We start from the raw sequence: 113,514 nt of genomic DNA on the forward strand, positions 1-113,514 counted from the left end.
GGTCTTTTCATCGGGCGCGATCAGGCCGGCGCGGGCGCCACCTTCGATCGTCATGTTGCACACCGTCATACGGCCTTCCATCGACAGGGCGCGGATCGCCTCGCCGGCAAATTCGATGACGTGGCCGGTGCCGCCGGCGGTGCCGATTTCGCCGATGATGGCGAGAATGATGTCCTTGGCGGTGACGTGGTCCGGAAGGACGCCGTCAACCCGCACCAGCATGTTCTTGGCCTTCTTCTGGATCAGCGTCTGGGTGGCCAGAACGTGCTCGACCTCCGATGTGCCGATGCCGTGGGCCAGTGCCCCGAAGGCGCCGTGGGTCGAGGTGTGGCTGTCGCCGCAGACAATGGTCATGCCGGGCAGGGTGAAGCCCTGTTCCGGGCCGACGATGTGCACGATGCCCTGGCGCTTGTCGCTGGCCGAGTAATATTCGACGCCGAATTCGGCAGCGTTCTGGGCGAGCGCTTCCACCTGGATGCGGCTTTCCTCGTTCTTGATGCCGAGATGGCGATCCGGTGAGGTCGGCACGTTGTGGTCGACGACCGCCAGCGTCTTTTGCGGCGCGCGCACGGCGCGGTGCGTCATGCGCAGGCCTTCAAAAGCCTGCGGGCTCGTTACCTCATGCACGAGGTGGCGATCGATGTAGAGAAGACAGGTGCCGTCGGCCTGGCTGTCGACCAGATGGTCGTCCCAGATTTTATCGTAAAGGGTGCGGGGTGCGCTCATGATTGTGACATCCAATGGAGAGGTAAAAGGGGGTCGTAGACTGCGAAGACCATCGACGGAAACGTCGCATGATCCGCGCCAGCGGCCTTATGAAAGGCGGCCGGTGAGTGCCCCGAAAACGCGCGCAAAAAAGCGGGCCGGCAGGCGCTTGTGGTCCTGCAGCACGTAGATATCAGGCGCGAGACATCCGAATTTCGATCCCATGACGGCTTCCATAGCAGTTTAGAACTGTTCCGGCAATAATTTTGCTGAAGGGTGCAGCGTGTGCCGCAGCCGGATCAGTCGTCGGGAGCGCCGCGGCTGCGCATGCGCAGTTCCAGCCGGCGCAGCGCCAGCGACAGGCCAATGGTCAATAGCAGGTAGATATAGGTGACGATCGAATAGGTCTCGAAAAACCGGAAGGAACCGGCGGCATAGACCTTGCCCATCTGGGTGACGTCGGCCACGCCCAGCACCGAGACCAGGGAACTGTCCTTGACCATCGAGACGAAATCGTTGGAGAGCGGCGGAAAAATCACCCGCACGGCTTGCGGAAAGACAACCAGACGAAAACGCTGGGTGCGGTTAAGCCCCAGCGACTTGGCCGCCTCGATCTGGCCCTCGTCCACCGACTGGATGCCGGCACGAAAAATCTCGGCGATGAACGAGGAATAGCCGATGGTCAGCGCGAAGATCGCCCGCCACATCAGCGAGAGGTCGCGCACCTGCAGCGGCTCTGCCCAGCCGGTGCTGAAAAGCGGCGTCATCAGCCAGTTGATCAGGGCCACCAGGCCCGGCGCGCCGACAAAGGCGATGTAGAACAGCAGCACGAGAATGGGGATGCCGCGGATCACCTCGATATAGAAGCGGGCAAACTGGCGCAGCACCAGGCTGTCGGACATGCCGAGCAGGGCGATGAGCAGGCCAAGGGCCGTTGCCAGCGCAAAGCCGACAAGCGTGACGAAGACGGTGACGGCTATGCCGGCGCCGACGATCGAAAACACCTGGGCATAGAGATCGTTGACGGCGATGACGCCCGCCACGCCGACGGCCAGAATGGCGAACGCCACCAGCCACCAGGGATAGTCGGCCTTCTTGGCGCCCTTGGGGAGGGTCTGGAAACCCATCAGCGCCCCTGTTGCGACCGTTGGGCCAGCGGGCCGATCATTGGCCCATCTTGTAGTCGAGGAACCATGTCTTGTTCAGCGCATCCAGGGTGCCGTCGGCCTGCATGGCGGCGATCACGGCATTGATGGGTGCGACCAGATCGGACCCCTTGGCGAAGATGAAGCCGAAGTCTTCCGAGCCGAGCGGTTCGCCGATCAGCTTCAGCCCGCCGTTCGAGGCATCGACATAGCCCTTGCCGGCCGTGCCGTCGGTCAGCACCAGGTCGACATCGCCGGTTTTCAGGGCCTGCACGGTGGCGCCGAAGGTTTCCATCAGCTTGATGCGCGGATTCTGCTCGTTGCCGTCCAGCACTTCGTAGACGGCGGTGTAGAAGGGAGTCGTGCCGGCCTGGGCGCCGATCAGGCCGCTCTCAAGCGCCGCAAAGCTCTTGGCATCGGTGAAGCGGCTCTCGTCGCCGCGCACCAGCATGAACTGCTGCGAGCGCATATAGGGATCGGAAAAGTCGACCTTCTCCTTGCGCTCGTCCTTGATGGTGATGCCGGTCATGCCGATATCGTATTGCCCGTCGGACACCGCCTGGATCATCGCGTCCCAGCTGGTGTTCTGGTACTCGACCTTGAAATTCAGCCGCTTGGCGATGTCGTTCATCGCGTCATATTCCCAGCCGATCGCCTTGCCGCTCTTCGGGTCAATGAATTGCAGCGGCGGATAGGCGTTTTCGGTGACAACCGTAACGGTCCTGCCGCCGAGATCCGGCAGGCTGGCGGCCATCGCCGCCAAGGGCGTGAAAACGAGGGCGGCGAGCCCGGTCAAAAATATACGTCGCAACGGCATGGAACGGCTCCTGACTTGGCGGTTGCCAAAGTGTGTCACACAATCTTCCGCCGGAGCAAGGGAGGTGATTCCAAAAAAGAAAAGGCGGCTCGAAAGCCGCCTTGTCCGTATTCCCAACACGGGAAATCTTATTCTGCGGCGCCTTCGGCCGGAGCAGCGGCGGCTTCTGCAGCAGCGGCTGCAGCTGCTTCTTCAGCGGCCTTGGCTTCAGCGGCTTCGGCAGCTGCCTTTTCGGCGGCCAGGGCCTGGGCTGCTGCGACCTTTTCGGCTTCCAGACGGGCTTTTTCTTCGGCCACGGCGGCGCGTTCGGCGTCGTTCAGCTTGCGGGCGCGCGTGCCGGTATCTTCAACGATACGGGCCGACTTGCCGCGACGATCGCGCAGGTAGTAGAGCTTGGCGCGACGGACCTTGCCGCGGCGAACGATTTCGACGCTTTCGACCAGCGGCGAGTAAACCGGGAATACGCGCTCGACGCCTTCGCCGTAGGAGATCTTGCGAACGGTGAAGCTCTCGTTGATGCCGCCGCCCGAGCGTGCGATGCAAACGCCTTCATAGGCCTGTACGCGGGTACGGTTGCCTTCCTTGACGGTGACGTTGACGCGGAGCGTGTCGCCAGCGGAAAATTCCGGGAGCTTGCGCTTGGCTTCGATCTTGGCGGCCTGTTCGGCTTCCAGCTGTTGAATGATGTTCATGTCTAACCTCAGGTTCTTCTGAAACAGCCAGAGCGCTCAACGACATTCCTTCGGACGAAGCCTCCGGATGCGCCCGTTGACGGGGCGGGAGCGAATACGCATGCTCTTTGTTTGTTGGCAGACGGGACTAAAGCCCATTTCCGACGCGGCCAATACACCAAACGGCACGGCTTGTCATCCCATGCGGCGCATTTTTTATCGACGCTTCCGGCGCCCGATCGGCTTGCGATATCAAGCTCAAGGCCTTAACCCTGCCCGATCACGGAGAAACGCCTTATGTCGATTGCAATGATGGGCCTGTTGTTTGTCGCCGGATTTTTCTCCGGCGTCGTCAATGCGATTGCCGGCGGCGGCACGTTCCTGACCTTCGGGGCCCTGACGCTGGCCGGCCTGCCGCCGATATCCGCCAATGCCACGTCGTCGATCGTGCAGTTTCCCGGCTATATCACCTCGACGCTTGCCTATGCCCGCGAAATCCGCACCTTGTGGAAGCCGGCGCTGGCGCTCGGCCTCGTCTCGGCGCTCGGGGCGCTCGGCGGCGCGCTGTTCCTGGTCTCGCTATCCAATCCGGCCTTCCGCGGCATGGTACCGTGGCTGCTTTTAGCCGCCACCGCCGTCTTTGCCGCGGGTCCCTGGTTGCGTCCGAAAAATACCGGCGAAAGCCATGCCGCCACGCCGCTCGGCCTGTTCACCCAGACCGCGACGTCGTTTTACGGCGGCTTCTTCGGCGCCGGCATGGGCATCATGATGCTGGCGTCGCTGGGGCTTGCCAGCGGCGGCCCCTATCACCGCCTCAATGCGCTCAAAAATTTCCTGTCGATCATCATCGCCGCCGTGGCGATTGCCGTCTTCACGGCCGCCGGCGCCGTGTCCTGGTGGCATGCGCTGGTCATGGTGCCGGCCGTGGCGCTCGGCGGCTATGCCGGCGTCAGCCTTGCCAAGCGTGTGCCGCAGGAAGTGCTGCGCTGGCTGGTGATGGCTGCCGGCACCGGACTGGCCGTCTATTATTTCATCACCGGCTGAGGCCGAAAGAACGGCGCCGTCAGGCCTTGTTGCCTGGCCTGGATGTCCGGCCGGTGAGCAGGTCCGGCCGGCGATCTTGCGTCAGTTGCAGAGCCTGCGCGTGGCGCCACTCTTCGATGGCACGGTGGTTGCCGGAGGTCAGGATCGCCGGGATCTCGCGGCCCTCGAACTCTTGGGGCCGCGTATAGTGCGGATGCTCCAGCAGGCCGCTCTCGAAACTTTCGTGCACGCCGGAGAGATCGTTGCCCATCACGCCGGGCAGGATGCGCACCACGGCGTCGAGCAGGGTCAGGGCCGCCGGTTCGCCGCCCGACAGGATATAGTCGCCGATCGACACTTCCTCCAGCGCCCGCGCCTCGATGACGCGCTGGTCGACGCCTTCGAACCGCCCGCAGACGATCACCATGCCGTCGCCGTCCGCCAGCTGCCGGACCCGCTCCTGGGTCAACGGCTTGCCGCGCGGGCTCATCAGCAGGCGCGGCCGTCCGTCATCGGTCGAGACATGGTCGATGGCGCGCGCCAAAACGTCCGGTTTCAGCACCATGCCGGCACCGCCGCCGGCTGGCGTGTCATCGACACTGCGGTGTTTATCGGTCGCGAAGTCGCGGATCTGCACGGCCTCCAGCGACCATTGCCCACGCTCTAGCGCCCGGCCGGCCAGCGAATGGCCGAGATGTCCGGGAAACATGTCGGGATAAAGGGTCAGGATGGTGGCCCGGAAGGTCATGGCGGGCGATCAGTCCTCGTCCGGAAGCGGCGGCTTTCCCGCGCTGCTGAAGGGTTCCTCGCCATCGTCCTTCAGGCCGGCGGCGATCGGGTCGATCAGTAGGCGGCCGCCCTCCAGGTCGATTTCCAGCACCGCGGCCTCAGAAAAGGGAATGAGCACCGGGCGCTTGCCGGGGCCTTTGATTTCCAAGAGGTCGCCGGCGCCGAAATCGTGCACGGCGCTGACGGCGCCATATTCGATACCGGCCGCATCATGCACGTCGAGGCCGATCAGGTCGGCATAATAGAATTCGTCTTCGTCGAGTTCGTCGTCGGGCAGAGCTTCGCGCTCGATATAGAGCTCCAGGCCGTTCAATGCCTCGGCGGCATTGCGGTCGTTGATGCCGCGGAAGCGCACGACCACCACGGTCTTCGCCTCGCGGATCTCCAGGATCTCGAAGACGCGGCCGTCCATGCTGTGCAGCTTGCCGTAATCGCCGAGCGACAGCGGATCGGCGGTGAAGGATTTGACCCTGACCTCGCCGCGCAGGCCCTGGGCTGCACCGATCACGGCCATCAAGACGGGGTTTTCGAGCGTGGTCATCTCAGCAGGCATCCAGTTCCGCAGGTCGATTTGGTCGCTTCTTTTAAGATGAAGCGGGCAAAATAGAAACAACAAACGGGCGGCATGAGACATGCCGCCCGTTGCATCGATATCCCGTGAGGGATTTATTCGGCAGACGTTGCTTCTGCAGCAGCGGCAGCGAGCTCTTCAGCCTTCTGCTGGCGTTCGGCGACGCGCTCGACGGCCTTCTTGCCCGGCTTTGCCTTGATCAGGTTGCTGCGGGCCGGACGGTTGGCAAGGCCAGCCTGGTCGAGGAAGCGCAGGACGCGGTCGGTCGGCTGGGCGCCGTTGTCCATCCAATGCTTGATGCGTTCGGCGTTCAGCTCGACGCGCTTTTCATTGTCCTTGGACAGCATCGGGTTCCAGGCGCCGACCTTTTCCAGGAAACGGCCGTCGCGCGGGCTGCGGGCGTCGGCAACGACGATCTGGTAGTAAGGGCGCTTCTTGGAACCGCCGCGGGCAAGACGAATTTTCAATGGCATTTCGGTACTCCTTGGTGCTTTCTGGGGCCGCCCGATTCAGGCGGTTTGTTCCGTTGTGCTGTCGTAATCGGCAGCGATGGCTTCATGATGCCGGATCACTTCCCTGATGATGAAGTTCAGGAATTTTTCTGCGAAATCCGGGTCCAGATGCGCGTCCTTCGCCAGGCGGCGAAGCCGTTCGATCTGGTATTCCTCGCGCGCCGGGTCGGCCGGCGGCAAATCGTATCGGGCCTTCAGAACGCCGACTGCCTGGGTGCAGCGAAAACGTTCGGCCAGCATGTGCAGAAGGGCCGCATCGATATTGTCGATCGACTGGCGGTAGCCGGCTAACTGTTCCTTGACGCTGGGATCAATCGTGCTCATCGCCACCCTCACTTCTTCTTCGGCAGGCCTGGAAGGCCGGGGAAACCGCCACCGAGGCCCGGCAGCTTCGGGGCGCCAAGGCCCGGCAGACCGCCGCCCATGCCCGGCATGCCGCCCGGACGGCCGAGGCCGGCCGCTTCGGCCTGCTTCTGCAGGGCTTCCAGCTGCTTGGGGTCGAGACTGGACAGATCGGGCATGCCGCCCATTCCGCCCATGCCACCAAGGCCCATCTTGGCGGCCATACCGCCCATCATCTGCTTCATCATGCCGCCCTTGCCCTTGGCGCCCATCATTTTCATCATGTCGGCCATCTGGCGGTGCATTTTCAGAAGCTTGTTGATATCCGAGGCGTCCGTGCCCGAGCCGGCGGCAATGCGCTTCTTGCGGCTATGCTTCAGCATATCGGGATTGGAGCGCTCGGCCTTGGTCATCGAGGAGATGATCGCCATCTGCCGCTTGAACAGCTTGTCGTCGAGGCCGGCGGCGGCCATCTTGTCCTTCATGCCGCCCATGCCGGGCATCAGGCCCATGATGCCGCCCATGCCGCCCATCTTCTGCATCTGGCTCAGCTGGTCGGCGAGGTCGTTGAGGTCGAACTTGCCCTTGGCCATCTTGGCGGCCATGGCGGCCGCCTTCTCGGCATCGATATTTTCGGCGGCCTTTTCGACCAATGAGACGATGTCGCCCATGCCGAGAATGCGGTCGGCAATGCGGCGCGGGTGGAACTCCTCGAGCTCCGACATCTTCTCGCCGACGCCGATCAGCTTGATCGGCTTGCCGGTCACGGCGCGCATGGAGAGCGCCGCCCCGCCGCGGCCGTCGCCGTCCATGCGGGTCAGCACCAGGCCTGTGATGCCGACGCGTTCGTCGAAATTGCGGGCGAGGTTCACGGCGTCCTGGCCGGTCAGCGCATCAGCGACCAGCAGGATTTCATGCGGATTGGAGCGCCGCTTGATCTCGGCCATCTCCATCATCAACGGTTCGTCGATATGGGTGCGGCCGGCAGTGTCGAGGATGACGACGTCATGACCGCCGAGCTTGGCGGCCTGCACGGCGCGCGCGGCGATATCGGTTGGCGACTGGCCGGCGATGATCGGCAGGGTGTCGATGCCGGTCTGTACCCCTAGCTGGCGCAGCTGTTCCTGGGCGGCCGGACGACGGGTGTCGAGCGAGGCCATCAGGACCTTCTTGCGCTCGCGGTCGGTCAGCCGCTTGGCGATCTTGCCCGTTGTCGTCGTCTTGCCGGAGCCCTGCAGGCCGACCATCATGATGACCACCGGGGCGGCGGCATGCAGGTCGATGCCCACACCTTCCGAGCCCAGCATCTCGATCAGCTCGTCATGGACGATCTTGACGACCATCTGGCCGGGCTTGATCGACTTCAGCACGGCAGCGCCGACGGCCTTTTCCCGCACGCGGTCGGTAAAGCCGCGCACCACTTCGAGCGCCACGTCGGCTTCCAGAAGCGCACGGCGAACCTCCCGCAGGGCGGCGGAAACATCAGCTTCCGACAGCGCGCCACGGCCTGTCAGTCCATTCAGAATGGAACCAAGACGGTCCTGGAGGTTATCAAACATCGGCTCTTCCTTGTGGTTCAGGTCAAAACGGGGGAGACCAAAACCTCGTGTTTTTCCATGACGAAAACAAGACGCAAAGCCAAAAAGCACCCGAGGGCGCATCGCGCTGTCGGGTGTTGACCTCCGGGATCTCTTTATACCTTGACGGGTCCCGGTCGGCGGCTCGGAGTACTTGTCTCGTCGCAGATTGGGGGCGATAAACAGCAAAAGGCCCGGAAAGTCAAGGCGGCGCTACGCCTTGCGGCTCATGGGGCATTTTGCAGCCCTGCGAATTCCACGATAGCCGGCTGGATGCGCCGCCTGCGATATCCCATATTTGCCGGGACGCAGACCAACGGCAAGCAAGGTGACGATGCCCAAGCTCAAGAATCCCTATTATCTCGGCCCCGTCTCCGACCATTTCGACGGAGCGCGCTTTTTCAATCCGCAAGGGGTCGAGCCGGGCGGCTTTCGCGACCTGATGAAGTGGCAGTTCAATGGCCAACGCGCCCGCTGGCCGAAGCGCGTCACCAGCCCGCATGCGCCGGCAAAGCCGGTGAACCGGGTCGAAGGCCAGGACCTCCGGGTGACGATGATCGGCCATGCCGGCCTGCTGATCCAGGTCGCCGGCCTCAACATATTGACCGATCCCGTCTGGTCGGAGCGTGCCAGTCCGCTCTCGTTTGCCGGGCCGAAGCGCGTCGTGGCGCCGGGTGTCGCCTTCGACGACCTGCCGCCGATCGACATCGTCATCGTCACCCACAATCACTACGACCATCTGGATCTGGCAACGCTTGCCCGGCTCTTTGAGGAGCATGGGCCGCATATCGTCACACCGCTCGGCAATGACACGATCATCCACCGCGCCATCCCGGAGGCCAAGATCTCCGACATGGATTGGGGCGACCGGCTGGAATACTGGGACGGCCTCGCCATCGATGCCGAGCCCTGCCATCACTGGTCGGCGCGCGGCACGCGGGACCGGCGCATGGCGCTGTGGGCCGCCTTTGTCATTTCGACGCCGGCCGGCAAGATCTACCATGTCGGCGATACCGGCTTTCACGGCGGCATCAACTACCGGGCGGCCGCAGTCAAACACGGCCCCTTCCGCCTCGCCAACCTGCCGTTCGGGGCCTATGAGCCGCGCTGGTTCATGCAGGGCCAGCACCAGAACCCCGACGAGGCCGTCCAAGGCCTGAAACTTTGCGGTGCTGCCTATGCCAGCGGCCATCACTTCGGCACGTTCCAGCTGACCGACGAGGCCATCGACGCTCCGGTCGAACATCTGCGCGCCGCACTCGATCGCCATGGCGTCGAGCCGCACCGGTTCCGGCCGCTGCTGGCCGGCGAAGTCTTCGACGTTCCGCTGGACTGACGGCCCGGTTCCGGATTTTGTCGCAATGCAACATTTACAGCGGCCCGGCACTTTGCTCCTATGGGCGGTCGGCCGCGTCCTGCGGCCCGTGACATAACGCATGCCGAGAATGGAGCCGCCGGTGACCTCGAATTTCCATCAGCCTGTCGATGCCGCCGAAGTGCCGCGGTTTGCCGGCCATTCCACCTTCATGCGGCTGCCGGCGGTGACCAATGCCGAAGGACTCGACATTGCGCTGGTCGGCATTCCCTGGGACGGCGGCACCACCAACCGCGCCGGCGCCCGCCATGGCCCGCGGGAGATGCGCAACCAGTCGAGCCTGGTGCGCCGCGTCCATCATGTCTCGGGCGTCGAGCCGTTCAGCATTGCCAATGTCGCCGATGTCGGCGACGTCTCGGTCAATCCGATCGACCTGATGGACGGGCTGAAGCGCATTGAAGCCGGCATCGCGGCGATCGTCTCGGCCGGCGCGCTGCCGCTGTCGGCCGGTGGCGATCACCTGACGACCCTGCCGGTGCTGCGGGCCGTTGCCAAAAGCCGCCCGGTCGGCCTCATCCATTTCGATGCGCATACCGACACCAATGACAGCTATTTCGGCGGCAATCTCTATACCCACGGCACGCCGTTCCGCCGCGCCATCGAGGAGGGCCTGCTCGATCCTAGACGCATGGTGCAGATCGGCATTCGCGGCTCGATCTACGAGACCAATGACCATGACTGGGCGCGTGGCCAGGGTATCCGCATCATCTATATGGAAGAGTTCGTGCGCCGCGGCGTCGAGGATGTCATGGCGGAAGCCCGCGCTATTGCCGGTTCCGGCCCGACCTACGTGACCTTCGACATCGACAGCATCGATCCCTCCATGGCGCCCGGCACCGGTACGCCGGAGATCGGCGGCTTCACGACCCGCGAGGCCCAGGCGCTGGTGCGGCTGCTCGAGGGCGTCGATATCGTCGGCGCCGATGTCGTCGAGGTCGCCCCACCCTTCGATGTCGCCGGCATGACGGCGCTCGCCGGCGCCACCATGATGTTCGAACTGCTCTGCGTCATGGCCACCAATGTGGCGCGCAGAAGGGCGGAGAAGTAGGCGGCGCCGTTCCGGCATCTGCGCAAACACCTGCAGACCCTCCCTCGTGTGCGACTCAAGTCCACTCCAATGGTCAGTGTCCAAAGCTGCGCCTCTGGTAATTCCGCCCGTTTTCCGCCATATAAGCTTGAAAAGCAACGGAAACGGTTTCATGAGCACATCGGTCGAATTCGCAAAGATGAACGGGCTTGGCAACAAGATCCTGGTTGTCGACATGCGCGGCCGGCCGGATCGGGTGACGCCGGAGGCGGCGATCGTGCTCAATGCCGATGCCGAGACGCGCTTCGACCAGATCATGGCGATTCACGATCCCAAGCGCGACGGCACCGATGCCTTCATCGATATCCTTAATTCCGACGGCTCGAAGGCGCAGGCCTGCGGCAATGGCACGCGCTGCGTGGTCCAAGCGCTCGCGGCTGAAACCGGGCGCAAGGCCTTCACCTTCCAGACCGTGGCCGGCATCCTCAATGCCATCGAGCATGAGGACGGCACGATTTCGGTCGACATGGGCACGCCGATCTTCGACTGGGACAAGATCCCGCTGTCGGAGGAATTTTTCGACACCCGCCGCATCGAGCTGCAGATTGGCCCGATCGATGATCCGATCCTGCATTCGCCTTCCGTCATGTCGATGGGCAATCCCCATGCGATCTTCTGGGTCGACCGCGACGTGATGAGTTTCGATCTCGGCCGCTTCGGCCCGCTGCTCGAAAACCATCCGATGTTCCCGGAAAAGGCCAATATCACGTTGGCTCAGGTGACCACGCCGTCGTCGCTGACGACGCGCACCTGGGAGCGCGGCGCCGGCCTGACGCTGGCCTGCGGATCGGCCGCTTGTGCGGCCGGCGTCAGTGCGGCGCGCACCGGCCGCACCGGGCGGACGGTCACCATCAATGTCGCCTCCAGCCCGAGCCGCCAGCCGCTGGTCATCGAATGGCGCGAGCGCGACGACCACGTCATCATGACCGGCCCTGCCGAATGGGAATGGTCGGGCAGCGTCGATCCGGCAACCGGTGCCTGGCAGCGCGAGGCCGAAAATTCGACCGAACTTGGGGCCAAGGCCCGGTGAGCGGCATCGAGGTCATAACCTTCGGATGCCGGCTCAATATTTATGAATCCGAAGTGATGAAGGCCGAAGCCGGCAAGGCGGGCCTCAACAATGCCATCCTGGTCAATACCTGTGCGGTGACCGGCGAGGCCGTGCGCCAGGCCCGCCAGGCGATCCGCCGGGCGCGCCGCGACAATCCCGAGGCCCGCATCATCGTCACCGGTTGTGCCGCCCAGACGGAGGCGCAGACCTTTGCCGATATGCCGGAGGTCGATGCCGTCCTCGGCAACGAGGAAAAGCTGACCGCGACCGCCTATCGCGCCTTGCCGGATTTCGGGGTTTCGGCGGAAGAGAAGCTGCGCGTCAACGATATCATGAGCGTCACCGAGACCGCGCCGCAGATGGTGGCGCATATCGACGGCCATGTGCGCGGTTTCCTGCAGGTGCAGACCGGCTGCGACCATCGCTGCACCTTCTGCATCATCCCCTATGGCCGCGGCAATTCGCGCTCGGTGCCGATGGGCGCCGTGGTGGCGCAGGCCCGCCAGCTGATCGAGAGCGGCTATCGCGAGGTGGTTCTGACGGGCGTCGATGCCACCAGCTATGGCGCCGACCTGCCGGGCACGCCGACGCTCGGCCTTCTGGCCAAGACCCTGCTGCGCCAGGTGCCGGAGATCGTCCGGCTGCGGCTGTCGTCGATCGACAGCATCGAGGTCGACCGGCATTTGCTGGACCTGATCGCCGACGAGTCGCGCTTCATGCCGCATTTGCACCTGTCGCTGCAGCATGGCGACGACATGATCCTGAAGCGCATGAAGCGGCGCCACAGCCGCGCCGATGCGCTGGCCTTCACGGCTGAAGTCCGCCGGCTGCGGCCCGACATGGCGTTCGGCGCCGACATGATCGCCGGCTTCCCGACCGAAACCGAGGCGATGTTCGACAATGCGGCAAGCCTTGCCGACGAGATCGGCATCGCCCATCTGCATGTCTTTCCCTATAGCCCGCGACCCGGCACGCCGGCCGCCCGCATGCCGCAGCTCGACCGGCGGCTGGTGAAGGAGCGGGCAGCACGGCTGCGCGACCGGGGCGAGGCCCTGCATGCGGCGCATCTCGGCCGGCTTGTCGGCACGCGGCAGAAGCTGCTGGTCGAACGGCACGAAATGGCCCATACGGAAGACTTCACCCTCGTGGCAGCGCCGGGCTTTGCGCCGGGCGCGCTTGTCGAGGTTTCGATCGGCGGCCACACCGGCCGCCATCTGACGATTGCATCGGCAGCGCAATCTGCGGCTGCCTGAGACACGGAAAAGCAAGGCCCATGGCGCTCGGTTTCATCAAGAAGGTTTTCAGCTTCGGCAAGGACAAGCCCGCCGGCGAAGACGTGCCGAAGGGCGAGGACTTCGCAACTCTGGTAGAGGCCGCTGCAGAGGCTGAGACGGTGCCGGTTCCGCCGGAAGACGATCTTCCTGTCTTGCCCGTCGACCCTGTGGCCGACGTCCAGATGGAGACGGCCAGCGGACCTTCCGCCGACATGCCGGCCGACGAGATCCCGGCCGAACTGCCCGGTGCAGAGGCTCTGGGCGAGATCGGCGTGGTCCCGCTTTCGCTGCTGCAAGCCGAAAGTGCCGCTGGCGATGCCGGGTCTCCGATGCCGGGGCAGCTGTCGCCAGAGATCGCCCTCCCCAAGGGTTTCGCCACCGCGGCCAAGGCCCCCGAACCCGCGCCAAAAGCGCCGGAGGTCAAACTTTCGTGGTTCCAGCGGCTGCGGGCCGGACTGTTTCGCACCTCGTCGCAGCTGACGGGCCAGATCGCCGCACTGTTCACCAAGCGCAAGCTGGATGATGATACGCTGCAGGATCTGGAGGATCTGCTGATCCAGGCCGATCTCGGCGTCGAGACCGCCATGCGGGTCAGTGGTGCTTTGTCCTCGGAGCGCTACGGCAAGGATGTCACCGGCGAGGACGTGGCGCGCATCATGGCGGCCGAGATTTCCAAGGTGCTGACGCCGGTCGCCAAGCCGCTGGCGCTCGACCTTACCCACAAGCCGCATGTCATCCTCGTCGTCGGCGTCAACGGCACCGGCAAGACGACGACGATCGGCAAGCTGGCGGCAAAACTGTCGGGCTCGGGCCTCAAGGTCATGCTGGCGGCCGGCGACACGTTTCGCGCCGCGGCGATCGAGCAGCTGAAGATCTGGGCGGACCGCACCGGCTCCGACATCATTTCCTCGAAGCTTGGCGCCGATGCGGCCGGCCTTGCCTATGAGGCCTTCGAGCAGGCCCGCGAAAAGAAGAGCGATGTGCTGATCATCGACACCGCCGGCCGGCTGCAGAACAAGACCGAGCTGATGGCGGAGCTGGAAAAGATCGTGCGCGTGCTCGGTAAGCTCGATCCCGATGCGCCGCATACGGTGTTGCAGACGCTGGATGCGACGACCGGCCAGAACGCCATGAACCAGGTGGAAATCTTCCGCAACGTCGCCGGCGTCAACGGCCTTGTCATGACCAAGCTCGACGGCACGGCGCGCGGCGGCATTCTGGTCGCCATCGCCGCCAAGCACAAGCTTCCGGTCTATTTCATCGGCGTCGGCGAGGGCGTCGATGACCTCGAACCCTTCGAGGCCGACGATTTCGCCAATGCGATTGCAGGAGTTAACGTATGAGTAAGCCGAACATTTTCCGCTGGTTCACAGATGGATTTTCGCGTTTGAAAAAGGATCCGGTCCGCGGCTCGGTTATCGCTCAAATTGAAGCGCAGATGGAATCCGACAAGCCGACACCCGCGGAAAAGCATCACCCGATGCTGAAGATGGCGCTTGAGCTGGGGCCGCTGATGGTCTTCTTCTTCGGCAACCTGCGCGGCGAATGGCTGGCCAAGACCTTCCCGGCCTTGAGCGCGGTCGGCGGGCCACTGTTCATCGCCACGGCACTGTTCATGGCAGCGACGATCCTGTCGCTGGTGGTCTCCAAGATCATCTTCAAGCACCTGCCGATCATGCCCTTCGTGTCGGGCGTCGTCGTTCTCGTCTTCGGCTCCCTGTCGATCTGGCTGCAGGACGAGACCTTCATCAAGATGAAGCCGACCATCGTCAATGCGCTGTTCGGCGTGGTGCTGCTCGGCGGGCTGTTGTTCGGCAAGTCCTTGCTCGGCTATGTCTTCAACGCCGCCTTCCAGCTGGATGACGAGGGCTGGCGCAAGCTCACCCTGCGCTGGGGCCTGTTCTTTCTGTTCCTGGCCGTGCTCAACGAAGCCGTCTGGCGCAATTTCTCCGATGCCGCCTGGGTCAATTTCAAGGTCTGGGGCACGATGCCGATCACCATCCTGTTCACGCTCGCCCAGATGCCGCTGATCATGCGCCATTCGGTCGAGACGGAAGGATCGGCGGAGAAATGAGCGTGACGCCGTTGAGCCCGCCAAATCCGTTCGGCTCGGCGCAATTCTGGGCCGTGGCCTTCCTTCTGGTGCTGGTGGCGCAGGTCGTCACCCTTTACGCCATGGGGCGGATACCGATCTGCGCATGCGGTTATATCAAGCTGTTCGAACCGGGGGTGAACACCGCAGGCAATTCCCAGCACCTGTCGGACTGGTACACGCCCTCGCATATCATCCACGGCTTTCTGTTCTACTGGTTGACCTTCGCCGTAATGCGCCGCCAGGCGTTCGGGGCAAAGCTGTTCGTCGCCGCGGTGATCGAGGTTGCCTGGGAACTCTTGGAAAACTCGCCGATCATCATCAATCGCTACCGCTCGGCCACCATGGCCATCGGCTATGAAGGCGACAGCATCCTCAATTCCACCATGGACACGGTGTTCATGGCACTCGGCTTCCTGTTTGCCGCCCGGATGCCGGTCTGGGTCACGATCACCGTGGCCATCGCCTTCGAGCTGATCACCGGCTGGCTGATCCGCGATAACCTGACCCTCAACGTGCTGATGCTGGTCTGGCCGGTTGACGCGGTGCGCGAATGGCAGGGGGCACTGTAGCGCGAAAGGCGTTACTTTCCCGCCAGCGCCTTTTCCATAGCAGGGTAGAGGCCTTTTTCGAGCGAAATGGGGTCGAAGGGGCCGACCTTCTTGTAGAGAATGGTGCCGTCGGGGCCGACCAGGTAGGATTCCGGGATGCCGTAGACGCCCCAGTCGATGGCTGCCTTGCCGTTCGGGTCGGTGCCGATCGCCTTGTAGGGGTTGCCGAGTTCGCCGAGGAAGCGCAGGGCGTTGTCGTTGCGGTCCTTGTAGTTGATCGCCACGATGTTGAGGCGCGGATCCTGGCTCAGGGCCTTGAGGATCGGATGTTCCTCGCGGCACGGCACGCACCAGGAGGCAAAGACATTCACTAGGGTCAGCTTGCCGGAAATCGCCGCTGTGGTCAGCGCCGGCAGGTTGGAGCCTTCGAGCGCCGGCAGGTCGAGCATCGGCGCCTTGGTGCCGATCAGGGCGGAGGGGATTTCGTTGATGTTCTTGCCATTGAAATCTTGGTCGTAGAGCATCTTGCCGGCAGTCAACGCGATGACGGCGAAGACGGCGAGCGGCACGATGGCCAGGATATAGCGGCCGATGCCTCGGCCTTCGGCCTCGCCCTTCTCGTCGATGCTGTCGCTCATGATTGGTTCCCACCGCCTTGAGGCGCGGAGCGGCGGCGGATGCCGGCGGATTCGAGCGCCTGCAATTCCTTCTGCCGGGCACGGCCGTCAAGCCAGGTCCAGGCGACCAGGCCGAGGATCACGGCGCCCGTCAGGCCGTAGGAAAGATAGATGTAGAAGGCGTGGCTCATGCGCTCGTCTCCCGTCCGGCCATGCGGGCGGCCAGCCGGCGCTGGGCCGCGACGCGGCGACGCCAGATCTCGTTGCGCATGGCGGCCAGATGCAGCGTGAAGAATAGCAGCGAGAAGGCGATGGCCATGACCAGCAGCGGCCAGAGGAATTCCGGATCGATGGTCGGGCCGTCGAGGCGCATGACGCTCGCCGGCTGGTGCAGGGTGTTCCACCACTCCACCGAGAACTTGATGATCGGGATATTGACGAAGCCGACCAGGATCAGCACGGCGCTGACGCGGGCGGCCCGCGAGGGATCGTCCATGGCGCGGTTCAGCGCGATCAGGCCGAGATACATCAGGAAGAGCACGAAAACAGAGGTCAGCCGCGCATCCCAGACCCACCAGGTACCCCACATCGGTTTGCCCCACAGCGAACCGGTGATCAGGGCGATCAGCGTGAAGGCGGCGCCCAGTGGTCCGGCGGCCTTGTGGCTGACATCGGCCAGCGGATGGCGCCAGACCAGCGTGCCGATCGCCGAAAGGGCCATCACCGAATAGCACATCATCGACAACCACGCCGCCGGCACATGCACATACATGATGCGTACCGTTTCGCCCTGCTGGTAATCGCCTTCGGTGGTGAAGCTCATGTAGAGGCCGAGAGCCAGCAGCAGGGCTGTCAGCCCTGCCATCCAAGGGATGATACGGCCGGCAAGCGCCAGAAACCGGGTCGGGTTGGCGAGGTCGCTAAATTTGGAAATGGCAAGGCTCGTGTCGCTCATAGAACCCTTCTAACCTCAGATCGTGTTGCCTGCAATTGATCCCGGTCAATCCGTGGCGGTGCGCAGTGCCAGGGCGGCGGCCAGCGGACCGATAACTGCGAAAAATAGCGTAATTGCGATGAGAAACAGAAACGGCGGCAGGAACGGTGCCGGATCTGCGACCGCGGCATAGCTGGCACTGACCCCGAAGATCAGCACCGGAATGGCCAGCGGCAGAACCAGGATCGACACCAGCAGCCCGCCGCGCGGCAGGGTGACGGCAACCGCGGCGCCGGCAGCACCAATAAAGGTGATGGCCGGCGTGCCGACCAGCAGCGTCAGCATGACCGCGCCGATCGCCACCTCGTCCATGTTCATGAACAGGCCAAGCAGCGGCGAGGCAATGACCAGCGGCAGGCTGGTCGCTACCCAATGGGCCAGGCACTTCATGAAGACGGTCAGCACCAGCGGCGTCTCCTGCATCAGAAGCAGGTCCAGCGATCCATCGTCGCGGTCGGCCTGGAACAGCCGGTCAAGGCCGAGCAGGGCGGCCAGCAGCGCGCCGATCCAGACGATCGCCGGTCCGATGCGGGCCAGAAGATTGAGATCCGGCCCGACGCCGAACGGGATGACGGCGACCACGGTCAGGAAAAACAGCACGCCGATCAACGCCCCGCCACCGGCCCGCACGGATAGTTTCAGATCTCGCAGGAAGAGGGCGATCATGCCATCTCCCCGATCTCGCGGTACTCAAACCCCTTCATCACCAATTGCCGGGCGTCCGTCAGGCCGAGGGGCTGGTGGGTGGCGGCGATGGCCATGCCGCCGGTTTTGAGATGCTCGTCGACGAGGCCGGCGAACATGCGGTCGGCGCTGGCATCAAGGGCCGCGGTCGGCTCGTCGAGAATCCACACCGGGCGATGAGCAACCAGAAGTTTAGCCATGGCGAAGCGCCGCTGCTGGCCGGCGGAGAGATAGCCGTAGGGCAGGTGGGTGATGCCCGACAGCCCAACCAGGTCGGCGGCGTCTTCCGGCGTGCGGCCCTTGCCGCCGTCGAAGTCGCCGAGGAAATCCTTCCAGAAGGTGAGGTTCTCCATGACGGTCAGTTCCTGTTTCATGGCGTTGCGGTGGCCGAGATAGTGGCTTGCCTCGCGCGGCGGGCGGCTGCCGTCGCCGGTGCCGGCATCAAACAGCACTGTGCCGCGTTCGGCACGCAGCAGGCCTGCCACGACGCGCAGCAGCGTCGATTTTCCCGATCCGTTGCGACCGGTCAAAATAAGCGCTTGGCCCGCCTCGAGCTGAAAGGAAATATCAACGAATATCAGATCCTCGCCGCGTCTTGCCGCCAGTTTATCGGCCGTTAGCCGCATCGCATCCCGCCTCGTGGCAAAATTTGCCATCACCTTGAAAAAAATAGTCGAAATTCGACATTGGTTGGTCTGGCACCTTTCTTAGAAATTATCTATAAGACCTGCAACCACGCCAGCGGCCGGCGTGATCATCATCCTAGCGCCGAACCTAGAGATAACAGTGCGTTATCTTTACGTGCGGACAGCGGAAATGGCCGTACCCGCATCCTGATGTGCATGAAGTGCATAGGTGTCCGCACGCGCGTGTTGGCTATCAGTATCAGCGGGGTCCTAATCCGTGTCAAAATCCCTTGACAGCTTCAATTGTCGCTCCACCCTTACCGTGAATGGCAAGGACTATGTCTATTACAGCCTGCCGAAGGCTGAGGCCAATGGTCTGGCCGGTGTGTCCAAGCTGCCTTATTCGATGAAGGTCCTGCTGGAAAACCTGCTTCGCAATGAAGATGGCCGCTCCGTCACCAAGAAGGACATCGAAAGCATTGCCGCATGGCTGTCCGACAAGGGTACGGCGGAAGCCGAGATCGCCTATCGTCCGGCGCGCGTGCTGATGCAGGACTTCACCGGCGTTCCCGCCGTCGTCGACCTTGCCGCCATGCGCGACGCCATGGTGTCGCTCGGTGGCGATCCGGAAAAGATCAATCCGCTGGTTCCTGTCGACCTGGTCATCGACCACTCTGTTATCGTTGACGAATTCGGCACGCCGACCGCGTTTGCCCGCAACGTGGAACTCGAATACGAGCGCAATGGCGAGCGTTACCGGTTCCTGAAATGGGGCCAGCAGGCGTTCAAGAATTTCCGCGTCGTTCCTCCGGGCACCGGCATCTGTCACCAGGTCAATCTGGAATATCTCGGCCAGACCGTGTGGACCAAGGACGAGGACGGCGAAACGACCGCCTATCCCGACACTTGCGTCGGCACGGATTCGCACACCACGATGATCAACGGCCTGGGCGTGCTCGGCTGGGGCGTCGGCGGCATCGAAGCGGAAGCCGCCATGCTTGGCCAGCCCGTCTCCATGCTGCTGCCTGAGGTCATCGGCTTCAAGCTGACCGGCAAGGTCAAGGAAGGCGTCACCGCGACCGACCTGGTGCTGACCGTCGTGCAGATGCTGCGCAAGAAGGGTGTCGTGTCGAAATTCGTCGAATTCTTCGGCCCCGGCCTGGATTCGATGACGCTGGCCGACCGTGCGACGATTGGTAACATGGGTCCGGAATATGGCGCGACCTGCGGCTTCTTCCCGGTTGATGGCGAAACCATCAACTACCTGACCATGTCAGGCCGCACCAAGGATCGCATTGCCCTGGTCGAAGCCTATTCCAAGGCGCAGGGCATGTGGCGCGAGGGCGATGGTTCCGAGTTGGTCTTCACCGATACGCTGGAACTGGATCTCGGTGACGTCGTGCCGTCGATGGCCGGCCCGAAGCGCCCCGAGGGCCGTCTGCCGCTCGAAACCATCGCCTCCAACTTCGCGGTCGCTCTCGAGAACGACTACAAGAAGCCGGGCCAGCTTTCAAACCGCTATGCGGTCGAGGGAACGGACTATGATATCGGTCACGGCGACGTGGCGATTGCCGCCATCACGTCCTGCACCAACACCTCCAACCCGAGCGTGCTGATCGCCGCCGGTCTTCTTGCCCGCAATGCCGTTGCCAAGGGCCTGAAGTCTAAGCCGTGGGTCAAGACCTCGCTGGCGCCGGGATCCCAGGTGGTCGGCGAATATCTCGCCAAGTCCGGCCTGCAGGTGTCTCTCGATGCGCTCGGTTTCAACCTCGTCGGTTTTGGCTGCACGACCTGCATCGGCAATTCCGGCCCGCTGCCGGCGCCGATCTCCAAGACGATCAACGACAAGGGCCTGATCACGGCCGGCGTGCTCTCGGGCAACCGCAACTTCGAAGGCCGTATCTCGCCGGACGTTCAGGCCAACTATCTGGCCTCGCCGCCACTGGTCGTCGCTTATGCGCTGGCCGGTTCTGTCCAGAAGGACCTGACCACGGAGCCGCTGGGCGAAGACCAGAACGGCAACCCGGTGTTCCTCAAGGACATCTGGCCGACCTCGCACGAAATCCAGGAATTCATCCTGAAATACGTCACCCGCGAACTTTACGAGAGCAAGTATGCCGACGTGTTCAAGGGCGACGAGAACTGGCAGGCCGTCCAGATCCCGCCGGGCCAGACCTATGCCTGGGACGACAATTCGACCTATGTGCAGAACCCGCCCTATTTCGTGGGCATGGGCAAGACCGGCTCGGGCCTTACCGACATCAAGGGCGCCCGCGTTCTGGGTCTGTTTGGCGACAAGATCACCACCGACCACATTTCGCCGGCCGGTTCGATCAAGGCGGCCTCTCCGGCCGGTGCCTATCTCATCGACCATGGCGTCGGGGTGGCCGACTTCAACCAGTACGGCACGCGTCGCGGCAATCACGAAGTGATGATGCGCGGCACGTTTGCCAATATCCGCATCCGCAACCACATGCTCGGACCGAACGGCAAGGAGGGTGGCTTCACCATCCACTACCCGTCCAAGGAAGAGATGTCGATTTACGATGCGGCCATGAAGTACAAGGAAGAGGGCGTTCCGCTCGTCATCTTCGCCGGCGTCGAATATGGCAACGGCTCGTCGCGTGACTGGGCTGCCAAGGGCACCAACCTGCTCGGCGTTCGCGCCGTCATCTCGCAGTCCTTCGAGCGCATCCATCGCTCCAACCTCGTCGGCATGGGCGTCGTTCCGTTCTGCTTCGAGGAGGGCACGACCTGGGCAAGCCTCAACCTGAAGGGCGACGAGACGGTATCGATCGATGGCCTGGAAGGCGAGATCAAGCCGCGCGAGAAGAAGATCGCCAAGATCACCTATGCCGACGGTTCGGTAAAGGAAGTCCCGCTGATCTGCCGGATCGATACGCTGGATGAGGTCACCTACGTCAACAATGGCGGCATCCTGCAGACCGTTCTGCGCGATCTCGCCGCCTAAAGACTAGCTGACGTTTTCGATCGGCCGCCGGAACAATAGCTGTTCCGGCGGCTTTTTTATTGTCTGTCGATCGCTGAGGGCCTGAAGCTCACCCCATCGTGACTTTCTGTTGATGACGAGAGAGGTTATTTCTGATCATCATTCACAAACTGGTCTTGATCGCGACAAGGGCCTGTGGCTATCAGGATCGAATGGACAGGTCTGCCTCTATGATATCGAAGATATTTGCCGGATTGCTGCTGCTGTGCGTCTCCGGCTTCGGGGTGGCGCATGCGCAGGCTGGCGCGACGCCGAAGGGCGTCGTCGAACTCTTCACATCCCAGGGTTGTCGTTCCTGTCCGCCGGCCGACCGGGCACTGGAATCCCTGATCCGGCAGGGTGATGTCGTGGCGCTGGCCTATCATGTCGATTACTGGAACTACATGGGCTGGGCCGACACGCTGGCCTCCAAGGAAAACACCGCCCGCCAATATGCCTATGCCCGCAGCTTCGGCCGTAGCGGCGTCTATACGCCGCAAGCGGTGATCAATGGGCGCGAGCAGGTGAAGGGTACGGATGCGGCGGTCATGAACCAGCGGCTGGAAACCCTCGATACGTCCGGAAGCGGGCTGAACGTCGATGTCGATGCGACCATGCGCGGCGACGAGTTGTCGATCAAGATCGGGTCCGGCCGCGGCAAGGCCGATGTGGTGGTCGTCTATTTCCAGCGCCGGCGCGACGTCGATGTGCTGAAGGGCGAGAACCAGGGCAAGACCATCACCTACTGGAACAGCGTTACCGACGTTCAGACCGTCGGCATGTGGCACGGTGGCGACCTGGAGGTCGTTCTGCCGGCAAAGCTCATGAAGGGCGACAAGAGCGACGGCTGCGCGATCCTGCTGCAGGCCTCGAACGCCAAGGGCGAACCTTCCGCCATTCTCGGTGCCACGGTACTCATAGCACCCTGACGCGTTTCCGCCGCCGCCTGGATCCGACCATCATGGAATGTTTGTTCTTGGTGGTCCGGTCCAAGAGCATTGGGGGGCTGGGGGTAAGGGGTCAATGCGCCAGACCGGACCGTTTGGCGCAGGGGCGCCAACCAAGAGCCGGCAATGTCACCTGCAATTGGGGCGCTGTTTTGACCGAAATACGGCGGGGAATAAAAAGCTGAATCCCTGTCGGTGGCAGCATGCCCGTACCGGCGTCGGGTGCGAAATCGGTGCTGCGGACTTGCATTTTGGCCCGTCTGAGGCAAACTGTCATCTGTCTGTCATGACGAAGCATCGGGGAGCATAGATGACCGATCAGCCGGATTTACAGCGCGGTGAGCACCGGCCGGACAATCGGTCTGCCCACGTGGTTGATATCGGTGAATACAGACAGAGTCTCGATCCACTTCCGGTGACCTTCCACCGCAAGGAACTGGACGCCATCCTGTGGATCTACGGGCGGATGGTCGGCGAGGGCGAGTGGCGGGACTATGCACTCGACCACCTGAAGGACAAGGCGGTGTTCTCCGTCTTCAAGCGCTCCGGCGAAATGCCGCTCTACCGGATCGAGAAGAACCCCAAGCTCGCCGCCAAGCAGGGCGCTTATAGCGTGGTCAATACCAGCGGCATGATCCTGAAACGCGGCCATGACCTGCGGCAGGTGCTGAAGATCTTCGACAAGGCGCTGAAGCTGGTCGAATAGCTCAACCTTCAAACAGCGTACCGGGATAGGCCGTTTCGTCGGGATCTGTGGTCAGTCCTTCGCCAAGCGCGATCTGCATCAGGACGGTATCCAGCCAGCGCCCGTGCTTGAAGCCGGTGCCTTTCAGCGTGCCGGACATTTCGAAGCCGCAGGCGCGATGCACGCCGATCGAGGCGTCGCTGGCGCCGCCGATCACGGCGACCATCTGGCGGAAGCCCAGCGCCGCGCAGCGTGCCGCCAATTCGTTCAGCAAGGCCTTGCCGAGGCCCAGCCCGCGGGCATCTTCTGCGAGATAGATGGAATCCTCGACAAGCCAGCGATAGGCCGGGCGCGTGCGAAATGCCGAGGCATAGGAGTAGCCGAGCAGGCGGCCGTCGGCGCTTTCCGCAGCGATGTAGGGATAGCCGCGGGCGGTGATGGCGACAAAACGCTCTGCCATCTCCGCCTCGCTCGGCGGTGCCAGTTCGTAACTTGCGGTCCCCATCAAGACGGCATCGCGATAGATCGCGGCAATCGACGGGATGTCGGCCGCACAGGCATTTCGAAGCGTGAATGTCATGAAAGGCTCATCGAGCAAGGGAGAGACCCTTCATCATCAACAATCGGCCCCTTGAATTCAAGACACAAAAAAGGCGGCCGAAGCCGCCTTTTCTCATGTTGTTATCCGTCCAGACTATTCGCGGTTTCCGAGGAAGCGCAGCATGAACAGGAACAGGTTGATGAAGTCGAGATAGAGCGTCAGGGCGCCCATGATTGCCTTGCGGCTGGCGCCATCGTGGCTGTCGGCTTCAAAGTAGGATTCCTTGATGCGCTGGGTATCGTAGGCGGTGAGGCCAGCGAAGATCAGAACGCCGATCGCCGAGATCGCAAATTCCAGAGCCGAAGAGGCCAGGAAGATGTTGACGATCGAGGCGATGATCAGGCCGAACAGACCCATGATCAGGAACGAGCCCATGGCCGACAGGCTCTTCCGGGTGGTATAGCCGTAGAGCGACAGGGCGCCGAAGGACGCGGCCGTCACGAAGAAGGTCTGGACGATGCTCTGGCCGGTGTAGATCAGGAAGATCGAGGACAGGGACAGGCCCATCAGCGCGGCATAAACCCAGAAGGTCGTCTGCGCCGCGGATACGCTCATCTTTTCGATGCGGAAGCTCAGGAAGAACACCATGGCGACCGGCGCAAGAATGACGACCCACTTCAGCGGGCTGGCATAGATCGCCTGACCGAACGCCGTCAGCTGGCCGTTATCGACCGCGAACTGGAACGACAGGTAGGACGCGATGCCGGTGATGACCAGACCCAATGCCATCAGGTTGTAAACCTTCAGCATATAGGCGCGCAGGCCTTCATCAATCATCGTTGCGGACTGCGCATTGGTCTGCGCCATCCGGCCTTGGTAGTTACGAAGATCAGACATTGTTTCCTCTTTATAAGCTCCGAATTGTTTACGGTGTCGGGACATCATTCCCAGGCGCCGCTGCGGAGCTCCAGCATGCCTGCGTTCAATATGAGGTCATATCGGTGCTGGTACAAGACCTAAAGGCCCGGAAATGCGTCAGAGGCCCGCTGGGAGCCCTGAACAGGGCCGCGGCTCACGAAAAGTTCATTACCAGCCGATTGTTTTCCAGATCCTAGAGTTCCCGCAGCACAGGCGCCGCCTTCTGACCAAGAATGCGCCAGGTGCCCGCCAGCCCGATACCGATGGTCGTGACCATGGCAATGCCGAGCGTCGACAAGGCGACGGTCGGCAGGAAGGAGGACGGCAGGTTCATGACCTGGGTGACCACGAACCATGCGGCGGCACCGCCGGCCAGAAGTGCGAAGACCGCGGTCGCGATACCCAGCAACAGATATTCATAGGTGAAGGCGCGGATCAGCGTGGCGCGGGTGGCGCCCAGCGTCTTCAGCACCACGGCGTCATGGGTGCGGGCCCGGTTGCCGGCGGCCAGCGCACCGGCCAGGACCAGGACGGAGGACAAGAGGGCGATCGCCGCTGCGGCGCGGATCGCGGTTGCCAGCTGGCCGATGAGGCTGTTGACGACATCGAGCGCATCCTTGACCCGCACGCTGGTGATGGTCGGATGCTTCTGGGTGACGGCCCGCAGGATGGTCGCTTCGGTTTCGGGCGTTGCCGTTGCGTCGGTCAAGGTGGCAAGCCAGGCATGGGGCGCGCCGGCAAAGGTGTTCGGCGAGAAGACCATGACGAAGTTGATGGACAGCGATTCCCACTCGACCTTGCGGAAGTTGGAGATCTTGGCGGTGATGTTGCGGCCGAGCACGTTGACGGTGACGGTGTCGCCGATCTTCAGGCCAAGTTCGATGGCCTCCTGCTCGGAAAACGACACCAGCGGCTCGCCGCTATAGTTCGCCGGCCACCACTGGCCGTCCGTGACCGCGGCGTTTTCCGGGATCGCCTCGCTATAGGTGATGCCGCGGTCGCCGCGCAGCACCCAGCGGCCTTCCGGCGGCACCTCCATCTTGGCGACGTCCGTGCCATTGAAGGCGAGGATGCGGCCGCGCAGCATCGGCACTTCGACGATCTGGCCGTTCGACGCATTGTCCTTGAGGATCGCGCGGAAGCTGTCCAGATCGTTGCGCTGGATGTCGACGAAGAAGAAGTTCGGCGCCCGCTCCGGCAGGTTGCCGATCAGTTCTCGACGCAGATTTCCGTCGATCAGCGCCAGGGTGACCAGCAGGGCAAGGCCGAGGCCGAGCGAAAGGATGACCGAGGGAGTGAGGGCGCCGGGGCGATGGATATTGCCGATGGCAAGCCGGAGGGCCGCCGAGGGCAGGCGCGGGCTGCGGCGGGCAAGGGCTGCGACCCCGACCGCGACCAGGCGCAGCACGACGAAGCCCGAGGCCATGGCGACGAGGAAGATCAGCGCCAGGCGACGATCATAGGCCGAAAACACCGCAAGGCCGGCCAGGCACAGAATGGCAAGGGCGGTGGCCATCAGATAAGGCCAGGAGGGTAGGCCGCGGGATTCGAAACCGTTTTCGCGAAACAGCGCCGTGGCCGGCACTTCGCGGGAATGGCCAAGCGGCACGATGGCAAAGGCAAGCGTGGTCAGCGCGCCGAACAGGGCAGCAAGAGCGAGTGCGCCGGGATAGAGGGCGGGGCTAGCCGAGATCGGCAGGAATTGCGCCAGATAGTAGCTGGCGATCATCGGCGCGATGGCGCCGATCACCAGGCCGAGCAGGATGCCGATCGTCGCGATGATGGCGATCTGGAAGAAATAGACCATGACCACCACCGAGACCGGGGCACCTAAGCATTTGAGGGTGGCAATCACGGTGCGCTTGGAATCGAGGAAGGCGCGCACGGCATTGGCCACGCCGACGCCGCCGACGATCAGGGCGGTGAGCCCCACCAGGGTCAGGAACTGCGAGAAGCGGACAACGTTTTCGGTCAGCGATGGTGCCGCCCGGTCGCTGGTGCGGATCGACCAGCCGGCATTCGGCAAGGTTTTGGTGGCGTCGGCGCGGATCGCCTCGAAATCCTTGGCCGGCTGCGTCAGGCGGATCTTGTAGACCTGTTCGACGAGGCTGCCGGTCTGGATCAGGCCCGTGGCCTGCAAAGCGTCGCGGCTGGTCAGAAGGCGCGGCGCAAAGCCGAAGCCTTCGGAAATGGCGTCGGGCTCCGAGACGATGGTGCCGGTGATCCTGATGCGGGCATTGCCGACCAGCATCTCGTCGCCGATGGCAAGGCCCAGCCGATCGATCAGCAGGGGCGCGACGACGGCGCCATAGGCGTCGCCCTGCCGGGCCAGAAGGTCGGCCAGCGGCTGGTCCGGTTCGGTTTTCAGCGTGCCGTAGAGGGGATAGACATTGTCGACCGCCTTGATCTCGACCAGCGACTGGTCGGACCCGTCCGTCAGCCGCGCCATGGAGCGCAGGTTGGTCGAGACGGAGACGGTGCCGAGAGCGTCGAGGAACTGCCGTTCCTGCGATGTCGCCTCGCGGTTGTTCAGCTCGAAGCGGATGTCGCCGGCCAGCAGTGACTGGCCTTGTGTGGCAATCGACCGGGTAATCGAGGTCGAGACGGAATTGACGGCGGCGATGGCACCGGTGCCAAGCGCGATGCAGGCGAGGAAGATGTAGAAACCCTTCAGGCCGCCGCGCATTTCGCGCAGCGCCAGCTGGAAGGCCACCTTGAGGCGCGGCAGAAAGGCGCTCATGCCAGGACCGTCTCGCCCGGGATGGCCGGTGCGGCATCATCTTTTTCCAGCCGGCCGGAATTGACGCGGACCTGGCGCGAGCAGCGTGCCGCAAGGGCCGGATCATGGGTGACGAGGATCAGCGTGGTCTGGCGCTCGGCCTGTTTGGCAAACAGAAGGTCGGCGATCTGGCGGCCGGTCGCGCCGTCAAGGTTGCCGGTCGGCTCATCGGCAATCAGCACGGTCGGATTGGGCGCCAAGGCCCTGGCAATGGCGACGCGCTGCTGCTCGCCGCCCGACAGCTGGCCCGGATAATGGTTCAGCCGCTCGCCAAGGCCAACGGCGACCAGTTCCTCGCGGGCGATATCGAAAGGGTTGCGGATATTGGCCAGTTCCAGCGGCACGGCGACGTTTTCCAGCGCCGTCATGTTGGCGATCAGGTGGAAGGACTGGAAGACGATGCCGATATTGCGGCCGCGGAAATCGGCCAGCGCATCTTCGCCAAGCGTATGCAGGGCCGTGCCGTTGATGAAGATTTCGCCAGCATCCAGCCGTTCCAGGCCGGCCAGCACCATCAGCAGCGTCGATTTTCCGGATCCGGATGGCCCGACAATGCCGACAGCGTCGCCCTGGTCGATCGTCAGGTCGATGCCTTTCAAAACATGGACGGAGGCCGCGGCATTCCCGAGCGTCAGATCAGCACCCTTTAGCTCGATGATGGTTTTTCTCACGAGATTCCGTCCTATATTGCAGTCTTCGGGAATGTGCGGGCCTGCCGGCATGGTGGCGTCAGGTCCAATCTAGGGAAGTCAAGATGAGATTTAAAGCGGCGATCCTTCAATTCGGCGTCATGATGGCGGCCGTCGTTTCCATGGTGACCTCCGGTCTTGCGCAGGACCGGGTGGTGCAACTGGTCGGTCTCGGCGACAGCCTGATGGCCGGCTATCAATTGCCCGATCAGGACTCCCTGCCTGCGCAACTGCAAAAAGCGCTTCAGGACAAGGGCCTGAATGTGGTGGTGACCAATGCCGGCGTGTCGGGTGATACGAGCGCCGGAGGGCTTTCGCGGGTCGACTGGTCGGTGCCGGACGGCACGGACGGGGTGATCCTGGAGCTGGGCGCAAACGATGCGTTGCGCGGCATCGCACCGGAAGAAACCGAGAAGAATCTTGAGGCGATCATTGTGCGGCTGAAGGAGAAGAAGGTCGGCATCCTGCTGGTCGGCATGCTGGCGCCGCCCAATATGGGGGACGACTATCAGCAGCGGTTTAACCCGATTTATCAGAAGCTTGCCGACAAGCATCAACTGCCGCTCTACCCCTTCATCCTCGATGGCGTGATCACCGAGGCCAAGCTCAAGCTCGAAGACGGCATGCATCCGAATGCTGGAGGCGTCGGGGTGATCACGCGCCTCATGCTGCCGCAGGTCGAGCAGTTTATCGGCACGCTTGCGGCCAAAACCGAATAGGCCGGGCTTTGCGGTTTTAACGTTAAAAAATGACTCCCAAAGCTTGGGGCTTGCGTGAATTTCGATTGCATGATTCGCTGTTAGCGTCTGCAAAAGATTCGGGGAGCTCGCCATGCCGAGATTATTCACTGCCCTCGAAATTCCGCGTAATGCGGCATTGAGTCTTTCATTGCTGCGCGGAGGGCTTCCCGGAGCCCGATGGATCGACGTGGAAAATTATCACATCACCTTGCGCTTCATCGGCGATGTCGACGGTCGTACCGCCGACGAGATCGTCGATCGGCTGGACCGGATCGATCGTCCGGAATTCCAGCTGAGCCTGAATGGCATCGGTTCCTTCGGTTCGAAGAAGCCGCATTCCATCTGGGCCGGCGTGACCCCGACGCCGGAAATGTCCGCGCTGCAAGGTGAAATCGAACGCATCTGCCAGCGGATCGGCCTGCCGCCCGACCCGCGCAAGTTCATGCCGCATGTGACTTTGGCGCGCCTGAAATCGGCTCGGGTCGATGATGTCGTGCAGTATCTTGCCGGGCGCGGCAATTTCCAGACGTCGCTGTTTTCCGTATCCCGTTTCGTACTTCTGTCGTCGCGGGAATCGGTCGGCGGCGGCCCCTACCTGACCGAGGAAGTGTTCCCGTTGCATGAGCGCTCGCTGGCAAGCCTGTCGAGCAGGGACATGCAACCGGAAAAGACCATGGTATAGACGGTCTCGAACCCATCGGGGCCGCCATAGTAGGGATCGGGTATGTCGTCATCGGCGCCTGAAGCAAAGGCGCTGAACAGGTCGATGCGGCTTAGCGCCGAGGGCGGTGCGACGCGCCGGATGCCGGCAAGATTGTCGTGATCCATGGCAAGGATCAGGGCAAAGCGGTCGAAATCGGCGGCTTCGATCTGGCGGGCGCGCTGCCCCGAGATGTCGATGCCATGGCGTGCGGCCACCGCCACCGAGCGGCTGTCGGGCCGGTGTCCGGCATGCCAATTCCCGGTTCCGGCGGAATCGCAGGGAAACAAATCGGCTTTCCCGGCGTTGATGGCCAGGTGCCTGAAGATACCTTCGCCAAGCGGTGATCGGCAAATGTTTCCCATGCAGACGAACAGGATGGGGTACGTGTTCATGCCGATTTCTCCGCAGCGAGACCACAGACATGCAAAGGGCGGACCCATGAAATACGCAAAGCTGGACGGCAAGGCAATCGGCGATGCCTTGAGAAATCTCGATGGCTGGGAGCTTGCCGAAGACGGCCTGTCGATCGTCCGCCGCTTCGAATTTCGCGATTTTGCCGAAGCATTCGGCTTTATGGCGGAATGCGCGCTGTTTGCCGAGAAGCTGGACCATCATCCGGAATGGTCGAATGTCTATCGGCGGGTCGACGTCACGCTGACGACCCATAGCGCCGATGGTCTGACGGAACTGGACTTCGAACTGGCCCGCTCGATGGACAAGGCGGCGCAGCGGCGCAATTGACACTCCCCAGGCCGATCCCCATATCGACAGCAAACGTTGAGGATGAGGCGATGGACGATATCAAGATAGGCGAGATCCTGTTGCCGGGCGACGAACCGACGCAGGAAAAGCAGGAGCGGACGGTCCGCGCCAAGTTCTGGCCGACCTTGAAGCGGGCGGTCCGGCAGGTTCCGCTGGGGCGGGATGTCGTCGCGGCCTTCTATTGCGCGACCGACCGCGAGACGCCGTTGCGGGTGCGCGGCGTGCTGCTGGCGGCGCTCGGCTATTTCGTGATGCCCATCGACATGGTTCCAGACGTGTTGGCCTTCATCGGCTTTACCGACGATATCGCCGTGCTGACGACGGCCATTGCACTGATCAACAGCAATATCCGGGAACGGCATTACATTGCGGCCGACAGGGCCCTTGCCGACGAAGACCTGCCCGAGACCACGAAGAGTTGATCGGCTGCAGGCGCCGGCTTGCAAGGCTTGCGTTACAAATTGCTGCCTCAAGCCCAATTCTTGCCCGATTCCTTGTGTTTCACAACGATACCGGCGGCTTTCCGGCATTCGTACTGTCTCGAAAAAATCCGTAGAAAAACCGGTACGTTGGCCAAAAATGAAGCGGGCTACCCTATCAAATGTCGCGATGTTGACGGTTTGGTAACGTAAATTAAGTCAAACTGAATCAAGTTTGATGGTGGAGGCCCGGCCAGTTCGTCCGGGACAATTGACGGAAAAGCAACCGGCAGGAAATCATGTTTGTAAAAAGTATCGCATCCGCAGTCGTCTTCACGCTGGCAACCGCCGGCATGGCTTCGGCACAGTCCCCGACACGCATCGAGCAGTTCAAGGCCTGGGGTGCCTACTCCTACAAGGCGACGAGCGGCACGGTCTGCTACGTCCTGTCCGTTCCGACCGGCAAGGAGCCGGCTTCCGTCAACCACGGCGATATCTTCTTCATCGTTTCGCAGCGGCCCGGCCAGAATATTTCCTACGAGCCGCAGGCGATGATGGGCTACACCCTGAAGGACGCCTCGAAAGTCAATGTCGATATCGACGGCAAGATTTTCGTGATGTTCACCAAGGAGACTGCCGCCTGGGTGGAGAACGCGGCGGAAGAGCCGGCGCTGGTGGCGGCGATGAAGTCGGGGAAGGCCATGACCGTAAGGGCCACATCGGCGCGGGGCACACCAACCTCCTACACCTATTCGCTGGCCGGCATCTCGGCAGCCCTGAAGCAGATCGAGACCTGCAAGTAAGGTCGAAAGACTGATCGTCGGCACGTTGTTTTGAAAGGTCGGCGCCCTGCCGGCCTTTTGCGTTTGCGCAGAAGGCTTTTGCCAAAGGCGTTTTTTGATGATAAAGCGCCGCGCTTGAGCCCAAAGCTCGCGGCCGTTTGCTCGGCCTTTCCGGTTTTCTATGATACTGCAGGCCGAGATCAGGACTTCGCTTCAAGACTGCGGAGCGTGATCGGTTTGGCGCAAGAGGTGATGCAATGGCTGCCACTGAAATCGTGATCGAGCGCAAGACGCCGCCGTCGGCCGGCCCGAGGGCTGTATCCGGCGCGTTAAAGCCGTCGTTGATCGGCCTCAGCCGCGAAGAGATGGGCGAACTGCTGCGCGACAAGGGCGTGCCGGACCGACAGGTCAAGATGCGCGTCAGCCAGCTGTGGAACTGGCTCTACGTGCGCGGCGTGTCCGATTTCGACGCTATGGCCAATGTCTCCAAAGACATGCGCGAGATGCTGAAGACCCATTTCACCATCGCCCGCCCCGAGGTCGTCGAGGAGCAGGTGTCCAATGACGGCACCCGCAAATGGTTGTTGCGCTTTCCGCCGCGTGGCGCCGGCCGGCCGGTCGAGGTGGAAACCGTCTATATTCCCGAAGAGGGTCGCGGCACGCTGTGCGTGTCCAGCCAGGTCGGCTGCACGCTGACCTGTTCCTTCTGTCACACCGGCACGCAGAAGCTTGTGCGCAATCTGACTGCCGAGGAAATCCTCGCGCAGCTGCTGCTGGCGCGCGACCGGCTCGGCGACTTCCCGGCCGGCGATGCGCCGGTCGGCGCCATGGTGCCGTCGGAAGGCCGCCGGGTCACCAATATGGTGATGATGGGCATGGGCGAGCCGCTCTACAATTTCGAAGAGGTCAAGAAGGCGCTGCTGATCGCGTCGGATGGCGACGGGCTGTCGCTGTCGAAGCGCCGCATCACGCTGTCCACCTCCGGCGTTGTGCCGGAAATCTACCGCACCGGCGAGGAAATCGGCGTCATGCTGGCGATCTCACTGCATGCGGTGCGTGACGACCTGCGCGACCTGCTGGTGCCGATCAACAAGAAATATCCGCTGAAGGAGTTGATCGAGGCCTGCCGCAATTATCCTGGCGTCTCGAATGCCCGCCGTATCACGTTCGAATATGTGATGCTGAAGGACGTCAACGACAGCCTCGAAGATGCCAAGGGGCTGATCCAGCTCCTGAAGGGCGTGCCGTCCAAGATCAATCTCATTCCGTTCAATCCCTGGCCGGGCACCAATTACCAGTGTTCGGACTGGGAGCAGATCGAGAAGTTCGCCGATTTCATCAATGCGGCCGGCTATGCCTCGCCGATCCGCACACCGCGCGGTCGCGATATCCTGGCGGCCTGTGGCCAGCTGAAGTCGGAATCCGAGCGCATGCGCAAGACCGAACGCCTGGCCTTCGAGGCGATGATGATCGCCGGCCATGGCGAAGACGAGGATTGATCCGGCACGGCGCTTGGCCGTGACGGGGCATCGATCGAGATGCTGGATCTGGCAGCACAACCAGATCGCACTCCGTTGTTATCTTTTCGTTGCCGCCGATTTTCGGCCAAGTGCCTCTGTCGCTGGCCCCTATTTCGATGTCCCCATGGTCAGCGGTGTCGAACGAGGAATTCACGTGCAAATTCGCTGCGCTTTATCGAAAGCGGGACTTTTACTTAACTTTACAAAGGTTAACAGCACTTAACGCTCAATACGTTACATTGCGTTTCCGAACATCGAACGCAGTGAGACCGAAATTGAATCTGAAAAATCATGGAATTCTAAGGGTTGTCTTGTTGCCTGCTCTTGTGATGAGCTGTCTTGTCGGTGACGCATTCGCGCAGATTGCGCCTGCGCCATTGCCCGGCCCCGGCGCACCTCCACCACCACCGTTGATGGCCTGTATCATCCCGCCACCTCCTGACGCACCGATGGGTGCGCCGCCGATGACGTGTCGATCTGAGCGCCCCGGTCCCAGGGGCGCGCCTTGCCGATGCCCGGGCGTGCCGATACCCGGCACGTTGGATTTTGCAGAGTGAGCAAGCATTGAAGCGTGCCAAGGCGGGGCCGTTGACGACCTCGCCGGCACACTTTGAGCATTCCTCACGACAGACTCCAGATTAGGACAGGAGACCATTTTGTATCCGTCACAAAAACTCGCAGTCGTCGGGACTATCATTTTCTCGAGTTGGTTTGGGGTGGCAGTGGCCACAGGCACACAAAGCCCTTTCCAGAACGGCGCCGATCAGGAAACCGTTACAGTCGATATCGCCCAGATGCAGCAGAGCGACAAACCGGAAAAGCCTCGAAAGAAACCGGGCTCGGATAAAAAAGCCAAGACCTGCGGCACTCCAGGGGATTTGGATAAGCGTGGCCAACAGTCGCCCTGCCCGCCTCCCCCGCCGCCTCGGTGATACGCATCACCCAGGCTTTGATCACTTGGCCTGGGTGAACAGGATTTTCACCGCGAAAATCGAAAAGACGCCGGCGAAGGTGTAATCGATGCCGCGCAGGACTTTCGGGTTGGCCTGCAACCAGCCGGCCAGCTTGTCTGCCGCCAGCACGATGGCGATGGTGATCGGCAGGGAGACCAGCATGAACCAGCCGCCGAGGAAGAGCAGCTTGCCCGTGACATCAGGGTCGCTGGCGGTGACGAATTGCGGCAGGAAGGTCATGAAGAAGATGATGACCTTGGGGTTCAGCAGATTGACCCAGATGCCGTTCAGGAAGGCCGCCTTGACGCTGCCCTTTGTTCCGGTTTCCGCCTTTGCGACAAATTTTGATCCGGTGCGGATCGCCTGGAACGCCAGCCAGGCGAGATAGGCAGCGCCACCGCTTTTCAGGATGAGGAAGGCGAGCGGCGAGGCGACGATCAGCGCCGAAACGCCGAAAGCCACCAGCATGGTGTGGAAGGTGATGCCGATATTGGTGCCGACCAGGACGGCCAAGCCGGCGGCGCGGCCATCGCGCAGGGCGCGGCTGATCGAGAGGGTCATGTCCGGACCCGGCGTTGCTGCCAGCAGAAACGATGCCGCACTGAAGGCCAGGAGCGTGGGCAGGCTCGGAATGAAATCCATGACGAACTCGAGGTTTGAAAGCGCGGTGAGGAAACGTCCTTAACGCGCTTTCACGCTGCTGCCAATCAGGGTTTTGGCGATTGCAGAAAGGCCGTGAACTTTTCCTTGTAGTCGGGATGCCAGCGCGATAGCGGCGGGCGGTTTTCGACGATGTCGCCGGCCGCCCACAGCATGCGTTTCTCGTCGGTTGCCCGATCGACGTCATTGTCGGGGCAAAGGATGTAGAAATCGCCGGCGGAGACGCTTTGCAGCATGAAATCGACCGTCTGTTCCGGCGTCCATGCGGCTGCGGGTTTTTCAGTGCGTCCCTGGGCGGTCAGGCCGGTGTAGACGAAGCCGGGGATCAGCAGATGGGCCGAGACCTTGCAGTCCGGCGTATTGCGCAACTCATGCTGCAGGGCCTCGGTGAAGGCTTTGACGCCGGCTTTCGAGACGTTGTAGGCGGGATCGCCAGGCGGTGTCGTGATGCCCTGCTTGGAACCGGTGTTGATGATCAGGGCCGGCTCGCCATGGGCGATCATGCCGGGACCGAACACCCGGCTGCCGTCGATCACACCCATCAGATTGACGGCCAGCACCCGTTCCCAATTGGCCTGCGGGCCAAAGATGGCGCTGCCGGGCTGGATGCCGGCATTGTTCATCAGAACGTGAACCCGGCCGAAACGCTGGATTACGGCGCGCTCCAGCGCTTCCAACTCGTCGCGACGGCTGACGTCGGTCTCGATGGCGACGATATCGGTCTCGCCATTCTCGGTGAGGGCCGCGACATCGGCGCGGGCGCTGGCCAGCGCGTCGCCGCCCAGGTCGACGATGACGACGCTCATGCCCGCCCTGGCGAAGGCCTTTGCCGCGGCAAGGCCGATGCCGGATGCGCCGCCGGTCACAACGGCCACATTGGATTTCGCAATTGCCGGATGGATGATGTCCATGGCCTGTTCTCCTTATGCCGTTTCGTGGTCTGTGCGGTTTTGATATGGTACGGTTGGAAACGAAGTCAAACAGGCAAGGTGCCGGCGCATGGGAAAAGTGACGTCCATCGCCGGGGAATTCCGTGACGATCGTCCGCATCCTGCACCAGCGGATAACTGTCACGGCGCATCTGTGGGGCCTAAGCGTTTGCGTCGCAGCGTGGTGCTCTTGCACGCCGCGCCAATCTCGCTAAAAGTGCGGCAAACCAAAAGGCTTGGTTTCTCGGCCTGACGCACACAAGTGGACTTCTCAACATGGCATCACATAAAGACGTGAAAAAAGTCGTTCTCGCCTATTCCGGCGGTCTCGATACCTCGATCATTCTGAAATGGCTCCAGACGGAGCTGGGCGCCGAGGTGGTGACCTTCACCGCCGATCTCGGCCAGGGCGAGGAACTTGAGCCGGCCCGCAAGAAGGCCGAGATGATGGGCATCAAGGAAATCTTCATCGAGGATGTGCGCGAGGAATTCGTGCGCGACTTCGTCTTCCCGATGTTTCGCGCCAATGCCGTCTATGAAGGCGTCTACCTGCTCGGCACCTCGATCGCTCGGCCGCTGATCTCCAAGCATCTCGTCGACATCGCCAAAAAGACCGGTGCCGACGCGATTGCCCATGGCGCGACAGGCAAGGGCAATGACCAGGTCCGCTTCGAGCTGTCGGCCTATGCGCTGAACCCGGATATCAAGATCATCGCGCCTTGGCGCGACTGGTCGTTCAAGAGCCGCACCGACCTGCTCGAATTTGCCGAGCAGCACCAGATCCCGGTTGCCAAGGACAAGAAGGGCGAAGCGCCGTTCTCAGTCGATGCCAACCTTCTGCATTCGTCGTCCGAGGGCAAGGTCCTGGAAGATCCGAGCCAGGAGGCTCCGGAATATGTGCATATGCGCACTATTTCGCCGGAAGCTGCCCCCGACAAGGCAACCGTGATCAAGGTCGGTTTTGAAAAGGGCGATGCAGTGTCGATCAACGGCGTGCGCATGAGCCCGGCAACGCTTCTGGCCGAGCTCAACACCTATGGCCGCGACAACGGCATCGGCCGTCTCGATCTCGTCGAAAACCGCTTTGTCGGCATGAAGTCGCGCGGCGTCTACGAGACCCCCGGCGGCACGATCCTGCTCACGGCGCACCGCGCCATCGAATCCATCACGCTCGACCGGGGTGCAGCGCACCTCAAGGACGACCTGATGCCGCGCTATGCGGAACTCATCTACTACGGCTTCTGGTTCTCGCCGGAGCGCGAAATGCTGCAGGCCGCGATCGACCTCAGCCAGCAGCATGTCGAAGGTGAAGTGACGCTGAAGCTCTACAAGGGCAATGTGATGGTGACCGGCCGTGAATCGCCGAAGTCGCTCTATTCCGACAAGCTGGTGACCTTCGAGGACGACCAGGGCGCCTACGACCAGAAGGACGCGGCCGGCTTCATCAAGCTGAATGCGCTGCGCCTGCGGACACTCGCCAAGCGCAATCTGTCGAAATAATCGACAGAGCGTCCGGACCTCATCAGCCTGCCGGTGGACGATCCACCGGCAGGCTTTTTCATGCCCGGCGTTTGCGGGCCTTTAGGAAGCCGAGATAGGCGATGATCGCCATGAAATTCATCAAGGGGATCACGGTGCCGAAAGCCAGCAGCGGATCGCCGATGAGGGCTGCGGCAACACCACCCAGGAAGCCTGCGCCCATCTGAACGAAGCCGAGAAGGGCGGCTGCCGAGCCGGCAATCTTCGGATGAGGCGCCAGACCGGCAGTGGTGATGTAGGGAATGACGAAGGCCATGCCGAAGGCGCAGAAAGCGACCGGCCCCATGATCGACAGGAAGGTCGGCTCGATCAATTGCACCGAGAGCGCGATCATCGTGCCGCCGAGGCCGGCCAGCGTCAGCCCGGTGCGCAGGGCACCGCTTTCGCCCAGGCGCGCGGCAAGGATGCGCAGACCGACAGAGCCCAGGAAGAAGAAGCCGGATTGCATCAGCATGCCGAGGCCAAACTGGCCAGGCGTCAGCCCGACCCTGTTGATCAGCACGAAGGGCAACATGGTCGATTGGGCATAGAGCGCCCCGACCGTGCCGGCAAGCACGAGGGCCGACAGGAGAACACGGGGGTCGGCGATCAGCGTCCTATAGGAGCCGATCAGGCGCGACGGGCGGATGAGGGCGCGATCGGGAACCGTGGTTTCCTTCATCAGCAGGCCGACGACAAGGCAGCTGACCAGCCCAAAGCCGACCATCAGGAAAAACACCGCCTGCCAGTTGAAGAGTGTCAGGGCCAGGCCGCCCAAAGTCGGGCCGGCTGCCGGTCCGATCGCCAGCATGATGCCGATCATGTTGAGGATGCGGGAGGCTTCGGCGCCAATAAACTGGTCGCGCACGATGGCGCGCGACACGGTGATGCCGACCGAGGCGCCGATGCCCTGGATCAGGCGTCCGGCCAGCAGCCAGTCGACTGTGGGGGCAAAGGCGGCGACCAGGCTGCCGATCAGGTAGATCATCAGGAAGCCGAGCGTCGCCTTGCGGCGGCCGAAGGCGTCCGATGTCGGGCCGGACAGCAGCTGGGCAACGGCAAAGCCGCCGAAATAGACCGAGAGACTGAGCTTGATAGCCGCATCCGTGGTGCCGAAGGCGCGGACCAGTTCCGGCATGGCCGGCGTGTAGATGGCCATGGAGACCGGTCCGATAGTGGTCAGCAGCGCGCCGATCAGCGATGTTCGGCGTTCGGTCATGCGGGCAGGCATCATCACATCAGGCATTCCGTTGGGGGCCGGCCCCCTTGTGGAAGAGGTGCCAGCGACAGGCATCGGGCCGGCTCGTCGGAGGACGGCAATAACTCGAGCTATAGGCGGGCGGACTGGAAATGGCGAGAGGGATCGCAGGAATTGCGGGAGAAAGGCCCAATATCAGATGCCGAGGAAATCAACGACCGACTTCAGCACTTTGGCGAACTCGTCGTCGCCCATGGTCATCGCGATCTCGAGCTGGTTCTTGTAGTAATCCTGAAAATCGAAGGGCGTATCGTCGGTGATATCAGAGAGATCGATGATCTGGCCCTGTCGGTCGAGGGCCTGCATGGGCAATTCGTCTGCAAGGGCGGCGTAGGTCTCCTGGTCGATCTCGCCGCTCTCGAAGCTTTCGGTCGCCATCTCGCGCAACTGGCTGGGCGTGATCGAGGTATAAGGCGATTCGGGATCTTCGGCGATTTCGAACTGAACGAAGTGATGAGACGTGGCTTTGCGTTCGGCCGGGGCGGCCAAGTCCTTGTTATCTCGACCTCCATTCCTGCTGAAGGAACTGGAGAGAGAACGCAGAGAATATATTTCCATATCAATATCCTCCGTTTCCGGCTTGACTATAGATAACTATTCGAGTGCCGTTACGTCAATCGTTAACAAAAGGTTAATTGTCGTCTATTATTTTTGTCCCGTCTATTCTTGCAGTGGGCGCGGCGCCCATCGCGGCGTGAAAGAACGTACCAATCCCGGCATGGATGTCCTATATGAAGGGAAAGCAGCAAATCAGGGAAAGCCATATGCCGTCTATTTCTCCGTCCCAAGCCGCGCTCACCCTCTGGAACGGAGTGCATGGCCTGCCGCGCTTCGATGCCGTCCGGGACGAGGATTTCGCACCGGTCTTCGATGCCGCCCTTGCCGAACACGAGGCCGAAATCGACGCGATCGCCCACAATCCTGCAGCGCCCACCTTCGACAACACCGTCGTGGCGCTGGAGATTGCCGGTGATATGCTGTCGCGCGTCTCGGCTCTGTTCTGGAACCGCGCCGGCGCCTACAGCAACGATCTGATCCAGTCACTGGAGCGCGAGATCGCGCCGAAGATGTCGCGGCACTATTCGAAGATCGGCATGAATGCCGCGCTTTTCGCACGCATCGATGCGCTCTGGGAAAGCCGTGACGGCCTTGGTCTGACGACCGAGGCGATGCGCGTGCTCGAACGACACTGGAAGGGCTTCGTCAAGTCCGGCGCCAAGCTGCCGAAGCCGGAGCAGGAAAGGCTGGCGGCGATCAACGAGCGCCTGGCAAGCCTTGGCGCGCAATTCGGCCAGAATGTTCTGGCGGATGAAACGGACTGGTCGCTGCCGATCCGTGAGGAGGCCGATCTGGCCGGCCTGCCGGATTTCGTCAGAGAGGCCATGGCCTCTGCTGCGAAGGCGCGTGACGTGGATGCACCTTATATCGTCACCCTGTCGCGCTCGATCATCGAGCCATTCCTCACCTTTTCCAAGCGGCGTGATCTGCGCGAACAGGCTTTTGCCGCCTGGGTGGCGCGCGGCGCCAATGGCGGTGAAACCGACAACCGGGCGATTGTCGCGGAAACGCTGGCGCTGCGCTTCGAGAAGGCCGGGCTGCTGGGTTATGCCAATTACGCGGCGCTGAAGCTCGACAATACCATGGCCAAGACGCCGGAGGCGGTGAACGGCCTCCTGAAGCAGGTCTGGGGCAAGGCGCTGGCGCAGGCCCGGGTCGAAGAGGCCGAGCTGGCGGAACTGATCGCTGAAGAGGGCGGCAATCATGCCGTCATGCCGTGGGACTGGCGCCATTATGCCGAAAAGCTGCGGTCGCAGAAATTCGATTTCTCCGAGGCCGAGCTGAAGCCTTATCTGCAGCTCGAAAAGATCATCGAGGCCTGTTTCGATGTGGCTGGCCGGCTGTTCGGCATCAAGGCCGTGCCGCTGCCGGATGTGGTCGGCTATCATCCCGATGTCCGGGTGTTCGAGATCCGCAATGCCGGCGGTGACCTGGTCGCCCTGTTCCTCGGCGACTATTTCGCCCGGTCGTCGAAGCGCTCGGGCGCCTGGATGAGCTCGTTCCAGTCCCAGCATCGGCTGGCGCTGAAGAATGGCGCTGTGGGCGAAATTCCGATCATCTACAATGTCTGCAATTTCGCAAAGCCCGCCGTGGGTCGGCCGGCGCTGCTGTCGCTCGACGATGCGCGCACGCTGTTCCATGAATTCGGCCACGCGCTGCACGGCATGCTGTCGAATGTCACCTATCCCTCGGTGTCAGGCACCGGGGTGTCGCGCGATTTCGTCGAATTGCCATCGCAGCTTTACGAGCACTGGCTGACGGTGCCGGACATCCTCAAGACCTATGCCGTGCACTACGAGACCGGCGAGCCGATGCCGGAGGCGCTGCTGCAGAAAGTGCTGGCGTCGCGCACGTTCAATGCCGGCTTTGCGACGGTCGAGTTCACCTCGTCGGCGCTGGTCGACATGGCCTTCCACACCCGCGGCAAGGTCGACGACCCGATGGCCGTCCAGGCCGAGGTTCTGACCGAGCTTGGCATGCCGGCCTCTCTTGTGATGCGCCATGCCACGCCGCATTTCCAGCATGTGTTTGCCGGCGACGGCTATTCGGCGGGCTACTATTCCTACATGTGGTCGGAAGTGCTGGATGCCGACGCGTTTGCCGCCTTCGAGGAAACTGGGAATGCCTTCGATCCGCAGATGGCGCAACGGCTGAAGGACAATATCTATTCGGTTGGCGGGTCGATCGATCCGGAAGACGCCTACAAGGCCTTCCGCGGCAAAATGCCGAGCCCGGATGCCATGCTCGTCAAAAAAGGCCTGGCGGCTTGAACGACTGGCGAGCGTAGACGTCGATCGGCCTTCCCGCGCCGCGGCGGAGAGGTTTTCGACGCGTGTGCGCAGCCGCCTCGAAGACAGGGGTTTCCGCAAAAGCACCGCAATTCCGGCGAAACGGCAGGCCCCCCTTTCGCAATTGCAAAAAACAGGGTATGAGCGCGTCAAAGTAAACCGGCGCCCGCTCCCCTTGCGCGCCCCAGCTACCAGAGATTCTTATCATGAAAATTCGCAATATCGCGATCATTGCGCACGTTGACCATGGGAAAACGACCCTTGTCGACGAACTTCTCAAGCAGTCCGGCTCGTTCCGCGAGAACCAGCGCACCGTCGAGCGCATGATGGACTCGAACGATCTCGAAAAAGAGCGCGGCATTACCATTCTCGCCAAGGCGACGTCGATCGAGTGGAAGAACACCCGCATCAACATCGTCGACACTCCCGGCCACGCCGACTTCGGCGGCGAAGTCGAACGTATCCTGTCGATGGTGGACGGCGCGATCGTTCTGGTCGACTCGTCGGAAGGCCCGATGCCGCAGACCAAGTTCGTCGTCTCCAAGGCGCTGAAGGTCGGCCTTCGCCCGATCGTCGCGATCAACAAGATCGACCGCCCGGACGGCCGCCACGAAGAAGTCATCAACGAAGTCTTCGACCTGTTCGCAAGCCTTGACGCCACCGATGAGCAGCTCGACTTCCCGATCCTCTACGGTTCCGGCCGCGATGGCTGGATGAACGTCAACCCGGAAGGCCCGAAGGATCAGGGTCTCGCGCCGCTGCTCGACCTGGTCATGCAGCATGTGCCCGAGCCGAGCGTCGGCGACGAAGACGGCGCGTTCCGCATGATCGGTACGCTGCTGGAAGCCAACCCCTTCCTCGGTCGCGTCATCACCGGCCGCATCCATTCCGGCTCGATCAAGCCGAACCAGTCCGTCAAGGTTCTCGGCCAGGACGGCAAGGTCATCGAAACCGGCCGTATTTCCAAGATCCTGGCCTTCCGCGGTATCGAGCGCACGGCGATCGATGAGGCCCATGCCGGTGACATCGTGGCGATTGCCGGTCTCTCCAAGGGTACCGTTGCCGACACGTTCTGCGATCCGTCGGTCACCGAGCCGCTGTCGGCCCAGCCGATCGACCCGCCGACCGTGACCATGTCCTTCCTCGTCAACGACAGCCCGCTGGCCGGCACCGAAGGCGACAAGGTGACCAGCCGCGTCATCCGCGACCGCCTGTTCAAGGAAGCCGAAGGCAATGTGGCGCTGAAGATCGAGGAATCGGAAGGCAAGGATTCGTTCTACGTCTCCGGCCGCGGCGAATTGCAGCTGGCCGTGCTGATCGAAACCATGCGCCGTGAAGGCTTCGAGCTTGCCGTGTCGCGTCCGCGCGTCGTCATGCACAAGTCCGAAGACGGCACGCTGATGGAGCCGATCGAAGAAGTCGTCATCGACGTCGACGAAGAGCATTCCGGCGTGGTTGTGCAGAAGATGTCCGAACGCAAGGCCGAGATGACCGAACTGCGTCCGTCTGGCGGCAATCGGGTTCGCCTGGTGTTCTTCGCGCCGACCCGCGGCCTGATCGGCTACCAGTCGGAACTCTTGACCGACACCCGCGGCACCGCGATCATGAACCGCCTGTTCCACGATTATCAGCCATTCAAGGGCGAAATCGGCGGCCGTTCCAACGGCGTGCTCTTGTCCAACCAGTCTGGTGAGGCCGTGGCCTACGCCATGTTCAACCTGGAAGATCGCGGCCCGATGATCATCGAGCCGGGTGAAAAGGTCTATATGGGCATGATCGTCGGCATCCACTCGCGCGACAACGATCTGGAAGTGAACGTGCTGAAGGGCAAGCAGCTGACCAACATCCGTTCGGCCGGCAAGGACGAAGCTGTTCGTCTGACGCCGCCGATCCGCATGACCCTCGACCGGGCGCTGTCCTGGATCCAGGACGACGAACTGATGGAAGTGACGCCTAAGTCGATCCGTCTGCGCAAGTTCTACCTGGATGCGAACGATCGCAAGCGCTTCGGCAAGGCCCGCTCCGCGCAGGGCTGATCGTCCCTCGAATCCGCCAGAATTTCCAGAGCCCCGGCCGACCAGCCGGGGCTCTAATTTTTTGTGTTTTGGGGCAGGACAGGCTTGCCGCCATGTTTAAAAAAGCGTTAACCTCAGGGTCATAGTCCAGATCAAAAGTCTGTGGGTAAGGCGGTTTCCCGCGCAGTTGCGGGTGTTCGTCAAGCTCCGGCAGGACCAAGAGTAGCGTTATGAAGACGTTGTCGATTGATGTGCGCCCGGCCGAGCCGCAGGACGCCCGCTCCATTTCCGAGGCTCACCGCCAGTCCTGGCAGAACGCCTATGCGGGCCTTATTCCGCACAAGGCGTTGACCAAGATGATCGAGCGCCGGGGCGAGACCTGGTGGCGCAAGGCGACGCGCGGCCCGGCCACCGTGCTGGTGGTCGAGGTTGCCGGGACCATTGCCGGCTATGCCACGGTGGGCCTCAACCGCGCTCGCGCGCTGCCCCAGGAAGGCGAAATCTACGAGATCTACCTCAGGCCGGAATACCAGGGCATCGGGCTCGGCCACATGCTGTTCGGCGAGGCACGGCGTCTGCTGAAATCGCTCGGCTGCTCCGGCATGGTGGTCTGGTGCCTGGAAGATAGCGGCGGGGCGTCGCAGTTCTTTCGTTCGAACGGCGGCGTCGATGCGGTCGAAGGCATCGAGGATTTCGACGAGGTGCGCCTGAAGAAGCTTGGGTTCATCTGGAAGTAATCCGCAAACCGGTATGTCGACTCAGGGCCCTGGCGCCTCAACTCTTTTTCTTACGCAATCCTGCACTCAAAACCACGACGCACTTTCGCTGGAATTGCTCTATTCCGGCAAGTAGCTCATGAGATCGTCGGCCGTCTTGCCTCTTGTCCCGTGATAGACGGCTTCGTCCTGGCCGCAGGCAAAGGAGGGCGCCAGCGTATCGGCCAACTGCCTGGCCAGCAGATTGGCATCCTTGTTGGCCTTGGCATCGACGAAGGCCGCCATGCAGCCCATGCCGTCTCCTTTCTGTGCAACGCGCGATATGACCAGGACCTGACCCCAGAATGCCTCGGCGGGCATCCCGGTATTCGGGTCGGAGTGCTCGAGGAAATAGCGGAGGATGGCGGCGATCGGCTTGCCGTCGGCATCCAGCCGCCATTCCGCCTTGGTTCCGATATGGTTGAACGTGCCGAAGGTTTCGAACGCCTGGTCGACATAGGTTCGGCTGACATGGCCGAATAGGACGGTCTGGCGCAGGTCGCCCTCCTTGAAGTAGAAGGGGTAGCCTTTAGGCCCGGTGCATTTCAGCGTGATGCTGATACCCTCCTCGACATGGACCGTCTGGCAGGCGTCTAGATCGAGATCGCTGTAGACGCTGTCATTAGCCTGCGTCATCGCCGGTACCGCCGAAAGCAGCGCGGTCAGACCGCACACGTAGAAAGTCAACCTCATTGCTCATCCCCCCGGATCGCATTGTCGTAATCGCCGACAGGCTAGAGCAGCATCGGGAAAAAGGGAACTGCCGTCCGCCTGCTGACTGGACGGTTTGCAGGCAGGTGCCAAAATTGGTTTCTACCCTCCGCCGAAAGCCGTGTTGCTTTGCGAAATGAAACCCTTTAGGAAGCGCGGGACATTCATATTTCCATGGGGTGAAACATGCGTATCGATGCAATTTCAATTGGCAAGAATCCGCCGGACGATATCAACGTGATCGTTGAGGTGCCGGTTGGCGGGCACCCGATCAAGTATGAAATGGACAAGGAAGCCGGCGCGCTGGTCGTCGACCGCTTCCTTTATACCCCCATGACCTATCCGGGCAATTACGGCTTCGTGCCGCATACCCTGTCGGAAGACGGCGATCCGATCGACGTGCTGATCTGCAATACGCGTCCGCTGGTTCCCGGCTGCGTCATCAATGTTCGCCCGATCGGCGTCATGGTGATGGAAGACGATGGCGGCAAGGACGAGAAGATCATTGCCGTGCCGGCGCCTAAGCTGACCCAGCGCTACGACAAGATCATGAACTACACCGATATGCCGGAGATCACGCTCAAGCAGATCGAACATTTCTTCGAGCACTACAAGGATCTGGAGCCCGGCAAATGGGTGAAGATCGGCGGCTGGCAGGATGTCGACGTCGCCAAGAAGCTGATCGTCGAGGCGATCGAGCGCGCCAAGGCCGCGAAGTAAATCACGCTTTCAGCCGCTCAACAGGGCGGTGAGCTTTGCGATCAAAACCTCCGGTTCGCCATCGAGCCGGAGGTTTTTCTGTCTGGCGGTGTCGCCGGATGTAATCTCGATCGATGATTTCGCCATGCCCAGCCGCTTGGCGAGAAGGGCGATCAGCGCCTTGTTGGCCTTGCCCTTCTCGGGCACGGCGGTGACGCGGACCTTCACATAGGCCTCGCCGTCACCATTGACCTCCACACCCTCTATCGCGTCTCGCCCGCCATTCGGCGTCAGGCGAACCGAAAGGCGGACATGGTCGGCGGCGATGCGGTAGGGCAGGCTCAAATGAAGAGCGGAGCGATGCTGTTCCACATCAGCGAGCGGATGAAGAAGATCAGCAGGAGCACGACGATCGGCGAGATATCGATGCCGCCGAGATTGGGCAGGATGCGACGCAGCGGCCGCAATACCGGTTCGGTGACATTGAACAGGAACATGCCGATCGAACTGACGAAGCGATTGCTCGAATTGATGACATTGAAGGCATAAAGCCAGGAAAATATGGCGCTTGCGATAAGCACCCATGTGTAAAGATTCAGTGCCAGATCGATGGTCTGAAACAGGGCAAGCATTGTCGTCTCCATTTCTCGGTTGACAGACAGATAGACATTGGGGACTAAACCGGCAAGTACTGCGGGCTGACGGAAAACAAATCATGTTTAACGAGGCGGGTCAGCCGCGCATCCATGACCGGCCTCGACGGGAAAGTTCGCATAATGCACGCGCCTATGTCCGGCGACAGGTTTGCCGCGTTCAAGCATCCGTCCTACACGCTGTTCTTCTTCGCCCGGTTTCTGGGCGCCTTCGCAACGCAGATCGTCAGCGTTTCGGTCGGTTGGCAGATGTATGACCAGACGGGCAGCGCCTTTTATCTCGGCCTGATCGGCCTCTTCCAGTTCCTGCCCTCGCTGGTATTGATGCTGGTGACCGGCTCGGTGGCCGACCGCTATAATCGGCGGGCCATTGTGGCGATCTGCATGATCGTCAGCGCGCTTTGCGGCGGGGCGCTGCTCGGCCTGACCCTTGCCGATGCCTTTTCGCCCATTCCGGTGTTCGGCATTCTCATCGTCTTCGGCATCGAGCGGGCCTTCAACGCTCCGGCCGTGCAGTCCCTGGCTCCCAATCTCGTGCCGGAAGCCGATCTTGCCAATGCGATTGCCTGGAACTCGACCTCCTGGCAGACGGCATCGATCGTCGGTCCCGTGGTCGGTGGCCTGCTCTATGGCGTGAGCGCCACCACGGCCTATTCCGTTGCGCTGGTGTTCTTCGTGGCTTCGGCTCTTCTGATCTTTCTGGTGAAGCGCCCTGCCCAGAAGAAATCCTCCGAAGCGATCAGCTGGGGCACGATCCTGGCGGGCTTCCGCTTCATCCTGTCGGAAAAGGTGGTGCTCGGGGCGATTTCGCTCGATCTCTTTGCCGTGCTGCTGGGCGGCGCGGTGGCGCTGATGCCGATTTTTGCGCGCGATATCCTGACGCTTGGCCCCTGGGGACTCGGCATGCTGAGGGCGGCGCCCGGCATCGGGGCTATCCTGGTGGCGGTGGCGCTCGCCAGCTATCCGGTTCGCCACAATGCCGGTCTGCTGATGTTTGCTGGTGTCGCGCTGTTCGGCCTCGGCACGCTGATCTTCGGCCTGTCGGAGACGGCCTGGATCTCGATTGCGGCGCTGATGCTGATGGGGGCGGCCGACATGGCTTCGGTCTATGTGCGCGAGACGCTGATCGCGCTCTGGACGCCGGACGAGGTGCGTGGCCGGGTCAATGCGGTCAACATGGTGTTTGTCGGCGCATCCAACGAGCTGGGCGAGTTCCGGGCGGGCACCATGGCTTCGTTGCTGGGGCCGGTACCTGCCGTCGTGATCGGCGGTGTCGGCACGCTGGCGGTTGCGGTTTTGTGGGCCGTCGGCTTTCCGCAATTGCGCAAGATCGACAGTCTCGACGCGCCGGATTCTCAGTCGGCGGACTGAAGGGACTTTTCGAAGACCTGGTCGAGGAAGCCTGACAGCCAGGCCTTGAGCGGCGCATCGAACAGCATGCGGCCCTCCAGATGCTCGCGGCCTTGCTGGGCATTGGGCATGATGAAGCGATGGGCGCCATGCACGACCCAGCGCTGCATCATGGCGCGGGTGAGTTCGGCATGAAACTGGATGCCCCAGGCATTGTCGCCATAGCGGAACGCCTGGTTCGGATAGAGATCGCCCTTGGCCAGCAGGTCGGCGCCGTGCGGCAGGTCGAAGCCTTCCCGATGGAAGTGGTAGACCATCTTCGGCCACTGCATCAGCAGGCGGCCCTTTTCGGTTGGATGGATTGGATACCAGCCGATCTCGACGCGCTCGTGCCTGTCGGCGGCCACCTTGCCGCCGAGCTGGCGCACCAGCATCTGCGCACCGAGGCAGATGCCGAGATAGGGCCGGTTTTCCTTCAAGGGCACGGATAGCCAGTCGATTTCCGAGCGCACGAATCCGTCCGGGTCATTGGCACTCATCGGGCCGCCGAAGACGACGGCGCCGCTGTGATTGGCCAGCGTCGGGGGCAGCGGATCGCCCAGCACGGGACGGCGGATGTCGAGCGGAAATCCTTTGTCCAGCAGCAACTGGCCGACGCGGCCCGCACTGGAGCGCTCCTGGTGTAGAACAATCAGGATCGGTGGCTTGGTGGTTTTCCTGGCTGGGTCATGCAGCATCGTCACCTCCCGGGTCTCCCGCTCGGGCCGCGGCGCCCAAGCGTTCATGAACGCGGTCGCGGTCCGAGATGCCCAAGAGGTCGGCGATCCGCCAGACCACGTGGTCTTCCATCTCACTGCGGGTTCCGTCGGCGTAGACGATGTCCCAGAGAATGCCGATCAGTTCGAGGCGCTGCTCTTCGTCCAGCCGGCGTTTCAGCTCGGAGGTGAAGCGGTAGTAATCGACTGCCTCGCTCTCGGCTTTCTTGCCGGCTTCCAGCAAGGCGTCGAGCTTGGGCTCGTCCAGGGCATATTTTTCCTGCAACAGGGTCCGGAGCATGCGTTTTTCGGCACCGCGCACAACTCCGTCGGCCTCCATCACCTGAATGCAGAGGGCAGCGACGGCGATGCGCGGATCGTCGCTTGAAAATGCACTTTCCGGCTCGGCCGTGAGGCTTTGGAAAAATGACTGCAGCCGCTCCAGCATTATCGGGCCTCCTTGGGGGTCAGAACAGGCGAAGCCGCGTTTTCTCGTCGGCCTGGCGGTTGGGGTCGCGAACGCCCGGATCATCCGGCGGCCGTCCGAAGAAAGGCTCGGGGACTGGCCCGGCCCCGGCATTCCTGTCGGCCGGCTCTGCTTCGATCTCTGCCGTGGCAGGAACGGCCTGCTCGACCTCCGGCTTGGCCGGCACCTCGACGGGCTTCTGCTCCGCCTTCGGTTCGCTCCTTGTCTCGGCAGGGGCGAGCGGTGGCTGGGCGCTGATGGCGCCAGCGCCGCTGACGATGACGCCGTCCTCGACGGGGCCCGCCAACTGGCCATAGGGCATTTTCCATTCGAAGGCGTCGAGGCGGCCGCTGACCGGAGAGATCGGCAGCCATTTTTCCGAGACCTGGCCGTCGGCGACCCAGGCCGGGTCGCGCGGCGCCCGCAGCGCCTGGGCCATCCAGTAGCGGATACGGCCCTGATCGCCGGTTTCGGCGTCTTCGATATCGGCCAGCAGCAGGAAGACCCGTTCGCGGGACTCGCTGCGGGCCGCGGCTTCGGCCTTGGCCCGGGCCTTCGTAAACTCTTTGGCATCAAGGGCTGCTTCCGCAACGATCAGCAGCGATTCGACATTGTTCGGCTTCAGGCTTTCCAGCCGTTCGGCGCGTTTCAGACGATCCACCGCGCTGTCGCCGCTTCGAGCCCGCAGATAGGTACGGGCGATGTCGGGATGGGGAGTGAGCTTCCAGGCCTGTTCGAGGACAGAGCCTGCCTTGCGCAGATTGTCCTCACGCAGCAGGGCCTTGCCGGCGATCACGGCGGCGGGAACCAGATCCTTGGCCAGTTTCAGGGCATGCAGGGCATTGTCGCGGGCAACCGCGGGGTCGCCTTCCAGCTGCTCGCCGGCCTTGGCCGTCAGCAGCACGGCCTTCAGCCGGTCGGCCTCCTGGCGGCTCAGCACATGGGCAATGCGCTGCTGGTCGAGCAGGCGGATAGCTTCATCCCATTGGCCGGACTGGCAGCGGTATTCGAGGGCGGCCTTGGCGGCCCAGGGCAGGTAGGGCGCCTTTTCGGCGGCGTCCTCGGCATATTGACGGGCGGCTTCGTGGGCACCGAGCCGGTTGGCCTCGACATAGAGGCCGCGCAGCCCGAGTTCGCGGGTCTCCGGATCCTCCGACATCTGCTGGAACAGGCGGCGGGCTTCGTCGTGCTTGCCCTCGATGACGGCGGCCTGGGCTTCCAGCACGAGGATCAGCGGTTCCTGATCGGCGCGGATCAGGCCGCGGGCGCGGGCGCTCATCTTGCGAGCCATGGCGGCATTGCCGGCGCCGGCGGCGATCAGGCCGGTCGAGATCGCCTGGTAACCGCGGTCGCGGGTCCGGGCGCGGAAATAACGGCGTACCGAATGGGGCGAGGTCCAGAGGGTGCGGACCAGCCACCAGGCGATCATCACGGCTGCGATGATCGCGACAAGCGCACTGGCGGCGACGATCAGGTCGGTCTGATAGAGTTGGCCTTCCCAGACGAGCGAGATGTCGCCGGGGCGGTCGGCGACCCAGGAGAAGCCATAGCCGAGCGCCACGATGAGGACGACGAAGATTGCGAGTTTTACCATGATCTCAACCCTGCCTGCCTGCGACCGCCTTGGCCATGATGGTGCCCACCAGGTCTTCGACCTTGATGCGCGCGTCCAGTTGCGCCTTGAACGCCGCTGAGGCCTGCTTGCCGGGCTCCGGCAAGGCATTCCATTCGCTGGCAGCACCTTTCAGGTCGCCGTTCTTGAGCTTGTCTTCGAAACGTGCCGCAACGGCTTCGACGCTGTCGCCCTCGACACTGCCGACCGGGCGGACTTTGACCAGGGACTTCGCACTCGACAGCAGCCGGCCGGACCAGCCCTGTTCGGGATCCGGCTGGTTGACGGCCTCGACGATGCCGGTCGTGACAGCAGTGACGTCGCGTATCAACTGCGACCGGGACTGGATACCGATCGTGGCAAAGCTGCGCAGATCGGCAAGGGCTGGTTCTTCCGGTGCGATGCCGGCGTAGGTTTCCAGCTCCGACAGGAAGGGGCCGCCGCGATCGGTCGCCGTCTTCAGGGCAGAGGCGGCAATGGCGCGCGCCACTTCGATATCGTCGCGCGGTTGGTCGAGTTTGGTTTCGATCTGGGTGAGCTTGTCGCCGAGGCGGGTTTCGCTATCGCTCAGGGCACTTGCCGTGCCGGCGACCTGCGATTGCAGGGCGGTGAGCGCGTCGCTCGTCTGGTTCAGGCGGGCCTGCAAATCTTCGACGGCGGTGGCGTCGGCGGCATTGTCCGGCTGGGCGGCAAGGGCCGCTTCAAGGGCTGCGATCCGGCCCTCAATCGCTGTGTTGTCCATCGGCGCTGCGCCGGAGAGGCTGCCGATCTGGGTCTTGAGCGACGAGACTTCGGAGGACAGGGCCGAAACGGAAGCTCCGCTATCGGGAGACAAGCCGGGTATGAAGCCGGCATATTGCATGGCCCCGGCACCGGCCAGCGCCACGAGACCGCCGAAAATGCCGGCGGCGGCAAGACTTGCCGTCGAGGACGAGGATTGGGCAGGTCTTACCGGCGTCACTGTCGGTTCCGGCTTGGCATCGTCCGGTTCCGGGGCGGCATTGGCCTGCAGAAAATCGGTGTTTTCCGATGCGGTTCCAGCTTCGGCTGCAACGTCCGCTGCCATTTCGGGCGCCGGGCCGGGCACGTCATCGCTTGCCGGCTGGATATCGACCGGCGGTTCGGTCGCAGCCCCTGCATCGGTCGCCGGCGGGATCGGTTCGCTCACCGTTTCCACCGGATCGGACGCGGTCGCCTGCAGGTCGATCGTTACCGGGTCGGTGGTCGTCTTGGAGCGGCGGGGCGTTTTTTCCGAAACCATGGCAACCTCATTTTCCTTGCAGTGCAATGAAATTAGTCAGTGATGACCCCGAAGGAAAGGGGCCGGCGCAATTTTGCGTTCAAGACCTTGGCAGTAGGGCCAGCAGGCTCGCCTCATCCGCGCTTCGTGCTGCCTGCGCATGGCGGCGATATTGCGGCGGGACGGTTGCGGCAATCGCCTCGCTGAGGCAGAGGATGCGCGGGGATGACAGCAGGCCGGGCATCTCCGCAAAGATCGGCAGGTCGAAGAAGCGCCGGGCGGTCTGCGTGGAATAGAGCAGGACGACATCGATCGGATTGTCGACAAGCAACCGCCTTAGGGTGTCGCGGTCATAGACCAAGGGATGCATCGCGTAGCTTTCGCAGACCGTGAAGGGGATCTGCCGCTCGGTCAATCGCTGTTCGAAGGTTTTGGCACGAGGGCAGCCGGCGAGGTAGAGGATCGGCGCGGTCTCATGATGCAAGGCTATGGTATCGGCAAGGGCGCCGCCGTCGCCGGACGACGCGACCACCTGGCGAAATCCTGCCTTTTCGGCCGATTTGGCGGTTGCCGGACCGACGGCATAAAGCGGCCTGTCGAGATAGGGGAGCAGACGGTCGCCGAGCATGGCCAGGCCCTCGATCGCCACAGCGCTCGTCACGGCCAGCGCGCCTTCGTGACGGGCCAACCTGTCCAGCATCTCTTCGGGGTGATGGGCGGGTGCTGCGAGCGGCAGGAGCACCGGCTGGTGGCCAAGCCTTTCGAGCATTTGTGCGGTTTTCTGCCCGCTCTGCTCCGGCCTGGTCACGAGGATGCGCATAGCTGTCAGCTCCAACCGTCGAAGAAGGTAGGCCCGGCCTTGTCGCGGACGGTCTGACCTGCCGAACGGCCAAGGGCGACGGCGTCGGTGCTCAGGCCCTCGATGGCCACGGAATGGGAGACGGATCCGTCAGGCGTCAAGATCAGACCGGAGAAGCGAAGATGATCGCCCTCGCAGATCGCGTAGCCGGCGATCGGTGTGCGGCAGGAGCCGTCGAGGGCACCGAGAAAACTGCGTTCACAGGTCACGGCATCATAGGTCGCACGATCGTTGATGGCGGCTAGAAGACCGGCAATGCGGCTGTCACCAATGCGGCTTTCGATGCAGATGGCGCCCTGGGCCGGGGCCGGCGGAAAGGTGGCCGGATCCAGCAATTGCGTCGGCACATCTTCCTTGCCGAGGCGCTTCAGGCCGGCGAAGGCCAGAAGCGTTGCATCGACCTGGCCTTCCGCCAGCTTGCGCAGGCGGGTGTCGACCAGACCGCGGAAGGTAATGACCTCGATGTCGGGACGCAGGCGGCGGATCAGGGCCTGGCGGCGCAGCGAGGACGAGCCGACGGTGGCACCCTGCGGCAATTCCATCAGGGTCGGGGCGGTGCGCCCGATAAAGGCGTCGCGGAAATCCTCGCGCGGCAAATAGGCGGAAATCTCCAACCCCTCAGGAAGGGCGGTCGGCATGTCCTTGGAGGAATGCACGGCGAAATCGAGATCGCCCGAGAGCAATTGCTCCTCGAGTTCCAGGGTGAACAGGCCCTTGCCGCCGATCTCGGCCAGCGACCTATCCGTGATGCGGTCGCCGCTGGTCGACAGCACGACGATTTCGAACATTTCGGAGGGAAGGCCATGGGCAGCCATCAGGCGGTCGCGGGTTTCATGGGCCTGGGCGAGCGCCAGCGGACTGCCGCGCGTGCCGATCCGGAAAGGTTTTGTTTGCATCCGACTTCATCCATTGTTACCGACGGTTTCGTAAACGCCTTTCCGGGCCATCGCAATCAATCAAAGGGCAAATGGCTTCCTTTCTTCGTATTCTCGGCATTGAAACCAGCTGCGACGAGACCGCGGCTTCCGTGGTCGTGCGCCATGCCGATGGCCGCGGCGAGATCCTCGCAGATGTGGTTTTGAGCCAAATGGACGAGCACAGCGCCTATGGCGGCGTGGTGCCGGAAATCGCGGCGCGCGCCCATGTCGAGGCGCTGGATACGCTGATCGTCGAGGCATTGGCGCGCTCCGGCACCGACCTGAAGGACATGGACGCCATCGCTGCGACCGCCGGCCCCGGCCTGATCGGCGGTTTGCTGGTGGGGCTGATGACCGGCAAGGCGATAGCGCGGGCGGCGAACAAGCCGCTCTATGCGATCAACCATCTGGAGGGCCATGCGCTGACGGCGCGGCTGACGGACGGGCTCGTCTTTCCCTATCTGATGCTTTTGGTCTCGGGCGGTCACACGCAGCTGGTGCTGGTGCGTGGCGTCGGTCAGTACGAGCGCTGGGGCACGACGATCGACGACGCGCTGGGCGAGGCTTTCGACAAGACAGCCAAGCTGCTGGCGCTTCCCTATCCGGGCGGACCGGCGGTGGAGAAAGCAGCCCGCAGCGGCGATGCCAAGCGTTTCATCTTTCCGCGGCCGCTGGTCGGCGAGAAGCGGCTGGACTTTTCGTTTTCCGGCTTGAAGACGGCGGTGCGCCAGGCGGCGGAAGCCGCAGCGCCGGTGTCTGAGCAGGACATTGCCGATATCTGCGCCTCCTTTCAAAGGGCGGTTTCAAGGACGCTCGATGACCGCATCGGCCGCGGACTGCAGCGCTTTGCGGAGGAGTTTCCGATTCGCGACGAAAAGCCGGCGCTTGTCGTGGCGGGTGGCGTGGCGGCCAATCTCGAACTGCGGACCTGCCTGCAGGCGCTTTGCGACCGGCACGGTTTCCGTTTCGTGGCACCGCCGAATGCGCTTTGCACGGACAATGCGGCGATGATCGCCTGGGCCGGGCTCGAGCGCATGGCGGCCGGCTTCGGTCCGGATGCATTGGATGTGTCGCCGCGGTCGCGCTGGCCGCTCGACATGTCGGCGGAAGCGCTGATCGGATCGGGGAAAAGAGGAGCCAAGGCATGAGCGATAGAGAGCGGGTCGTCGTGGTGGGCGCCGGGGCCTTCGGAACGGCATTGGCAACGGTGATGGCCCTGGAAGGCAAGGCGGACGTGACGCTGCTTGGCCGGGATCCCTCGCTGATGGAGGATCTCAGGAACGAGGGCATTCACGATGCCGCCTTGCCCGGCATCATGCTGCCCGATGGCCTGCAATACGCTTTCGAGCCCGATGTGCTGGCCTCCGCCGATATCGTGCTGTTTGCCATGCCGTCGCAGGCACAGGCCGATGCCGCCGAACAATATGGACCCTATCTCCACGCCGATGCGACCGTCGTCACCTGCGCCAAGGGGATCGATCGCAATTCGTCGAAACTGCTGACCCAGGTTCTGGAAGAAGAATTGCCGAACCATCGTATTGCGGTTCTGTCCGGTCCGGGCTTTGCCATGGATATTGCCCGCGGCCTGCCGACGGCCATGGCGATCGCCTCCACGGATCTTGCCCATGCCGAATGGTTGGCGCGGGTGATTTCCGGCCGTACCTTTCGGCTTTACGCCTCCTCGGATCGCGTCGGCGTGCAGCTGGGCGGTGCCTTGAAGAACGTGCTGGCAATTGCCTGCGGCATTGTCGAAGGCATGGGGCTTGGCGATTCGGCGCGGGCCGCGTTGATATCCCGTGGCCTTGCCGAAATGTCGCGGCTTGTGGTGGCCATGGGCGGTTCGGCCGATACGGTGCGCGGTCTTTCGGGCCTTGGCGATCTCGTGCTGACGGCCACCAGCCATCAATCGCGCAACCTGCGCTTCGGCATCGCGCTTGGACGCGGCGCAGAAGCGGACTTTGCCAGCGGCGGCCTGGTCGAGGGCGCTTTTGCGGCTGCCGTTGCGGCCCGCCTTGCCGAAGGGCTTGAGATCGACATGCCGATTACCGACGCCGTTGCGCTGATCATCGAGGGCCGGCTGGACATTCCAACCGCCATCGAACAGCTGATGACGCGGCCGATCACCACCGAATAAACCGACCTCATAGATACGGGAGATACACCATGCTTTTTGCTGTTTTGTGCAAGGACAAGCCCAATCATCTGAACCTTCGCATGGAAACCCGGCCGCCGCATGTGGAATGGCTGAACGGGTTGAACGCAGCCGGCACGCTGAAGATCGGCGGCCCGTTCCTCGACGGCGACGGCAAGCCCTGCGGCTCCATGCTGTTGATTGCGGCCGACGATCTTGACGGTGCCAAGGCCATTGCCGCTCAGGACCCCTACGCCCTGGCCGGCCTTTTCGAGAGCGTCGAGATCAAGCCCTATAATTGGGTCTTCAACAATCCGGAGGCATGAGTTCCGCCATGGCATTCTGGCTCTACAAATCCGAACCGTTCAAATGGTCCTGGGAGATGCAGAAGGCAGCCGGCACCGCCGGCACCGAATGGACCGGCGTGCGCAACTATCTGGCCCGCAACAACATGCGGGCGATGAAGATCGGCGACAAGGGCTTCTTCTACCATTCGAACGAAGGGCTCGACGTGGTCGGTATCGTCGAGGTCTGCGCGCTGTCGCATCCGGATTCGACCGCCGAGGGCGATCCCAAATGGGATTGCGTCGACATCCGCTCGGTCTGCGATATGCCGAAGCCCGTGTCGCTGAAGGAGGTCAAGGCGAACCCGGCTCTGCAGAAAATGGCGCTGGTCACCTGCATGCGGCTTTCGGTTCAGCCGGTGACGGACGAGGAATATCTCGAGGTTTGCCGCATGGGTGGCCTGGACAATCCGCCGCGTTGAGGTTGCAGATTTGAGGGGTGTTGGTTGAAGACGGATCCGCAGAGCTTCATTATCGCCAATACCGCGTTGATGTCGCCGCCGCATGTGCCTGAGATCAGGCTCTATCTGGCCAGCGAGGTGCATGACCTCTGGCTGAAGACAGAGGAGGATCTCGACGCGATCGGCCTGCCGCCGCCGTTCTGGGCCTTTGCCTGGGCGGGCGGACAGGGGTTGGCGCGCTACGTGCTGGATCATCCCGATAGCGTCCGCGGCAAGCGGGTCGTCGATTTTGCGAGCGGTTCGGGGCTCGTGGCGATTGCGGGGAAAATGGCGGGGGCGGCAGGAGTCACCGCCTGCGATATCGATCCATGGGCGGGCACGGCAATCCGTCTCAACAGCCGCGAAAACGGCGTCGACCTCGACGTTTCAAATGAGAATATCATCGGCCGTCTGGTTGATGCGGATGTCGTTCTGGCGGGCGACGTCTTCTACGATCGCGATTTCGCCGATGCTTTGATCCCGTGGTTCACCGCGTTGGTGGCAGCCGGCAAGACGGTTTTGGTCGGCGATCCCGGACGAGCCTATTGCCCGAAGGAGCGGCTTGAGCTGATCATCACCTATCAGGTTCCGGTCAGCCGGATTCTTGAGGACAGTGAAGTCAAGAAGACGACGGTCTGGCGGTTCACCTAACGATTATAGTTCTCGCTTACGGCCTGATTACGCAGACGCCTGCCTCATAAGAGCAGGCCGCATCGCTCGTCTCGGCATCCACCTCGATGATCAGCGCCTTGGGTGCGGGAACGACGGTGCGTGTGCGGCGGCCGGTGTGGTCGATGGCGAAATAGGTGCCGACGCCGCGAAACGACACGGCCGAGACTGAGCCGGCATAGGTGCCGATGCCCGGCAGAACCGAGGGAAGGCCCGATCCACTGATGCCGGTGTTTGTCCCGTGTCCGCCGTGGCGGTGGTGATCACGGCCATGACCCTGCCGCTGGTCGCCGGCCAGGGCCGGCAGCGAGACGGTGCATACAAGGGCAGCGATGAGCGCTGCCGGGGCGAACCTGCCGATACGCAATACCATGGTCAAGATCTCCGGGTCGATGAAACGTTAACGAAAGGTTAACGCTTGCGCCGGTGATTTCAAGGAGATCGGCGGTTCCGGCACCGTTTTTTAACCGGATCCGGATAAAATCCCGGCGGCATCAGACCTTCGTCTGAGGCGTTTGATGTCCCAATCGATTAAAATATGAACTTGGTGCAATAGTGCTTGTCGTACGACAATTCGGCGATTAAACCACGCCATTGATGCAATGCACCCATTCGACATGGGTTCAGCCATTGCAGTGGGGATGTCCGACAAATTCGGAACGCATTACAACGCCGCGAGGTCCTGATGGCGAATGTGACAAATAACCGGCCGTTATCGCCGCATCTGCAAATCTACAAGCTTATTCCGACAATGGCGATGTCGATCATCCACCGGATCACCGGCGGTGCGCTTTATTTCGGCACATTGCTTGTTGCCTGGTGGCTTGTCGCGGCTTCCACCGGCGCCGGTTACTACGAATGGGTCAGCTGGTTCATGGGCACGATCATCGGGCGGCTCATCCTGTTCGGCTATACATGGGCACTCCTGCACCACATGCTCGGCGGCCTGCGCCATTTCATGTGGGACCTGGGATATGGCTTCGAGAAGTCGTTCTCGACCAAGCTTGCCAAGGCCAACCTGATCGGATCGATCGTCCTGACCCTTGTGGTCTGGGTCATCGGTTACGTCATTCGCTTCTGAAGGGTCATCGAACATGGATATGCGTACCCCTCTGGGCAAGGTTCGCGGCCTGGGCTCGGCCAAGGACGGAACGGATCATTTCTGGCGTCAGCGCCTAACGGCGGTCGCCAATGTGCCGCTCATCACCTTTTTCGTCATATTCCTGCTGGTCTACGCCGGCGCCCCCTATGCGGATGTCGTCGGCGCCCTGTCCAACCCGATCGTTGCCGTCCTGATGGGTCTGGTGGTGATTTCCGGCATCGTGCACATGAAGCTCGGCATGCAGGTAATCATCGAGGACTATATCCATGTCGAGGGCGTCAAAATCGTCCTGCTGATGCTCAACACGTTCTTCGCGATTCTCGTCGGCGGGCTCTGTCTTTTCGCCATCTTGAAAATCGCATTCGTAGGATAATTCATCATGGCACCCAACAGTTCCTCCGCCCCGAACGGCAAGGCCTATACCTATGTCGACCATTCCTATGACGTGGTCGTGGTCGGCGCCGGCGGCGCCGGTCTTCGCGCCACGCTCGGCATGGCCGAGCAGGGTTTCAAGACAGCCTGCATCACCAAGGTTTTCCCGACGCGCTCCCATACGGTCGCGGCCCAGGGCGGCATTGCCGCCTCGCTGACCAATATGACGCCGGATTGCTGGCAGTGGCATCTCTACGACACCGTCAAGGGTTCGGACTGGCTGGGCGATGTCGATGCCATGCAGTATCTCGCCATGGAAGCGCCGAAAGCGGTCTATGAGCTCGAGCATTACGGCGTGCCGTTCTCGCGCAATGCCGAGGGCAAGATCTACCAGCGGCCGTTCGGCGGCCATATGCAGAATTACGGCGAGGGCCCGCCGGTGCAGCGCACCTGTGCGGCCGCCGACCGCACCGGCCACGCCATCCTGCATACGCTGTACGGCCAGTCCCTGAAGCACAATGCCGAATTCTTCATCGAGTATTTCGCGCTCGACCTGATCATGGCCGAAGACGGCCGTTGCACCGGTGTCGTGGCCTGGAACCTCGACGACGGCACCATCCACCGCTTTTCGGCGAAGATGGTGGTTCTGGCGACCGGCGGCTATGGCCGCGCCTATTTCTCGGCAACGTCTGCCCATACCTGCACCGGCGACGGCGGCGGCATGATCGCCCGCGCCGGCCTGCCGCTGCAGGACATGGAGTTCGTGCAGTTTCATCCGACCGGTATCTATGGCGCTGGTTGCCTGATCACCGAAGGCGCGCGCGGCGAAGGCGGCTATCTCGTCAATTCCGAAGGCGAGCGCTTCATGGAGCGCTATGCCCCGTCGGCCAAGGACCTGGCCTCGCGCGATGTCGTGTCGCGCTGCATGACGCTGGAAATCCGCGAGGGTCGCGGCGTCGGCAAGAACAAGGACCACATCTTCCTGCATCTCGACCATCTGGATCCGGCCGTTCTGCATGAGCGCCTGCCGGGCATTTCGGAATCGGCCAAGATCTTTGCCGGCGTCGACGTGACGCGCGAGCCGATCCCGGTCCTGCCGACGGTGCATTACAACATGGGCGGCATTCCGACCAATTACTGGGGCGAAGTGCTGAACGCCGATGCCAACAACCCCGAGCGCATTGCGCCCGGCCTGATGGCAGTCGGCGAAGCCGGTTGCGCCTCGGTGCACGGCGCCAACCGTCTTGGCTCCAACTCGCTGATCGACCTGGTGGTGTTCGGCCGCGCCGCCGCCATCCGTGCCGCGCAGATTATCGACAAATCAGAGCCGATCCCGGCTTTGAACGTTGCCGCCTGCGACAAGATCATGGAGCGCTTCGACAGCATCCGCAATGCCAGCGGGTCGACGCCGACCGCCGTGCTGCGCGACAAGATGCAGCGCGCCATGCAGGAAGACGCGGCCGTGTTCCGCACCCAGGAAGCGCTGGAGAGCGGTTGCCGCCGCATTTCGGCGATCTGGAAAGAGCTCCCCGATGTCAAGGTCACCGACCGCTCGATGATCTGGAACTCGGATCTGGTCGAAACGCTGGAGCTGCACAACCTGATGGCCAATGCCATCACCACGGTCTATGGCGCGGAAGCCCGCAAGGAAAGCCGCGGCAGCCATGCGCGCGAGGATTATGTCGACGGCCCATTTGCCGGCCGCGACGACGTCAACTGGCGCAAGCACACGCTGTCCTGGGTCAGCGAGGCTGGCGACGTCAAGCTCGACTATCGCCCTGTCCATACCGACCTCATCGCCGAAGGCATCGACCCCTACAAGATCGAGCCGAAGGCGCGCGTGTACTGAGGAACGACACGGTGACCACACAGGCCCTGCCCATTGAAAAGGAATCGTCCCTGCGCCCTGCGCAGGGGGCGTCCTTTGGCGCATGGGCGCCGACGCCGATCCAGAAGCTCATTCTGGTCCTGGCCCATCACACGCCGCTTGGCCGCGGGCGCGGGCGGCGTCTGGCGGCGGCCATGTTGCGTCGCCTGCGTGACGGCCCGATCGATTACACTTTGGGCGGCTCGCCGTTCCGCTTCGATATCCGCGACAATTCCACCGACCGGCAATCGTTGCTGCATCCTGGATACAATCGCGAGGAATTTGAATTTCTCGCCGATGCAATGGGTGAAGGTGGAGTGTTCGTCGATATCGGCGCCAATGTCGGGTTCTTTTCGGTGAAGCTTGCCGCACGGTGTGGGGCTGGCTGCCGGGTGATCGCCATCGAGCCCAATCCGGTCGTTCTGGAGCGGCTGCGCTTCAACACGGACGCGATGCGGGACCGGATCACGGTGGTTGACCAGGCCGCGGGCCGCGCCGAGGGCGTGGCTCGCTTCCAGAGCGGGGCAACCAATCTGGGCGAGAGCCGGTTTGATGCCAATGGCGAAATCGAGGTTCAGGTCAGGCCGCTGCAGAGCATTTTGCAGTTGCAGGGCGTGACGCGGGTCGATGCCCTGAAGATCGATGTCGAGGGTTTCGAGGATGACGTGATCCTGCCCTTCTTCGCGACGGCACCGAAGACGCTGTGGCCCAAGCGCATCGTGATCGAATTCACGGCGCGCGCCGACTGGAAGGACGATTGCATCGCCTGCCTGCAGGACTGCGGTTATGTACTGTCTTCGAAGACCCGTGGAAACATGTTGTTTGAACTCGGCGATGCCGCGACGCATCGCCTCGCGGGATCTGGCCCGTCCAGGTAACCGTCAAATCTAAGAGGCTTGTCAATGGTTGAACTCGCTCTGCCAAAGAATTCCCAGATCAGCGAAGGCAAGGTTTGGCCGAAGCCGGATGGTGCGCGCAATGTGCGCGAATATCGCGTCTATCGCTGGAGCCCGGATGATGGCCAGAACCCGCGCGTCGACACGTTCTACATCGACGTCGACGACTGTGGTCCGATGGTGCTCGACGGTCTTCTCTACATCAAGAACAATATCGATCCGACGCTGACATTGCGCCGCTCCTGTCGCGAGGGGATCTGCGGGTCCTGCGCGATGAACATCGACGGGACGAATACGCTGGCCTGCACCAAGGGTATGGACGAGATCAAGGGAACGGTGAAGATCTATCCGCTGCCGCATCTGCCTGTCGTCAAGGATCTGGTGCCGGATCTGACCAATTTCTACGCCCAGCACCGCTCGATCGAGCCCTGGCTGAAGACGGTTTCGCCGGCGCCGGCCAAGGAGTGGAAGCAGAGCCACGAGGATCGCCAGAAGCTCGACGGGCTTTATGAGTGCATTCTGTGCGCCTGCTGCTCGACCTCCTGCCCGAGCTACTGGTGGAACGGCGACCGCTATCTCGGACCGGCCGTCCTGCTGCAGGCCTATCGCTGGCTGATCGACAGCCGCGACGAAGCCAAGGGCGAGCGCCTCGACAATCTGGAAGATCCCTTCCGGCTCTATCGCTGCCACACGATCATGAATTGCGCGCAGACCTGTCCGAAGGGGTTGAACCCCGCCAAGGCGATCGCCGAGATCAAGAAGATGATGGTCGAGCGCCGGGTGTAAACCCGGCACTTGCGCCACGGGGCCGCGGACGAGCTTTCAGAAGAGAAAGCTGTCCGAGGTCAGGCTGTGGCGCCCTTCGAGGACCAGCGCAAAATCCGCTCTCGTATCACCCGTGGCTTCGATCGAAACGATCGTGTTGGTTCCCGAAAACTGATAGCGGATCTGCGGGCTTTGCCCGCTGCTGAATGCGCTCGTTCCAATGAAGTGGTTTTCCGGGATGTCTAGGATATCCTCGAAAAGGCTCAAGGCGCGGAGGTCGATCCTGTCGGCAGTCGTGAAGCCATGGATCGTGTCGCGGCCGCTGGTGCCGACCGTGGAATCACCAAGGCTGGCGTAGACAAAGACATCCCGTCCAGCCTCGCCGTAGAGATGGTCGGCGCCTTTTCCGCCGTCCAGCCTGTCGTTTCCGGCTCCACCCCAGATCTGGTCGTCGCCGCCGCTGCCCTTCAGGGTGTTGGCTGTCTCGGTGCCGGTCAGCTTGTCGATCCCCTTGCCCCCTATGACGTTTTCGAACCCGGACACCTTGTCTCCCTGGGCATCGCCGCCTGAAACAATCTGCTTGACGAGATTGACCACCACACCTTTGGTGGATGTCGAATAGTCGAGGGTGTCATTGCCGGTTCCGCCGGTCAGCGTGTCGGCACCGCTGCCGCCCGAGACGGTGTCATTGCCGGCACCGGCAATGATGACGTCCAGACCGCCATTGCCTGCGAGGACGTTGGCCGATGCCGTTCCTATAAGCTTGTCGGCACCCTTGCCGCCACGGGCACCTTCGAAGCTCGCGATGATGTCACCCTGCGCATCGCCTCCGGACACCCTTTGCTTGACGAGATCAATGATGACGGCGGCGCTGCTGCCGCTGTAGTCGACGAGATCGATGCCGCTGCCGCCCTGCAACGTGTCCTTGTCCGCTCCACCATTGATGATGTCAGCGCCGCTGCCGCCAGATAAAGTGTCAGCGCCGGCCCCGCCAATCAGGATATCGTCGCCGCCGAGGGCTTCGACATGGTCGTTGCCAGACCCGCCGGTAAAATGCAGCGTCTCGATGTCGATGATGCTGCCCCCGAGCCCGCCGATCGTCGCCTCGCCGGACCATAGCTCGATGGTGATCCCGATGCTGGTGCCGGCGCGGCGGAATACGAGCGTGTCCTCCCCGCTGCCGCCGTCGATGGTGTCGCGTCCCGACAGGCTGGTGAGAACGTCATTCCCGGCTTCTCCTTCCAGCAGGTCATGACCGGTGCCACCGTCAAGTGCGTCATTGCCAGATCCGCCGAACAGGTAGTCATCGTCGCTGCCGCCGTTCAGGAGATCATTGCCGCCGCCGCCATAAATCTTGTCATCACCGGCCTCTCCGTAGAGCTTGTCGGCGATGTAGAGCGAGACGATCTCATCGAGCACCCATTGGTTGGTGGTCGGGTCGCGGGACATCGTAGATGTGTCGCCATAGATGTCATCGTCGTCAGCGCCGCCGTAGATGAGGTCGTTACCTTCCCAGCCGATGAGGTCGTCGCTTCCGCTGCCGCCCCAGAGCCGGTCATTTCCTTCGCCGCTGTAGATATAATCTTCGCCGCTGCCACCATAGACGCGGTCGTTGCCGTCCAGACTTTCTATGCTGTCATTGCCGTCAAGCGCGTCTATGACATCGTCATTATCGGTGCCCCGGAGATTGTCGTCGCCGTTCGTGCCATTGCGTATCGCCATTTGGTGTCCCACACGATTTTTCCATCTCCGTTATAATAACGGGAGCAAAGAAAGAAAACAGGCCTTGTCGATCGGCTATTGCAACTCTCCGACCGGGCAATATGTACTTCCCGATATCTGATGAATCATGCAATACATCGCCAGCTTCGAGGAGGTCAGGCCTCGTTCGGCGTGGTGGAAAGTCGATTGAAACGACTACGGGCGATAAACACGCCGGCATGACCTTGATTTGCATGCCTGCTTTGCGATAATTCCGCCTTGTTTCGGGATAACAAACCGGACAGTTGCGGATAACCGGGAGTGTTATGATGAAGTTGAAATATGCAGCGGCTGGACTCGCGGTCGTTCTTTCGCTCGCTGGCTGCCAGCGTACATCCTACACTGGCTTCAATTCTCCTTCTCCCTCTTCGGCTCTTCCGCCGCTTCAGGCGCAACCGGTTCCCTCCGTGCAGTCCGGCCAGTTGCCGCCGCCGACCGCGGACGGCTCGCAGTTTCCGGCACCTCCGGCTGGTGCTGCACCGGGCACCGAGATGGCGAACGCCGTTCCGGCCGCCGCCCAGGATATCACCAAGGAGGCGATGGTCGGCAACTGGCGCGTCAACAATGCGGGCAGCTCCTGCGACATGTTCCTGACGCTGACCAATCTCGGCAGCGGATCGCGCGGCGGCACGCGCGGCTGTGCAGGCCCGCTGACGACGATGGGATCCTGGGAAGTGGCCGGCAAGCAGGTGGTTCTCAAGGATCGCAACGGCAATGTCATCGGCCGCCTCTACAAATCCGCGGAAGCCCGTTACGACGGCACGACGGATTCGGGCCAGCCGATCAGCCTGAGCCGCTAACAACGCGACCTGCAACGGCGGGAGCGTCCGCTCCCGCGGAGTTCCTTCATGCAGCCAATCCCGGATTACGCGCTGAGCGTCAGCGAACAGCTGAAGTCTCTGACGGAATCGGGTGCCTTGAGCGCCGATGCGGCCCAGATGGAAGTCGCCGGTCGGCTCGACCGCATCCTGGCCGATCTCAAGCAGAGACGCCCGGCGACGAAATCCAGCGCGCTTGGGTGGATGTTCGCGCAGCGCCGGCGCAAGCAGGCGCCGATCCCCGGCCTCTATGTGCATGGCAGCGTCGGACGCGGCAAGACCATGCTGATGGACCTATTCTTCAAGCTGGCGCCCATCGAGAAGAAACGCCGCGCGCATTTCCATGAATTCATGGCCGATGTGCATAGCCGCATCCATGCCCATCGCATGAAGCTGAAGGCCGGCGAGACGCGGCAGGCCGATCCGGTGCCGCCGGTTGCCGCAGCGCTGATGGCGGAAGCCGAGTTGCTCTGCTTCGACGAATTCTCCGTGACGGATATCGCCGACGCGATGATCCTGGCGAGGCTCTTTACCGAGCTGTTTTCCAAGGGTTGCATTCTGGTCGCGACCTCGAATGTCGAGCCGGATAATCTTTATCGCGACGGTCTCAATCGCGGACTTTTCCTGCCGTTCGTGACACTGTTGAAGCAGAATGTCGATGTGGTGACGCTGGATTCGCCGACCGACTATAGATTGGAGAAGATCGGGCAATTGCCGGTCTATCTGTCGCCGCTCGGCGAGGCGGCCGACAAGGGAATGGATGCGGCCTGGGCCTTTCTGGCCGCCGGCCGGCCCGAGGCTCCGACCGAAATCGCCTTGAAGGGGCGCTCCATACACGTAAGTCGATCGATCGGCCGCATGGCCCGTTTCACCTTTGCCGACCTGTGCGAGCAGCCGCTCGGCGCACCCGATTTCCTCAAGATCGCCGCCCGGTTCGATACCGTCTTCGTCGATCATGTCCCGTTGCTGAGTGCGGCCAGGCGCAACGAAACCAAGCGCTTCATCATTCTCATCGATGCTCTTTACGATCAGTCGGTGCGGCTTTTCGCGTCCGCTGCCGCGGAGCCCGAAGGCTTGCTGACAGAAAGGAAGGGAACCGAAGGATTCGAATTCGACCGCACGGTTTCGCGCCTGTTTGAAATGCGAAGTTCCGATTATCTGGAGCTTCACCGGCAGAAGCGTGCCGATTCATGACGGATGGACGACAAAATATCTTACGTTTACGTAAGTATTTAATGATCTAACCGATTGAAAACGTTGCTCTCAGAATTATCGGTTGCCATTTTATCTGGTTTCGACTAAGCGAAATGCCGCAACGGTCGGCATCGAAGCTATCCGGCCTTGGTTTTGGATCTAAGAGGAAGCACTTCAATGGCGCGCAACAAGATCGCACTTATTGGTTCTGGCATGATCGGCGGCACGCTGGCGCATCTCGCCGGCCTGAAGGAATTGGGCGACATCGTCCTGTTCGACATTGCCGATGGCATTCCGCAGGGCAAGGGGCTCGACATCGCCCAGTCTTCGCCTGTTGAAGGCTTCAATGCCAAGCTGACCGGTGCCAGCGACTATTCGGCCATCGAAGGCGCCGATGTGTGCATCGTGACCGCCGGCGTCGCCCGCAAGCCGGGCATGAGCCGCGACGATCTGCTCGGCATCAACTTGAAGGTCATGGAGCAGGTCGGCGCCGGCATCAAGAAATATGCCCCGAACGCCTTCGTGATCTGCATCACCAATCCGCTCGACGCCATGGTCTGGGCGCTGCAGAAGTTTTCCGGCCTGCCGAAGAACATGGTGGTCGGCATGGCCGGCGTTCTCGACAGCTCGCGTTTCCGCTTGTTCCTCTCCGAAGAATTCAACGTCTCCGTACAGGACGTCACCGCCTTCGTTCTCGGCGGCCATGGCGACACGATGGTGCCGCTCGCCCGCTACTCGACCGTCGGCGGCATTCCGCTGACCGACCTCGTCAAGATGGGCTGGGTCACCAAGGAGCGTCTGGAAGAAATCATCCAGCGCACCCGTGACGGCGGCGCCGAAATCGTCGGCCTGCTGAAGACCGGTTCGGCCTATTATGCGCCGGCGGCCTCCGCCATCGAGATGGCCGATTCCTTCCTCAAGGACAAGAAGCGCGTTCTGCCCTGCGCTGCCTATCTTTCGGGCCAGTACGGCGTGAAGGACATGTATGTCGGCGTTCCGACCGTGATCGGCGCCGGCGGCGTCGAGCGCATCATCGAAGTCGAATTCAACAAGAGCGAAGAAGAAGCCTTCCAGAAGTCGGTCGGTGCTGTTGCCGGCCTCTGCGAAGCCTGCATCAACATTGCTCCTTCCCTCAAGTAACCGCCACCCGGCCCACCAGACAGGGACTAGACGATGAACATTCATGAATATCAGGCCAAGGCTCTTCTGAAGGGCTACGGCGCACCGGTTGCGGAAGGCGTTGCGATCTTCTCGGCGGATGAAGCCGAAGCGGCTGCCAAGCAGCTTCCGGGTCCGCTCTATGTGGTCAAGAGCCAGATCCATGCCGGCGGCCGCGGCAAGGGCAAGTTCAAGGAACTCGGCCCCGACGCCAAGGGTGGCGTTCGGCTCGCCTTCTCGATCGACGAAGCCAAGGCGCATGCCAAGGAAATGTTTGGCAACACGCTGGTGACCGCCCAGACCGGCGAAGCCGGCAAGCAGGTCAACCGTCTCTACATCGAGGACGGCGCCGATATCGCCCGCGAACTGTATTGCTCGCTGCTGGTCGACCGCTCGGTCGGTCGCGTCGCCTTCGTCGTATCGACGGAAGGCGGCATGGATATCGAGGCTGTCGCCCACGACACGCCGGAGAAGATCCACACGATCGCCATCGATCCGGAAACCGGCGTGACGGCTGCCGACATTGCTGCCATTTCCAAGGCTCTCGAGCTTTCGGGTGCGGCCGCCGAAGATGCAAAGTCGCTCTTCCCGCTGCTCTACAAGGCCTTCAACGAGAAGGACATGGCGCTGCTCGAAATCAACCCGCTGATCGTCATGAAGAATGACCATCTGCGCGTGCTCGACGCCAAGATGTCGTTCGACGGCAATGCGCTGTTCCGTCACGACGACGTGCGTGCGCTGCGCGACGAGACCGAGGAAGACGCCAAGGAAATCGAGGCCTCCAAGTGGGACCTCGCCTACGTCGCACTCGACGGCAATATCGGCTGCATGGTCAATGGTGCCGGTCTCGCCATGGCGACGATGGACATCATCAAGCTCTACGGCAAGGAGCCAGCTAACTTCTGCGACGTCGGCGGCGGCGCCGGCAAGGAGAAGGTTGCTGCGGCCTTCAAGATCATCACCGCTGACCCGAAGGTCGAGGGCATCCTCGTCAACATCTTCGGCGGCATCATGAAGTGCGACGTCATCGCTGAAGGCGTTGTCGCTGCGGTTCAGGAAGTGGGTCTGAAGGTTCCGCTCGTCGTGCGTCTGGAAGGCACCAATGTCGAGCTCGGCAAGAAGATCCTGAACGAGTCCGGTCTGGCGATTACTGCCGCTGACGATCTGGACGACGCGGCGAAGAAGATCGTCGCGGCGATAGGGGCCTGATAGGAATTGAAAAGCTTGCTTGCGGCATTTTCAGCATCGAGCTTGCTGGGCCTCGGTTCAGCACCGGAGATGGACGAGGATCGCCTGATGGCGGTTTTCTTCCAGCTTCATGATGCGCCGCCCGATCCTGATGGCGTCGAGAAAATGCTTGAAGAGAATGGTTATGTACGCGTTTCCAGTATCGTTGGCGACCGTCAAGCCATTATCGAGTACGCTGATCGCAAGCAGCTTTTGTTCCTCATCTATGAACTGGAAAGTTACTCGAGTTTGGCAATCAACATCCAATCCTCGGTGTCTTTATATGAGACAAACGAGAAGTTTGCCGAGAAGCTGGGAAACCTGATGAGCGTTAGAATGGGCTTCTCGCCAGCCCCTTTCGAAGATGATGCCGGTTGGCAGGCTGTGGCCTGGCCCGGCGCAGACGGTTCAAGTGATGTAGCGTTTTCGGTAAGCCATAACACAGAGCATCAAGTAACAAGAATTTGGGGCCACAGGCTCCTTGTCGGAGACAAGTAATGTCAATTCTCGTCAACAAAGACACCAAGGTCCTCGTGCAGGGCCTGACCGGCAAGACCGGGACCTTTCATACCGAACAGGCTCTCGCCTACTACGGTACGCAGATGGTCGGCGGTATCCACCCGAAGAAGGGTGGCGAAACCTGGACCGGCTCGAAGGGCGAAAGCCTGCCGATCTTCGCGACCGTTGCCGAAGCCAAGGAAAAGACCGGCGCCGATGCGACCGTGATCTACGTTCCGCCGGCCGGTGCCGCAGACGCGATCATCGAGGCGATCGAAGCCGAAATCCCGTTCATCACCTGCATCACCGAAGGCATTCCGGTCATGGACATGGTGCGCGTCAAGGCTCGCCTCGACCGCTCCAAGTCGCGCCTGCTCGGCCCGAACTGCCCAGGCATCCTGACGCCGGAAGAATGCAAGATCGGCATCATGCCGGGTTCGATCTTCCGCAAGGGTTCGGTCGGCATTGTTTCTCGCTCCGGCACGCTTACATATGAAGCAGTCTTCCAGACTTCGAACGAAGGCCTTGGCCAGACGACGGCGGTCGGCATCGGCGGCGATCCGGTCAAGGGCACCGAGTTCATCGACGTGCTGGAAATGTTCCTGGCCGACGACGCCACCAAGTCGATCATCATGATCGGCGAAATCGGCGGCGCGGCCGAAGAGGAGGCTGCACAGTTCCTCAAGGACGAGGCCAAGAAGGGCCGGAAGAAGCCGATGGCCGGCTTCATCGCCGGCCGCACGGCGCCGAAGGGCCGCACCATGGGCCATGCCGGCGCCGTGGTTTCGGGCGGCAAGGGCGATGCGGAATCCAAGATCGAAGCCATGGAATCGGCTGGCATCAAGGTTTCGCCGTCTCCGGCGCGCCTTGGCAAGACACTGGTCGAAGTCCTCAAGGGCTGAGATCTTGATTGAATGCCAGGCAGGCGGGCCGTTCGAGCGAGGTCCGGCTGCCTGGATTTGCCGTCTGCAGGACAATTGACGTTTTGCAGGCGGGGCGAATGGAAGACATCAGCGGTCGTCGCGGACGATCGTGAAAAGCGGCAGACCGGTCGACGGTCATCACCTCAAGTCGGGAGGCGGGCGGAAACGTCCGCGAAGCACCATGGCAAGGCAAGAAGCCAACGAGCAGTTCCAGATCACGTCGTTTCTCGACGGATCGAATGCGGCCTATATCGAACAGCTTTATGCGCGGTACGAGGAAGACGCCAGCGCCGTTCCGGCGGAATGGCAGGCCTTTTTCAAGGCGCTCGGCGACAATCCCGATGATGTGAAGAAGGCCGCCAAGGGCGCCTCCTGGCAGAAGAAGAGCTGGCCGATCGCCGCCAATGGCGAGCTGATCTCGGCGCTCGACGGCAATTGGGGCCAGATCGAAAAGGTCGTCGAAACCAAGGTGAAGGCCAAGGCCGAAGCCGTCGGCCAGACGATTTCCGAAGCTCAGGTCCTGCAGGCGACGCGCGACAGCGTGCGCGCCATCATGATGATCCGCGCCTATCGCATGCGCGGTCACCTGCACGCCAATCTCGATCCGCTGGGTCTGGCGGCCCCCGTCGAGGACTATAACGAGCTTTCGCCACAGGCTTACGGCTTCACCGAAGCCGATTACAGCCGCAAGATCTTCATCGACAACGTTCTGGGTCTCGAATATGCGACGATCCCGGAAATGCTCGATATCCTGAAGCGCACCTATTGCTCGACGCTGGGCGTCGAGTTCATGCATATCTCCAATCCTGACGAAAAGGCCTGGATCCAGGAACGCATCGAAGGTCCCGGCAAAGGCGTCGAATTCACGCCGAACGGCAAGAAGGCCATTCTGCAGAAGCTGATCGAGTCGGAAGGCTTCGAGCAGTTCATCGACGTCAAGTACAAGGGCACCAAGCGCTTCGGCCTCGACGGCGGCGAAGCGCTGATCCCGGCGCTGGAGCAGATCATCAAGCGCGGCGGCCAGGAAGGCCTGGAAGAAGTCGTTTTCGGGATGGCCCATCGCGGCCGTCTGAACGTGCTGACCAATGTGATGGCGAAGCCCCATCGCGCCGTGTTCCACGAGTTCAAGGGCGGCTCCTTCAAGCCGGACGAAGTCGAAGGCTCCGGCGACGTGAAGTACCATCTGGGTGCGTCCTCCGACCGCGAATTCGACGGCAACAAGGTTCACCTGTCGCTGACGGCCAATCCGTCGCATCTGGAAATCGTCAACCCTGTCGTCATGGGCAAGGCCCGCGCCAAGCAGGACCAGCTCGCCAAGGTCTGGGACGGCGACATCGTGCCGCTCAAGGAGCGGGCCAAGGTTCTGCCGCTGCTGCTGCATGGCGATGCGGCCTTTGCCGGCCAGGGCGTCGTTGCTGAAATCCTGGGGCTGTCGGGCCTGCGCGGCCACCGCGTTGCCGGCACGATGCATTTCATCATCAACAACCAGATCGGTTTCACCACCAATCCGGCCTTCTCGCGCTCTTCGCCCTATCCGTCCGACGTGGCCAAGATGATCGAGGCGCCGATCTTCCATGTGAACGGCGACGATCCGGAAGCGGTCACCTATGCCGCCAAGATCGCCACCGAATACCGGATGAAGTTCCACAAGCCTGTCGTCATCGACATGTTCTGCTATCGCCGCTTCGGCCATAACGAAGGCGATGAGCCGGCGTTCACGCAGCCGAAGATGTACAAGGCCATCCGCCAGCACAAGACGGTCGTGCAGATCTACGGCGAACGCCTGATCGCCGAAGGCCTGATCTCCGAAGGCGAACTGGAGAAGATGAAGGCCGACTGGCGCGCCCATCTCGAACAGGAGTTCGAGGCTGGCCAATCCTACAAGCCGAACAAGGCCGACTGGCTGGACGGCGTATGGTCGGGTCTTAGGACCGCCGACAATGCCGACGAACAGCGCCGCGGCAAGACCGCGATGCCGATGAAGACGCTCAAGGAAATCGGCCGCAAGCTGTCGACCATTCCGGAAGGCTTCAAGGCGCACCGCACCATCCAGCGCTTCATGGACAACCGCGCGCAGATGATCGAAACCGGCGAGGGGATCGACTGGGCCATGGCCGAGGCGCTGGCCTTCGGTACGCTTTGCTACGAAGGCAGCAAGGTGCGCCTGTCCGGCCAGGATTGCGAACGCGGCACGTTCTCGCAGCGCCATTCGGTGCTCTACGATCAGGAAACCGAAGAGCGCTATATCCCGCTCGCCAATCTGGCTCCGAACCAGGGCAAGTACGAAGTCATCAACTCGATGCTGTCGGAAGAGGCGGTTCTCGGTTTCGAATACGGCTATTCTCTGGCCCGTCCGAATGCGCTGACGCTCTGGGAAGCCCAGTTCGGCGACTTCGCCAACGGTGCCCAGGTGGTCTTCGACCAGTTCGTCTCGTCGGGCGAACGCAAGTGGCTGCGCATGTCGGGTCTCGTCTGCCTTCTGCCGCACGGCTACGAAGGCCAGGGACCGGAGCATTCGTCGGCGCGCCTGGAACGCTTCCTGCAGCTTTGCGCCGAAGACAATATGCAGGTCGCCTATTGCACGACGCCGGCCAACTACTACCACGTGCTGCGCCGCCAGCTGAAGCGCGACTTCCGCAAGCCGCTGATCCTGATGACGCCGAAGTCCTTGCTGCGCCACAAGCGTGCCACGTCCAGCCTTGCCGAAATGGCCGGCGAAACCTCGTTCCACCGCCTGCTGTGGGACGATGCCGAAGTCATCAAGGACGGCCCGATCAAGCTGCAGAAGGATGCCAAGATCCGTCGCGTCGTGATGTGCTCGGGCAAGGTCTATTACGACCTCTTGGAAGAGCGCGAGAAGCGCGGCATCGACGACGTCTACCTGCTGCGCATCGAGCAGCTCTATCCGTTCCCGGCCAAGGCGCTGATCAACGAGCTCAGCCGCTTCCGCAATGCGGAGATGGTCTGGTGCCAGGAAGAGCCGAAGAACATGGGCGGCTGGTCCTTCATCGATCCTTACCTGGAATGGGTGCTGGCGCATATCGACGCCAAGTATCAGCGGGTTCGCTACACCGGCCGTCCGGCCGCTGCCTCGCCGGCAACGGGCCTGATGTCCAAGCACCTTTCCCAACTCGAGGCTTTCCTTGAGGACGCGCTCGGGGGCTGAAAAGCCTCCCAGCGACCATAGACCATCGCCAGAAACGCTATCTGATCAACGGAACACAAAATCATGGCCACAGAAATCCGCGTTCCCACCCTGGGTGAATCCGTCAGCGAAGCGACGGTCGGCACCTGGTTCAAGAAGGTTGGCGACACCGTGAAGGCCGACGAGCCGATCGTTGAGCTGGAAACCGACAAGGTCACCGTCGAAGTTCCGGCTCCGGCCTCGGGCATCCTGACCGAAATCGTCGCCGCCAATGGCGAGACCGTCGGTCTCGGCGCATTGCTTGGCCAGATCGATGCCGCTGCTGCCGGCGCGGCTCCGGCTGAACCCGCCAAGGCTGCTGCTTCTGCCGCGCCCGCCGCTGCCGCACCGGTGGCTGCTGCCGCTGTTTCCGCACCGGCGCCCGCGACTACAGCCATGCCGGCTGCTCCTGCTGCGGCCAAGATGCTGGCTGAAAACAACCTTTCCGCCGAGCAGGTGGACGGTTCCGGCAAGCGTGGCCAGGTTCTGAAGGGCGATGTGATCGCCGCCGTCGCCAAGGGCATCAGTGCCACGCCGGCGCCGGCCGCCCCGGCTGCACCGCGCCCGGTTTCTTCTGCCGAGGATGCCGGCCGCGAAGAGCGCGTCAAGATGACCCGCCTGCGCCAGACCATCGCCAAGCGCCTCAAGGATGCCCAGAACACGGCCGCCATGCTGACCACCTATAACGAGGTGGACATGACGGCGGTCATGAGCCTGCGCAACAAGTACAAGGACATCTTCGAGAAGAAGCATGGCGTCAAGCTCGGCTTCATGGGCTTCTTCACCAAGGCCGTCACCCATGCGCTGAAGGAAATCCCGGCTGTCAACGCCGAGATCGACGGCACCGACATCGTCTTCAAGAACTATTGCCATATCGGTGTTGCCGTCGGCACGGACAAGGGCCTGGTGGTTCCGGTCGTTCGCGATGCCGACCAGATGTCGATTGCGGAAATCGAGAAGGATATCGGTCGTCTCGGCCGGCTGGCCCGCGATGGCCAGCTGTCGATGGCCGACATGCAGGGCGGCACGTTCACCATCTCGAACGGGGGTGTCTACGGCTCGCTGATGTCCTCGCCGATCCTCAACGCTCCGCAGTCCGGCATCCTTGGCATGCATAAGATCCAGGAACGTCCGATGGCGATCGGCGGTCAGGTGGTCATCCGTCCGATGATGTATCTGGCGCTCAGCTACGACCACCGCATGGTGGACGGCAAGGAAGCCGTGACCTTCCTGGTCCGCGTCAAGGAAAGCCTGGAAGATCTGGAACGCCTCGTTCTCGATCTGTAAGGGCGAACGCGCCGTGTCTGTCGAGCCAGTATGTTTCGATCTTATGGACTTCTATAGGGCCGGGTTTTCCGGTCCTATAGAATTAGGTAAAACCGATCGTGATGGAATTCGAGCACTTTTCGATGAGGGTGATATTGAGGTGGATGGAGCCGTTCACGCACCTTATTCCTCTTGGTCGATCTATGCACCCAATTGTGAGTTTTTCTTCAACTCTGACTTCAGGTTGAAAGCATTCAAGCTTATTCCGTTTCTTCCAAAAATTGGTAGCGGAGGGGGCCGTTTACATTGGAATGGAAAATTCGAGATCTATTTGGGAGAACAGACGGTAAAGGCCTCAGGTAGAGACGGAATCGACTTACTCACTCTTCCGGACGCCCTAAATGCGTTTCGCAGAATGGACGGCGACTGGAGCCTTTCTGGAGGCGATGAGCGGGATATTTATGTCGAATTTCAGAATCCGGAGAGATCGCTAACCTTTCGATATGAGATCAATTCGGTTCCTGTTGCGAGCGAGCGTGCTTCGGCGTTTGAGATAGATTATTTTCTGTCTTCTATCTGGGTTAGAGATCAGAATGCTGATTTTGAAGAAAAGGATGCTGGATGATGCTTGAAAATATAGGCGTATCCTTGCTTCTTTTGCTTGTCGGCTGGAGCGTGTTGCTTTTGCTGTTTCATATCGGGCTGCAGGGCATGACCGCCACCCGCGAACTCGGATCGGCATGGAATGCCGGTCCGCGCGACGACGAGAAAAAGCCTTCCGGAAAGATCGCCGGCCGTGCCGCGCGCGCCTCGGCGAATTTTCGCGAGACCTATCCGGCCTTCATCGGCCTGGCGCTGGCCCTGGCGATCGCAGGCGATGCTTCGGGCTGGGGATTGACCGGCGCCTGGATCTGGCTTGTTTTCCGTTTGATCTACATTCCGCTCTACCTGGCCGGTGTGCCCTATATCCGCTCGCTCGCCTGGCTTGGGTCGCTGGCGGGGCTCGGCCTGATGGTCGCGACACTGGTTCTTTAATTCGCCGGCAAGACGGCCCTTTGCGGCACGGCGGGGAGACGATTGCATGCATGCCTATCTGATCGAACTTGCATCCCTGATGGCCATCTTCTCCTTCGCGATCGTCTCGCCGGGTGCGGACCTTGCCATGGTGATGCGCCAGTCGCTGCTGCATGGCCGTCGCCCGGCCATCGTCACCAGTTTCGGCATCGGCACCTCGCTGATGTTCCACGTCACCTACACGATCCTCGGCCTCGGGCTGATCATTTCCCAGTCGATCACGCTGTTCAACATCGTCAAATGGTGCGGTGTCGCCTATCTGATCTATATCGGCATCAAGTCGCTGCGGGCCGGCAAGACGGATATGTCCGTCGATGCCCCTGCGGCATCCGGTGCGGAAAAACGGGGCCAGTCGCTGCTGAAATCCTTCGGGCTCGGCTTTGCCGCCAATGCGCTCAATCCCAAGCCGGTGTTCTTCTTCCTGTCGATCTTTTCGACCGTCGTCAGCGCCCATACGCCGATCCTCATCAAGTTCGGCTACGGATTTGTCATGGCCACCTGCCTGATTGCCTGGTTCGTCGGCGTGAGCCTGTTCATGACGACGCCGAAGATGCGGGCGGCGTTCGGGCGGATCAGCCAATGGATCGACCGTGCCAGCGGCGTCGTCTTCATCCTGCTCGGTCTGAAGCTTGCCACCGAGAAGGCGGGTTGATCATGGACGCCGCCCATCGCCTGTCTGCTGCCATGTTGTCGTTTGCGGTTGTCGCGGGATCGTCCGCGATGGCGGCCGATTGTGCGCAGGACAAGGCGATCTATCGCGACAACCACAAGAGTTTCGAACTGCGCTTCCAGCCGGTGCCGGAGCCGGCGGCGGCCACAAGCCATGGGTTTACGGTGACGCTGCTCGACAGCAAGCTGGTTCTCGATGGCGTGGTGCTGGCCGGTGACGACGGGCAGCGCGCCAATGGCCTCCTGATGTATCAATGCCCCGAGGGTGATGTGACCGGCGAGGATCTGCGCAAATGCACGGTGTGGGACGGGGTGTTCTATAGCGTGTCCGCCGATGCGCGGATCGGTGACCTGCCGGCGGCCGGCGCTGCTGCGACACCGCAGCTGATCCTGTCGGATTTCGGCCGCCTGGCCGGCATTTCCGCCCTCTGGTCGACCAGGAATATCTCGGCGTCCGTGGGCGATGTGCTTGTCCTGGAGGGATGCGCGTCATGAGCGATGAAGCCCCCGTTTTGCTGGTGACTGGCGGCAGCCGCGGCATTGGTGCCAGCGTCTGCCGGATGGCTGCAAAGGCCGGATGGCGGGTCGTCGTCAACTATGCCTCGAATGCCGGGGCCGCTGAAGCCGTGGTCGATGAGATCCGCAAGGCCGGCGGTGTCGCCGCCGCCGTGCAGGGTGATGTCGGAAGCGAGGCGGGCATAACCTCGATTTTTGAAGGCGTCGATCGTACATTCGGTCGGCTGGACGGCCTCGTTAACAATGCCGGTGTCGTCGACGTCAAGGCGCGGGTCGACGAGATGTCGGCCGAGCGCCTGGAGCGGATGTTCCGCATCAACGTGATCGGCTCGATCCGCTGTGCGGCGGAGGCCGTGCGTCGCATGTCGACGAAACACGGCGGCCCGGGCGGGGTGATCGTCAATGTCTCGTCGGTCGCATCCCTGCTCGGCTCGGCAAACCAGTATGTCGACTATGCGGCGTCCAAGGGCGCCATCGACACGTTCACGGTGGGCCTCGCCCAGGAAGTGGTGCGCGAGGGCATTCGCGTCAATGCGGTGCGTCCCGGCGTCATCGACACGGATATCCATGCCTCCGGCGGCCTGCCGGACCGGGCCCGCGACCTCAGCCCCGTCATTCCGCTGCAGAGGCCTGGAACGGCGGATGAAGTCGCCGGCGCGATCCTCTATCTTCTATCCCCTTCGGCATCCTATGTGACGGGTGCCATACTCAATGTCAGTGGCGGGCGGTGAGCGCCCTGAAAAAAGGAAAATCCCATGGCTTATGATGTGATTGTAATCGGCAGCGGACCCGGCGGTTATGTCTGCGCGGTCAAGGCGGCGCAGCTCGGCCTGAAGGTCGCGGTCGTCGAGAAGCGTGCGACCTATGGCGGCACCTGCCTCAACATCGGCTGCATTCCCTCCAAGGCGCTGCTGCACGCCTCCGAGATGTTCCATCAGGCCGCGCACGGCATGGATGCGCTGGGCGTCGAAGTCGGTGCGCCGAAACTCAACCTCGACAAGATGATGGCGCACAAGGATGCGACCGTGAAGTCGAATGTCGAAGGCGTGTCCTTCTTGTTCAAGAAGAACAAGATCGACGGCATCCAGGGTACGGGCAAAATCGTTTCCGCCGGCAAGGTGTCGGTGACCAATGACAAGGGCGAGGTGCAGGAACTGGAGGCCAAGAGCATCGTGATCGCCACGGGCTCCGACGTTGCCGGCATTCCGGGCGTGTCCGTCGATATCGATGAGACAGTCATCGTATCTTCCACCGGCGGCATCAAGCTGACCAAGGTTCCCGAAAAGATGGTCGTGGTCGGCGGCGGTGTCATCGGCCTGGAACTAGGGTCCGTCTGGCTGCGCCTTGGGGCCAAGGTCACCGTCGTCGAATATCTCGACACCATTCTCGGCGGCATGGACGGTGATGTCTCCAAGCAGTTCCAGCGCATGCTGGCCAAGCAGGGCATGGAGTTCCAGCTGGGCGCCAAGGTGACCGGCGTGGCAAAGTCCGGCACGGGTGCCAAGGTGACTTATGAGCCCGTCAAGGGCGGTGAAGCGACCACGATCGACGCCGATGTCGTGCTGATCGCCACCGGCCGCAAGCCCTTCACAGCAGGCCTCGGCCTTGAAGAGGCGGGCGTCGTGCTCGATAATCGCGGCCGCGTCGAAATCGACGGCCATTACCGCACCAATGTGCCGGGCATCTATGCCATCGGCGACGTGGTCAAGGGTCCGATGCTGGCGCACAAGGCCGAGGACGAAGGCGTGGCTCTGGCCGAAATTCTCGCCGGCCAGCACGGCCATGTGAACTATGACGTCATCCCGGGCGTGGTCTATACCCAGCCGGAAGTCGCCTCCGTCGGCAAGACCGAGGAAGAGCTGAAGGCCGCTGGCATCGCCTACAAGGTCGGCAAATTCCCGTTCACGGCCAACGGTCGCGCCCGCGCCATGCTGGCGACCGACGGCTTCGTCAAGATCCTTGCCGACAAGGATACCGACCGCGTTCTTGGCGGCCACATCATCGGCTTCGGCGCCGGCGAGATGATCCACGAAATCGCCGTGCTGATGGAATTCGGCGGCTCTTCGGAAGATCTGGGGCGCACCTGCCATGCGCATCCCACCATGTCGGAAGCGGTCAAGGAGGCGGCACTCGCCACTTTCTTCAAGCCGATCCATATGTAATTCTCTATAGATCGATTAAATCTTCTCCATAATCGGGGCCGCGTCTTGCCATGCAGGACGCGGCCTTTATCATCTGGACGCAATTGCCGTTAACCGATTGACGAAAGGCAAGAAAATGCCGTCCTCCCCTGTTTTGTCCTATTCAATTCCGCAGCGTCTCATCCACTGGCTGATGGCCGGTCTCATCCTGTTCAACCTGCTGTTTGCAGAAGCGATGGAAGAGCTTTCCGAGGCGGTCGAGGAGGGGCAGACCCCGGCCCCTGATATGATCGCCTCCGCCAATATCCATGCCTATGTCGGCATCGCCGTTCTCTGTCTTGGCGCGATCCGGGTGATCCTGCGCCTCACCCATCGCGCGCCGGAAGCCCCGGCAGAGGAACCGCCGCTTGGGAGGCTTGCCGCCAAGGTGGCGCATCTGGCCTTCTACGCCCTGTTCTTTGTCATGCCGTTGAGCGGTATCGGCAAATACTATTTCGGCAATGACACCGCCGGCTTCCTGCATGGCGGACCGCTGAAACTGCTGATGTGGGTCCTGATTGTCGTCCATATTCTTGCGGTCCTCGTTCACCAGTTCTATTGGAAGACGGACGTGGCGATGCGCATGACGCGCGGTTAAACGGGTAGGGGCAGCGAATGACGGATGCGATGATGCGACCGGTTCTAGTCCCTGTGACCTTGCCGCATGCGGCTTTGCCTCCGGCTGACTGGGCCGATTGTTACCGTTTGCGGGTGGCCGGGCACGGGCTGACCGCAGAGGCCGCCGCACGGCATGTGCTGTCCAGCTTTCCGTGGTGGGTGGATATGCTCATGGGTATCCGCAACCGCGTGGTCGGCCTGTTCGGCCTGAAGCCTGCCGCCCCTGCGGCGGGCGACGAAGCTGGCAGGATCGCGATCTTTCCAATCGTCCAGAACACGCCGTCCCAGGTGGTTCTCGGCTTCGATGATCGGCATCTGGATTTCAGGATTGTCGTCGATGTCGCGGATGATGGTCCAGATTGGCAAACCGTCAGCGTGACGACGCTTGTGTGGCGCAAGATCCTGCTGGGCCGGCTCTACATTGCGGTGATCACGCCGTTTCACAAGCTGATCGTCTCAACCACGCTTGCCAGCCTGGCGACACGCGGTACCGTTACTCGATGACAGTAACTGTGAAGCCGTGTGTGCGGAATAGTTCAACAAGTCCCTCCTCGCCCGGCAGGTGTAGGGCACCGACAGCGATCATGACATTGCCCTTTTCAAGATAGGGCAATGCGCGTGACGTCATCCTGCGATTGCGCTCGAAAACAACTTTCTCGAGGAACTCGTGCAACGGCTTCTTGTCGCGGGCAAGCGCTGAGGCCAGCGCCAAAATCATACCCGTGTCGGAGCTCTCATAGAGCTGAATGAGTGTCTCTGTCTGATCATCGAACGTGTAGGGCACGGCAAACAGGTCCATAAGCCCCCAGAGCATGGATTCGTCGCTCACGCTCGCCAAAGTCTCCATCTGCTCACGGAATGTTTCGATTCCGACAAGCTCTATGCCATTTTCAAGTGCTTTTAGCGCGGCCGCCTGGTCGAGGACATGTTGTCCTGCGGCTCTCCTTTTTGCTTCGCATTCCGAGCTCTGCATAGACATGTAAATGAACCAGGGCCGCATCCGAGCCAACAAACCCATCGTAAGTCCCCGCTGTCGGAGCGCGGTTGCCAGCATCTCTGTTTCTTCGGGCCGAAGGATCTGGTCCAGCCGTTTCTCTTGGAGCGTGTACAGTTCGGGATACTTGAACAACTCGAGAGTCATGGCCCCTGGATTGGCAATTTCCTTCAATTCGACGATCAACGTGTCGATGTGGTCGAATGCCTCGAATATCGGCGTTGGCACCTGAAGGATGCGGGGGTCACTAATGTGCACCGTACCGAAAAGCAGCGATGGTTCGATTCCGGGTTTTTCGATGCGCCAGGCGACACCCTTGCCGTTTTTGACTGCGGCGGCCTCGGTCAGGACTGCATCGTAGGTCTCCGGGTCACTTTCCCGCAAAAGAGGCAGAAAGCTCTGCCCCGAACATTCGGGAGGAGCTACCTCCGCCCAAGCGGGTCTCCAAGCAACCGACGCCAATAAGAATAAAACAAGCAGACATGCCCGTCGGATAAATTCACAGCTGGAAAAAGGCATAGGGGAAAAACGCTTTCGGGAGGACTGAACGAAGCTCAGAATTGCCCTGCGCGCTGTGGTTGTCAGTCAGCGGACCTAGCTATCTCTCAGTCGACGGCGCTAACGCTGAAGCCCTGCTTGCGCAACAATTCGACCAATCCCTCTTCGCCGGGCAGGTGCAAGGCGCCGACGGCGATGAAGGCATTGCCGTCGGCCAGCAAGGGCGCGCTGCGTTCGGCCATCACCTTGTTGCGGTCGAGCACGATGCGCTTTTCGAAGGCGGCATAGCCGCTGTCCTTTTCGCTACCGGCTTCTGGCGTTACAGCCTCCAGCATCGGCATGGTCATGCCGATATCGCCGGTCAAATAGAGCTCGGTCATCGTCTCGATGATGTCGTCCATCTCTTCGTTCAACGCCAGGGTTTCGATGAGGGCTTTGAGGTGGAACTCAAGCGGCAGATCCGCCATGGCGCCGATCTGCTCGGCAAGTGTTTCCAAACCGGCCACCCGCTTGCCGGCCGCTTTGGCGTCCTCGGCGAGTTTCTTGTCGAGAAACGAAGCACCAGTGGCCTTGCGGGCCATTTCGCAGGCCGGCATGGCGACGACGCTGGCGATGATCCACGGCTTCATGCGGTTGACGGCTGCGAGCGGAATGCCGCGTTCCTTGAGGCCAGCCTCCAGCTTGACCTTTTCCTCCGGCGTCAGACGATCGGAAATCGTGGTGCCGTCGGTGAACATGGTCAGTTCAGGCTGCATCATCAGCGCGGCGGCAGCCTTTTTCTCGTCGAGAATTTCGTCCGACTCGATGACGATCACGTCGGCCTCGGAACTCGCCTTGCGGGCGGCATCCGACAGGGTCAGTACCCGCGGATCGGTGACGTGCATGGTGCCAAGCAGCCAGGAGGGAGCAAGGCCTGATTTCTCGATCTTCCAGAAGCGGCTCTTGCCGTTCGGCGTCGCTTCCGCTTCGGCCAGCATGGTCGCGTAACGGTTCGGCTGTTCGCGCTCAAGACCGGGCAGAAGATTTTGCCCTGCGCAGACCGTCTCGTCGGCGGCATGCGCTGGTGCTGCCCACAGAAGGGCGAGAAGCAGGAGTGCGAGGACTGCCATGGGCAGGCCGGCGACCAGCCAGATAAGGCTTTCTGCCTGGCGCCAATGGGGCAGGCGAGGTTTAATCTCTTGGGCAAAGTTCGCGAGCATGTCTTCGGTCCGATTTTCAAGCGGCAAACCTATCGCTGCGGGGCTGATGAAGCCTTAACGGGCATGGTTAACGGCCGACTGCTTCAGGCGCGCGGATGGGCGCGCTCGTAGACTTCGAGAAGGCGTACTGAGTCGACGCCGGTATAGACCTGCGTGGTCGACAGGCTGGCATGGCCGAGCAATTCCTGAATGGTGCGCAGGTCGCCGCCGCCGCTCAACAGGTGCGTGGCGAAGGAATGCCGCAGCGCGTGCGGCGTGGCAGTTTCCGGCAGGCCGAGGGCCGAGCGCAACCGCTGCATTTCGCGCTGGATGATGGCCGGTTGCAGTTTGCCGCCGCGCGCGCCGCGAAACAGCGGTTCCTTTGCCTCCAGATGGTAAGGGCAGAGTTTCCGATAGGCGGCCACCGCCTCCGTCACGGCGGGCAGAAGCGGGACAAGGCGTGTCTTGCCGCCCTTGCCGGTGATGCGCAGGGATGTCGGGTCGGTGCTGAAGGCTGAGGGTGTCAGATCCAGGGCCTCCGAGATGCGCAGGCCGCAACCGTAGAGCAGGGTGAGCACGGCGGCGTCGCGGGCTGCGATCCAGGGCTCTTCGTTCATCTGTGCGTCAGCACTGACGACGGTGAGCGCCTGCTTGCCGCTCAAGGGTTTGGGCAGGGACTTCGGCTGGCGCGGCGAGCGGATGGCACCGGCGCCGGCAGCATTGACCATGCCCTTCTTTTCCAGATAGCGCAGAAACGACCGCAGGCCGGCCAGATGCCGGGCCAGCGAGCGCGGGCCGGATCCCTCCCGGCGGCGGGCGGCCAGAAAGGCGCGCAGGTCTGTCGGGCGCAGCGTGCCGATGTCCTTGACTTTCGCCGGGCCGCCGAGATGGCCGGTGATGAAGGCGAGAAACTGGCGGGTATCGCGCTCGTAAGCCTCGACGGTGTTGCCGGACAGGCGCCGCTCCGCAGATAGGGTCTCCAGCCATTTCAGGCGCTCCGCGAGCAGATCGGGCGCCGCAATCGTCAGCAATTCGGCCACGGGGCTTTCCCTTTACATTGATTGCCTGCTATTTCACCATGCTCGATAGCGGTTAGAGAAAAGCTAACATGGGTTGCCGTGTCATGCTTCGATCACAAAAGGCTGCGATAGAGAGTGACCGAGGCATTCGGGGTTATACATGGCACGCCGCGATTCGATGACAATGTTCGGGCAGTTTGCCGAGGCGGTGGCCCTGGTGTCTCAAGGACAGCCTGGCCATATCGTCGATACGCTGATTGCCGAGCGCGGCCAGAAGATCGTCTATCATCCGCTCTGGCCGGTGATGCGGCCGTTCCTCTACACGCTGCTGCGCTACGGAAAGGCGATCGAATTCGCCGATGACGTGGCCAACATGCCGGGGTTCCAGGTCTTTGAATATCTGAGCAATATCCTCCGGCTCGAAATCAATGTGCGTGGTGGCGAACGCATTCCGGCCAAAGGCGGCTTCATCCTGGTCAGCAACCACCCGACCGGCATTGCCGACGGCGTGGCGGTGTTCGACCTGCTGAAAACGCGACGGCCGGATATGACGTTCTTTGCCAATCGCGATGCGGTGCGGGTCAATCCGCGGCTTGTCGAGATCGTCATTCCCGTCGAGTGGCGCGACGAGCACAAGAGCAAGCTGAAGGCGCGCGAGACCCTGAAGCTGACCAATCGCGCCGTCGAAGAGCAGAAGGCGACGATCCTGTTTCCCTCCGGCCGCATCGCCTATTGGGCAAACGGTAAGCTCAACGAGCGCCCCTGGAAGACGTCGGCGGTCGGGCTGGCCAAGAAATACGGCCTGCCGATCCTGCCCGTGCATATGGCGGCGCGCAATTCCGGCCTGTTCTACTGGTTTGCCAAATGGTCGACCGAACTGCGCGACATGACGGTGTTCTACGAGTTGCTGAACAAGAAGGGCAACCTGTTCGATTTTACCATCGGCAATCTCATTCCGCCGGAGCAGCTGGACGGCGACGTGACTGAGATCACAGCGGCACTCGAACAGCATACCGTGCATGCCCTTGCCTCCAACAGCAATGCGATCTTTACGCGCTAGTCGGCAACGGTTCTGCAGATCTCGGCTGACCCTTCGGGCCTTCGGCGCGGTTTGGGACAGGGGGAAAGCGTTTTGCTGTTTCCTTTCACGGCTGCGGCGGGCAAGTTGCACAGCCCATGAAAGACGATTCGCTCCAGCTGTTTGAAACGCCTGCGCCCCGCACCGTGCCGGTCCTTGTGCCGATGCCGGCGGCCGTGCCTTATAGCTATGCCGTGCCCGAGGGCATGGCAGTCGAGCCGGGCTCGATCGTCCAGGTGCCGCTCGGGCCGCGCAAAGTGATCGGCGTCGTCTGGGACGGGCCGGATGCCGGGCCGGTCAATGCCGCCAAGCTGCGGCCGCTGGAAAAAGTCTTCGATTGCCCGCCGCTCGACAAGAACATGCGCATGTTTCTGGAGTGGGTGGCCACCTATACGCTGTCGCCGCCGGGACTGGTGGCGCGCATGGCGCTGCGCGCGCCGGCAGCGTTCGATCCGGAACCGATGATCGAAGGACTGCGGTTTACCGGCATGGAGCCGGAGCGCATCACGCCGGCGCGTCGCAAGGTACTCGACATGGCCCGTGACGGGTTGTCCTGGTCGCGCTCCGGTCTTGCCCATGCAGCGGGCGTTTCGCTCAGCGTTGTTGATGGGCTGGCCGGGCAGGGCGCCTTCGAGACGATTTTCCTGCCGCCGCCGCCGATCGTCGCCAGGCCCGATCCGGATTTCGGCGGCCAGCCGCTGGAGGGGCCGCAGCGCGAGGCGGCGGATGCCATTGTCGAGGGCATGAAGACCGGGGGATTTTCGGTCGATCTGATCGACGGGGTAACGGGATCGGGCAAGACCGAAATCTATTTCGAGGCGATTGCCGAGACGCTCCGCCAGGGGCGCCAGGTGCTGATCCTGATCCCGGAGATTGCCCTGACCGCGAGCTTTCTCGAACGGTTCCAGGACCGCTTCGGGGCAAAACCCGCCGAATGGCATTCGGAACTGGCAGCGCGGTCGCGGGAAAAGGTCTGGCGCCAGGTGACGACCGGCGACGTGCGGGTGGTGGCCGGCGCGCGCTCTGCGCTGTTCCTGCCGTTCGAGGATCTCGGGCTGATCGTCGTCGATGAAGAACACGATCCGGCCTACAAGCAGGAAGACAGGGTGTTCTACAATGCCCGCGACATGGCGGTGGTGCGTGCCCGAATTGCCAATATTCCCGTTGTGCTGGTGTCCGCGACGCCTTCGGTCGAAAGCCAGGTCAATTGCCTGAGCGGTCGCTACAAGCGCATTCACCTGCCGACGCGCTATGCCGGTGCGGCACTTCCGGACTTGCATCTGATCGACATGCGGCGCCATCCGCCGGATCGCGGCGGGTTCCTGTCGCCGCTGCTGCTGAAATCGGTCGGCAAGACGGTCGAGCGCGGCGAACAGGCGCTGTTGTTCCTGAACAGGCGCGGCTATGCGCCGCTGACCCTGTGCCGGGTCTGCGGCCATCGGTTCCAATGCCCGCAATGTTCGAGCTGGCTGGTCGAGCATCGGTTCCGCGGGCAGATCCAGTGCCATCAGTGCGGCTATGCCGAACCGACGCCGAACGCCTGTCCCGAATGCGGCACGCTCGATCATCTGGTGGCCTGCGGCCCCGGCGTCGAGCGCATTGCCGAAGAGGTGGAGAAGCATTTTCCCGATGCGCGGACGCTGGTTCTGTCATCCGATCTCGGCGGCGTGAAGCGGTTGCGGCTGGAGCTTGAGGCGATCGCAAACGGCGAGGCCGATATCATCATCGGCACGCAGTTGGTCGCCAAGGGGCATAATTTCCCGCTGATGACGCTGGTCGGCATCGTCGATGCCGATATCGGTCTTGCCAATGGCGACCCGCGGGCCGCCGAGCGGACGTTCCAGTTGCTCTCGCAGGTGACAGGCCGCGCCGGACGAACCGGGCGCAAGAGCCATGGCCTGCTGCAGACCTTCCAGCCGCAGCATCCGGTGATGCAGGCACTGGTGTCCGGCGATGCCGGTGCCTTCTATGAGCGCGAGATCGCCGAGCGGGAGCGGGCCGGCCTGCCGCCGTTCGGACGGCTGGTGTCGATCATCGTGTCCGCCGACAACCGGGCCGATGCCGAAACCCATGCCCGGCAGCTGCGCAATGCCGCCCCGCAATCGCCGGGCATTGCCCTGCTCGGACCGGCGGAGGCGCCGCTGGCGCTGATCCGCGGCCGCCATCGCTTCCGGCTGTTGGTGCACGGGCGGCGCAGCAGCGACATGCAGGCCTTTATCAAGGACATGCTGGCCAATGGGCCGAAGGAACGCCGCTCCATCCATGTCCAGGTGGATGTGGATCCGCAGAGCTTTCTCTGATTTTCAGGAGAGACAGGTTCTGCCGTGATGAAAAGCGGCGGGGGCGGATTCCGCTCAGCCTGCGCCTGTGCCATAAACGGCCAAACGATTCCGGCAGAGCAGGGGACCACGATGGAGTTCTATTTTCCAACTGAAACAGGTGAGCAGATGGCTTTCCTGTCGGCCGCCATCATTGCCGTCCTTGGCCTGTGCGTGATGTTCGCGCCGGGGATAGCGCTGCGTGTATTTGGCCTGCAAGCCCGGGAAGGCCGGTTCGAGGGATATGCCGAAACACGATCGGCTGGAGCCTTCTATGCAGCGTCGGCGCTGTCTCCGATCCTCCTTGCGCAGAACCTGATGTATCTGGCGCTTGGTGCCGCGGTGGCGCTGGCGGCCTTTGCGCGAATCCTGTCGATCATGTCGGATCAAGGCGGTAGTTTGCGTAATATTCTATTTCTGGTTGTGCAGATTGCCCTGGCGGCTTTCCCCCTGGCTTACGGCCTGGCGCTCATTTGACCGGTCCACGGTGTTGCGCGGACGATAATCCGGCAATTTGCCGCAGATATTCAGAAAATTGCCGAAGGCGCCTTGTGCTAAAGGCGTAATCCGTTATTACGCGTGTTGCGAGTCCTGACTTCCTATGCTAGACGGACCGCGAAATTCGGAAAACGCAAGGCTAGTTGGCTTGTGTTTCTGGGGGAAAACGTAACGATTTCAAGTTGGTAATTTCGGCGTTCGCCGAGGGCCATCAGCTTAAGTCAAAATCAGGGAAATTTTTGCCCGTGGCAGACACATCCCAGCTCATTTCCGGTGTGGCCGAGCGCTATGCGTCGTCGCTCTTCGAGCTTGCGCTCGAAGCGGGGAGCATTGACGCCGTCGGTGCCGATCTTGCGCGCTTCCAGGCCATGGTCGATGAAAGCGCCGATCTCAAGCGCCTGCTTTCGAGCCCGGTGTTTTCGTCTGAAGACCAGGAAAAGGCCATCGTCGCGCTTTGCCAGAAGGCGGGCATCGGCGGACTGGTTGGCAACTTCCTCAAGGTCGTGGCCGGCAATCGCCGCCTTTTCGCCGTTACTGGAATGATCGCTGCATTCCACCAGATCGCTGCGCGCGAGCGCGGTGAGATTACTGCCGAAGTAACTTCGGCTCATGCGCTTGACGCAGCGCAGGAAAACGAACTGAAAGCGGCGCTGAAGAGCGTTACCGGCAAGGACGTGACGGTTAACGTCTCGCTCGACCCCTCCCTTCTGGGCGGTCTGATCGTCAAGGTCGGATCCCGCCAGATCGATACGTCTCTTCGCACCAAACTTTCCACCCTTAAGCTTGCACTGAAAGAGGTTGGCTGATGGATATCCGCGCCGCGGAAATTTCCGCAATTCTAAAAGATCAAATCAAAAACTTTGGCCAGGAAGCCGAGGTTTCCGAAGTCGGCCAGGTGCTCTCCGTCGGTGACGGTATTGCTCGCGTTTACGGTCTGGACAACGTTCAGGCCGGTGAAATGGTCGAGTTCCCGGGCGGCATCCGCGGCATGGCCCTGAACCTGGAAGCCGACAATGTCGGCGTCGTTATCTTCGGTTCGGACCGCGCCATCAAGGAAGGCGACACCGTCAAGCGGACCGGCGCCATCGTTGACGTCCCGGTTGGTCCGGAGCTGCTTGGCCGCGTCGTCGACGCGCTGGGCAACCCGATCGACGGCAAGGGCCCGATCAATGCGACCCGCCGTTCGCGCGTCGACGTCAAGGCTCCGGGCATCATCCCGCGCAAATCGGTGCATGAGCCGATGTCGACCGGCCTCAAGGCCATCGACGCTCTGATCCCGGTGGGCCGCGGCCAGCGCGAGCTGGTCATCGGCGACCGCCAGACCGGCAAGACCGCCATCATCCTCGATACGATCCTCAACCAGAAGGCCATTCACGACAATGGTCCGGACTCGGAAAAGCTGTATTGCGTTTACGTCGCAATCGGCCAGAAGCGTTCGACGGTTGCTCAGTTCGTCAAGGTTCTCGAAGAGCGTGGCGCTCTGAAGTACTCGATCATTGTTGCCGCGACCGCTTCCGACCCGGCGCCGATGCAGTATCTCGCACCGTTTGCTGGCGCTGCCATGGGTGAGTATTTCCGTGACAACGGCATGCATGCCCTGATCGGCTACGACGACTTGTCCAAGCAGGCCGTTGCCTATCGCCAGATGTCGCTGCTGCTGCGCCGCCCGCCGGGCCGCGAAGCCTATCCGGGCGACGTCTTCTACCTGCATTCCCGCCTTCTCGAGCGCGCTGCAAAGCTGTCCGACGAAAAGGGTGCCGGCTCGCTGACCGCTCTGCCGGTCATCGAAACCCAGGGCAACGACGTTTCGGCCTTCATTCCGACCAACGTGATCTCGATCACCGACGGCCAGATCTTCCTTGAAACCGACCTGTTCTACCAGGGTATCCGTCCGGCCGTGAACGTCGGTCTGTCGGTTTCCCGCGTTGGTTCGGCCGCGCAGATCAAGGCGATGAAGCAGGTTGCCGGCTCGATCAAGGGTGAACTCGCCCAGTATCGCGAAATGGCCGCCTTCGCTCAGTTCGGTTCGGACCTTGACGCTGCAACGCAGCGCCTGCTGAACCGCGGTGCACGCCTGACCGAACTTCTGAAGCAGCCGCAGTTCTCGCCGCTGAAGACGGAAGAACAGGTTGCCGTGATCTTTGCCGGTGTGAACGGTTACCTCGACAAGATCTCGGTTGCCCAGGTCGGCAAGTTCGAACAGGGCCTGCTTTCCTACCTCCGGTCGGAAGGCAAGGACATTCTCGAAGCGATCCGCACGGAGAAAGCCATCAGCGACGATATCAAGGGCAAGCTCAAGGCTGCCATCGATAGCTTCGCGAAGTCTTTCGCCTGATTGGGTCTTGAGCCAAGGACTGTAAACGGATGCCTTCACTAAAGGATCTGAAAAATCGGATTGCCTCCGTCAAGGCGACGCAGAAGATCACCAAGGCGATGAAGATGGTCGCCGCGGCGAAACTGCGCCGCGCGCAGGAGGCTGCCGAGGCAGCCCGGCCCTATTCGCAGCGCATGGGCGCCGTCCTTGCCAACATCGCCCAGGCGGTTGGTGGTGACGACGACGCTCCGCGTCTGATGACGGGGACCGGCAAGGACGACGTGCATCTGCTGATCGTCTGCACGGCCGAACGCGGCCTTTGCGGCGGTTTCAATAGCCAGATTTCGCGCTTCGCCCGCGATCATGCCCGCAAGCTTCTGGCCGAAGGCAAGACCGTCAAGTTCTTCTGCGTCGGCAAGAAGGGCTTCGACAGCCTGCGGCGCGAATTCGCGTCGATGATCGTCGAGCGGACTGACCTGCGGGAAGTCAAGCGCGTCGGTTTTGAAAATGCCGATGCAATCGGCCGCAAGATCATCACGATGTTCGAACGCGGCGAATTCGATGTAGCAACGCTGTTCTACTCGGAATTCAAGTCGGTCATTTCGCAGGTTCCGACCGCTCTGCAACTGGTTCCGGCCGCTGTCGACATGTCGGCTGCAGCCTCAGCAGGTACAGCATCGGCGGTCTACGAATATGAGCCCGATGCCGGCGCGATCCTGAGCGATCTGATCCCGCGCAACATCTCCGTTCAGGTTTTCCGGGCGCTCCTTGAGAACGTCGCCGGCGAAATGGGCGCGAAGATGAGCGCGATGGACAATGCGACGCGCAATGCCGGTGAGATGATCAACAAGTTGACGCTCTCCTACAACCGGCAGCGTCAGGCGCAGATCACCAAGGAACTCATTGAAATCATTTCGGGCGCCGAAGCGCTCTGAGGTTTAAGGAAAGAGGGTAAGAATATGGCTAAGGCAGCTACCCAGAAATCTACCGCGGCAAAGGCTGCCGCAACCGGTTCTGCCGGCAAGGTGACGCAGGTCATCGGCGCCGTGGTCGACGTCGCTTTCGACGGCGAACTGCCTCCGATCCTGAACGCGCTCGAAACCGACAACATGGGCAACCGCCTTGTTCTCGAAGTGGCGCAGCACCTTGGCGAAAGCGTCGTGCGCACGATCGCCATGGACTCGACCGAAGGTCTGGTCCGCGGTCAGGCCGTGCGCGACACCGGCGCACCGATCATGGTTCCGGTCGGCGCGGAAACGCTCGGACGCATCATGAACGTCATCGGTGAACCCGTTGACGAAGCCGGTCCGCTGGACACCCCCTACAAGCGCGGCATCCACCAGGACGCTCCGGCCTATGTCGAGCAGTCCACGGAAGCGCAGATTCTCGTCACCGGCATCAAGGTCGTCGACCTTCTGGCCCCTTACGCCAAGGGCGGCAAGATCGGCCTGTTCGGCGGCGCCGGCGTCGGCAAGACCGTTCTGATCATGGAACTGATCAACAACGTCGCCAAGGCGCACGGTGGTTACTCGGTATTCGCCGGCGTGGGTGAACGTACCCGCGAGGGCAACGACCTTTACCACGAAATGATCGAATCGGGCGTGAACAAGCATGGCGGCGGCGAAGGCTCCAAGGCTGCTCTCGTTTACGGCCAGATGAACGAGCCGCCGGGTGCCCGCGCCCGTGTCGCGCTGACCGGTCTGACCATCGCTGAAGACTTCCGCGACAAGGGCCAGGACGTTCTGTTCTTCGTCGACAACATCTTCCGCTTTACCCAGGCGGGTTCGGAAGTGTCGGCTCTGCTCGGCCGTATTCCTTCGGCCGTGGGCTATCAGCCGACGCTCGCTACCGACATGGGCCAGATGCAGGAACGCATCACCACCACGACCAAGGGCTCGATCACCTCGGTTCAGGCCATTTACGTTCCCGCCGACGACTTGACCGACCCGGCGCCGGCAACCTCGTTCGCCCACCTGGACGCAACGACGGTTCTGTCGCGCTCGATCGCCGAAAAGGGTATCTACCCGGCTGTTGACCCGCTCGACTCGACCTCGCGCATGCTCGACCCGCTGGTTGTCGGCGAAGAGCACTATGAAATCGCCCGTAAGGTCCAGTCGACCTTGCAGCGCTACAAGGCTCTCCAGGACATCATCGCCATCCTCGGCATGGACGAACTGTCCGAAGACGACCGCATCGCGGTTGCCCGCGCCCGCAAGATCGAACGCTTCCTGTCGCAGCCGTTCTTCGTCGCCGAAGTCTTCACCGGTTCGCCGGGCAAGCTGGTGGCTCTCGAAGACACGATCAAGGGCTTCAAGGGTCTGGTCAACGGCGAATACGACCACCTGCCGGAAGCGGCCTTCTACATGGTCGGCTCGATGGAAGAGGCTGTTGCCAAGGCCAAGAAGCTGGCTGCTGAAGCTGCCTGATAACGGTTTGGCGGCGCGCGAATACGCTTCGCGCGCCCCTTTCCCGATGTATTGAGAGAAGTGAACCGTCATGGCCGACAATTTCAATTTTGAACTGGTTTCGCCCGAGCGTCTTCTGCTTTCCGAACAGGTGAGCGAAGTGGTCATTCCGGCAACGGACGGCGAAATGACCGTGATGGCCCATCATGCGCCGACCATGACCACGATCAAGCCGGGTGTGGTGACGGTCAAGCTCGCTTCCGGTCAAACGAGCAAATACGTGGTGTTCGGCGGCTTTGCCGATATCGTCCCGACGGGCTGCACGCTTTTGGCCGAATCGGCAGTACCGATGAGCGAGATCAATCGCGAAACGCTGACGAAGCGGATCGATGCTGCGAAGGCCGAACTGGCCGGTGCGGACAATCACGAGCAGAAGAACCGCATCGAGCAATACCTGTCGGAACTGACCCATCTGAACGGCATCGTCGTTCCCGCCTGATCCGGCTTTTCCGTTCGAATGTTCCCCGAGAGCGGCCGCAAGGCCGCTTTCTTGCTTTTGAGCGTCACCCGATCTTTCGCGCGAACACCTCCTTTGGCCTAATGAATTGACATGTCGGCAGGCGGCCAGCATTGTTCGACTGCCCGACGGGCGCGTTCGTCGCCTGCGCGAAACATGCCCGTGCTATGAGAGACCGGTTTCAGCAGGAGTGACAGCCATGAAAGTCGGGATCGTCGGGGCAGGAATGGTCGGAAGCTCGGCGGCCTATGCGCTGACTATGCAGGGTATCGTCAACGAGATCGTGCTGGTGGATATGAATGCGGCCCTGGCGATCGCGCAGGCCGAGGACATTTCGCACGCCGTACCGTTTGTGTCGGCCACACTGGTTCGGGCCGGAGGCTATCGTGACCTGGAGGGAGCCGGTGTGGTGATCCTCGCGGCCGGTGTCAGCCAGAAGCCTGGTGAAACGCGGCTGGAACTGCTGACCCGCAATGCGGAGGTGTTTCGCCAGGTGGTCGGCCAGGTCCTGGCCGTTGCCCCGGATGCCATCCTGCTGATCGCGTCCAATCCGGTCGACATCATGACCTATGTGGCGACCCGGTTGTCGGGCCTGCCGGCGCAGCGGGTGATCGGATCGGGAACCATCCTCGATTCGGCGCGCTTCCGCAGCCTGCTTGGCCGCCACCTGGAGATCTCGCCGCAATCGGTCCACGCCTATGTGCTGGGCGAGCACGGCGACAGCGAGGTGCTTGCCTGGTCCAATGCGCGGGCCGGTTCCGTGCCTCTTCTGTCCTTTGCCGAGCAGGTCGGCAAACCCTTGAGCGAAACCGTGCGGGCCGAAATCGACGATGGCGTGCGCAACGCGGCCTACAAGATCATCAATGGCAAGGGCTCGACCTACTATGGCATCGGCGCCGGGCTGGCTCGCATCGTGATGGCGATTGCCCGGGATCAACGCGACGTGCTGTCGGTCTCCATCGTCACATCGGAAGTGGCGGGCGTTCGTGATGTGGCGCTTTCGGTGCCGCGCGTGGTTGGCGCCAAGGGCGTGCTCCAGGATCTTTTCCCTCATCTCAACGAGAGTGAATCGGCGGACCTGCTGAAGAGCGCCTTGCTGCTGAAGGAGCGTGCCGACTCCGTTCCCTTGTGAAACGCCGGAACTTTCCTTATTCCTGCATCGTTGCCGCGAAACGGGATGCCCCTGTGCCGGTAAGGGACTTTTCGTCTGCTGCGATATGAAATATAGTGTTTTGCGTATATCTGAGAACCGATTGGACCCCTATGGCCCTTCCCCATCTGAATGTCGATATCACCCATGACCAGCTTGAGAGCTTCATGTCCAAAGCACGGGCGGCAAGCGAATTGCTGAAGGCGCTCTCGCACGAGAGCCGGCTGCTGATCCTGTGCATCCTCAGCCGCGGTGAAAAGACGGTTGGAGAGATCGAGGCTATCCTCAATCTGCAGCAGGCGGTGGTTTCGCAGCAGCTGGCGCGGTTGCGGATGGACGAGGTGGTCAAGACCCGGCGCGAAGGACGTCAAATCTATTACAGCATCGCCGATCCCGGTCTGACTGATCTGGTGTCGGTGCTTTACAGGATGTATTGCGAACCGGCCGCCGCCATGGCCGAAAGCCGTTAAGCCGACCGGATTGCGCGTGCCTCGCCACTGCTCTAGACCTATGGCAGAGGGGTGGCGATGATCGACAAGCTGGAATTCTTCATTGCGCTTGCCCGCGAACAGCATTTCGGCCGGGCTGCGGAAGAGTGCGGGATATCCCAGCCGACGCTTTCGGCCGCCATCCGGCAGCTTGAGGATCATCTGGGTGTGATGCTGGTGCAGCGTGGTTCGCGATACCAGGGACTGACGCCGGAAGGCCAGCGGGTGCTGGAATGGGCGCGGCGTATCGTCGGCGATACCAGAACCATGCGCGAAGAGATGCGGGCCGCAAGAAAGGGTCTGGCTGGGCATATTCGCATTGCCGTCATCCCGACGGCGCTCGCCATGGTGCCGCGCATTACCGAGCCGTTTCAGAACAAGCATCCGGATGTCACTTTCTCGGTCAGCTCGCGCACCTCGCTGCAGGTGCTGAGCCTTCTCGAAAATCTCGAGATCGATGCCGGTATCACCTATCTCGACAATGAGCCGCTCGGCCGTGTGACATCGGTGCCGCTCTATGCCGAACGATATCATCTCATCGCCGCTGCCGGCACGCCGCTTGCGGATCGTCAAGCGGTGACCTGGCGCGAGGTCGCCGGTCTTCGGCTTTGCCTATTGACGGCGGACATGCAAAATCGCCGAATCATCAACCAGCATATGACGGAAGCGGGCGTCGCACCCAAGCCAACGCTGGAATCCAATTCGATGATCGTGCTGTTCTCGCATATTCGAACCGGCAGCTGGGCGTCGATCATGCCCAGGAATGTGGCTGAATCCTTTGGCTTTTCCGCCGAGATTCGCATGATCCCGATCGTCGAGCCGGAGGCGGAGCATCTGGTCGGACTGGTCGCGACCCATCGTGAGCCGTTTACGCCGCTGGTCTCGGCACTGCTGCATGAGGCGCGCCGGCTCGTCGAAATCCAGGCTTTTTGATAGTTTTTTTCTATCGCGTAACGGAACGCCGTTATTGACCAAAGTGCCGGCTCTCGGTCATCCTCCCGTCATATCAGCGGCTGATTGGCTGAGTTCCGGTCTTTGCGGGTGATTTAACACAATTTTCCGACTCGGTTCTTATACTTGCAGGCATTTCGCTGGTGCCATTCGTGTCGGTTTGGGAGGGCTGATCATGAACATCCGATCGTCGATGGACGATATTCTATCGCGCACCCAGTCCATCATCGAGGACCTGCGGGACCTCGAAGGGCCTTTGCTGCCGATCCTTCACGAGATCCAACACACGTTCGGCTATGTGCCGGAAGCCGCCAAGCCGGTGATTGCCGAGGCCCTCAATCTGTCGCGGGCCGAAGTGCATGGGGTGGTGTCCTTCTACCATGATTTCCGCGATCATCCCTCCGGTCGCCACGTGTTGAAGCTCTGTCGGGCCGAGGCCTGCCAATCCGTCGGTGGCGACGCATTGGCGGTCTCCGCAAAGAGCAAGCTTGGCATCGACTGGCACGGCACGACGGCGGACGGCGCGGTGACGCTGGAGCCGGTCTATTGTCTGGGGCTCTGTGCCTGTGCGCCGGCGGCGATGCTGGACGATGAGCTGCATGGACGGCTGGATGCCGACTGTCTGGGCGACCTGATTGCGGAGGCGCGCCGATGAGCGTGACTGTTTTCGTTCCCCGCGATGCCGCAGCACTCGCCGTTGGCGCCGACAAGGTGGCGGCTGCCATTGCACGCGAAGCGCAAGCCCGCGGCCTGGATGTAACGCTGGTGCGCAACGGATCGCGCGGCCTGCTGTGGCTGGAAACCCTGGTGGAAGTGCGCACCGAGCACGGTCGTGTGGCCTACGGCCCCGTGAAGCCGTCCGACGTTCCCGGTCTTTTCGATGCCGGCTTCCTTGAGGGCGCGACCCATGCGCTCTGTCATGGCGAAACCAAGGATATCCCGTTTCTGAAGAACCAGACACGGCTGACCTTCGCGCGCTGTGGCGTGACGGATCCATTGTCGCTTGAGGATTACCGGCGCTACCAGGGTCTGACGGGTCTTGCCCGGGCTGTTGCCATGGCGCCGGCTGAGATCGTCAAGGAGGTCATCGACAGCGGCCTGCGTGGCCGCGGGGGCGCAGGCTTTCCGACCGGCATCAAGTGGAAGACGGTGGCCGATGCGCCCGGTGACCGCAAATATATCGTCTGCAATGCCGACGAGGGCGATAGCGGCACCTTTGCCGACCGGATGATCATGGAAGGCGATCCCTTCGTGCTGATCGAGGGTATGGCGATTGCCGGCCTGGCGACGGGCGCCACCAAGGGCTATGTCTATACGCGCTCTGAATATCCGCATGCGATCGAGACCATGGAAGCGGCGATCCTGATCGCCCGCGACGCTGGCATTCTCGGCTCATCGGTGCTGGGTTCAGGCAGGGCTTTCGACATGGAAGTGCGCACCGGCGCCGGCGCCTATGTCTGCGGCGAAGAGACCTCGCTGCTCAACAGCTTGGAGGGCAAGCGCGGCATCGTGCGGGCCAAGCCGCCTCTGCCGGCGCTGCAGGGCCTGTTCGGCTGTCCGACCGTGGTCAACAACGTCATGTCGCTGGCCTCCATTCCGGTCATCATGGACCGCGGCGCCGCCTTCTATCGCGACTTCGGCGTCGGCCGGTCGCATGGCACGATCCCGATCCAGCTGGCCGGCAATATCAAGCATGGCGGCCTGTACGAGACGGCCTTCGGCGTGACGCTCGGCGAGCTGATCAACGACATCGGCGGCGGCACGCTCTCGGGTCGTCCGGTCAAGGCCGTGCAGGTCGGCGGGCCGCTGGGCGCCTATTTTCCGACCTCGCTGTTCGACACGGTGTTCGACTACGAGGCCTTTGCGGCGCGCGACGGTCTGATCGGTCATGCCGGCATCGTGGTGTTTGACGACAGCGCCGACATGCTGAAGCAGGCGCGTTTCGCCATGGAATTCTGCGCCGTCGAGAGCTGCGGCAAGTGCACGCCCTGCCGCATCGGCTCGACGCGTGGCGTCGAGGTGGTGGACCGCATCGGCCAGGGTATCGAGGTGGACAAGAACAAGGCTTTGCTGACCGATCTTTGCCAGACGATGAAATTCGGTTCGCTCTGCGCGCTGGGTGGTTTCACGCCCTATCCGGTCATGAGCGCCATGACCCATTTCCCGGAGGATTTCGCTCCGGCACCGATGGTGGAGGCGGCGGAATGAGCGAGGCTGCGAAAGTCAAAGGCCCGGCATCCTATTTTCCGTCGATCGAGAAGACTTATGGTCAGCCGATCGCGCATTGGAAGACGCTGGTCCGCGGTCAATCAGGCATGACGCATATGCAGATCGTCAATTGGCTGAAGCAGGAGCATGCCCTGGGACATGGTCATGCCAATGCGCTGGTTGCCGATACGCTTGCCGAAACGAAACGTGGTGAAGGGGCCTGAGATGATGCGTCCTGCACCCACCTTTTTCAAAGGAGCCTTCTGATGGGTCTCGTTCCTGAAATCGACTTCGGCACGCCCGTGTCGCGTTCCGAAAAAACGGTGACGCTGACGATTGACGGTCGGCAGGTGACCGTGCCGGAAGGCACGTCGGTGATGCGGGCCTCGATGGAGGCCGGTATCCAGGTGCCGAAACTCTGCGCCACCGACATGGTGGACGCATTCGGCTCGTGCCGGCTCTGTCTGGTGGAGGTCGAAGGCCGCAACGGCACGCCGGCCTCTTGCACGACGCCGGTGATGGCCAATATGGTCGTCCATACCCAGACCGAGCGCCTGAAGCAGATCCGCAAGGGCGTGATGGAGCTTTATATCTCCGACCATCCGCTCGACTGCCTGACCTGCGCTGCCAATGGCGATTGCGAGCTGCAGGACATGGCCGGCGCCGTCGGTCTTCGCGATGTGCGTTACGGCTATGAAGGGGACAACCACGTCAAGGCGCGCGACACCGCCGGCATCAATGCCAAGTGGATGCCGAAGGACGAGAGCAATCCTTACTTTACCTATGATCCCTCCAAATGCATCGTCTGTTCGCGGTGCGTGCGGGCCTGCGAGGAGGTCCAGGGCACGTTTGCGCTGACCATCGAGGGCCGTGGTTTCGACAGTCGCGTTTCGCCCGGCATGCACGAGAATTTCCTGGCCTCGGAATGCGTGTCCTGCGGCGCCTGCGTGCAGGCCTGCCCGACCGCGACGCTCACCGAAAAGTCGGTGATATCAATCGGCCAGCCGGAGCATTCGGTCGTGACCACCTGCGCCTATTGCGGCGTCGGCTGTTCCTTCAAGGCGGAAATGCGCGGCGAGGAGCTGGTGCGCATGGTGCCGTGGAAGGACGGCAAGGCCAATCGCGGCCATTCCTGCGTCAAGGGCCGCTTCGCCTATGGCTATTCCAGCCACAAGGACCGCATTCTCAACCCGATGATCCGCGAAAAGATCTCCGATCCCTGGCGCGAAGTGAGCTGGGAAGAGGCCTATGCGCATGTGGCCTCCGAGTTCCGCCGCATCCAGTATCAATACGGCAGGGACTCGATCGGCGGCATCACCTCGTCGCGCTGCACCAATGAGGAAACCTTCCTGGTGCAGAAGCTGGTCCGCGCCGGCTTCGGCAACAACAATGTCGATACCTGCGCCCGCGTCTGCCATTCGCCGACCGGTTACGGTCTCGGCCAGGCCTTCGGCACCTCAGCCGGAACCCAGGATTTCGACAGCGTCGAGCATTCCGACGTGGTGATCGTGATCGGTGCCAATCCGACGGATGGTCATCCGGTGTTCGGGTCGCGGCTGAAGAAGCGGCTGCGCCAGGGCGCCAAGCTGATCGTCATCGATCCGCGCCGCACCGATCTGGTCAAGAGCCCGCATATCGAGGCCGCCTTCCACCTGCCGCTGAAGCCCGGCACCAATGTCGCCGTGATGACGGCGCTGGCGCATGTCATCGTCACCGAAGGCCTGTTCAACGAGGCCTTCATCCGCGAGCGTTGCGACTGGTCGGAATTCGAGGATTGGGCAGGGTTCGTCTCCGAACCGCAGCACAGCCCGGAAGAGACGGAGAAATTCACCGGTGTGCCAGCGGAAGAGCTGCGCGGTGCGGCCCGGCTGTTTGCCCGGGGCGGCAATGGTGCGATCTACTACGGTCTTGGCGTCACCGAGCATAGCCAGGGCTCGACCACCGTCATGGCGATCGCCAATCTCGCCATGGTGACCGGCAATATCGGTCGTCCGGGCGTCGGCGTGAATCCGCTGCGCGGCCAGAACAATGTGCAGGGTTCCTGCGACATGGGCTCCTTCCCGCACGAACTGCCGGGCTACCGGCACGTCTCGGACGATGCGACCCGCGAGACCTTCGAGAAGCTGTGGGGCGTGACGCTTAGCAACGAACCGGGTCTGCGCATTCCCAATATGCTGGATGCGGCCGTCGACGGCTCGTTCAAGGGCATTTATATCCAGGGCGAGGACATCCTGCAGTCCGACCCCGATACAAAACATGTCTCGGCCGGTCTTGCCGCCATGGAATGCGTCGTCGTGCACGACCTCTTCCTCAACGAGACGGCGAACTACGCCCATGTCTTCCTGCCGGGCTCCACCTTCCTGGAAAAGGACGGCACCTTCACCAATGCCGAACGGCGCATCAACCGCGTCCGCAAGGTGATGAGCCCGAAGAACGGCTATGCCGACTGGGAAGTGACCCAGAAGCTCGCCCAGGCCATGGGACTGAACTGGGCCTACCAGCATCCGTCCGAGATCATGGATGAAATCGCCGCCACGACGCCGAGCTTCGCCAATGTCTCTTACGACTACCTGGAAAAGATGGGCTCCGTGCAGTGGCCCTGCAACGAGGCCCATCCGGAAGGCTCGCCGATCATGCATGTCGACGGCTTCGTGCGCGGCAAGGGCAAGTTCATCCGTACGGAATATGTGGCGACGGATGAGCGCACCGGCCCGCGCTTCCCGCTGCTGCTGACCACGGGTCGCATCCTGTCTCAGTATAATGTCGGCGCGCAGACGCGTCGGACGGAGAATGTGGTGTGGCATGCGGAGGATCGCCTGGAGATCCATCCGCACGATGCCGAACAGCGCGGCATCAAGGATGGCGACTGGGTGAAGCTGGCCAGCCGGGCGGGCGAGACGACACTGCGGGCGTTGACCACCGACCGCGTGGCGCCGGGCGTGATCTACACTACCTTCCACCATCCCGAAACGCAGGCGAACGTCATCACGACGGACTATTCGGACTGGGCGACCAATTGCCCGGAATACAAGGTGACCGCCGTTCAGGTGAGCCCGTCCAATGGTCCTTCCAACTGGCAGCAGGATTACGAGGAACTGTCGAGGCAGTCCCGCCGGATCGCCGGCAAGCTGGAGGCGGCGGAATAGGGGCTTAGTCGCTATGAAGACCTCCACATCCGTTCGCGAGCTACAGTTCCGCCACGGCACCGTGACGCCGGGTAGCCGGATCGTTCCTGAAGAAGTGCCGATCGCCTTTTCGTTTGGCGGCAGTACCCATGCGGTGATGATGGCTTCGCCGGCGGATCTCAAGGATTTCGCTGTCGGTTTCTGTTTGACCGAAGGGATCATCGGCGCGCGCGAGGAGATCGACACTATCGAGGTTGTCGCGGCCGGTGACGGCGTGGATGTGCAGATCGGCCTTGTCGATTCCAGCGCCGAGGCGCTGACATCCCGTCGCCGTCAGATGGCCGGCCCGGTCGGCTGCGGGCTTTGCGGCATCGAATCGATCGAGCAGGCGGTGCGGGTGGTGCGCGAACTGCCGGAACATGGTTTGGGTCTCACGCCGGCCGATGTCGTCGATGCGGTTCACCTGCTGGGGTTGGCACAGGTTCTGAACCGTGAGACGCGCGCCGTTCATGGCGCCGGCTTTTTTGTTCCCGGCACCGGCCTTGTCGCGATGCGCGAGGATGTCGGCCGGCACAATGCGCTCGACAAACTTGTCGGCGCGGTGCTGCGCGGCGGCCATGCGGGCAGCGCCGGTGCGGTGGTGGTCACCAGCCGGCTATCGGTCGAGATGGTACAGAAGGCGGCCATGCTCGGCAGTCCGGTGCTGATTGCCATTTCCGCCCCGACGGCGCTGGCCATCCGCACGGCCGAGGCCGCCAACATGACCCTTGTCGCGATCGCCCGCGGCGAGGAATTCGAAATCTTCACCAGACCCGAACGCATCCAGGCCGGAGCCGTATCCGATGTCGCATGACCAGACCACAGATAAACTGATCCGCATGGCGAACCAGATCGCCACCTTCTTCCTGTCGCAGCCTGAGGCGGTGCGCGTCGATGGGGTGGCCAACCATATCAACAAGTTCTGGGAGGCGCGCATGCGCCGCCAGTTCTTCGACCATGTCGACAAGGGCGGCGAGGGACTGTTGCCGCTGGTGATGGAGGCCGCGCAGAAGATCAAGCGGCCGGTTGCGGCCTAGCGACCCGAAGCCTCCGTATCACTTTGGCGTTTCGCCTTGCCTTCTGCTATGCATGACCGACGTTGAACGAGGGGAGCGGGCGACACAGTGAGGGCAGAGACGGTACGCAAGATCCAGGTGAACGAACGGGATCCCGAATTCGGACCCTGGCTGGCGCAGGCAAGCATTCTCGTCATCGATGACGAGCCTGGCATGCGCAATTTCCTGGTGCGAACGTTAGCGCCGCGCTGCAAGCGCATCGAGGAAGCCGCCGATACGGAAGAGGCGTCGCGCAAGCTCGACCAGCACCATTTCGATGTGGTTATCCTCGACAATATCATGCCCGGCAAGAATGGCGTCGACTGGCTGATCGAGCAGCGGGCGATCGGCTTCTTCGCCGATGCGATCCTGATGACCGCCTATGCCGATCTGGAAACCGCCATCCGGGCGCTCAGGGCTGGTGCTGTCGATTTCGTGCTGAAACCGTTCCGTTCCAACCAGATCCTCAATGCCGTGGCGCGCTGTCTCGACCGCATGCGGCTGCAGCGGGAAAACTTCGTGCTGCGCTACGAGCTGAAGGCAACCGCCGATCATATCCTGCTGCGCGACAAGCTGATTGGTGGCTCCGCTGCCATCCAGCAGGTCCGTGACACCATTGCCCGGGTGGCTCCGCTGCCGACCACGGTGTTGCTGACGGGAGAGTCGGGGACCGGCAAGGAAGTGGCGGCGCGGTCGCTGCACACGCTGTCGGATCGCGCCGCCAAGCCCTTCGTGCCGGTCAATTGCGCGGCCATTCCGCCTGACGTGATCGAGTCCGAGCTGTTCGGCCATATCAAAGGCGCGTTTACCGGAGCTGAAGCGGCGCGCGAGGGGCTGTTTCTTCATGCCCAGGGCGGTACGCTCTTTCTCGACGAGATCGGCGAAATGCCGCCGGCGACCCAGTCGAAGCTGCTGCGCGTCATCGAGGACCGGCGGGTGCGGCCGGTGGGCGCCGAGCGCGAGGTTCCCGTCGACCTCAGGTTCATCTTCGCCACCAATGCCAATCTGGAAAAGCTGGTGCAGCAGGGGGCGTTCCGCGCCGATCTGTTCTACCGCATCAATGTGATGCGGCTGCAATTGCCGCCGCTTCGCGACCGGGACGGCGATGTGCTCGAACTCGCCAGCCTTTTCATGCACAAGCTGTCGCAACAGCTCGGTATGCCGCCGGTCGAGATCGACGCACGGGTGCGGGCCGGCCTCTCAAGTTATGAATGGCCCGGCAATGTCCGCGAGCTTCGCAACCTGATCGAACGGTCGCTGATTCTCGGCCGGTTTCCCGACGATCTGCAAGGTCAGCGCAGTCTGACCGCCACGGCGCCAGTGGGAACGCTGGAGGAGGTCGAGCGCCTGCATATCCTGGCGGTGCTTGACGAGACACGCGGCGATCGCGACGAGGCCGCCAGAAGGCTCGGCATCTCCCGCAAGACCATCGATCGAAAATTCGTCTCCTGGAATGGCTGACGCCGATCCGGACAACGGTCGGGTGCGGGGCGGTCGGTCGATCCGGTTTCGGCTGCTGGCCATCGCCCTTTTGCCGACGCTGGTCATCTTGCCTCTGCTGCTCTTCGTTACCATGGCACGATGGGAAACCAAGTTCGATGCGCTGCTGATCTCGAAGGTCAATGGCGACCTGACCATCGCGCATCAGTATCTGTCGCGCATTCTGGAAAATACCGGCGAGCATCTGAATGCGCTGACCGGTTCGATTGCCTTTCAGGATGCGGTGACGCGCGACGGTGACACAGCGCTGCCGGCCTATCTGGAAGACAACCGCAAGCGACTGGGGCTTGATTTTCTGCTCTTGGTCGATCGCACTGGCAAGGTGATTGCGCCACCCCAGCCGCAAGGTGGGCGATCGATCCGTCCGGATTGGCCGGTGCTCGTATCGGCCTTTGCGGGCGAGGCGAAAACGGCCATCGACATCTTCTCGAATGCCGAACTGCAGGCGATCTCGCCGGATCTTGCCGCGCGCGCGCGGTTGGAACTGGTGCCGACGCCGAATGCGGTGGCGACCGATCGTTCGACGGAGACCCGCGGCATGGTGGTGCATTCGGCGAGTCCCGTCCTGGTTGCCGGCTTCGGCGAGGCGGCGCTGGTCGGCGGCATCCTGCTCAACCAGAATCTCGTCTTCATCGATACGATCAACGATCTGGTCTATCGGGAGGCAAGCCTGCCGGAGGGCAGCCAGGGCACGGCGACGCTGTTTCTGGATGACGTGCGTGTCAGCACCAATGTCCGGCTGTTCGAAGGCAAGCGGGCGCTCGGCACCCGTGTCTCTGCCGCCGTACGGTCCCGCGTGCTCGGCGAGGGGCGTGTCTGGCTCGACAGCGCCTTCGTTGTCAACGACTGGTACGTCTCGGCCTATGAGCCGATCAGCGACAGTTTTGGCAAGCGCGTCGGTATGCTCTATGTCGGATTTCTCGAGGCGCCGTTCTCCCGCGCCAAAACCGAGACGATCATCGGCATCCTGGTCGCCTTCCTGGTGGTCACAATTGCCAGCGTGCCGATCTTCCTGCGCTGGGCGCGGGCGATCTTCAAGCCACTGGAGCGCATGACGAGCACGATCACCAAGGTTGAAGCGGGCGATCTCGGTGCCCGTTCCGGGCTACAGGATGCCAGTGACGAGATCGGCAGGGTGGCCTTTCACCTCGACAGTCTGCTCGACCAGTTGCAGCAGCGGGACCGGGAGTTGAGACGTTGGAACGACGAGTTGAACGACCGCGTCGCCGAGCGAACCCATGAACTCGAACTGGCCAACCGGCAGCTGGAGGCGACGACGAAACAGCTGATCATGTCGGAAAAGCTGGCCGCGATCGGCGAGATTACGGCTGGCGTCGCGCACGAGATCAACAATCCGATCGCCGTCATGCAAGGCAATCTCGACGTGGTGCGCAGCGTTCTGGGCGATCGGGCGGACGATCTGACGACTGAGCTGCGACTGATCGATGAGCAGATCCATCGGGTCAACCAGATCGTCACAAAGCTCCTGCAATTTGCCAAGCCGGAGGAATATGCCGGCTATGTCGAGCGAACCATGGCGGCGAATGTCATTTCCGATTGCCTGCCGCTGGTCCAGCATCTTCTCAACAAGTCGGAAATCGCCGTCGAACGGGAAGATCGGGCGACAAGGCTGGTGCTGATGAACCGGACGGAACTGCAACAGGTGCTCGTCAACCTGATCGTCAACGCGATCCATGCCATGCCCGGAGGCGGGACCTTGCGTCTGACCAGCGCTGACGAGGAACTGGGTGAGCGGGTCGGGATCGGCATCCATGTCACCGATACCGGGATCGGCATGACTGAGGATGTCCTGTCGCGGATCTTCGACCCGTTTTTTACCACCAAGCAGTGCGAGGGAACGGGTCTCGGCCTGTCGATCAGCCAGACGCTGATCACCCGCCAGGGCGGCACCCTGAAAGCGGAAAGCGTGCCGGGCAAAGGCACCCGGTTTTCCATCTGGCTTCCCGAGGCCAACTGACATCTTCGCCTCTCGGACATTTTGTCCTGACTTCTTGGACATTCTGTCCGATGCCGGAGTAATTCTAAATTTAAGCCATTGAAAAATATAGGTCATCCGAATGGCATGCGGGTTGCTTGGCCACGCTGCTGGCAGCACCTGTCTTTTGTCAAAGGCTGGTGCCGACTGCGGGGAGGAAGCCGTGTTGCGGCTTCAGGATTGACCGGCCTAACGGGTGTGTCGTCGGAGGACAAACAGACAGGCCCATTCGAAGGCGTGCGGTTGCGGGATAGAGCCATCGGCATTGTGACCGGTGCAAGGGAGGATTTGAGATATGTCTGCTACCACAGAAACTTTAGCGGGCGGATATGAAGGCGGCGGCCTTCTCGACCGTGAACGTATCATTGCGAAACCGGGCTTCAACCGCTGGCTCGTGCCGCCGGCAGCCCTTGCCATCCATCTCTGCATCGGCATGGCCTATGGGTTCAGCGTTTTCTGGCTGCCGTTGACCAAGGCCATCGGCATCAACCAGTCAGTCGCCTGCGCCGACCTCACGCTGATCTCGGCGCTCTTCACCACCAGTTGCGACTGGCGGGTCAGCGATCTCGGCTGGATCTATACCTTGTTCTTCGTGCTGCTTGGCTCATCCGCGGCTATCTGGGGCGGCTGGCTGGAGCGGGTCGGCCCGCGTCGCGCCGGCTTCGTCTCGGCCTGTTGCTGGTGCGGTGGCATCATGATCGCGGCCATCGGCGTCATGACCCACCAGCTCTGGTTGATGTGGCTGGGTGCCGGCGTGATCGGCGGCATCGGCCTGGGGCTCGGCTATATCTCGCCGGTCTCGACGCTCATCAAATGGTTTCCCGACCGGCGTGGCATGGCGACCGGCATGGCCATCATGGGCTTTGGCGGCGGCGCGATGATCGGTGCTCCCCTGGCCGACCTGCTGATGCGCACCTTCCGCACCGACGTGTCCGTCGGCGTCTGGCAGACCTTCGTGGTGATGGGGGCCATCTATTTCGTCTTCATGATGGGCGGTGCCTTCGGCTATCGCATTCCGCCGGCCGGCTGGCGTCCCGAGGGCTGGACGCCGCCAGTTGCCAAGAGCACGATGATCACCCATCGCCACGTACACCTGCGCGACGCCCACAAGACCAAGCAGTTCTGGCTGATCTGGGCCGTTCTCTGCCTCAACGTGTCGGCCGGCATCGGCGTGATCGGCATGGCGTCTCCCATGCTGCAGGAAATCTTCGCCGGATCGCTGCTCGGCCTGCCGGAGATCAAGTTCTCCGATCTCAGCAAGGAGCAGTTGACGGCGATTGCGGCGATTGCGGCGGGCTTTACCGGCCTGATTTCCCTGTTCAACATCGGCGGCCGGTTCTTCTGGGCATCGCTGTCCGACAGGATCGGACGGAAGAACACCTATTATGTGTTCTTCATTCTCGGGATCCTGCTTTATGCCTCTGCTCCCTGGGCGGCGGGCATCGGCAGCAAGGTATTTTTCGTTGCCTTCTTTTGCATCATCCTGTCGATGTATGGCGGCGGTTTCGCCACGATCCCCGCCTATCTGGCCGATATTTTCGGAACGCAATTCGTGGGCGCCATCCACGGGCGGCTGCTGACGGCCTGGGCAACGGCCGGCATCATCGGCCCGGTGGTGGTCAACTACATCCGCGAGGCGCAGATCGCTGCCGGCATTCCCCGCGCCCAGGTCTACGATTTCACGATGTATATCCTGGCGGGCATGCTGGCACTTGGGCTTGTGGCCAATGCGCTGGTCAAGCCGCTTTCCGAGAAGTGGTTCATGTCGGATGACGAAGTTGCCGCGCTGCAGGCCAAGAGCAAGGCGACGACGGCCGGTCCGAGCGGCTCGTTCGGCATCGGCAAGGGCGGTTTCGATGGCAAGGCACTTGTCGCCTGGGCCGTCGTGGGTGTGCCGATTCTCTGGGGTGTCTGGGTCACCCTGCAGAAGACCTTCGTGCTGTTCGGATAGTCCTAAAAACAGAGAAGCGGCCGAAAGGCCGCTTCTTTTGTATTCTGATGGTCTTTTTTGAGACCGGATGTAGAAATCAGGCGGCGAGTTCTTCGATTTCGCTGCCCTTGAACATTTTTGCGAGGTTCAGGAAGCAGATCATGCCGTTTTCGTTGGCGATGATGCCTTCGGAGAAGGACTTGTCGAAGGAAGCAGAGATTTCCGGCACCGGCTGGACCTGAATGCTCGGAATCGTCAGGATATCCGATACGCGATCAACGAGCATGCCGATGACCATGTTGTGGACCTCAGCAACGACGATCGCAGAGCGTTCGTTGGCAACCGTGCTCTTCATGCCCAGCTTGTAGGCCAGATCGATGATCGGGATAACCGAACCACGAAGGTTCATCACGCCGATGACGTCGGCCGGAGCATGGGGGATCGGCGTGCAGGGCGCCCAGCCGCGAATTTCGCGGATGGTCGTGGTCTTCACGCAGAATTCCTGATCGTGGAGCCGGAAGGCAATGATCTCAAGGGTTTCACCGCCGAAGCTGGTGGGATTGATTGGTGTGGCCATTAGAATTCTTCCCAACTTTCCTGAGCCTGGGCCGTTACCGCTCTGCCAGAGTTAGCGCGGGCGACTTGTGCCATGAGTTTGCGTGCGGGCGATGGTGCAGGACGGTGGACTGCAGAGGCATCGGTTCTCACTGGGGTAAGATTAACAGAAGAGTGTTGCTCAAATCTAAACTGCTGAAGCAGCTTTCGAAGTGTTTCCGCTTCACGCGCCAGGCTATGACTTGCGGCGGTGGATTCTTCGACCATCGCAGCATTCTGCTGGGTATTCTGGTCCATCGCATTGACGGCCTTGTTGATTTCCTGAAGGCCCGTTGATTGTTCCTTCGAGGCACCGACGATCGCCACGACGTTCCTGTCGATATCCTGCACTTCCGAGACGATTTCGATCAGCGCCTGGCCGGTGTCGCCGACCAGAGACACGCCGCTTTTGACATGGTTGGACGAGGCGGTGATAAGCGCCTTGATCTCCTTTGCGGCCGTCGCGGAGCGTTGGGCCAGTTCGCGCACTTCCTGGGCGACGACGGCGAAACCCTTGCCGGCCTCGCCTGCGCGAGCGGCTTCGACGCCGGCATTCAGGGCCAGCAGATTGGTCTGGAAGGCAATATCATCGATGACACCGATGATATTGCTGATTTCGCGGGACGAGGATTCGATCTGCCCCATGGCACCGATGGCGCTTTTGACAATTTCGCCGGATTTTTCGGCCGCAGCCTTGGTCTTGGCGACCAATTGTCCGGCATCATCCGCCCGTTTGGAGCTGTCGGTTACGGTCTGGGTGATTTCTTCAAGGGCTGCGGCGGTCTCCTCCACAGCCGCGGCCTGCTGCTCGGTGCGCTTTGCGAGTTCGTCGGATGCGCTCTGGATCTGACGCGAGCCGGCTGCGATGGCGGAGGCATTCTCGGCCACGGTGCGCATTGCCTCCTGAAGCTTGGCGATCGAATTGTTGAAATCGACGCGAACCTTTTCCAGGGTTGGAATAAAGGGCTTGTCGATGGTGGCCGTCAGGTCGCCGTCGGCAAGCGCGGTCAGTCCGGCGGCGATTTCATCAACGGCGCGCACCCGCTCCGTGATGTCGGTTGCGAATTTGACGACTTTGAACACCTTGCCGTTCATGTCGAAGATTGGATTGTAGGAGGCCTGGATCCAGACGACCCGTCCGCCCTTGCCGATCCGCTTGAATTCTTCAGCCACATATTCGCCAGCCGCGAGCTTTTGCCAGAAGGCAGTATAGGCGGGGCTGTTGACATAAGACGGTTCGCAAAACAGCGAATGGTGCTTGCCCTGTATCTCGGACTCGGAGTAGCCGAGCGCATTGAGGAAATTGTCATTGGCGCGAATGACGTCACCCTTCGGGGTGAATTCGATGACGGCCTGGGCCCGGCCAATCGCTGCAACCTTGCCGGAATCTTCCGCCGTTTTCAGCTTCGCTTCGGTGATGTCGGTCGCGACCTTGATGACCTTGTAGGGCTTTCCGCCACGGAGGACCGGATTGTAGGATGCCTGAATCCAGACTTCCTTGCCGGACTTGGCGATACGTTTGTATTCCCGCGTATCGAACTTGCCGCGGCCAAGCATGGCCCAAAATTCCTTGTAGTCCGGCGTTGCCACATAGGCCGGATCGCAGAACAGGCTATGGTGCTTTCCTTTGATCTCGGACAGCTGATAGCCAAGCAGGTTACAGAATATCTCGTTGGCGGACAGAATTGTTCCGTTAAGGTCAAATTCAATGATCGCCTGCGATTTGTTCAACGCGCTAAGAATATTCTTCGCGTCGGAGCTAAAGCCTGGAATAAGTGACATCTGCGGCACCTTTTTGCGGTGTTGAATTGGGTACACTGACATGAACATTTAGGCAGCGCTTCATTCGCTGCAGTGCAAACTCATCCGAAGGCTCTGTTGTTGAGGCGCCGTCATGTCTGCAGTCACCCTTGATTTTAAGGATGTCGAGTTAAGATAGTATTTACTTGCTATCAGGTGCTCAAAAATATTTGAGTCTTGGAGAGCTTCCGGAGTACAGATTCGAACATATTTTCTGCTGATGGTTACTGATACCAAGTCTCGATGATAGGAACCTATAGGATGGCTTATGGAGGTGTCTGGCTAGGCGCGGCGCTCAGGGCGATGCAGTCGCATCGGCCAATCGGCGCAACAACGCCACAGGCCTGCCATAAGCCACCTTCGGTCGGCTTCTCGGCCCTACAGATTCCTATCATCGAGACTTGGTATCAGTATTCCTTTTCGTAGAATATGCCGGCTGCGCCGGACCCGTCCCCGCCTGCTTCGCCGCGCAGCTTTACGCCACGGCCGACATCGAGGTTGATGACCGCCTTGCCGCCGCCATCGCCGGCCTGCAGTTCCAGATAGGTACGGTCGTTCAGATAGCGGCCGGCGCTGACATTCGCATTGCCCTTCTCGTCAGTGGAAATATCAAGGTCGTCGACGCCGATGGTGTTGCGCAGGGTATTGAACAGCGAGGTGGATCGGCCGCCGGCCAATTGCCCGACGGCGTCCGCCAGCTGCGCGATCTGCAATGGAGACAGTTTTGCCATGGACTGGCCGAAGATCAGTTGGGCCAGGATCTCATCCTGCGGCAGGGCAGGAGACGAGGAGAAGCTGACATCAGGGTCATTGGCCAGGCCGGACACGGTCACGGTGATCGTCGTGCTGTTGGAGGTGCTGGTCGCCTCGAGATTGATGATCGGGATCAGCGCGCCGCCAAAGGTGATGGTGCCCTCGGTGAAGTCGAGGCGCTTCGTCATGATGCTCAAGCGACCGCGTCGCAGCGTGAAGGCACCGGACACCTGTGGGGCAGCGCTGGTGCCGCGAATGGTCAGGTCGCCGCCCAGTTCCGCATCGATACCTCGGCCGCGAACGAAGATCTGCGAGGGCGCCGAGACCTGCAAATCGAGATTGATCGCCGACGAACTGCCGTTTTCCTCCTTGGTCATCACCTCGGCCATCTGCCGGCGGACGTCGGCGGGGGCATTCTTGTGGGCGATATTGAGTTCGGACAGGGATGCCGGCAGACGCTCGGGAACGGTAATCGAGGTCTTCGCCATGGCGATCTTGCCGGACAGAACAGGCGAGGCCAGAAGCGGCCCGGTGAGCGACAGTGTCCCGCTGGCCGATGTCGTGAACATCGAGCCATCGACATAGGCGGCCTTGTCGAGCTTGATCTGGATATCGGTCGGCAGGCCGGGTGACGCGATGTCGATCGTCCCGCCACCCGACAGCGTTCCACCGCCGGCCAGACGTCCGCTGAGGCCGGAGATCGTGGCGCGATTGCCGCCGAGCGCCACATCGGCTGTGAGTTGTTCGATGGCAAGATTGCGTTTGACGTCGACGAAGCGGGCGCCGCGGGTGCGCACGGTGCCATTGATGACCGGCGATGCCGTCGTGCCGGAGACGGTAATGTCGGCGTCGGCGGAGCCCTCAAGCAGGAAGCCCCGATTGGCGATCAGACCCGACAGCAGGGCAAAGGGAAGCTTGCCGGCAAATTTCATCGAGATCGGCTTGTTGCCGGACAGCTGCAGCGAGCCGCCGCCGTTCAGGGTCAGTCCGCCCTGGCCGCTGACCTTGGTGTCGAGCGACAGGCGGTCGCCGGCATAGGTGCCCGAGGCGGTGATGGAGAGCGGCGGCAATGCAACGGACCTCGTTTGCGCAACCACGGCATTGTTCCAGGTCAGCGCATAGGTGACGTTGGGGGATGCGGCCCGACCGGTTGCCTTCACGTCGCCTGAAATGTCGCCGGCGGCATCGAGCCCGGCCACGAACGGGTTGGCCAGGGCGGCCGGAAGATTGCGGATCGCCGCCGAGATATCCAGCGTCTCGCCGGCGGTGCCGCTGACGATGACCGTGCCGGTGCCGGCGGCAATCATCAGCGTTTCGATCGTCGCCCGACCATCGGCGATGCGGATTGAAGCTGGCTGGCTGAGTTTCAGCTGGATCGAGCGCGGCGCGGCAGCAAAGCTCTGCAGAGCGACCCGTAACGCCGAACCCTCCTGGGTCAAGGTGCCCTTTGAGGTCACCGGTGCGCCATCATAGCGGGCGGAAAGATCGAAATCGGTGGCGCTGCCCTGGCGGGAGAAGGACAGAATAGGCGCTTCGATGCGGTTGATGCCAGCACTGACCGCACCGGCGGAAATCTTGCCCTGAACGGCCAGAGCCTTCACATCGCTGATGGCCAGATCGATGTTTGGGGTGGTCACCGTCACCGTGTCGCGCTTGATTTCTCGGCCGGCGGCCAGGATATCCATCGAAATATGATTGTCGCTTTGGGCAATCTTCAGGCTGCCTTTCAGGTCGCCGCTGGCGGTCTGGCCGCCGAGCGCTGCCAGAAGGCCGATATCGGGGAAGTCGAAATCCAAGATCCCTGACGGCAGGAACTGCGGGCTGAAGTCGAGCGCGCCCTTGAGATTGTTGTCGCCGACCCTGACGGTCAGATCGGGAATGCTGGCCTTGCCGTCCCGGGAGACCAAATCTGCATCCAGCTGGATCGCCTGCCCGTCAAGGCTGCCATTGGCAGTGATCGTGGCCTGCGGCTGTTTCGGGTCCGCGGTGCCGCTGAGGGCAATATCAAGCGACTGCAGCGTGCGGCCGGCAAGGGTGGCGCTTGCGGCGGAAATCGTCGCATCGGCGGCGATGGCATTCATCGGCCCTTGCGCTTTGAGCGTGAATGCAGCCGATCCTTCCGCATTGTCCAGAAAGATGCCGATCTCTGGCAATGTGCCCTTGAGGTCGGCGGTTAGCCGGCTATCGGCAAGATTGAGGCTGCCGGTTGCCTCGACAGCATTGGAGGTCAGCTGCAAATCCGTGATGGAGAGCGTCTTTTCAGCCGAATAGGTCAGTGCGCCGGCAAGGCCGATCGTGTCGGTGAATTTAACAGCAAGACTTTCCGGCAGGACGCCCGGCAGGGCAAAGAGCTGGAAGCCGCCAGACAGGGAGGCATCGCCAAGAGTGTAAGCACCATTGATCGTGCCGCCGATGCTGGCGCTTTCAAGGGTCAACCCTTCGACGGAGATGGCTTCGGTCGACAGGGTCACGGGCGCCTTGATGGTCAGCGGTGCGCGAATGGCCCGGTTGATGGTCTCGTCGGTAAATTGGCTGGAGGCGACGGAGACGGTCGTATCGAGCACGCCTTGCCGTCCGGCGATATCGAAGCTGTCGCTCCTGGCGGTCAGTTGCAAGCCGTTCAACTGGCCCTGCGGCAGGGAGAGAGATTCGACGGCGGCGGCCAGGTTCACCTTGGCGGAGGCCGCCGAGCCGGTGACGGAGACATCAAGGCCATTGATCAGGGCGCGGATCTCGTCATTGCCGCTCGGCCAGCGGAAATCGACGGGTCCACTGACGCCGATCAGATTGGCCTTGAGGTCGTTGGCGCCCTTGGGATCAAGGCTGCCGGAGGCCGAAACCAGCATGCTGCCCGTGGCGATCGTGCCAGTCTCGATATCGACCGATCCACCCGCGCCGAAGGCGGCTGCCAGATCGATCTGCGTATCGCCGGCAAACAGCGGCCGCAGAGCCGGCGGCAGGAAGGTATCGAACTGGCCGCTGCCCTTGACAGTGACCTGGCGCAGGTTGTCGGCGGCGAGCGTGTGGGTTGCATCGACACTCAGCCGCGGCTGGCCGGCTACCGCTGCGGTCAGCTTGCCCTTCCATTGTGATAAAGCGCCATCGCCCGACAGATTGAGGTCGATGGCCGGCGTGCCCGGCAGCCGCAGCAAGGTGGCCAGAATGCCCTGTTCCGGCTCGGTAAGCTGGGCTTCAAGGGTCAGGCTATTGCTGGCCGGTGCATAGACGAGGTCGGCCGTCAGTGCCGCATCGGGAACGGATGTCCGGTTGATGGCAAGCGTTGCCGCGATCGCCGCATTGTCGGCCATGACATTGCCTTTGAGGGCCAGCGATGCGGCATTGCCGATCAGGGCCTCGCCGAGCTTGACGATCGGCAGATCAACGGCTTTCACATCGATGGCAACCGGCAGCGAGAAACCATCATCCCCGGTGCTGGTCGCAACTTCCGTGACGACTGGCTGCCGTTCGAGGGCGACCGTGCCGGCCGAAATCCGCTGGGCTTCGAAGCGTCTTGAGAGAAGTGCCAGAGGCGACCAGTCAATGGAGAGATCACGGATTTCCGCATAGACGCCTTGAGTATCCGAAACGGTGACGGTCCCGGCGCGCAGATGGCCGTTCAGCAGGCCCTGCGGTTCCGAGATCGTGATGGTGCGGTCGGGGGTCGAGACGGCGGAGGCAATCATGTCGGTCACGACGCGCGCGCCAAGCGTGGTGAAACCGGCAATTCCAACCGCGGCCACACCGACGATTGCCAGCACGATCAGCAGCAGGCCGAGAAGGCGCAGCGTTGCACCGGTTATTCGTCTCAATAGGGTCATTGCCAAGTCGCAACCTTCTCATGCCCGGGGGCGTGCAATCGTTCTGCTCTAGAGGCTCTTCTAGAAGCTCTGGCCGATGCCGACATAGATGCCGTAACTAGCGCCATCGGGATAGGCATCAAGAGGCATTGCCACGTCGAACCGCAAGGGGCCAAAGGGCGTTGCATAGCGCAGGCCGATGCCGGCCCCCATGCGAATATCGGAGAAATCGGGAATATTCGCGGTCGATACGCTGCCGGCATCAAGGAAAGGCACGATACCGATGGTCTCGGTGATCTTGACGCGGGCTTCCAGCGAGGCAAGGGCATAGGAGCGACCGCCGGTTGCCTCGTCCTCGGAGTTGTAGGGAGAAATCTCCTGGAACGCATAACCACGCACCGAACCGCCGCCGCCGGCGTAAAAGCGCCGCGTCGCCGGGATATCCTGCAGGCTGCCGTCGCCGA

The 113,514-nt window shown here is 61.9% G+C and carries 110 protein-coding genes (2 of these 110 only partly in view); 69 read left to right on the top strand and 41 right to left on the bottom strand.

The window, feature by feature from the left end; genetic code table 11:
• The 4 genes from leuC to rplS form a co-directional block, all read right to left on the bottom strand.
• Positions 1-726 carry the 5' portion of a 3-isopropylmalate dehydratase large subunit gene (leuC, locus tag HFC70_RS11150; protein ID WP_168473312.1) on the bottom strand. The gene continues 684 nt to the left of window position 1, outside the view, so the window shows 726 of its 1,410 coding nt (coding positions 1-726); the start codon lies at positions 724-726; its stop codon lies off the left edge, out of view.
• Between the two features lie 278 nt (positions 727-1,004).
• The gene (locus HFC70_RS11155; protein WP_168473313.1) at positions 1,005-1,832 is read right to left on the bottom strand and encodes an amino acid ABC transporter permease; all 828 of its coding nucleotides are present in this window, start codon (positions 1,830-1,832) and stop codon (positions 1,005-1,007) included.
• A gap of 37 nt (positions 1,833-1,869) precedes the next feature.
• The gene (locus HFC70_RS11160) at positions 1,870-2,667 is read right to left on the bottom strand and encodes a transporter substrate-binding domain-containing protein (protein WP_168473314.1); all 798 of its coding nucleotides are present in this window, start codon (positions 2,665-2,667) and stop codon (positions 1,870-1,872) included.
• A 128-nt stretch (positions 2,668-2,795) separates the two neighbouring features.
• Entirely contained in the window at positions 2,796-3,359 is a 564-nt protein-coding gene (rplS, locus tag HFC70_RS11165; RefSeq protein WP_168473315.1) for a 50S ribosomal protein L19, read from the bottom strand.
• Positions 3,360-3,635: 276 nt separating this feature from the next.
• Here rplS and HFC70_RS11170 point away from each other — a divergent pair, with 276 nt between their 5' ends.
• Positions 3,636-4,382 carry a sulfite exporter TauE/SafE family protein gene (locus tag HFC70_RS11170; protein WP_168473316.1) on the top strand — a complete coding sequence of 249 codons (747 nt, stop codon included), beginning with the start codon at positions 3,636-3,638 and terminating at the stop codon, positions 4,380-4,382.
• A 19-nt stretch (positions 4,383-4,401) separates the two neighbouring features.
• On the opposite strand, the gene trmD is transcribed toward HFC70_RS11170, so the two are convergent.
• The 5 genes from trmD to ffh all read right to left on the bottom strand — a co-directional run bounded on the left by trmD (position 4,402) and on the right by ffh (position 8,134).
• Complete coding sequence (gene trmD / locus HFC70_RS11175; RefSeq protein ID WP_168473317.1) at positions 4,402-5,109, bottom strand: tRNA (guanosine(37)-N1)-methyltransferase TrmD; 708 nt, start codon at positions 5,107-5,109, stop codon at positions 4,402-4,404.
• Positions 5,110-5,118: 9 nt separating this feature from the next.
• Complete coding sequence (rimM, locus tag HFC70_RS11180) at positions 5,119-5,691, bottom strand: ribosome maturation factor RimM (RefSeq protein WP_168473318.1); 573 nt, start codon at positions 5,689-5,691, stop codon at positions 5,119-5,121.
• Positions 5,692-5,816: 125 nt separating this feature from the next.
• Positions 5,817-6,194, bottom strand: coding sequence for a 30S ribosomal protein S16 (gene rpsP / locus HFC70_RS11185; protein ID WP_168473319.1), 378 nt, complete (start codon positions 6,192-6,194; stop codon positions 5,817-5,819).
• A gap of 36 nt (positions 6,195-6,230) precedes the next feature.
• The gene (locus HFC70_RS11190; protein WP_168473320.1) at positions 6,231-6,557 is read right to left on the bottom strand and encodes a chorismate mutase; all 327 of its coding nucleotides are present in this window, start codon (positions 6,555-6,557) and stop codon (positions 6,231-6,233) included.
• Positions 6,558-6,565: 8 nt separating this feature from the next.
• Positions 6,566-8,134 carry a signal recognition particle protein gene (gene ffh / locus HFC70_RS11195; RefSeq protein WP_168473321.1) on the bottom strand — a complete coding sequence of 523 codons (1,569 nt, stop codon included), beginning with the start codon at positions 8,132-8,134 and terminating at the stop codon, positions 6,566-6,568.
• A gap of 352 nt (positions 8,135-8,486) precedes the next feature.
• On the opposite strand from ffh, the gene HFC70_RS11200 reads away from it, so the two are divergent.
• The 7 genes from HFC70_RS11200 (at position 8,487) to HFC70_RS11230 (ending at position 15,603) form a co-directional block, all read left to right on the top strand.
• Positions 8,487-9,488, top strand: coding sequence for an MBL fold metallo-hydrolase (locus HFC70_RS11200; RefSeq protein ID WP_168473322.1), 1,002 nt, complete (start codon positions 8,487-8,489; stop codon positions 9,486-9,488).
• 121 nt (positions 9,489-9,609) lie between these two features.
• Complete coding sequence (speB, locus tag HFC70_RS11205; protein ID WP_168473323.1) at positions 9,610-10,575, top strand: agmatinase; 966 nt, start codon at positions 9,610-9,612, stop codon at positions 10,573-10,575.
• Positions 10,576-10,726: 151 nt separating this feature from the next.
• On the top strand, positions 10,727-11,644 hold the full coding sequence (gene dapF, locus HFC70_RS11210) for a diaminopimelate epimerase (protein ID WP_168473324.1): 918 nt from the start codon (positions 10,727-10,729) through the stop codon (positions 11,642-11,644).
• Positions 11,641-12,918, top strand: a complete 1,278-nt coding sequence (gene mtaB / locus HFC70_RS11215; protein ID WP_168473325.1) for a tRNA (N(6)-L-threonylcarbamoyladenosine(37)-C(2))-methylthiotransferase MtaB — start codon at positions 11,641-11,643, stop codon at positions 12,916-12,918. Before dapF ends, mtaB begins: the two co-directional genes overlap by 4 nt.
• Before the next feature lie 20 nt (positions 12,919-12,938).
• Complete coding sequence (gene ftsY, locus HFC70_RS11220; RefSeq protein WP_168473326.1) at positions 12,939-14,282, top strand: signal recognition particle-docking protein FtsY; 1,344 nt, start codon at positions 12,939-12,941, stop codon at positions 14,280-14,282.
• A gap of 95 nt (positions 14,283-14,377) precedes the next feature.
• Positions 14,378-15,013: a septation protein A gene (locus HFC70_RS11225; RefSeq protein ID WP_168473521.1), complete on the top strand. Its 636-nt coding sequence runs from the start codon at positions 14,378-14,380 to the stop codon at positions 15,011-15,013.
• Complete coding sequence (locus HFC70_RS11230) at positions 15,010-15,603, top strand: DUF2585 domain-containing protein (protein WP_168473327.1); 594 nt, start codon at positions 15,010-15,012, stop codon at positions 15,601-15,603. The genes HFC70_RS11225 and HFC70_RS11230 overlap by 4 nt, the downstream gene beginning before the upstream one ends.
• 11 nt (positions 15,604-15,614) lie before the next feature.
• On the opposite strand, the gene HFC70_RS11235 is transcribed toward HFC70_RS11230, so the two are convergent.
• Genes HFC70_RS11235 through ccmA form a run of 5 tightly spaced genes read right to left on the bottom strand, consistent with a single transcriptional unit; the run spans position 15,615 to position 18,503 of the window.
• The gene (locus HFC70_RS11235) at positions 15,615-16,220 is read right to left on the bottom strand and encodes a DsbE family thiol:disulfide interchange protein (protein WP_168473328.1); all 606 of its coding nucleotides are present in this window, start codon (positions 16,218-16,220) and stop codon (positions 15,615-15,617) included.
• On the bottom strand, positions 16,217-16,390 hold the full coding sequence (gene ccmD, locus HFC70_RS11240) for a heme exporter protein CcmD (protein ID WP_168473329.1): 174 nt from the start codon (positions 16,388-16,390) through the stop codon (positions 16,217-16,219). The genes HFC70_RS11235 and ccmD overlap by 4 nt, the downstream gene beginning before the upstream one ends.
• Positions 16,387-17,154 carry a heme ABC transporter permease gene (locus HFC70_RS11245; RefSeq protein ID WP_168473330.1) on the bottom strand — a complete coding sequence of 256 codons (768 nt, stop codon included), beginning with the start codon at positions 17,152-17,154 and terminating at the stop codon, positions 16,387-16,389. The genes ccmD and HFC70_RS11245 overlap by 4 nt, the downstream gene beginning before the upstream one ends.
• Positions 17,155-17,199: 45 nt before the next feature.
• Positions 17,200-17,859, bottom strand: a complete 660-nt coding sequence (ccmB, locus tag HFC70_RS11250; RefSeq protein ID WP_168473331.1) for a heme exporter protein CcmB — start codon at positions 17,857-17,859, stop codon at positions 17,200-17,202.
• Positions 17,856-18,503 (bottom strand): heme ABC exporter ATP-binding protein CcmA, encoded by a 648-nt coding sequence (gene ccmA / locus HFC70_RS11255; RefSeq protein WP_168473332.1) that lies wholly within the window; start codon positions 18,501-18,503, stop codon positions 17,856-17,858. The genes ccmB and ccmA overlap by 4 nt, the downstream gene beginning before the upstream one ends.
• Positions 18,504-18,780: 277 nt before the next feature.
• Here ccmA and acnA point away from each other — a divergent pair, with 277 nt between their 5' ends.
• The 3 genes from acnA (at position 18,781) to HFC70_RS11270 (ending at position 23,145) form a co-directional block, all read left to right on the top strand.
• Positions 18,781-21,474, top strand: coding sequence for an aconitate hydratase AcnA (acnA, locus tag HFC70_RS11260; protein ID WP_168473333.1), 2,694 nt, complete (start codon positions 18,781-18,783; stop codon positions 21,472-21,474).
• Between the two features lie 209 nt (positions 21,475-21,683).
• On the top strand, positions 21,684-22,421 hold the full coding sequence (locus HFC70_RS11265; protein ID WP_168473334.1) for a thioredoxin family protein: 738 nt from the start codon (positions 21,684-21,686) through the stop codon (positions 22,419-22,421).
• A 328-nt stretch (positions 22,422-22,749) separates the two neighbouring features.
• Entirely contained in the window at positions 22,750-23,145 is a 396-nt protein-coding gene (locus HFC70_RS11270) for a DUF2794 domain-containing protein (protein ID WP_168473335.1), read from the top strand.
• Between the two features lies 1 nt (position 23,146).
• On the opposite strand, the gene HFC70_RS11275 is transcribed toward HFC70_RS11270, so the two are convergent.
• The 4 genes from HFC70_RS11275 to HFC70_RS11290 form a co-directional block, all read right to left on the bottom strand.
• Entirely contained in the window at positions 23,147-23,704 is a 558-nt protein-coding gene (locus HFC70_RS11275; protein ID WP_168473336.1) for a GNAT family N-acetyltransferase, read from the bottom strand.
• 114 nt (positions 23,705-23,818) lie between these two features.
• Entirely contained in the window at positions 23,819-24,562 is a 744-nt protein-coding gene (locus tag HFC70_RS11280) for a Bax inhibitor-1/YccA family protein (protein ID WP_168473337.1), read from the bottom strand.
• A 214-nt stretch (positions 24,563-24,776) separates the two neighbouring features.
• The gene (locus HFC70_RS11285; protein WP_168473338.1) at positions 24,777-27,323 is read right to left on the bottom strand and encodes an ABC transporter permease; all 2,547 of its coding nucleotides are present in this window, start codon (positions 27,321-27,323) and stop codon (positions 24,777-24,779) included.
• Positions 27,320-28,033 carry an ABC transporter ATP-binding protein gene (locus HFC70_RS11290; protein ID WP_168473339.1) on the bottom strand — a complete coding sequence of 238 codons (714 nt, stop codon included), beginning with the start codon at positions 28,031-28,033 and terminating at the stop codon, positions 27,320-27,322. Before HFC70_RS11290 ends, HFC70_RS11285 begins: the two co-directional genes overlap by 4 nt.
• Positions 28,034-28,116: 83 nt before the next feature.
• On the opposite strand from HFC70_RS11290, the gene HFC70_RS11295 reads away from it, so the two are divergent.
• Together HFC70_RS11295 and thpR are read left to right on the top strand one after the other, a co-directional pair.
• On the top strand, positions 28,117-28,770 hold the full coding sequence (locus HFC70_RS11295) for an arylesterase (protein ID WP_168473340.1): 654 nt from the start codon (positions 28,117-28,119) through the stop codon (positions 28,768-28,770).
• A gap of 112 nt (positions 28,771-28,882) precedes the next feature.
• Positions 28,883-29,473, top strand: a complete 591-nt coding sequence (thpR, locus tag HFC70_RS11300) for an RNA 2',3'-cyclic phosphodiesterase (protein ID WP_168473341.1) — start codon at positions 28,883-28,885, stop codon at positions 29,471-29,473.
• Here the strand turns inward: thpR and HFC70_RS11305 are convergent.
• A complete protein-coding gene (locus tag HFC70_RS11305; protein ID WP_168473342.1) occupies positions 29,383-29,886 on the bottom strand; it encodes a low molecular weight protein-tyrosine-phosphatase in 504 nt (167 codons plus the stop codon). The genes thpR and HFC70_RS11305 overlap by 91 nt on opposite strands.
• A 46-nt stretch (positions 29,887-29,932) precedes the next feature.
• On the opposite strand from HFC70_RS11305, the gene HFC70_RS11310 reads away from it, so the two are divergent.
• The 4 genes from HFC70_RS11310 (at position 29,933) to rlmN (ending at position 32,956) form a co-directional block, all read left to right on the top strand.
• Complete coding sequence (locus HFC70_RS11310; protein ID WP_168473343.1) at positions 29,933-30,235, top strand: 4a-hydroxytetrahydrobiopterin dehydratase; 303 nt, start codon at positions 29,933-29,935, stop codon at positions 30,233-30,235.
• A 50-nt stretch (positions 30,236-30,285) separates the two neighbouring features.
• A complete protein-coding gene (locus HFC70_RS11315; protein ID WP_168473344.1) occupies positions 30,286-30,678 on the top strand; it encodes a YkvA family protein in 393 nt (130 codons plus the stop codon).
• A gap of 296 nt (positions 30,679-30,974) precedes the next feature.
• Complete coding sequence (locus HFC70_RS11320) at positions 30,975-31,478, top strand: invasion associated locus B family protein (protein WP_168473345.1); 504 nt, start codon at positions 30,975-30,977, stop codon at positions 31,476-31,478.
• Positions 31,479-31,714: 236 nt separating this feature from the next.
• On the top strand, positions 31,715-32,956 hold the full coding sequence (rlmN, locus tag HFC70_RS11325; RefSeq protein ID WP_168473346.1) for a 23S rRNA (adenine(2503)-C(2))-methyltransferase RlmN: 1,242 nt from the start codon (positions 31,715-31,717) through the stop codon (positions 32,954-32,956).
• A gap of 974 nt (positions 32,957-33,930) precedes the next feature.
• Here the strand turns inward: rlmN and HFC70_RS11330 are convergent.
• Positions 33,931-34,572, bottom strand: coding sequence for a LysE family translocator (locus tag HFC70_RS11330; RefSeq protein WP_168473347.1), 642 nt, complete (start codon positions 34,570-34,572; stop codon positions 33,931-33,933).
• A 65-nt stretch (positions 34,573-34,637) separates the two neighbouring features.
• Entirely contained in the window at positions 34,638-35,501 is an 864-nt protein-coding gene (locus HFC70_RS11335) for an SDR family NAD(P)-dependent oxidoreductase (RefSeq protein ID WP_168473348.1), read from the bottom strand.
• A 294-nt stretch (positions 35,502-35,795) separates the two neighbouring features.
• On the opposite strand from HFC70_RS11335, the gene HFC70_RS11340 reads away from it, so the two are divergent.
• Positions 35,796-37,019 carry an argininosuccinate synthase gene (locus tag HFC70_RS11340; protein WP_168473349.1) on the top strand — a complete coding sequence of 408 codons (1,224 nt, stop codon included), beginning with the start codon at positions 35,796-35,798 and terminating at the stop codon, positions 37,017-37,019.
• A 58-nt stretch (positions 37,020-37,077) separates the two neighbouring features.
• Here HFC70_RS11340 and HFC70_RS11345 read toward each other — a convergent pair whose 3' ends face one another.
• Both HFC70_RS11345 and HFC70_RS11350 read right to left on the bottom strand, forming a co-directional pair.
• Entirely contained in the window at positions 37,078-38,256 is a 1,179-nt protein-coding gene (locus HFC70_RS11345) for a multidrug effflux MFS transporter (RefSeq protein WP_246735737.1), read from the bottom strand.
• A 174-nt stretch (positions 38,257-38,430) separates the two neighbouring features.
• Entirely contained in the window at positions 38,431-38,784 is a 354-nt protein-coding gene (locus HFC70_RS11350) for a hypothetical protein (protein ID WP_168473350.1), read from the bottom strand.
• Between the two features lie 275 nt (positions 38,785-39,059).
• Here HFC70_RS11350 and HFC70_RS11355 point away from each other — a divergent pair, with 275 nt between their 5' ends.
• The 3 genes from HFC70_RS11355 to HFC70_RS11365 all read left to right on the top strand — a co-directional run bounded on the left by HFC70_RS11355 (position 39,060) and on the right by HFC70_RS11365 (position 43,893).
• The gene (locus tag HFC70_RS11355) at positions 39,060-41,123 is read left to right on the top strand and encodes a M3 family metallopeptidase (protein ID WP_168473351.1); all 2,064 of its coding nucleotides are present in this window, start codon (positions 39,060-39,062) and stop codon (positions 41,121-41,123) included.
• A gap of 224 nt (positions 41,124-41,347) precedes the next feature.
• Entirely contained in the window at positions 41,348-43,177 is a 1,830-nt protein-coding gene (typA, locus tag HFC70_RS11360) for a translational GTPase TypA (protein WP_168473352.1), read from the top strand.
• A 209-nt stretch (positions 43,178-43,386) separates the two neighbouring features.
• A complete protein-coding gene (locus HFC70_RS11365; RefSeq protein ID WP_168473353.1) occupies positions 43,387-43,893 on the top strand; it encodes a GNAT family N-acetyltransferase in 507 nt (168 codons plus the stop codon).
• 99 nt (positions 43,894-43,992) lie between these two features.
• Here HFC70_RS11365 and HFC70_RS11370 read toward each other — a convergent pair whose 3' ends face one another.
• Positions 43,993-44,604: a hypothetical protein gene (locus HFC70_RS11370; protein ID WP_168473354.1), complete on the bottom strand. Its 612-nt coding sequence runs from the start codon at positions 44,602-44,604 to the stop codon at positions 43,993-43,995.
• A gap of 204 nt (positions 44,605-44,808) precedes the next feature.
• Here HFC70_RS11370 and ppa point away from each other — a divergent pair, with 204 nt between their 5' ends.
• A complete protein-coding gene (ppa, locus tag HFC70_RS11375) occupies positions 44,809-45,342 on the top strand; it encodes an inorganic diphosphatase (RefSeq protein ID WP_168473355.1) in 534 nt (177 codons plus the stop codon).
• Positions 45,343-45,351: 9 nt separating this feature from the next.
• Here the strand turns inward: ppa and HFC70_RS11380 are convergent, their stop codons facing one another.
• Together HFC70_RS11380 and HFC70_RS11385 are read right to left on the bottom strand one after the other, a co-directional pair.
• Positions 45,352-45,666, bottom strand: coding sequence for a DUF167 domain-containing protein (locus HFC70_RS11380; protein WP_168473356.1), 315 nt, complete (start codon positions 45,664-45,666; stop codon positions 45,352-45,354).
• Entirely contained in the window at positions 45,663-45,953 is a 291-nt protein-coding gene (locus HFC70_RS11385; protein ID WP_168473357.1) for a YggT family protein, read from the bottom strand. Before HFC70_RS11385 ends, HFC70_RS11380 begins: the two co-directional genes overlap by 4 nt.
• 144 nt (positions 45,954-46,097) lie before the next feature.
• On the opposite strand from HFC70_RS11385, the gene HFC70_RS11390 reads away from it, so the two are divergent.
• Positions 46,098-47,345: an MFS transporter gene (locus HFC70_RS11390; RefSeq protein ID WP_168473358.1), complete on the top strand. Its 1,248-nt coding sequence runs from the start codon at positions 46,098-46,100 to the stop codon at positions 47,343-47,345.
• Here HFC70_RS11390 and HFC70_RS11395 read toward each other — a convergent pair.
• From HFC70_RS11395 to hemC, 6 genes are all read right to left on the bottom strand, one after another.
• Positions 47,330-48,061: a glutamine amidotransferase gene (locus tag HFC70_RS11395; RefSeq protein WP_168473359.1), complete on the bottom strand. Its 732-nt coding sequence runs from the start codon at positions 48,059-48,061 to the stop codon at positions 47,330-47,332. The genes HFC70_RS11390 and HFC70_RS11395 overlap by 16 nt on opposite strands.
• Positions 48,051-48,527 carry a TerB family tellurite resistance protein gene (locus HFC70_RS11400; protein ID WP_168473360.1) on the bottom strand — a complete coding sequence of 159 codons (477 nt, stop codon included), beginning with the start codon at positions 48,525-48,527 and terminating at the stop codon, positions 48,051-48,053. The genes HFC70_RS11395 and HFC70_RS11400 overlap by 11 nt, the downstream gene beginning before the upstream one ends.
• A 19-nt stretch (positions 48,528-48,546) precedes the next feature.
• Entirely contained in the window at positions 48,547-50,139 is a 1,593-nt protein-coding gene (locus tag HFC70_RS11405) for a heme biosynthesis protein HemY (RefSeq protein WP_168473361.1), read from the bottom strand.
• Positions 50,140-50,143: 4 nt separating this feature from the next.
• Positions 50,144-51,418, bottom strand: coding sequence for a COG4223 family protein (locus HFC70_RS11410; protein ID WP_168473362.1), 1,275 nt, complete (start codon positions 51,416-51,418; stop codon positions 50,144-50,146).
• Positions 51,419-51,497: 79 nt separating this feature from the next.
• A complete protein-coding gene (locus tag HFC70_RS11415; RefSeq protein ID WP_168473363.1) occupies positions 51,498-52,217 on the bottom strand; it encodes a uroporphyrinogen-III synthase in 720 nt (239 codons plus the stop codon).
• Positions 52,218-52,222: 5 nt separating this feature from the next.
• Positions 52,223-53,152 (bottom strand): hydroxymethylbilane synthase, encoded by a 930-nt coding sequence (hemC, locus tag HFC70_RS11420; RefSeq protein WP_168473364.1) that lies wholly within the window; start codon positions 53,150-53,152, stop codon positions 52,223-52,225.
• Positions 53,153-53,223: 71 nt separating this feature from the next.
• Between hemC and tsaD the strand changes: the two genes are divergently transcribed.
• Genes tsaD through HFC70_RS11445 form a run of 5 tightly spaced genes read left to right on the top strand, consistent with a single transcriptional unit; the run spans position 53,224 to position 56,739 of the window.
• Positions 53,224-54,321, top strand: coding sequence for a tRNA (adenosine(37)-N6)-threonylcarbamoyltransferase complex transferase subunit TsaD (tsaD, locus tag HFC70_RS11425; RefSeq protein ID WP_168473365.1), 1,098 nt, complete (start codon positions 53,224-53,226; stop codon positions 54,319-54,321).
• Positions 54,318-55,307: an NAD(P)H-dependent glycerol-3-phosphate dehydrogenase gene (locus tag HFC70_RS11430; protein ID WP_168473366.1), complete on the top strand. Its 990-nt coding sequence runs from the start codon at positions 54,318-54,320 to the stop codon at positions 55,305-55,307. Before tsaD ends, HFC70_RS11430 begins: the two co-directional genes overlap by 4 nt.
• 29 nt (positions 55,308-55,336) lie before the next feature.
• The gene (locus HFC70_RS11435; protein ID WP_168473367.1) at positions 55,337-55,630 is read left to right on the top strand and encodes a YciI-like protein; all 294 of its coding nucleotides are present in this window, start codon (positions 55,337-55,339) and stop codon (positions 55,628-55,630) included.
• 8 nt (positions 55,631-55,638) lie between these two features.
• Positions 55,639-56,070: an EVE domain-containing protein gene (locus HFC70_RS11440; RefSeq protein ID WP_168473368.1), complete on the top strand. Its 432-nt coding sequence runs from the start codon at positions 55,639-55,641 to the stop codon at positions 56,068-56,070.
• Positions 56,071-56,094: 24 nt separating this feature from the next.
• Positions 56,095-56,739 carry a methyltransferase gene (locus tag HFC70_RS11445; RefSeq protein ID WP_168473369.1) on the top strand — a complete coding sequence of 215 codons (645 nt, stop codon included), beginning with the start codon at positions 56,095-56,097 and terminating at the stop codon, positions 56,737-56,739.
• Between the two features lie 16 nt (positions 56,740-56,755).
• Here the strand turns inward: HFC70_RS11445 and HFC70_RS11450 are convergent, their stop codons facing one another.
• The gene (locus HFC70_RS11450) at positions 56,756-57,130 is read right to left on the bottom strand and encodes a hypothetical protein (protein ID WP_168473370.1); all 375 of its coding nucleotides are present in this window, start codon (positions 57,128-57,130) and stop codon (positions 56,756-56,758) included.
• A gap of 312 nt (positions 57,131-57,442) precedes the next feature.
• Here HFC70_RS11450 and sdhC point away from each other — a divergent pair, with 312 nt between their 5' ends.
• Genes sdhC through HFC70_RS11475 form a run of 5 tightly spaced genes read left to right on the top strand, consistent with a single transcriptional unit; the run spans position 57,443 to position 61,780 of the window.
• Positions 57,443-57,838, top strand: coding sequence for a succinate dehydrogenase, cytochrome b556 subunit (gene sdhC / locus HFC70_RS11455; protein WP_168473371.1), 396 nt, complete (start codon positions 57,443-57,445; stop codon positions 57,836-57,838).
• 13 nt (positions 57,839-57,851) lie between these two features.
• Positions 57,852-58,232, top strand: coding sequence for a succinate dehydrogenase, hydrophobic membrane anchor protein (gene sdhD / locus HFC70_RS11460; RefSeq protein WP_168473372.1), 381 nt, complete (start codon positions 57,852-57,854; stop codon positions 58,230-58,232).
• A 6-nt stretch (positions 58,233-58,238) separates the two neighbouring features.
• The gene (sdhA, locus tag HFC70_RS11465; protein ID WP_168473373.1) at positions 58,239-60,080 is read left to right on the top strand and encodes a succinate dehydrogenase flavoprotein subunit; all 1,842 of its coding nucleotides are present in this window, start codon (positions 58,239-58,241) and stop codon (positions 60,078-60,080) included.
• 11 nt (positions 60,081-60,091) lie between these two features.
• The gene (locus HFC70_RS11470; RefSeq protein WP_168473374.1) at positions 60,092-60,976 is read left to right on the top strand and encodes an FkbM family methyltransferase; all 885 of its coding nucleotides are present in this window, start codon (positions 60,092-60,094) and stop codon (positions 60,974-60,976) included.
• A gap of 24 nt (positions 60,977-61,000) precedes the next feature.
• Positions 61,001-61,780, top strand: a complete 780-nt coding sequence (locus HFC70_RS11475) for a succinate dehydrogenase iron-sulfur subunit (protein WP_168473375.1) — start codon at positions 61,001-61,003, stop codon at positions 61,778-61,780.
• Between the two features lie 36 nt (positions 61,781-61,816).
• Here HFC70_RS11475 and HFC70_RS11480 read toward each other — a convergent pair whose 3' ends face one another.
• Positions 61,817-63,481 carry a calcium-binding protein gene (locus HFC70_RS11480; RefSeq protein WP_168473376.1) on the bottom strand — a complete coding sequence of 555 codons (1,665 nt, stop codon included), beginning with the start codon at positions 63,479-63,481 and terminating at the stop codon, positions 61,817-61,819.
• 308 nt (positions 63,482-63,789) lie between these two features.
• Between HFC70_RS11480 and HFC70_RS11485 the strand changes: the two genes are divergently transcribed.
• The 16 genes from HFC70_RS11485 (at position 63,790) to HFC70_RS11560 (ending at position 79,349) form a co-directional block, all read left to right on the top strand.
• The gene (locus tag HFC70_RS11485) at positions 63,790-64,320 is read left to right on the top strand and encodes a protease inhibitor Inh/omp19 family protein (RefSeq protein WP_168473377.1); all 531 of its coding nucleotides are present in this window, start codon (positions 63,790-63,792) and stop codon (positions 64,318-64,320) included.
• Between the two features lie 48 nt (positions 64,321-64,368).
• Positions 64,369-65,532, top strand: a complete 1,164-nt coding sequence (gene zapE / locus HFC70_RS11490; RefSeq protein WP_168473378.1) for a cell division protein ZapE — start codon at positions 64,369-64,371, stop codon at positions 65,530-65,532.
• A gap of 177 nt (positions 65,533-65,709) precedes the next feature.
• Positions 65,710-66,672: a malate dehydrogenase gene (gene mdh, locus HFC70_RS11495; RefSeq protein ID WP_168473379.1), complete on the top strand. Its 963-nt coding sequence runs from the start codon at positions 65,710-65,712 to the stop codon at positions 66,670-66,672.
• Between the two features lie 33 nt (positions 66,673-66,705).
• Positions 66,706-67,899, top strand: coding sequence for an ADP-forming succinate--CoA ligase subunit beta (gene sucC / locus HFC70_RS11500; RefSeq protein WP_168473380.1), 1,194 nt, complete (start codon positions 66,706-66,708; stop codon positions 67,897-67,899).
• Between the two features lie 15 nt (positions 67,900-67,914).
• Entirely contained in the window at positions 67,915-68,415 is a 501-nt protein-coding gene (locus HFC70_RS11505; RefSeq protein ID WP_168473381.1) for a hypothetical protein, read from the top strand.
• Entirely contained in the window at positions 68,415-69,317 is a 903-nt protein-coding gene (gene sucD / locus HFC70_RS11510) for a succinate--CoA ligase subunit alpha (protein ID WP_168473382.1), read from the top strand. Before HFC70_RS11505 ends, sucD begins: the two co-directional genes overlap by 1 nt.
• Positions 69,318-69,519: 202 nt before the next feature.
• On the top strand, positions 69,520-72,504 hold the full coding sequence (locus HFC70_RS11515) for a 2-oxoglutarate dehydrogenase E1 component (RefSeq protein WP_168473383.1): 2,985 nt from the start codon (positions 69,520-69,522) through the stop codon (positions 72,502-72,504).
• 63 nt (positions 72,505-72,567) lie between these two features.
• Entirely contained in the window at positions 72,568-73,809 is a 1,242-nt protein-coding gene (gene odhB / locus HFC70_RS11520) for a 2-oxoglutarate dehydrogenase complex dihydrolipoyllysine-residue succinyltransferase (RefSeq protein WP_168473384.1), read from the top strand.
• Positions 73,810-73,822: 13 nt separating this feature from the next.
• The gene (locus HFC70_RS11525; protein ID WP_168473385.1) at positions 73,823-74,413 is read left to right on the top strand and encodes a hypothetical protein; all 591 of its coding nucleotides are present in this window, start codon (positions 73,823-73,825) and stop codon (positions 74,411-74,413) included.
• Positions 74,413-74,823 carry an MAPEG family protein gene (locus tag HFC70_RS11530; protein WP_246735738.1) on the top strand — a complete coding sequence of 137 codons (411 nt, stop codon included), beginning with the start codon at positions 74,413-74,415 and terminating at the stop codon, positions 74,821-74,823. Before HFC70_RS11525 ends, HFC70_RS11530 begins: the two co-directional genes overlap by 1 nt.
• 46 nt (positions 74,824-74,869) lie before the next feature.
• Entirely contained in the window at positions 74,870-75,514 is a 645-nt protein-coding gene (locus HFC70_RS11535) for a LysE family translocator (RefSeq protein ID WP_168473387.1), read from the top strand.
• Between the two features lie 2 nt (positions 75,515-75,516).
• Positions 75,517-76,026: a hypothetical protein gene (locus HFC70_RS11540; RefSeq protein WP_168473388.1), complete on the top strand. Its 510-nt coding sequence runs from the start codon at positions 75,517-75,519 to the stop codon at positions 76,024-76,026.
• On the top strand, positions 76,023-76,778 hold the full coding sequence (locus tag HFC70_RS11545; RefSeq protein ID WP_168473389.1) for an SDR family oxidoreductase: 756 nt from the start codon (positions 76,023-76,025) through the stop codon (positions 76,776-76,778). Before HFC70_RS11540 ends, HFC70_RS11545 begins: the two co-directional genes overlap by 4 nt.
• A gap of 24 nt (positions 76,779-76,802) precedes the next feature.
• Positions 76,803-78,209: a dihydrolipoyl dehydrogenase gene (gene lpdA, locus HFC70_RS11550; protein ID WP_168473390.1), complete on the top strand. Its 1,407-nt coding sequence runs from the start codon at positions 76,803-76,805 to the stop codon at positions 78,207-78,209.
• Between the two features lie 115 nt (positions 78,210-78,324).
• Positions 78,325-78,825: a cytochrome b gene (locus HFC70_RS11555; protein ID WP_168473391.1), complete on the top strand. Its 501-nt coding sequence runs from the start codon at positions 78,325-78,327 to the stop codon at positions 78,823-78,825.
• Positions 78,826-78,842: 17 nt separating this feature from the next.
• Positions 78,843-79,349: a DUF2867 domain-containing protein gene (locus HFC70_RS11560; RefSeq protein WP_246735739.1), complete on the top strand. Its 507-nt coding sequence runs from the start codon at positions 78,843-78,845 to the stop codon at positions 79,347-79,349.
• Here the strand turns inward: HFC70_RS11560 and HFC70_RS11565 are convergent.
• The 3 genes from HFC70_RS11565 to HFC70_RS11575 form a co-directional block, all read right to left on the bottom strand.
• Positions 79,339-80,223, bottom strand: coding sequence for a TraB/GumN family protein (locus HFC70_RS11565; RefSeq protein ID WP_168473392.1), 885 nt, complete (start codon positions 80,221-80,223; stop codon positions 79,339-79,341). The genes HFC70_RS11560 and HFC70_RS11565 overlap by 11 nt on opposite strands.
• A gap of 221 nt (positions 80,224-80,444) precedes the next feature.
• A complete protein-coding gene (locus HFC70_RS11570) occupies positions 80,445-81,446 on the bottom strand; it encodes a TraB/GumN family protein (RefSeq protein ID WP_246735740.1) in 1,002 nt (333 codons plus the stop codon).
• A 173-nt stretch (positions 81,447-81,619) separates the two neighbouring features.
• Positions 81,620-82,555, bottom strand: coding sequence for a tyrosine recombinase XerC (locus HFC70_RS11575; protein ID WP_168473394.1), 936 nt, complete (start codon positions 82,553-82,555; stop codon positions 81,620-81,622).
• Between the two features lie 139 nt (positions 82,556-82,694).
• Here HFC70_RS11575 and HFC70_RS11580 point away from each other — a divergent pair, with 139 nt between their 5' ends.
• The 20 genes from HFC70_RS11580 (at position 82,695) to HFC70_RS11675 (ending at position 106,127) form a co-directional block, all read left to right on the top strand.
• Positions 82,695-83,594, top strand: a complete 900-nt coding sequence (locus HFC70_RS11580; protein ID WP_168473395.1) for a GNAT family N-acetyltransferase — start codon at positions 82,695-82,697, stop codon at positions 83,592-83,594.
• Positions 83,595-83,710: 116 nt separating this feature from the next.
• Positions 83,711-85,912, top strand: a complete 2,202-nt coding sequence (locus HFC70_RS11585) for a primosomal protein N' (protein ID WP_168473396.1) — start codon at positions 83,711-83,713, stop codon at positions 85,910-85,912.
• 111 nt (positions 85,913-86,023) lie between these two features.
• Positions 86,024-86,407 (top strand): DUF4345 domain-containing protein, encoded by a 384-nt coding sequence (locus HFC70_RS11590; RefSeq protein WP_168473397.1) that lies wholly within the window; start codon positions 86,024-86,026, stop codon positions 86,405-86,407.
• Between the two features lie 260 nt (positions 86,408-86,667).
• Positions 86,668-87,234 (top strand): F0F1 ATP synthase subunit delta, encoded by a 567-nt coding sequence (locus HFC70_RS11595; RefSeq protein WP_168473524.1) that lies wholly within the window; start codon positions 86,668-86,670, stop codon positions 87,232-87,234.
• Positions 87,234-88,763, top strand: coding sequence for a F0F1 ATP synthase subunit alpha (atpA, locus tag HFC70_RS11600; protein ID WP_168473398.1), 1,530 nt, complete (start codon positions 87,234-87,236; stop codon positions 88,761-88,763). The genes HFC70_RS11595 and atpA overlap by 1 nt, the downstream gene beginning before the upstream one ends.
• A 29-nt stretch (positions 88,764-88,792) precedes the next feature.
• On the top strand, positions 88,793-89,677 hold the full coding sequence (locus HFC70_RS11605; protein WP_168473399.1) for a F0F1 ATP synthase subunit gamma: 885 nt from the start codon (positions 88,793-88,795) through the stop codon (positions 89,675-89,677).
• A 24-nt stretch (positions 89,678-89,701) separates the two neighbouring features.
• Entirely contained in the window at positions 89,702-91,168 is a 1,467-nt protein-coding gene (gene atpD, locus HFC70_RS11610; RefSeq protein WP_168473400.1) for a F0F1 ATP synthase subunit beta, read from the top strand.
• A 70-nt stretch (positions 91,169-91,238) separates the two neighbouring features.
• The gene (locus HFC70_RS11615) at positions 91,239-91,646 is read left to right on the top strand and encodes a F0F1 ATP synthase subunit epsilon (protein ID WP_168473401.1); all 408 of its coding nucleotides are present in this window, start codon (positions 91,239-91,241) and stop codon (positions 91,644-91,646) included.
• Between the two features lie 217 nt (positions 91,647-91,863).
• Positions 91,864-92,796, top strand: a complete 933-nt coding sequence (locus tag HFC70_RS11620; RefSeq protein WP_168473402.1) for an L-lactate dehydrogenase — start codon at positions 91,864-91,866, stop codon at positions 92,794-92,796.
• Positions 92,797-92,927: 131 nt separating this feature from the next.
• Positions 92,928-93,284: a helix-turn-helix transcriptional regulator gene (locus HFC70_RS11625; RefSeq protein WP_168473403.1), complete on the top strand. Its 357-nt coding sequence runs from the start codon at positions 92,928-92,930 to the stop codon at positions 93,282-93,284.
• Between the two features lie 57 nt (positions 93,285-93,341).
• Positions 93,342-94,235: a LysR family transcriptional regulator gene (locus tag HFC70_RS11630; protein WP_168473404.1), complete on the top strand. Its 894-nt coding sequence runs from the start codon at positions 93,342-93,344 to the stop codon at positions 94,233-94,235.
• 193 nt (positions 94,236-94,428) lie between these two features.
• Positions 94,429-94,908: a formate dehydrogenase subunit gamma gene (locus tag HFC70_RS11635; protein WP_168473405.1), complete on the top strand. Its 480-nt coding sequence runs from the start codon at positions 94,429-94,431 to the stop codon at positions 94,906-94,908.
• Complete coding sequence (locus HFC70_RS11640) at positions 94,905-96,461, top strand: NADH-quinone oxidoreductase subunit NuoF (protein ID WP_168473406.1); 1,557 nt, start codon at positions 94,905-94,907, stop codon at positions 96,459-96,461. Before HFC70_RS11635 ends, HFC70_RS11640 begins: the two co-directional genes overlap by 4 nt.
• Positions 96,458-96,685 carry a DUF4287 domain-containing protein gene (locus HFC70_RS11645; protein ID WP_168473407.1) on the top strand — a complete coding sequence of 76 codons (228 nt, stop codon included), beginning with the start codon at positions 96,458-96,460 and terminating at the stop codon, positions 96,683-96,685. The genes HFC70_RS11640 and HFC70_RS11645 overlap by 4 nt, the downstream gene beginning before the upstream one ends.
• A 42-nt stretch (positions 96,686-96,727) precedes the next feature.
• The gene (gene fdhF / locus HFC70_RS11650) at positions 96,728-99,607 is read left to right on the top strand and encodes a formate dehydrogenase subunit alpha (RefSeq protein ID WP_168473408.1); all 2,880 of its coding nucleotides are present in this window, start codon (positions 96,728-96,730) and stop codon (positions 99,605-99,607) included.
• Positions 99,608-99,620: 13 nt separating this feature from the next.
• Positions 99,621-100,439, top strand: a complete 819-nt coding sequence (fdhD, locus tag HFC70_RS11655) for a formate dehydrogenase accessory sulfurtransferase FdhD (protein WP_168473409.1) — start codon at positions 99,621-99,623, stop codon at positions 100,437-100,439.
• Positions 100,429-100,662: a formate dehydrogenase subunit delta gene (locus HFC70_RS11660; RefSeq protein WP_168473410.1), complete on the top strand. Its 234-nt coding sequence runs from the start codon at positions 100,429-100,431 to the stop codon at positions 100,660-100,662. The genes fdhD and HFC70_RS11660 overlap by 11 nt, the downstream gene beginning before the upstream one ends.
• 87 nt (positions 100,663-100,749) lie before the next feature.
• Positions 100,750-102,141, top strand: a complete 1,392-nt coding sequence (locus HFC70_RS11665; protein WP_168473411.1) for a sigma-54 dependent transcriptional regulator — start codon at positions 100,750-100,752, stop codon at positions 102,139-102,141.
• Positions 102,134-104,158: a cache domain-containing protein gene (locus tag HFC70_RS11670; protein WP_168473412.1), complete on the top strand. Its 2,025-nt coding sequence runs from the start codon at positions 102,134-102,136 to the stop codon at positions 104,156-104,158. The genes HFC70_RS11665 and HFC70_RS11670 overlap by 8 nt, the downstream gene beginning before the upstream one ends.
• A gap of 313 nt (positions 104,159-104,471) precedes the next feature.
• Positions 104,472-106,127: an OFA family MFS transporter gene (locus HFC70_RS11675; protein WP_168473413.1), complete on the top strand. Its 1,656-nt coding sequence runs from the start codon at positions 104,472-104,474 to the stop codon at positions 106,125-106,127.
• 76 nt (positions 106,128-106,203) lie between these two features.
• On the opposite strand, the gene HFC70_RS11680 is transcribed toward HFC70_RS11675, so the two are convergent.
• The 4 genes from HFC70_RS11680 to HFC70_RS11695 all read right to left on the bottom strand — a co-directional run.
• Positions 106,204-106,683: a chemotaxis protein CheW gene (locus HFC70_RS11680; protein ID WP_168473414.1), complete on the bottom strand. Its 480-nt coding sequence runs from the start codon at positions 106,681-106,683 to the stop codon at positions 106,204-106,206.
• Complete coding sequence (locus tag HFC70_RS11685) at positions 106,683-108,482, bottom strand: PAS domain-containing methyl-accepting chemotaxis protein (RefSeq protein WP_168473415.1); 1,800 nt, start codon at positions 108,480-108,482, stop codon at positions 106,683-106,685. Before HFC70_RS11685 ends, HFC70_RS11680 begins: the two co-directional genes overlap by 1 nt.
• A gap of 425 nt (positions 108,483-108,907) precedes the next feature.
• On the bottom strand, positions 108,908-113,071 hold the full coding sequence (locus tag HFC70_RS11690; protein ID WP_168473525.1) for a translocation/assembly module TamB domain-containing protein: 4,164 nt from the start codon (positions 113,069-113,071) through the stop codon (positions 108,908-108,910).
• A gap of 60 nt (positions 113,072-113,131) precedes the next feature.
• Positions 113,132-113,514, bottom strand: the final stretch of a protein-coding gene (locus HFC70_RS11695) for an autotransporter assembly complex family protein (RefSeq protein WP_168473416.1). The gene runs 1,543 nt beyond the window's last position; only the last 383 of its 1,926 coding nucleotides appear in the window; the start codon falls outside the window, past its right edge — the gene reads right to left on this strand; its stop codon occupies positions 113,132-113,134.

The organism is Agrobacterium sp. a22-2 (assembly GCF_012276985.1).
Lineage (GTDB): Bacteria > Pseudomonadota > Alphaproteobacteria > Rhizobiales > Rhizobiaceae > Allorhizobium.

Excerpts from the sequence above, each read along its gene's own strand:
- HFC70_RS11225 (WP_168473521.1), top strand. The coding sequence starts at position 14,378 with ATGGAATCCGACAAGCCGACACCCGCGGAAAAGCATCACCCGATGCTG.
- HFC70_RS11540 (WP_168473388.1), top strand. The coding sequence starts at position 75,517 with ATGGACGCCGCCCATCGCCTGTCTGCTGCCATGTTGTCGTTTGCGGTT.
- ffh (WP_168473321.1), bottom strand. The coding sequence starts at position 8,134 with ATGTTTGATAACCTCCAGGACCGTCTTGGTTCCATTCTGAATGGACTG.
- ccmB (WP_168473331.1), bottom strand. The coding sequence starts at position 17,859 with ATGATCGCCCTCTTCCTGCGAGATCTGAAACTATCCGTGCGGGCCGGT.
- typA (WP_168473352.1), top strand. The coding sequence starts at position 41,348 with ATGAAAATTCGCAATATCGCGATCATTGCGCACGTTGACCATGGGAAA.
- HFC70_RS11620 (WP_168473402.1), top strand. The coding sequence starts at position 91,864 with ATGAAAGTCGGGATCGTCGGGGCAGGAATGGTCGGAAGCTCGGCGGCC.
- HFC70_RS11280 (WP_168473337.1), bottom strand. The coding sequence starts at position 24,562 with ATGTCTGATCTTCGTAACTACCAAGGCCGGATGGCGCAGACCAATGCG.
- ccmD (WP_168473329.1), bottom strand. The coding sequence starts at position 16,390 with ATGAGCCACGCCTTCTACATCTATCTTTCCTACGGCCTGACGGGCGCC.
- HFC70_RS11630 (WP_168473404.1), top strand. The coding sequence starts at position 93,342 with ATGATCGACAAGCTGGAATTCTTCATTGCGCTTGCCCGCGAACAGCAT.
- HFC70_RS11310 (WP_168473343.1), top strand. The coding sequence starts at position 29,933 with ATGAAATACGCAAAGCTGGACGGCAAGGCAATCGGCGATGCCTTGAGA.
- HFC70_RS11590 (WP_168473397.1), top strand. The coding sequence starts at position 86,024 with ATGGAGTTCTATTTTCCAACTGAAACAGGTGAGCAGATGGCTTTCCTG.
- HFC70_RS11190 (WP_168473320.1), bottom strand. The coding sequence starts at position 6,557 with ATGAGCACGATTGATCCCAGCGTCAAGGAACAGTTAGCCGGCTACCGC.
- HFC70_RS11415 (WP_168473363.1), bottom strand. The coding sequence starts at position 52,217 with ATGCGCATCCTCGTGACCAGGCCGGAGCAGAGCGGGCAGAAAACCGCA.
- atpA (WP_168473398.1), top strand. The coding sequence starts at position 87,234 with ATGGATATCCGCGCCGCGGAAATTTCCGCAATTCTAAAAGATCAAATC.
- HFC70_RS11230 (WP_168473327.1), top strand. The coding sequence starts at position 15,010 with ATGAGCGTGACGCCGTTGAGCCCGCCAAATCCGTTCGGCTCGGCGCAA.
- dapF (WP_168473324.1), top strand. The coding sequence starts at position 10,727 with ATGAGCACATCGGTCGAATTCGCAAAGATGAACGGGCTTGGCAACAAG.
- fdhD (WP_168473409.1), top strand. The coding sequence starts at position 99,621 with ATGAAGACCTCCACATCCGTTCGCGAGCTACAGTTCCGCCACGGCACC.
- HFC70_RS11435 (WP_168473367.1), top strand. The coding sequence starts at position 55,337 with ATGCTTTTTGCTGTTTTGTGCAAGGACAAGCCCAATCATCTGAACCTT.
- HFC70_RS11625 (WP_168473403.1), top strand. The coding sequence starts at position 92,928 with ATGGCCCTTCCCCATCTGAATGTCGATATCACCCATGACCAGCTTGAG.
- HFC70_RS11265 (WP_168473334.1), top strand. The coding sequence starts at position 21,684 with ATGATATCGAAGATATTTGCCGGATTGCTGCTGCTGTGCGTCTCCGGC.
- HFC70_RS11160 (WP_168473314.1), bottom strand. The coding sequence starts at position 2,667 with ATGCCGTTGCGACGTATATTTTTGACCGGGCTCGCCGCCCTCGTTTTC.
- atpD (WP_168473400.1), top strand. The coding sequence starts at position 89,702 with ATGGCTAAGGCAGCTACCCAGAAATCTACCGCGGCAAAGGCTGCCGCA.
- HFC70_RS11365 (WP_168473353.1), top strand. The coding sequence starts at position 43,387 with ATGAAGACGTTGTCGATTGATGTGCGCCCGGCCGAGCCGCAGGACGCC.
- sdhA (WP_168473373.1), top strand. The coding sequence starts at position 58,239 with ATGGCACCCAACAGTTCCTCCGCCCCGAACGGCAAGGCCTATACCTAT.
- HFC70_RS11170 (WP_168473316.1), top strand. The coding sequence starts at position 3,636 with ATGTCGATTGCAATGATGGGCCTGTTGTTTGTCGCCGGATTTTTCTCC.
- odhB (WP_168473384.1), top strand. The coding sequence starts at position 72,568 with ATGGCCACAGAAATCCGCGTTCCCACCCTGGGTGAATCCGTCAGCGAA.
- HFC70_RS11690 (WP_168473525.1), bottom strand. The coding sequence starts at position 113,071 with ATGACCCTATTGAGACGAATAACCGGTGCAACGCTGCGCCTTCTCGGC.
- rlmN (WP_168473346.1), top strand. The coding sequence starts at position 31,715 with ATGGCTGCCACTGAAATCGTGATCGAGCGCAAGACGCCGCCGTCGGCC.
- HFC70_RS11645 (WP_168473407.1), top strand. The coding sequence starts at position 96,458 with ATGAGCGAGGCTGCGAAAGTCAAAGGCCCGGCATCCTATTTTCCGTCG.
- HFC70_RS11680 (WP_168473414.1), bottom strand. The coding sequence starts at position 106,683 with ATGGCCACACCAATCAATCCCACCAGCTTCGGCGGTGAAACCCTTGAG.
- HFC70_RS11485 (WP_168473377.1), top strand. The coding sequence starts at position 63,790 with ATGAAGTTGAAATATGCAGCGGCTGGACTCGCGGTCGTTCTTTCGCTC.
- HFC70_RS11345 (WP_246735737.1), bottom strand. The coding sequence starts at position 38,256 with ATGACCGAACGCCGAACATCGCTGATCGGCGCGCTGCTGACCACTATC.
- sucC (WP_168473380.1), top strand. The coding sequence starts at position 66,706 with ATGAACATTCATGAATATCAGGCCAAGGCTCTTCTGAAGGGCTACGGC.
- rpsP (WP_168473319.1), bottom strand. The coding sequence starts at position 6,194 with ATGCCATTGAAAATTCGTCTTGCCCGCGGCGGTTCCAAGAAGCGCCCT.
- sucD (WP_168473382.1), top strand. The coding sequence starts at position 68,415 with ATGTCAATTCTCGTCAACAAAGACACCAAGGTCCTCGTGCAGGGCCTG.
- sdhD (WP_168473372.1), top strand. The coding sequence starts at position 57,852 with ATGGATATGCGTACCCCTCTGGGCAAGGTTCGCGGCCTGGGCTCGGCC.
- HFC70_RS11450 (WP_168473370.1), bottom strand. The coding sequence starts at position 57,130 with ATGGTATTGCGTATCGGCAGGTTCGCCCCGGCAGCGCTCATCGCTGCC.
- HFC70_RS11560 (WP_246735739.1), top strand. The coding sequence starts at position 78,843 with ATGACGGATGCGATGATGCGACCGGTTCTAGTCCCTGTGACCTTGCCG.
- HFC70_RS11535 (WP_168473387.1), top strand. The coding sequence starts at position 74,870 with ATGCATGCCTATCTGATCGAACTTGCATCCCTGATGGCCATCTTCTCC.
- HFC70_RS11200 (WP_168473322.1), top strand. The coding sequence starts at position 8,487 with ATGCCCAAGCTCAAGAATCCCTATTATCTCGGCCCCGTCTCCGACCAT.
- HFC70_RS11370 (WP_168473354.1), bottom strand. The coding sequence starts at position 44,604 with ATGAGGTTGACTTTCTACGTGTGCGGTCTGACCGCGCTGCTTTCGGCG.
- HFC70_RS11545 (WP_168473389.1), top strand. The coding sequence starts at position 76,023 with ATGAGCGATGAAGCCCCCGTTTTGCTGGTGACTGGCGGCAGCCGCGGC.
- rimM (WP_168473318.1), bottom strand. The coding sequence starts at position 5,691 with ATGACCACGCTCGAAAACCCCGTCTTGATGGCCGTGATCGGTGCAGCC.
- rplS (WP_168473315.1), bottom strand. The coding sequence starts at position 3,359 with ATGAACATCATTCAACAGCTGGAAGCCGAACAGGCCGCCAAGATCGAA.
- HFC70_RS11640 (WP_168473406.1), top strand. The coding sequence starts at position 94,905 with ATGAGCGTGACTGTTTTCGTTCCCCGCGATGCCGCAGCACTCGCCGTT.
- HFC70_RS11155 (WP_168473313.1), bottom strand. The coding sequence starts at position 1,832 with ATGGGTTTCCAGACCCTCCCCAAGGGCGCCAAGAAGGCCGACTATCCC.
- HFC70_RS11605 (WP_168473399.1), top strand. The coding sequence starts at position 88,793 with ATGCCTTCACTAAAGGATCTGAAAAATCGGATTGCCTCCGTCAAGGCG.
- HFC70_RS11555 (WP_168473391.1), top strand. The coding sequence starts at position 78,325 with ATGCCGTCCTCCCCTGTTTTGTCCTATTCAATTCCGCAGCGTCTCATC.
- HFC70_RS11270 (WP_168473335.1), top strand. The coding sequence starts at position 22,750 with ATGACCGATCAGCCGGATTTACAGCGCGGTGAGCACCGGCCGGACAAT.
- HFC70_RS11585 (WP_168473396.1), top strand. The coding sequence starts at position 83,711 with ATGAAAGACGATTCGCTCCAGCTGTTTGAAACGCCTGCGCCCCGCACC.
- ppa (WP_168473355.1), top strand. The coding sequence starts at position 44,809 with ATGCGTATCGATGCAATTTCAATTGGCAAGAATCCGCCGGACGATATC.
- HFC70_RS11685 (WP_168473415.1), bottom strand. The coding sequence starts at position 108,482 with ATGTCACTTATTCCAGGCTTTAGCTCCGACGCGAAGAATATTCTTAGC.
- fdhF (WP_168473408.1), top strand. The coding sequence starts at position 96,728 with ATGGGTCTCGTTCCTGAAATCGACTTCGGCACGCCCGTGTCGCGTTCC.
- HFC70_RS11405 (WP_168473361.1), bottom strand. The coding sequence starts at position 50,139 with ATGGTAAAACTCGCAATCTTCGTCGTCCTCATCGTGGCGCTCGGCTAT.
- HFC70_RS11355 (WP_168473351.1), top strand. The coding sequence starts at position 39,060 with ATGCCGTCTATTTCTCCGTCCCAAGCCGCGCTCACCCTCTGGAACGGA.
- HFC70_RS11275 (WP_168473336.1), bottom strand. The coding sequence starts at position 23,704 with ATGACATTCACGCTTCGAAATGCCTGTGCGGCCGACATCCCGTCGATT.
- HFC70_RS11580 (WP_168473395.1), top strand. The coding sequence starts at position 82,695 with ATGGCACGCCGCGATTCGATGACAATGTTCGGGCAGTTTGCCGAGGCG.
- sdhC (WP_168473371.1), top strand. The coding sequence starts at position 57,443 with ATGGCGAATGTGACAAATAACCGGCCGTTATCGCCGCATCTGCAAATC.
- HFC70_RS11615 (WP_168473401.1), top strand. The coding sequence starts at position 91,239 with ATGGCCGACAATTTCAATTTTGAACTGGTTTCGCCCGAGCGTCTTCTG.
- HFC70_RS11335 (WP_168473348.1), bottom strand. The coding sequence starts at position 35,501 with ATGGACATCATCCATCCGGCAATTGCGAAATCCAATGTGGCCGTTGTG.
- HFC70_RS11400 (WP_168473360.1), bottom strand. The coding sequence starts at position 48,527 with ATGCTGGAGCGGCTGCAGTCATTTTTCCAAAGCCTCACGGCCGAGCCG.
- HFC70_RS11390 (WP_168473358.1), top strand. The coding sequence starts at position 46,098 with ATGCACGCGCCTATGTCCGGCGACAGGTTTGCCGCGTTCAAGCATCCG.
- ccmA (WP_168473332.1), bottom strand. The coding sequence starts at position 18,503 with ATGCGGCTAACGGCCGATAAACTGGCGGCAAGACGCGGCGAGGATCTG.
- HFC70_RS11245 (WP_168473330.1), bottom strand. The coding sequence starts at position 17,154 with ATGAGCGACACGAGCCTTGCCATTTCCAAATTTAGCGACCTCGCCAAC.
- HFC70_RS11430 (WP_168473366.1), top strand. The coding sequence starts at position 54,318 with ATGAGCGATAGAGAGCGGGTCGTCGTGGTGGGCGCCGGGGCCTTCGGA.
- HFC70_RS11305 (WP_168473342.1), bottom strand. The coding sequence starts at position 29,886 with ATGAACACGTACCCCATCCTGTTCGTCTGCATGGGAAACATTTGCCGA.
- lpdA (WP_168473390.1), top strand. The coding sequence starts at position 76,803 with ATGGCTTATGATGTGATTGTAATCGGCAGCGGACCCGGCGGTTATGTC.
- HFC70_RS11235 (WP_168473328.1), bottom strand. The coding sequence starts at position 16,220 with ATGAGCGACAGCATCGACGAGAAGGGCGAGGCCGAAGGCCGAGGCATC.
- hemC (WP_168473364.1), bottom strand. The coding sequence starts at position 53,152 with ATGCAAACAAAACCTTTCCGGATCGGCACGCGCGGCAGTCCGCTGGCG.
- HFC70_RS11515 (WP_168473383.1), top strand. The coding sequence starts at position 69,520 with ATGGCAAGGCAAGAAGCCAACGAGCAGTTCCAGATCACGTCGTTTCTC.
- thpR (WP_168473341.1), top strand. The coding sequence starts at position 28,883 with ATGCCGAGATTATTCACTGCCCTCGAAATTCCGCGTAATGCGGCATTG.
- HFC70_RS11340 (WP_168473349.1), top strand. The coding sequence starts at position 35,796 with ATGGCATCACATAAAGACGTGAAAAAAGTCGTTCTCGCCTATTCCGGC.
- HFC70_RS11410 (WP_168473362.1), bottom strand. The coding sequence starts at position 51,418 with ATGGTTTCGGAAAAAACGCCCCGCCGCTCCAAGACGACCACCGACCCG.
- zapE (WP_168473378.1), top strand. The coding sequence starts at position 64,369 with ATGCAGCCAATCCCGGATTACGCGCTGAGCGTCAGCGAACAGCTGAAG.
- HFC70_RS11385 (WP_168473357.1), bottom strand. The coding sequence starts at position 45,953 with ATGCTTGCCCTGTTTCAGACCATCGATCTGGCACTGAATCTTTACACA.
- HFC70_RS11330 (WP_168473347.1), bottom strand. The coding sequence starts at position 34,572 with ATGGATTTCATTCCGAGCCTGCCCACGCTCCTGGCCTTCAGTGCGGCA.
- HFC70_RS11295 (WP_168473340.1), top strand. The coding sequence starts at position 28,117 with ATGAGATTTAAAGCGGCGATCCTTCAATTCGGCGTCATGATGGCGGCC.
- ftsY (WP_168473326.1), top strand. The coding sequence starts at position 12,939 with ATGGCGCTCGGTTTCATCAAGAAGGTTTTCAGCTTCGGCAAGGACAAG.
- mdh (WP_168473379.1), top strand. The coding sequence starts at position 65,710 with ATGGCGCGCAACAAGATCGCACTTATTGGTTCTGGCATGATCGGCGGC.
- HFC70_RS11480 (WP_168473376.1), bottom strand. The coding sequence starts at position 63,481 with ATGGCGATACGCAATGGCACGAACGGCGACGACAATCTCCGGGGCACC.
- HFC70_RS11475 (WP_168473375.1), top strand. The coding sequence starts at position 61,001 with ATGGTTGAACTCGCTCTGCCAAAGAATTCCCAGATCAGCGAAGGCAAG.
- trmD (WP_168473317.1), bottom strand. The coding sequence starts at position 5,109 with ATGACCTTCCGGGCCACCATCCTGACCCTTTATCCCGACATGTTTCCC.
- HFC70_RS11670 (WP_168473412.1), top strand. The coding sequence starts at position 102,134 with ATGGCTGACGCCGATCCGGACAACGGTCGGGTGCGGGGCGGTCGGTCG.
- HFC70_RS11440 (WP_168473368.1), top strand. The coding sequence starts at position 55,639 with ATGGCATTCTGGCTCTACAAATCCGAACCGTTCAAATGGTCCTGGGAG.
- HFC70_RS11285 (WP_168473338.1), bottom strand. The coding sequence starts at position 27,323 with ATGAGCGCCTTTCTGCCGCGCCTCAAGGTGGCCTTCCAGCTGGCGCTG.
- HFC70_RS11570 (WP_246735740.1), bottom strand. The coding sequence starts at position 81,446 with ATGGCAGTCCTCGCACTCCTGCTTCTCGCCCTTCTGTGGGCAGCACCA.
- HFC70_RS11675 (WP_168473413.1), top strand. The coding sequence starts at position 104,472 with ATGTCTGCTACCACAGAAACTTTAGCGGGCGGATATGAAGGCGGCGGC.
- HFC70_RS11320 (WP_168473345.1), top strand. The coding sequence starts at position 30,975 with ATGTTTGTAAAAAGTATCGCATCCGCAGTCGTCTTCACGCTGGCAACC.
- HFC70_RS11660 (WP_168473410.1), top strand. The coding sequence starts at position 100,429 with ATGTCGCATGACCAGACCACAGATAAACTGATCCGCATGGCGAACCAG.
- HFC70_RS11315 (WP_168473344.1), top strand. The coding sequence starts at position 30,286 with ATGGACGATATCAAGATAGGCGAGATCCTGTTGCCGGGCGACGAACCG.
- HFC70_RS11635 (WP_168473405.1), top strand. The coding sequence starts at position 94,429 with ATGAACATCCGATCGTCGATGGACGATATTCTATCGCGCACCCAGTCC.
- tsaD (WP_168473365.1), top strand. The coding sequence starts at position 53,224 with ATGGCTTCCTTTCTTCGTATTCTCGGCATTGAAACCAGCTGCGACGAG.
- HFC70_RS11530 (WP_246735738.1), top strand. The coding sequence starts at position 74,413 with ATGCTTGAAAATATAGGCGTATCCTTGCTTCTTTTGCTTGTCGGCTGG.
- HFC70_RS11395 (WP_168473359.1), bottom strand. The coding sequence starts at position 48,061 with ATGCTGCATGACCCAGCCAGGAAAACCACCAAGCCACCGATCCTGATT.